Consider the following 113,388-nt stretch of genomic DNA (forward strand, 5'->3'; position numbering starts at 1 on the left):
GATCTGGATCAGGCGTTGTTGTCGGCGGCCGGGTTCGGCAACACCGGTGCGGAGTTGTTCAACAAGGGTGGCCCGTACCTGGCGCGCGGCGCCGAAGACCTGGTGCCGACGGCGCAGTTGCTGGACACCTACAGCCCGGAAATCTATTGCTTGATGCGCAATAACTACGACGCGCTGCCCGCCACCGCCGCGGCCGAGGGCGGTTTCAACGGCTACTCGTTGAACATGGACACCGAGGTGCTCTCCGGGCTGGGACTGATCGCAAACCCGGTGTCCGCGGTGCCGGTCATCGCGTCGCTGGTCGGCGGCGTAGCCGGCGTGGTCGGCGGCGCGCCCAACCCCTACATCTATCCCGAGAACCTGCCGCGTCTCAACGCCCGCGGCGGGCCGGGTGGCGCCCCGGGGTGCTGGCAGAAGATCACCCGCGATCTGTGGCCGGCGCCCGAGCTGATCATGGACACCGGCAACAGCATCGCCCCGTACAACCACCTGGACACCGGATCGCCGTATGCCATCGAGTACGTCTGGGGCCGCCAGGTCGGCGACAACACCATCAACCCGTAGCGCTACCCGCCGGCCGTGGCTGCGGGTGAAAATGCTTACCCGCCAACCTCATTCGCTGTGAAGGCGGACCGCGGCCGCTCAGGCCTGAGAGGCCGCCTCCTGCCGTGCGCGGGCTTTCACGTCACGCCCCGCGCCGGCCGACATGGAGGCGGCCTCACCACGAGCCAGACCGACCGTCGCGACGATCACCACGACGAGCGTCCCCGCGAGGACGAACCACTCCCAGCCGCCGGCTTCCAACGTCTCGCCGAGCACCAGGATGCCGAGGATCCCGCCCACCACGGGCTTGGCCACGATGATCGTCGGCAACGAGGCGGTGAGCGCGCCGGCCCGGTACGCGGATTGGTGATAGATCATTCCGGCCGCCCCGCAGAACACCAGCGCGTACAACTCGAAGCTCCGCCACACGTGCCCCGGTTGGTGTTCCAGGATGTCGACGACGCCCTTCATCAGGACCGCAAAAACCGCCAACAACGTGCCGGCCACCGCCGCCAGCAGCAGCGCCGCGATCGGGCGATCCGCCCAGAGGCGCGCGCCGAGCAAACCCAGCAGCAACAGCGGGCCGATCACCGCGGCCACCACGATCCACGTGTGCAGCGGAGCCCGCTGCTGGCCGCCGGTCGGGTCTCCGATCGAGATGAGCGCCGCCAGCGCCACCGCCAGCACCAGCGCCCACGTCCACTCGCGGCGGGTGATCGGATTGCCCGTCATCCGCACGTAGATCGGCAAAGCGAACAGCAGCGCCGTCACCTGCAACGACATCACCAGCAACACCGAGCCCTTGTCCAGCGCGGCGGCCAGCAACACGTAACTGCCGATGTCCCCCAAACCGCCCAGCCACCAACGCTTATCGCGCAGCAACATGCCGAACAACGTCAGGTGGCCCACTCGTTGGTCGGTGACCTCCTGCGCGGACCGTTGCCGGACCACGTTGCCGATCGCGGACGCCAGCGCGGCGCACAGGGCGAGGATGGCCGCCAAATGCGTGTCGGACATGGCATTACCTCCTCACTGGGTGCGGTTGCGCTATCCATCCAATCTAGCCGCGACCCGCGCGGCAAGCGCGCCGACGGGTTGCCCCCGGCGCAGCCGAGTCAGAGCGGGAATTTCGTCTTGGTCAGCCGCTCGGACAGTTCCCAGAGGGCGGCGGCGGTGCCGGCGCGCTTTGCCGGCCAGTTGCGCCACGTCGGCTGGGTGCGGCCGTACAGTCCGAATCGCGGCCCGACGAAGGTGTCGCCCGGCAAATCCTGCGAGGCCGCGTACAACGTCGGGCGGGCGCCGAAATCGGCGTCGGTGGAGACGATCCGGTCCACCGCCAGGACCGCCGCGTCGCCCAGCTTGCGGCCGGAGTTGCCCTGCAGGTTCGTGTGCGACCAGCCCGGGTGGGCGGCCAGGGCGCGCAGCGAAGTGGGGACACCATCGAGGCGCCGCTGCAGCTCCTTGGTGAACAGCAGGTTGGCCAGCTTCGACTGGCTGTAGGCCAGCCACGCCGAATACGGCCGCGAGTCGAAATTCAGGTCCTTGAGACTGATGTAGCCGAAGTGGTGCATCAGCGAGGACACCGTCACCACCCGGTCGGTCAGCTTGGGCAACAGCAGGTTGGTCAGCGCGAAATGGCCGAGGTGGTTGGTGCCGATCTGGCCCTCGAAGCCGTCGACCGTCACCGCGTGTTTCGTGGCCATGATGCCGGCGTTGTTGATCAGCACGTCGACCGTGTCGATGCCGTCGGCAAAGCGCCGCACGGACGACAGGTCTTGCAGGTCGAGCTGCCGCACCTCGGCTTTGCCGGTTGCCGGGCCGGTCATCCGCGCGGCGGCGGCCCGACCCTTGTCGGTGTTGCGGACGGCCAGGATAACGTGGCCACCTGCCCGAACCAGCTCGCGGGCGGTGATCTCGCCCAGCCCGGCATTGGCCCCCGTGATGACGATGGTTCGTCCGGCGAACGAGGGCAGCTCGGCTGCGGTCCAATCGGCCATGGCAGACACCCTAACTTCGCACTTGCGACGGTGGCCGCCGGGCCGAGGGGTCGTGCGGCGGTATGCAGGAGCGTTACTGATACCCCGCTGCGCGCGGGTATCGTGCCTGGGATGACCAGCGAAATCCCACCTGAGCGGTTGCCTGGCACCCGACCGGGGCGGAATTTCGTCGGGTGCGAATCGGGGTTCGCGGCATGTATCTAGGCGTCATCGTCAATCCGAAAGCGCGGCGAAATCGCGCCGCATCCCGCGACCGCATCGACGAATTGCGGCGCACCGTCGGCGCCTGGGGCGAGGTGCACGAGACGCACTCGATCGAGGAGCTGCGCGACACCATCGCCCATCTCGCGCCCCGCGTCACCCACCTGGTGGGCGACGGCGGCGACGGCGCACTGCACTGGTTGATCAACGAGATCGAACAATGCGTCAGCGATCCGCAACGCTGGCCCGCGTTCGTCCCGACCAACGGCGGCAGTGTCAACGCCGTCGCGCGCAAGGCCCGGGTGCGCGGACGGCCCGAAGCGATCGTCCGTGCGCTGACCGACGCCGCCAAGGCGAATCAGCCGCCGCCCGAGGTGGACCTGGACACGTTGGTGCTCGACGGCGCAACCGCCGACGGCGAGGGGTTTCATCGGCTCTGCTTCGGGCTGGCGGCCGGGGGCGTTGGCAACCGGTTCTACGACCGGTATTACGACGCACCCGACCACAATCGGCTGGCCGTCGCGCGGGTGATCGCCCGCAGCTTCGGTGACTACATCACCTCCAAGGTCGCGCCGAGCCGGGTGAAGACGCCGAATTACGCGTCCATCCTGTTCACGCCGACGCGAGCCCGCGTGGTGATCGACGGCGAGGAGGTCCCGTCGCGCACGCATAGCCTGCTGCACGCCGGCGCGATCGACCTGCGCATCGGCGGCCCACTTCGGTTGTTCCCCAAGGCTTCCGAGCCCGGCGCCCTGCATTTTCAGGCCGGATTCCTGCGGCCATCCAAGATCGTGGTGCAGCTTCCTGCGGCCCTGACCAACGGCATGCTCCGCGGCGACGGGCTGCGCGACGTCAACGGCCACGAGATGATCATCGAAGCCGAGGACGACCCGCTGTCGCCCATCATCGACGGCGAGCGTTTCCTCGGCATTATGAAACTGGTCGCCCGCGCGGGCCCGCGCATCCGCGTCGCCCGACCCGCCTAGCGGCTACCGCCCGCGACGTCACTTGGATCCGCCCGGCCGCAGGTAGTTCGGCCTCGGCCCGCGGACTTCCCGAACCCCGTCCAATGCCATCGGATAATTGCGTTTTTTTCTTTGCGGTTTCGGCAATACATGTAACGACGTTAAAATCTTATTTCGGCCGTCGGCGCACCGCGGTTGACGAATAGGAAATGCGTGAATTCACAGATACGTAGTTCAGTATTTCAGGCGGTAGGACCGTGGTAGTGCCTGGTCATATACCACTGAGATACTGAAGTCCGTATGCGCGGAAATCAGCATCCGTGCAATTAATTCCGGCGGGTAAGTTTATCCTGTGAATGTAGTGTGTGATGGCCATTAATGCTGCTCGAGGTTTTGCTCGGGGCGGCAGTGCAGCGCTACATTGGTCGTATATTCACGACGTAAGTCGTTCTCGGGCAGAGCCAACCTGGAAGGGGATCACTCCTACGATGGAGACGCTGATCGATTACCTGCAGATGTGGGAAGCGCAGAAGCCGGACCAAACCCTCTTCCGGTTCGTCGACGCCGACGGCCGCGAACTCGAGCACTACACCTACCAGGCCTTCGCCGACCGCAGCCGTGAGCTGGCCGCCTACCTGTCCAAGGAGGCGGGTCTGAAGTCGGGGGACCGTGCGCTGCTGGTCTACCCGCCCGGTCTGGAAATGATCGCGGCGCTCTATGCCTGCGCCCGCATCGGCGTGATCGCCGTTCCAGTCAGCCCTCCGCTGCCGATGTCCTTCGATTCCGGGCTGGCCAAGCTCAGCTTCATCGCCCGCGATTGCCAGGCCACGGCGGTGCTGTCGACAAAGCAGTTCGAATACGACTTCCGCCTGTTGCTCGGTCAGCGCCATGGCGAGCAGCTGTGGACAAGCGGGTCCGACGCCGGCCTGCCGGAGCTGCCGTGGTACGCGACCGACGGGGCGCAGGACTTCGGCGGCGCCCCGGTCGCGGACACTCCCGGCGAGGTGCTCTTCCTGCAGTACACCTCGGGCTCGACCAGCGATCCCAAGGGTGTGATCGTCACCCACGCCAACATCATCGCCAACGGCTTCGCCTTCAGCGGCGGCGAAGTGGTGCTGGCCTCGTGGCTGCCGCAACACCACGACATGGGGCTGATCTCGGCCTATATGTTCGTCGTGTTGCTGGGCGGGACCACGCATGCGATGTCACCCCTGGACTTCCTCGCCCGGCCGTCGTCCTGGCTTCGGTTGATCAGCGACGTGCACGCCACGCACACGCCGGGACCCAACTTCGCGCTCGAATACTGCCTGCGCGAGGACAAGCTGCCCGCCTCCGAATTGGCCGGCGTCGACCTGAGCAGCCTCGAATGCATCGTGGTGGGAGCAGAGCCGCTGCGCGCCAACACCTTCGCTCGCTTCCGGCGGCGGTTTGCCGAGTACGGTCTGCGGCCCGAGGCGCTGACCGGCGCTTACGGCATGGCCGAATTCACCCTGACCGTGTCGATCCGCGGGCGCCAGACCATTGCGGTGAACAAGCGTGGGCTGGAGCGCAACGTCGCCCGCGTCGAAAAGGCGCTGCCGGAGAACAGCAATCAGGTCACGCTGGTCAGCTGCGGTAAGCCCATCGAGGGGGCCCTGGTTCGCATCGTCGATCCCGAATCGCGGCAGGCGCTGCCCGACGGCCGGGTCGGCGAGGTCTGGCTGGCCGGACATTCCAAGGGGGCCGGGTATTGGAACCGACCGGAGCTCACCGCGGAGATGTTCGGCGCGCGTGTCGCTGGCGATGACGAGCACACCTACCTGCGGACCGGCGATCTCGGCTTCCTCTACGAGGGCGAGCTTTTCGTCTGCGGCCGCAGCAAAGACCTGATCATCGTCCGCGGCGTCAATTGCTACCCCTCCGACATCGAGGCCGTCGTCGAGCGCACTTCCGCGCAGGTCCGCAACGGCTGCGTCGCCGCCTTCTCGGTCGAGCACGACGAGTCCGAAGCGCTGATCGTCGTCGCCGAGGTACGCGACGAGAACAACCTTCCGGACGCCAAGGCGATGGCCCGCGCGATCCGGCGGCACTGCCACATCGATCCGCACGCGATCGTCTTCGCGCCGCCGCGCAGCATTCCCAAGACCACGTCGGGGAAGATACGGCGCTCGTCGACCCGCCAACTGTGGCGCGACGACAAGCTGCCCACCTTCACCAGCTGGATCAACCAGTCGGCCAACCGAACTCACGAGGGCGCGGGTGCGGGTCCGCTGGACCGCTTCCGCAACCTCATCGAGAGCTACGACCTGACCGGTGACGAGGACTGCTCGTTCGCCGACCTCGGCATCGACTCGCTGGCCCTGGCCGAACTTCGCACGGACCTGCAGGCCCTACTGGAGGACAACGGCGCGGGCGAGCTGGCCGACGAGGTCAACACTCGCCTCCTGCAGCGGTTGACCGTGTCCGAATTCTTCGGGCTGATAAGCCAATTCGGTGAGGGGTCCGGACAGCCGCTCGACGCCCTGCGCCGGGCGCTGGATCAGATCTCCGCCGAATACGAGGCCCAGGAGGCGGCCCAGATGCGGGCCGACGCGGCACTGCCGCTGCCGGAGCTGGCACCCGCGCGACCGGGTGAGCCCACCGATCTGCTGCTCACCGGCGCGACCGGATTCCTCGGGCCGTTCCTGGTCAGCAGCCTGCTGGCGCGGACCTCGTACACGGTGCACGCACTGGTGCGCGCCACCGACGCCGCGCACGGCCTGGACCGAATCGTCGCGTCGCTGCGCCGCGCCCAGCTCTGGACGCCGGCGCTGGAGGCCGACGTCCGCGCCCGGGTCCGCGTCGTCCGCGGCGATCTCGCCAAGCCCGCGCTGGGCATCGGCGAGGCGGCCTTCGCGCAACTGGCGCGCGACGTCGACGCGGTCGTGCACAACGGCGCCCTGGTCAACTACGTGCGTACTTACGACGCCCTGCGGCCCGCCAACGTGGAGGGCACCCGCGAGCTGTTGCGACTCGCAATGACCAACCACCGCAAGGCTTTCCACCTGGTCTCCAGCACGTTCATCTACGGCTGGAGCACCGAGCCGGTGGTGGGGGAGTGGGATGCCAACGAAAAGATGGCCGGCCTGGACTTCGGTTACTCGCAGACCAAATGGGTTGGCGAGCAGCTGGCGCTGGCCGCGCAGCGCAAGGGACTCGACGTCCGCATCTACCGGCCGTCGCTGATCTCGCCGACCCGTGCGGGCTACGGCAGCCAGGACGACATCCTGGTGCGGCTGACGGCGTTCATGATCGAGCACGGGGTCGCCGTCAACGCGCTCAACCAGATCAGTCTGTTGCCGGCGGACTTGATCGCCGACCACATCGTCACGCTGATGGGTCTGCGGGACGAGTCGGGCAGCGTGTTCAACATGACCGCGGACGACTACTACAACCTCACCGACGTCACCCGCATCCTGTCCGAACGCTACGGGTATCGCTTCGACTACCACGACATCGCGTCCTTCACCGAGCAGCTGAACCGCCGCTGCACGCCGAATGACCAGATGTATCCGCTGGTCGACTTCCTCACCCGGTCGGCGGACAAGATCGCGGCGATGCGGGACAAGCGCTACGACAACACCCAGTACCGCCACCGGCGGGGGCTGGCCAACGTCCGGCTGCGCGAGCCGGCCCTGACCGAGACGGTCGATCATCTTGTCCGGTTCTTGCGCAACGAACGGTTGATCACTGAGGTAGAGGACGAGGCGCAGCGCAGCGCCTAGCGTTACGACTTGGCGTGAGTACGACTTGGCGTAAAACGGACGCGGCGATCGCAAGCGCGGCGAAGCCGGGCGCAGCGGGTCGTCGCAAGACGGAAAGGGGTGGCGACGATGTTCACCGTCGACGACAAGGCAACGGGCCCGCATGACGCCTCGCTCGACCACGAGCGGATCGTCCTGCAGGCGCGTGACGTCGACTTCGACTGGTCGACGCTGCCGTTCTACTACGTGCCCAACGAACCCTTCACCACCCACTTCTGCAACGTGCTGCACCTGTTGCTGCCGGCGGGTGAGGAGTTCATCGTCGACGCCTTCAAGGACACCCTGCCGCTGATCAAAGACGATCAGCTGCGGCGCGATGTGCAGGGATTCATCAGCCAGGAGGCCATGCATTCCCAGGCGCACGCGGGGGTGCTGGGGCATTTCGCGGTCAAAGGCATCGACGTGACGCCGTTCACCGACCAGATGCGTTGGCTATTCACCCAACTCATCGGTGACCGGCCGCGGTGGAGCCGGCGCCGGCGGCAGAGCTGGTTGCTCGAGCGGGTGTCGATGGTCGCCGCGCTCGAGCATTACACCGCCATCCTGGGCGAATGGATTCTCGATACCCCGCAGCACGACGCCATGGGCACCGACCCGGTGATGCTGGACCTGTTGCGCTGGCACGGCGCCGAGGAGGTCGAGCACAAGGCGGTCGCCTTCGACACCATGAAGCACCTGCGGGCCGGGTACTGGCGACAGGTGCGCACCCAGCTGCTGATCACGCCCGCCCTGCTGTGGTTGTTCGTCCGCGGCGTGCGGTTCATGTACTCCGTCGACCCCTACCTGCCGCCCGGCACCAAGCCGCGCTGGCGAGACTACTTCCGCGCGGCGCGACGGGGTTTGGTGCCCGGGCCATTCCAATTCCTCCGGGTCATCGGCGCCTACTACACGCCGAGTTTCCACCCGTCCCAGCTGGGCGGGGTGGGACGCGCGGTCGACTACCTGGCCCGCTCACCCGCCGCCCGCGCGTCGCACTGACCATGACGACCGAACTCGCTTCGACCATGGTCGCCGCCTCCGACGGGGTGCGGCTGGCGGTGCACACCTACACCGACATCGACCCCGGACGGCCGACCATCCTGGCCATCCACGGCTACCCGGACAACCACCACGTGTGGGATGCGGTGGCAACGACATTGGGCCGCCGCTTCAACGTCGTGGCGTACGACGTGCGCGGCGCCGGCCAATCTTCCACGCCGGCAACCCGTTCGGGGTATCTGCTCCCGCAGCTGGTCGCCGACGTCGGCGCGGTGATCGACCGCCTGGGCGTGGACTCGGTGCACCTGCTGGCCCACGATTGGGGATCGATCCAGGCCTGGGCGGCGGTCACCGACGACTCGGTGATGGACAGGATCGCCTCGTTCACGTCGGTCTCCGGTCCCCACCTGAACTATGCGGGCAGGTTCCTGCGGTCGGCGCGCACTCCGCGCGCGCTCCTCGAGGTGATCAAACAAATCGTGGCCTCGTCCTACATCTGGTTTTTCCTGTGCCCGGGGGCGCCCGAGCTGGCGATCCGGTCCCGGGCGACGGTGAAAGTCTTTGAAGCGGTTGAACGTATCGGGGGATCGAGCGCCGGCAGCGAGCGCGGCGCGGCGTACCGCTCGGTCGACGACTACCTCAACGGGCTCAACCTGTACCGCGCGAACATGCCGGCACCGATCCTGTCGCCCCCGGCGCGGCTGCCACAGACCAACGTTCCGGTGCAGGTACTCATCGCCCGCCAGGACTATTTCGTATCGCCCGCCCTGCAACGGTTTACCGGCTCCATCCCGGCCGGCGGCAGGATCGTCCCGATCGAGGGCGGCCACTGGGTGGTCACCGCGCACCCCGACGTCGTCGCCCGGCTCACCGGCGAGTGGGTCGACCTGATCGCCCAGTCCGCCGGCCGTCGCGGCATCGGTCAGATGTGAGGATGATTGTGGCACAGACTATTTGGGAGAACATACCGGCCGATCTCTACGGCCGCCGCAAACGCGACCGCATGTACACCGCGTTGTATGGGGTCGGTGCGCTGTTCGGCGGCATGGCGTCGGCGTCGCGGTGGACGTCCTCGCGCGTGGAGTCGGTGCGGCGCACCACCACCGCGGTGGTCACCCATCGCAAGCTGGTGGCGCCCGATGTGGTCGCATTGACGCTGGCCGACCCGGCCGGTGGACTGTTGCCGTCCTGGACACCGGGCGCGCACATCGACGTTCGGATGCCGTCGGGTCGCCGCCGCCAGTACTCGCTGTGCGGTTCACCCGGCCGGCGCACCGATTACCGCATCGCGGTGCGCCGCATCGCCGACGGCGGCGGTGGTTCGATCGAGATGCACGAGGCCTTCGCGGTGGGGGACACATTCGAGTTCGAAGGGCCCCGCAACGCGTTCTACCTCGTCACCGACGAACGCGAGGTGCTGTTCGTGATCGGCGGCATCGGGGTGACGCCCATCCTGCCCATGATGCAGGCGGCCCAACAGCGCGGAATCGATTGGCGCGCCATCTATGCCGGCCGCAGCCGGGATGACATGCCGTTGCTGGACGAGGTGGTGGCCGTGGCCCCCGACCGGGTCACGGTGTGGGCCGACGACGAGCGCGGCCGATTCCCCACCGCGACGGACCTGCTCGCCGACGCCGGGCCGACGACGGCCGTCTACGTGTGTGGTCCCACCGCCATGCTGGAATCGGTGCGCACCGCGCGTGACGAACACGCCAACGCGCCACTGCACTATGAGCGTTTCGGCCCGCCTCCGGTGATCGACGGGGTCCCCTTCGAGCTGGAACTGGCCCGCTCCCAACGGGTGCTCAGCGTGCCGGAAAACCGGTCGGCCCTGGACGTGATGCTCGATCGCGACCCGACCACCGCCTACTCCTGCCAGCAGGGGTTCTGCGGCACCTGCAAGGTGAAAGTGCTTGGCGGGCAGGTCGATCGGCGGGGGCGCACCGCAGAGGGCGACGACGAGATGCTGGTCTGCGTTTCCCGGGCGAAAAACGGCCGCGTGGTGATCGACGCCTGAGCGCGGTGATGCGCCACTTGTGACCTCCCACCATGCAGAATGGCGTGGTGCACGGATTCGGCTTTCACACCTTGGCGTTGCTCGCCGCTGTCGGGATGGCCGGCCCGGTCCTGGCTTCGGTCCGGCGCCTGCGGATACCGGTGGTGGTCGGTGAATTGGTCGCCGGCCTGGTGATCGGCCGGACCGGCTTCGACGTGGTCGATATCGCCGACCCGACGTTCCAGGTGCTGGCCAATATCGGCTTCGCGCTGGTGATGTTCGTGGTGGGCACCCATGTGCCGGTCCGCGAGGCCGCAATGCGTTCGGTGTTTCCGGTGGCCCTGGGGCGCGCCGTGCTGAGTGGAGCCGTCGCGGTGGCACTGGGTATCGGTCTGGCCGCGACATTCGGGACCGGCCACCCCGCGCTTTACGCGGTCCTGATGGCCTCCTCGTCGGCGGCGCTGGCGTTGCCGGTGATCGATTCGCTCGGGTTGCGGGGACGTCAGGTACTGTCCGTCATCACGCAGATCGCCATTGCGGACACCGCCTGTATTGTGCTGCTGCCGTTGGTGATTGACATCAAAAGGGCGCCGACGGCGGCGCTGGGGGCGCTGGCGGTGGCGGGATTCGCGGCGGCGCTGTTCGTGGCGCTACGCACCGTCGACCGCAAGGGCTGGCGCAAACGCCTGCACCGCTATTCCGAGATGCACCGGTTCGCGCTGGAATTGCGGACCAGCCTGCTGGTGCTGTTCGGGCTGGCGGCGCTGGCCGTCACCACCCACGTGTCGATCATGCTGGCGGGTTTCGCGGTGGGCCTGGTGGTCGGTGCGGTCGGCGAACCGCGCCGGTTGGCACGCCAACTTTTCGGCATCACCGAGGGGTTCTTCAGCCCGCTGTTCTTCGTATGGCTGGGCGCCTCGTTGCAGGTCCGCGAACTCGGCGCGCACCCGAAGCTGATCCTGCTGGGTGCGGGACTGGGATTCGGTGCGATGCTGGCGCATTGCGCCGGACGGCTGCTTCGCCAGCCGCTCGCCTTCGGGGTGCTTTCGGCGGCGCAGCTCGGCGTGCCGGTGGCCGCGGCCACCATCGGCACCCAGGAACACCTCTTGGTCGCCGGAGAGGCGTCGGCGCTGCTGTTCGGCGCCCTGCTGACCGTCGCGGCGACGTCGATCGCGGGCACGCTGGCCGCGCGCGGCCAGGGCGCAACCCAACCGGGCGAGGCCGTGCAGACCCCGCTACGCCATGCTTAGGCGATGCCGAAGAAATCGTTGCTTGCGCCGACGCAGCCGGATTCCGGGCGGGTAGAGCTGGGCACGTGGCGAGCCGCCGGGCTGAGCATGGCGCTGATCGCGTCCGCGGCGTCGTACGGGTTGGGCGCGCTGCTCGGGGCGGCGGTCGTCATTCCGGTGATCTACGCCCTGGCGCGATTGCGCGGCCATGCGCCGGACGCGCGCAGCACCGCCGAGTTGATCGGCGCCACCCTGGGTCCCAGGGCGGGATTCGCGGCGGGACTCGTTCAGCTGCTCGCCTACCTGGCGCTAGCGGCCAAGTTCGCCACCACGCTCGGATTGCTGCTGCTGCAGCTGCTTTCGCCCGGCGACGACCCAACCGCGATTGTGTCATGGCTCCCGGTCGGCGCCGCGGCCGTGGCGCTCGTCATCGGAGCCGCCGCCTGTTGGGCCCCCACTCGCGTCGTGGCGTCGCTGGCACTACCGCTCGTGCTCGCGGGCCTGCTCCTCTACGTCTGCCTCGCGGTCGCGGTGACTGCCCTCGTCGCGCTGAGCACCGACCCCGTCGTCATCGGAACGGCCGCGGCGCCGCGCCCGCTGTCCGGCCAGCTGGTCGGCTTCGGCCTGGGGATGGTGGGCGTCGAACTGCTCACGGTCCGCAGTGCACGCATCGCCAGGCCGGGACGATCCATGTCGCTGGCCACCGTGGTGGTCGCCGCGGCGGCGGTGGTGTTGTGGGTGGGCGATCACCGGGGTGTGGCGGGGCCGTGGCGATGGAGCGCGAAGATGCTGGCCGAGGCGGTGCCCGAGTTCTACGCCGACGAGGGCCGGCGGTGGATGGCGGTGGCCGGCATCGCGTTGGCCGTGGCCGCCGCGCTGGTCTCCGGGTGGGCCGCGGTGCGCGCAGCCGCGGGCCTGGCGGTCATGCGCGAGGCGACACCGAACGCCGGTCTGCGACTGGGGGTGGTGGGGCTCGTCGCGGTGGTTGCCGCCGCAGTCTCGGCGCACGGTGCGCGCGGGATCGGGCTGGTCATCCTCGGCGCGGCGCCCCTGCTGCTGATGGCGCTGTATGTGTTTGTCACAGAGGCTAATTCGCGCATTCCCGGTGACAGCGTGGTGACCTGGTGGGTCCGCCTGCTGATGCCCGCGCTGGCGGTCGTGGTCGTGGTCAAACCGCTGGCGGACTCCGGGTTCGCGCCGGTGCAGGTGGCGACGGTGGTAGCCGCGGTGCTCGGCGTGTTCGCCGCGGGCGGCGCGGCGGCGCTGCTGGCACCGTCCCGGGGTCTTGCCGCCAAATCTGAGTAGTCTTACGGATCCCCGCCAATGGGCCGCTGCCGCAGGCTTATTGGCATGACCGTTCCCAACAGCATGTCGAAAACCACCGCCGCCTTCTTCGTTCAGGCCGCCGTCGCATTCGCGATCAGCTTCGTGGCCGCGCTCGGCGGAATCTACTTCCTCCCACTCGACCCCTGGCCACGGTTGTTCCTCGGAGTCACCTTCCTCTTCCTGGTATCGAGCGCGTTCACCCTGGCCAAGGTGATCCGCGACCAGCAGGAGGCCGCCACCGTGCGGGTGCGGCTCGATGAGGCCCGCATCGAAAGGCTGCTGGCCGATTACGACCCGCTCAATGCCGCGGGCTGAGTAGTACTACTCAGGCTCAACGCGTAGAAGTGCGCATGATCCGGGCCGCGCTTTCGGCGATGCTTCTTCCATCGCACCAATCGTTCTCCACCGCAACGCTTTGCATTCACAACACAGAAGGGCAGTAACGCTCCCATGACAACCCTTGTCAGGTTTCCCGACGTCGCCGAGGTGGCCGCCCGCACGCCCGCCGACCGCGACCGCGTCCTGGACGTCATCCGCATCACCTCGCTGATCGGCGTGGTGCTCGGCCACACCGTGATGGCCATCAGCATCATCGAGAACCACGTCCTGATCTGGGACAACCTGCTCACCACCTCGGCGCTGTTCCAGGCGATGACGTGGCTGCTGCAGATCATGCCGCTGTTCTTCTTCGCCGGGGCGGCGGCCTGCGTGTCGTCCTGGTCTCCCGGCACCAACTGGGGAGACTGGCTGATGAAACGCTGCACCCGGCTGTTCCGCCCGGTGTTCTACTACCTGGCATTCTGGGCCGTGGCGCTGACCCTGCTGTATCGGGCGCTGCCCCAACACATCTACGAGCCGATCGCCGGCGTCAGCACGCAGCTGTTGTGGTTCCTGGGAGCCTACGTCCTGGTGCTGGCCGCCATGCCGATGCTGTACCGCATCACCACCGCCGGCCGCCTGGCCGCCGGGGTGGCCGCCGTCTACGGGACGATCGCGCTGATCGATGTGATCCGGCTGCACTGGCCGGCGATGATGCCGCTGGGTTACCTCAACATGGCCGTCTGGCTGATTCCCGCCATGTTCGGCGTGGCCTACCGTGGGGGCCTGCTCAGTGGGCGCGCCGCGGTGGCCGTCGCCGCCGTGTTCTTCGCCGTCGATGTCGCGCTGGTGCACTGGGGGCCGTATCAGATCAGCATGGTCGGCACCGGCGATCACCAGCTGTCCAACACCAGCCCGCCGTCACTGCTCCTGGCGGGGCACGCAATCATCCTGAGCGCGTTGGCAATCGCGGCCGCCCCGGCGATCGCACGCTGGGCGCAGCGGCCGCGGGTGTGGTGGTGGACCGCGATCGGCAACTCCGGCGCGATGACCCTGTACCTGTGGCACATGCCGGTGTTGCTGGGCGTGCATCTGGCCTTCGATTACCTCGGCTGCCCGCGTTACCCGGGCGCGCAGGATTTCCTCGCCCTCAGCCTCGCGCAGGTGCTGATCGTGGTCGCCGTGGTGGCGGTGCTGTTCGTCGCGCTGCGGCCGTGCGAGAACAACCCGCTGTCCGGCTGGGACGGCGCACCCGCGGTGACGTCGCGCGGGCGGGGCGCAATCGTGGGTGGCCTGTTGTGCGTGGCCGGCGTGGCGCTGCTTGCCGCGATCAGGTGGGGGCTCAAGGACGACGGGCTGGTGTGCATGGCCGTGGTGGTGACCGGGCTGGTGACCGCCCGGATCGCGGCCGGGCAGCCGGCGAAGCGGCCGCACACGGTCACCCGGTAGCCCAGATCGGTTGACCCGCGGGGAAAGTGGTGCGGTTATCCGCCCGCCCCGCGGGTCACGGCTCTTCGTCCAGGCCGTGCTGGATGGCGTAGCGGGCCAGCTCGACCCGATTGGCGACCTGAAGCTTGCGAAAGGTCGCCTGCACGTGGTTCTCCACCGTGCGGTGGCTCAACGAGAGCCGCTCGGCGATCTGCTTGGCGGACAACCCTTTTGCGACGTGACGCAACACCTCCGTCTCGCGGTCGGTGAGGCTCGGGCGGGCGGGGCCGTCGTCCTTGTTCTGGTCCTTGTTCTGCGCGATCCGCCGGTATTCACCCAGCACCAGCCCGGCCAGGCTCGAGGTGAACACGGCGCGGCCGGCGGCCGTGGCCGTCACCGCCTGCGCCAGTTCGGATTTCGAGGCGCTCTTGACCAGATACCCCGTCGCGCCGGCCTTGACCGCCTCCAAGACGTCTTCGCGTTCGTCGGAGGCCGACAGCACCAGCACCCGCGACGACGGTGACACCGCCAGCACCGCGGCGGTCGCCTGGGCACCGTCGCCGTCGGTCAGTTGCATGTCCATCACCACCACGTCGGGCTTGACCACGCCCGCCCGCCGCCGCGCGCTGGCCACACCGTCGGCGGTGGCGACCACGGTGAACCCGTCCTCGGCCAGGTCGCGGGCGACCGCGTCGCGCCAGATCGGATGGTCGTCGACGACCATCACCGTCGTCGGCGCCCCGACGTCCGCCTCGTCATCAGCCCCGTCATCCGCCATGGCGTCCCTCCCGGCGCGGCACGCACAACTCCCACTCGGTGCCCTCCCCGGGGTCGCTGTGCACGTGGGCGCTGCCGCCCAGCGACGTCAACCGCCCCACGATCGACTGGGAGACGCCGAGGCGGCCCTGCCGTGCCGCTTCGGCGAGCCGGCCGGCGGCAATCCCCACGCCATCGTCGCGGACGCTGACCACGATCGAATCGCCGAGATCCTCCACGAGTACGAACGCGTGCGCATCCGGGCCGGCGTGGGCGACCACGTTGTCCAGGGCATTGCCCACCGCGGCGTCGAGTTCGGTTCCCGCCCAACGCCCCAGCGGCACCGCAGTTCCGGGCAGGCTGATCGACACCCGATCGTTTTCCCGGCACCGCAGCAGCGTGCGCAGGTCGATGGTGTCGCCGTCGGCGTCAGGATCGATGTCCGTGCACGCCAGCCATCGCCGCAGCGCGCGTTCCTGCTCGCTGGCCAGGTCGGCGAGTTCTGCTGTGGCGCCACCGATTTCATGACCCTTTTTGGCGACCAGCGCCAGCACCTGGATGGCTCCGTCGTGGACCTGCCGGGACAGCCGGTCGCGTTCTTGGACCGCCGCCGTCAATTCGGCCGCCCGCTGCAGCTCGTCGTGGGAGCGCCGCGCGGTCTGGGCGGCCATCCCGATCGCCATGCCGATCGCCAATTCGATGATGACGGTGGCGTTGTGGCCGAGGTTGAGGGCGAAATAGTTCTTGACGACGAAATTGGTCGCCATCACCGCCAAACCCGTCAGCATTCCGCCGGCGGGACCGAATTGTATGGCGGCGGAAATGGTGGGATTACTGGCCCACAGGGTCGTCGGCCAGGTCTGGTTCTCGGCCGCCCACTGTGGGCTCGCGACGAGGTTGTTCGACCACATCAGCGCGACGACGACCAGGAGCTCGGCGAGTACCCATGCCGGTTTGCGGCCGAACCCGCGCAGGTAGGCGAACGCGCACGCCGCGCTCCAGCCGATCAGCCCGGCGAAAAGCACCCAGCCCAGCACCGGCCGAAGTAGGTCCGGGTTGATCGCGATCTGGAAGCCGGTGGCATAGACGCAGCTCAGCAGCCGGAACACTTGCGCCGCGCGCCACAGCGGCGTGGTGGGATCGGGGCCGTGATTCGCCATCGTGGCCAGCATAAGGGCGCACGGCCCCGCCGCCGGCTATGAACACGTTGCCGCCCCGTGGGCCCGACGCAACCGCGGGTCAGGCATCACCCGGCCGTGATCCGAACCGGAACCGGCGGCCGGTGATCGTTTCCGGGATGATGCGCACGTAGTGCGTCTTTTCGGACGTCGTCCACGGCAACACCTGTGCGCGTTCGGCTTCCTCGAGCTCCTCGGGGGTGCGCAGCGAACGCGCGGTCCCCCTGATGACCACACTCCACCCTTCGGCGACGTTGTGGTCGTCGACCTCGAACAGCACCCGATTGTTGATCGCCGCACTGATCAGCTTGGTTCCCTCCGCGGTGCGGAACAGGACCGTGCGTCGTTGGACGACGTAGTTGACGGGGAAGATATCGGGCTGACCGTCAGCGTAGGTCACCAGCCGCCCCAGCGTCAGACCCGCGAGCAGATCCCAGCATTCGTGCACCGGGAGGATGGCGACTCCTTGGTCGATCGCTGACATCAGGTAATCCCTTCATAAACGCGCGATTTCGCGCTCGCAACGCGGGGCGCCCTCAAGGCTATTGGCCGGCTTCACCGAATTGCGGCGGCCAAAGGTCCCATCCCGCGGGGACCAAAGTCGTTGAACCAGTTGTTCGCCAACAGCAGCGGCGCGGTCGGCATTGCTGATTGTCAATCGAAAATGTGGGATATTGAATTCGGCTGTCGCAATTCGGGCGTGTGCGCGATCAGCAGGAAAGGGCCTGCCATGGTTAAGGTGTTCTTGGTCGACGACCACGAAGTCGTCCGCCGCGGTCTGTGCGATCTTCTCGCCGCCGATCCCGAACTCGAAATCGTCGGCGAGGCCGGCTCGGTGGCGGAGGCGAAAGCGCGGATACCCGCGTTGCGGCCCGACGTGGCCGTGCTTGACGTTCGCCTTCCCGACGGCAACGGAATCGAACTGTGCAGGGACCTCGTGTCCGACCATCCGGACCTGCGATGCCTGATGCTGACGTCGTTCACCTCCGACGAGGCGATGCTCGAGGCGATCCTGGCCGGCGCCAGTGGATACGTCGTCAAGGACATCAAGGGCATGGAGCTCGCCCATGCGATCAAAGAGGTGGGTGCGGGCAAGTCCTTGCTGGACAACAGGGCGGCTGCCGCGTTGATGGCCAAACTGCGCGGCACCGCTCATCAGGAAGACCCGCTGTCTCGACTCACCGAGCAGGAACGCACGCTGCTGGGGCTGCTCGGCGAAGGCCTGACCAACAGGCAGATCGCCGCCCGGATGTTCCTTGCGGAGAAGACGGTGAAGAACTATGTGTCCCGGTTGTTGGCCAAGCTGGGGATGGAACGTCGTACCCAGGCGGCGGTCTTCGCGTCGAAGGTGAACCAGCAGTCCGGCCCACCGGCGGCGGCGGACTGACGCTGCGCGGCCCATCGGGTCTCAACGAATCTGCTTGTCGCACAGACCTTTCCGAGGCTAAAGACGCGCTCTACTCGGGCTGGCGGGAGGGTTGAACGCGCTCGTGCGCGGTCAGCATCAGGTGGTCGAATTCCGACTGGGACGCATTGGCCAACCCGACGCGGCGGAAGTCTTCGGTGATCTGCTCGGCCAGCGGCCGGAGCTTGATATTCGCTTCCTGGGACAGCCATCTGAGCAAGTCGAAGGCCGCACGGTCGCCGATGCCGTAGATCAGCATGAGCATGCCCTTGGCTTGTTCGATGCCGGCCCGGTTCTCGCTGATCTCAGCGAGTTTCACACTCATGGCGTCCTGCTGCGCCTGCTCGTGCGGTGGCGAGACGTCGATGTAGAACCCGTGCGTTCCGATCACGTCGCCGTCGTCGTCGAAGATCTGGTCACCGACGACCATGACGTGGCGCACGTTCCCCAGCGTATCGATGATCCGGTGGCGGGTGCTGAACGCCTGGCGGGTATCGACTATCTGGTCGATGGTGGCCGCGACGTGTCCGCGGTCGTCGGGATGCTTGTGTGACAGCACCAATTCGGTGGTCGGGGTGACGCTGCCGGGTTCGTACCCGTGCATGCGTTGCACTTGTTCGGACCATTCCCAGTGCTGGTCGGTGAAGTAGAACCGAAACCAGCCCGCCGGTTGCGCAGCGCCGCCGGCCAACGCCTGTTCGACGTTGACGGTTTGGCCGTCGAGTTCCCATTTCATCGTGTATCGGGCCTCCCTGGTACCGGGCGGGACGTTCGCACCGGTGGCCTAGGGGCCGGCGGCGGGCGGCGGTTGCAGGGGTAGGCACGCGTGCGTGCCTGACCGACCGCCGCCCGGCCGCCGGTCGGTCAGGCGTTGATGACCTCGCGCTGGGCGGCGCCTTCCCCGACGGCTCGGGGCGTGTCGCCGCGGCCGACGGTGATCTTGCGCGGCTTGGCCCGCTCGGCCACCGGAATGTGCAGGCTCAGAACGCCTTCGGCATAGGAAGCCTCGATCTTCTCGGTATCGAGGTTGTCGCCGAGGACCAGCTGGCGGCTGAACACGCCGCGCGGCCGTTCGGTGGCCAGCATCTCGCGGTTGGGATCGACGGCCGGTCGTTCAGCGCGCACGGTCACCACATTGCGCTCGATGTCGATGTCCAGTGAGTTGGCATCGATGCCGGGCAGGTCGAATTCGACGACGAAGTTCTCGCCTTCGCGCCAGGCGTCCATCGGCATCACCGCCGGCCGGGCGGCGGTACCGAGGACCTGTTGGGCGAATCGGTCGAGGTCACGGAAGGGATCCGAACGCATCAGCATGGTGGTCACCTCTCACTCCAATCTAGGCGGTGGGTCGGCAATTTCCTATGTCTAATGACATAGGTTTTGTATAACACCGTCGACAGACTCATGCAAGTGTGCTAAACAGATTTTCTGAGCGGTGAGCTAGCGACCTTGAGCGGTGAGCTGAAGGAGATGGGTGATGGCCGAGTACCGCGGCGACGCGGGTGCGCCCTCGTCCGACCATGGCGTGTACGGCATCTCGGTGGCCGCCGAACTGTCCGGGATCGCGGTGCAGTCGCTGCGGCTCTACGAACGGTACGGCTTGATCACGCCGGCCCGCAGCCGGGGCGGAACCCGCCGATACAGCGCCGACGACCTGATGCGGCTGCGGCGCATCAGCGAGCTGGTCGAGTCGGGGGTCAACCTGGCCGGGGTCGCACGCATCCTCGATCTGGAAGACCACAACGCCACGCTGTCTGCGGCCAACACCGACCTGCGGTCCACCAACCACACTCTGCGAGAAGCCGCGAAGAAGGCGAAACCGGTCGAGCCGGGCACACTGTAGAGCCCTCGCGGATTGCACCGGCCGGCGCCGGGTACTCGTCCCGCTATGCCTTTGAGGAGAAGCGATGGGTGAGTTGACGGAAACCGGTGCTCAGGTCGCCGGTAGTGCGCGGCAGGAGGCCGACGCCTACCGCGGCGACAACGTCCGGCCGCTGGGCGGCTACCTGGTGGTGATGGTCGTCTACGGCGTCGTTGTGGTGGTCGCGACCCTGGCCGCGCTGGCCAGCGGGCGCACGCTACCGGCGCGGTGGCGGGTCCAAGACCTGCTCATCCTCACCCTGGGCACCCACAAGCTGTCCCGAACGCTGACCAAGGACGCGGTGACCAGCCCGCTGCGGGCGCCGTTCACGCAGTACGCGGGCACGGGCGGACCGGCGGAAGTCCACGAAGAGGTCCGGGAGCAAAGCCAGCTCCGGCACAGCCTCGGCGAGCTGCTGACCTGCCCGTTCTGCCTGGACATGTGGGTCGCCACCGGGTTCGCCATCGGCCTGGTGTTCGCGCCCCGGTTCACCCGGCTCATCGCCGGTGTATTCAGCGCGCTGGCCGGCGCGGACTTCCTGCAGCTCGCCTACGCGATGGCGCAACAGTCGGCCGAGGGCTGAGCCGCGCGCTGACGCTCCGGATCAACCCGTCTTCGGCATCGGAATGCCTTCGCTCGCCGTGAATTGCGCGTCGTTCTCGGAGGACAACCCGATGGAGACGACGGAGCGGGTGAACAGGGCATCGGTCAGGTACGCCAGCGACACGGCCCACCGGTTGACCCCGCGTGGAATCGCGTAGAGGTGGTAGGACCTGGTCACTGCTTTGGCGGGCAGGCCGGACAGATGGATGTTGAGGGGATTCGCCACCGCGTAGCGCGGTCCGAGGTCGACCACCAGGCCGAGGTTGCGGTGCTTGTATTCCTTGCTGCTGCCGTACCCGAGGCTGGCGGCCACGTTGCGGGCCAGTGCTTTGCCCTGCCGGGTCGCGTGCTGGGCGGTCGGCGGCGTGACCTTTCCCGGTTGGGTCAGGTCGGGCACCGCGGCCGCGTCACCGGCCGCGAACACCTCGGGATGATCCGGTACCTGCAGATCGGGCTGCACGGTGAGCCGGCCCTTTTCGGTCGGCAGGCCCAGGTCCTGGATCAACGGTGCCCCGGTCACCCCCGTCACCCAAGCGATCGTGTGCGTCTCGATGCGCGAATCATCGCTGAGCACAACGTGATCGGCGTGCGCCTCCTTGAGGGTGATGCCGAGCCGGACGTCGATACCGCGCTTGCGCAACACCTTGAGCGCGGCGTCGCCCAGCTTCTTTCCCACCTCGGGCATCACCTGGTCGGCCAGGTCCAGCAGCAGAAACCGTACCTGTGCGGGGTTGAACCCCATTTGCTTGGCCGCCGCGTCGGCCAGCGCCCGCAGCTGCGCCACCAGCTCGGTGCCCGAATACGACGCGCCGACCACCACGACGGTGCGTCTGGCCGCGGCCACCCGGGGATCATCCTCGATGTTGGCCAGTTCCAGTTGTTCGACGAAATGGTCACGCAGGTATAGGGCCTCGGCCGTGGTCTTCAATCCGCGCGCGTGTCTGGCAAGCCCCGGGACATCGAACAACCGGGTCACCGAGCCCGGGGTCAGCACCAGCCGATCCCAGGACATGGAATGGCTGCGCTCTTCGGGATCGCAATAGGTCACCGTGCGGCGGGTGAAGTCGACGCCGTCCACGCGGCCGCGCACGGCGCGCACGCCCTTGAGCGAATTGGCCAGGGGGACAGCGACGAAGCGGGCATCGACGACCCCACCGGCCACGTCGGGCAGCAGCGGCGTGTACAGCATGTAGTCGACCGGGGAGATCATCGTGATGTCGACAGGTGCACGGCGTCGGCGCAGAATGCGGGCCAGCCGACGGGCGCAGGTGAATCCGGTGAAGCCACTTCCCACGATCACAATGGAGGTCACTGATCCGAGTGTAGGCGGCCTCGCCGAACGGATCCCGGCCCCCATACCCCCGTTGTAGCTGCAGCCGCCGCGAAAACCGTTGGCCAGGAGCGTTTATCGCCGGTTCCGGCAAGAGACCCTGACGAACCTCGTCTACGGTGCAAGACCGGGCCCCGCGCATCGCTCGATGAGTTCGTTATCCGGCCTTGTGCTTCGCTGTATGGCTCATAGACTCAGTATTTGGCGTCCGCATTAGCGAACGTGCCGATGTCGCCGTGATGGCAGGGGACAGGGGCTCCGCGGCCAGGACTGCATCGAGGGGTGATGGTTATGCGGGACGGCAGTGCCACGATCGTCAATCAGCTCGTCGAGCTGGTGAACAATGTAGGGCGCGACCAGTGCGATACGACGGCCGGGCTGCACGAACTCATCGACAACGGGGTGCACCACGTCACCGGCGCCCAGTATGCGGGAATCACGCTGGCCGAGAAGCGCAGGTCGGTCAGCAGCGTGGCCGCCACGCACCGCTACCCCATGGTGCTGGACGCGATTCAGAACAGGTTCGGCGAAGGACCCTGCCTGACCGCGGCCTGGGAGCACCACATCATGCACATCGCGGACCTGTACGTCGACCAGCGCTGGCTCCGCTACCGGCGCTATGCGCTCGAGCAGACCCCGATTCGCTCCGTCTTGTCGTTCGAGCTGTTCATCGACGGCAGCAGCATGGCCGCGCTCAACTTCTATGCCGACGCCCCGCGCGCGTTCAGCGCCGAGTCGGTCGAACTGGGCACGGTGTACGCCACCCATATCGCTTTGGCCTGGTCGATGATGCGCCGTCAGGACCAATTCCGCAGCGCCCTGGCCTCGCGCGACACCATCGGGCAGGCCAAGGGCGTGATCATGGAGCGCTTCAACCTCGACGCCGTCGAAGCTTTCGAGCTGCTCACCCGGCTCTCGCAACAGTCCAACACCCGGCTGGTGGACATCGCGGCCGCACTGATCGACGCCGAACACCCGCTCAAAAGCCGGCGCTGAATGTGGCCGCCGACGGGCGGTTTTGCGGCAGTCAGGGCATCGGAACCGGTGCCGGCCGGCGCTCGGCGATGAGCCGCTCGCCGAGGTCGTAGTCATCGTCGGCGTTGTAGGTCAGGACGCCGACGACGACATCACCCGCGTCGTACCACACCGTGAAGCCGTCGCCGTGATCGAGCAGCCGGCTGCGTTCGTACCCGTCGCCCCAAGCGTGGTACTTCAGGGTCGCATCGCCGACGGTGGTCCAAAAGCCCGGCACCGCATCCCAATTCGCCTGGCGGCCCGCCGCGGACGTGCCGGCGATCGACCCTTGGTCGGCCGCGTCCTGCCAGTGCTCGGTGGCCACACGGCGACCGGCGACTTCGTGATAGGCCAGCGCGACGTCGCCGGCGGCGTAGACGTCGGGAGCCGAGGTGGCCATATCGGACCCCACCACAACGCGGGACTGGTCCACCCGCAGGCCCGCCTCGGCGGCAATCCGGCTCTGCGGCGCCACACCGGTCGCCGCGAGCACCAGGTCGCAGTCGATGGTGACACCGTTGTCCAGGCGCACACCCGCTTCGGTGATTTCCTCGACCGTCACCCCGCCGACGTGGCGGGCGCCGGCCTCGCCGACCAGATCGCGCAACCGCGCGGCGGCCTCGCGGCCCAGCCGCTTCTCCTGCGGAAGTTGCGCCGGCGCAACCACAGTCACCGAGATCCCACGCAGCGCCAACGAGGCGGCGGCCTCGCAGCCGATGAATCCCGAGCCGATCACCACCGCCGAGGAGGCGTTTGCGGCGGCGGCGCGCAGCGTTCCGGCGTCGGCCAACGAGCGCAACAACAGCGCGCGCTCCCCGCCGGGAAACGGCGGTGGCGCGGGCGCTGCGCCGCACGCCAGGATCAACGCGTCGTAGCCGTACCTCTCATCGCCGATGTACACGGCCCGCTCGGCGAGATCCAGCCGCTGGACCGGCGCCCCGCCGATGAGCTCGATCGCCCGATCGCCGAACCAGCGCGGCGGGTGCAGGTCGACGTCATCGGTATCGCCGCGCAGGTATTCCTTGCTCAGCGGAGGCCGGGCGTAGGGCGGATCGATGTCGGCGGTGAAGATTCGCACCGGAGTGTCGGCGTCGTGTTCACGGAACGACTCCGCCGCGCCAACCCCGGTCGGCCCGCTGCCCACGATCACGACTCCGGATCCCGACTGACTCATCACGGGGTGATACCCGCGCCGCGGGGCTTGAATCGAGCCTCGGTCGGCAGTGGTGACCGCGCCGTTTCGACGCACGCGAGGCGGGTATGAGCCCTTCACATGAAGGCTGTTACGTGGCATGGCAAACGCGATGTACGGGTGGAATCGGTGCCCGATCCGAAGATCGAGCAACCCACCGATGCCATCATCGAGGTCACCTCGACCAACATCTGCGGGTCCGATCTGCATCTGTATGAGATTCTCGGGGCGTTCATGAGACCCGGGGACATCCTCGGTCACGAACCGATGGGCATCGTACGGGAGGTCGGCACGGAAACAGGCGATCTGCGGGTGGGAGACCGAGTGGTCATCCCATTCCAAATCTCTTGTGGCAGTTGCCACATGTGCAAGCATGAGCTCTACACCCAATGCGAAACCACCCAGGTGAGGGACCAGGGGATGGGCGCCGCGCTGTTCGGCTATTCGGAGCTCTACGGCGAGGTACCCGGCGGGCAGGCTCAGCTGCTTCGCGTCCCGCAGGCCCAGTTCACACACATCAAAGTCCCTGTAGGACCGCCGGATTCGCGGTTCGTCTACTTGTCGGACGTGCTGCCCACCGCGTGGCAGGCGGTCGACTACGCCAACATCCCCGACGGCGGCTCGGTCACCGTGCTCGGCTTGGGTCCGATCGGGGACATGGCCGCGCGCATCGCCGATCACCTGGGCTACCGCGTCATCGCCGTCGACCTGGTGCCCGAACGGCTGGGCCGCGCCGCGAAACGCGGTATCCACACCATCGATTTGGGGCGGCTCGACGGCTCGCTCGGTGACGCGATCCGTGACCTGACCGACGGGCGGGGCACCGACTCGGTCATCGAGGCCGTCGGCATGGAGGCGCACGGCTCGCCGGCCGCCAAACTGGCGCAACAGGTCGCCGGGTTGTTGCCCGACGCGCTCGGCAAGCGGGTGATGCAAACCGCCGGGGTGGACCGGCTGTCCGCCCTGTACTCCGCCATCGACATCGTGCGGCGCGGCGGAACGATCTCACTGATCGGCGTGTACGGCGGGATGGCCGACCCGCTGCCGATGCTCACCCTGTTCGACAAGCAGGTGACCCTGCGGATGGGGCAGGCCAACGTCAAGCGCTGGGTCGACGACATCATGCCGTTGCTGACCGACGACGACCCGCTCGGCGTCGACAATTTCGCCACTCACGTGCTGCCCCTCGACCAGGCACCGCACGCCTACGAGATCTTCCAGAAGAAGCAGGACGGTGCGGTGAAGGTCATACTCAAGCCGTGATCGTTTCCGCCACAAGGCTTTCCGTTTAGCGCCGTCGGCCCCGGCGCCCGAACCCAGTTTGACGGGTTCCTAGGCAGGGTATTGAATGCGCCATGACCTCCGCAGATGCCCCCGCCCCCACGCCCACCGGAGAGGTGTGGCCGGGTAGGGCCTACCCGCTGGGTGCCTCGTACGACGGTGCGGGCACCAATTTCGCCGTATTCAGTGAGGTGGCCGAGCGGGTGGAGCTGTGCCTGTTCGACGCCGAGGGAACCGAGAGTCGCGTCACCCTGCCGGAGGTCGACGGCTTCATCTGGCACGCGTACATCCCCAACATCGAACCGGGCCAGCGCTACGGCTACCGCGTGCACGGCCCGTATGACCCGGCGGCCGGGCTGCGCTGCAACCCGAACAAGCTGCTGGTGGACCCGTATTCGAAAGCCATCGACGGCTCGTTCGAGTGGAACCAGTCGCTCTTCAGCTATAACTTCGGCGACCCCGACAGCCGCAACGACGACGACTCGGCGGCCAGCATGCCCAAGTCGGTCGTGATCAACCCGTACTTCGACTGGGGTAACGACCGGCCGCCGGACCGCCACTACGCCGACACCGTCGTCTACGAGGCCCACGTCAAGGGCCTGACCCAAACCCACCCCGACATCCCCGAGCAGCTGCGCGGCACCTACGCCGGGGTGGCGCATCCGGTCATCATCGAGCACCTCAAGAGCCTGGGCGTGACGGCCATCGAATTGATGCCGGTGCACCACTTCGCCAACGATTCCACCCTGGTCGACAAGGGGCTGTCCAACTACTGGGGCTACAACACGATCGGATTCTTCGCACCCGACTTCAAGTACTCCAGTGCCACCACGCCGGGCGGGCAGGTCCAGGAGTTCAAGGCGATGGTGCGCTCGCTGCACGACGCCGGCATCGAAGTCATCCTCGACGTCGTCTACAACCACACGGCGGAGGGCAACCACCTGGGCCCGACCCTGTCGATGCGCGGCATCGACAACGGCGCGTACTACCGCCTGGTCGACGACGACAAGCGCTACTACATGGACTACACCGGCACGGGCAACAGCCTCAACGTCGGGCATCCGCACGCGCTGCAGCTGATCATGGACTCGCTGCGCTACTGGGTGACCGAGATGCATGTCGACGGTTTCCGCTTCGACCTGGCCGCCACGCTCGCCCGCGAGTTCTACGACGTCGACCGCCTGGCAACGTTTTTCGAACTCGTGCAACAGGATCCGACGGTCAGTCAGGTCAAGCTGATCGCCGAGCCGTGGGACGTCGGCCCGGGCGGCTACCAGGTGGGCAACTTCCCGCCGCAGTGGACCGAGTGGAACGGCAAGTACCGCGACACCGTGCGCGACTTCTGGCGCGGCGAGCCCGCCACCCTCGACGAGTTCGCCTACCGGCTCACCGGGTCGGCCGATCTCTACGAGCACACCGCGCGCCGGCCGGTGGCGTCGATCAACTTCGTCATCGCTCACGACGGGTTCACGCTGCGCGACCTGGTGTCCTACAACGAGAAGCACAACGAGGCCAACGGCGAGGACAACAACGACGGCGAGAGCCACAACCGGTCGTGGAACTGCGGGGCGGAGGGCCCCACCGACGACGAGGCAGTCAACGACCTACGCGCCCGCCAGCAGCGCAATTTCCTGACCACGCTGCTGCTGTCCCAGGGTGTGCCGATGATCTGCCACGGCGACGAGCTGGGCCGCACCCAGAACGGCAACAACAACGGCTACTGCCAGGACAACGAGCTGACCTGGATCGACTGGTCGGCTGCCGACTCCGGACTGCTGGAATTCACCCGGACGGTGTCGGCGTTGCGGGCCGAGCACCCGGTGTTCCGCAGGCGCCGGTTCTTCTCCGGCAAACCGCTGGGCCGCCGCGGCCAGGACGTGCTGCCGGACATCGCCTGGTTCACCCCGGAGGGCGCCGAGATGACCGACGAGGACTGGGGCGCCGGATTCGCCAAATCGGTCACGGTGTTCCTCAACGGTCACGGCATCCCCGACCGCGACCCGCGGGGCCAGCGGGTGCTCGACGACTCGTTTCTACTCTGCTTCAACGCCCACTACGAGCCCATCGAATTCACTTTGCCGCCAAAGGAATTCGGCGCATCCTGGCAGGTCGTCGTCTTCACCGGACCCGAAGAGACCACGCCCGCCGACGAGGTGCCCGGGGGAGGCGTGTTCACCGTGGACGCGCACACCGCCGTGGTGCTGCAGGCCCCGGACGGGGGCTGACGAGCCTTCCGCCCGCGGTCTGATCCAGCGGCGACGGTGACCTTTCGCCCCGAGATTGGTGACCTTTTGCCCCCAGACAGCCGTTTTCCTTCCCGTGCACAATGTCGTTGCGCCGCACGGGGGAAGGAAGGGGCAACCGATGGAGAGGCGGAGCCCCGACGCGTGCCTGAACGACGTGGCCTGGTGCAGACGGATCGCGCTGCTCATGGTGTTCGCCGTAGCGGTGCTGACATGGGTGGGCTGGGCGACCGGTACTGATTGGCTGACCCGGGTCGACCCGACCTGGCCGCAGATGATGCCGTGGACCGCTTGGTGGCTGGCGGCGCTGGGCGCGGCGATCCTGGCGCAGTCGGGTAACCCATCGCGCGGGCGGGTGTGGGCCGGGCGTGGCGTGGCCCTGGTGGTGGGTGCCGGTGCCGTCGTCACTTTGGCGGAATACGCGACCGGTGGGCTGCTCGGCCTGGACCAGGTGTGGTTCGGCGCCGCACTGCGCGCCTCGCAACAGACCTGGCCCGGGCGGCCGAGCCCGCAGACGGCGACGTCGGTGCTGCTCCTGGCGGCCGACGCCGCCCTGATCCGGGTGGATCGGCGGACCCGCGTCGTGTGGCCCGCCTGCATGGCCGCCGGCGCGGCCATCCCGTTCGTCACGGTCGGGGCCTACTTGTTCGGCGCGTTGGCGCTGGTGGGTTATTCGCCGTCGACCGGCCAGGCGCTCATGACCGCCTTCGCGCTGTTGCTGCTCGCGGCCGCGACGTCGCTGGCGCGTCCCGACCGGTTTCCGGTCGCCTGGCTGCTCGCCCGGCCCGACCGGACATCACTGCTCCGGTTGGCCGGCATCCTCGCCGCCTTTCCGATCGTCGTCGCACTGGCGCGGCCGATCTTCCTGCGGCTCGGCCTTGGCGAGCACGGGGAATGGACCTTCTCGATACTGCTGGGCACCGCGGTCGTCGGCGCGATCACGTTTTTCTTCATCCAGAGCGAGCAGAAACTTCTGATCGAGAAGGAACTGATCAGCAAGGAACGCGCGGAGGCCGAGACGCGCTATCGCATTCTCGCCGACAACGCGGTGGACATCGTCGTGCACTTCCGCGACGGCGAGGTGGGGTGGGTTTCGCCGTCCGTGGAGGCGGCGCTGGGCGGCCCGGCGGGCCGGTGGATGGGCGCGGCGTTCGCCCGTCGCATCCACCCGGAGGATCTCGGCGATCTCGAAGCCGCCGTGCGCAAGATCGCGGCCGGCGAACGGGTCCTGCAACGGTTCCGGGTGAGTTCGCTCGACGGCGGCTATCACTGGGTCGATGCCCACGGCAAGCCCTACATCGACGCGCGGGGCGACGCCGACGGGCTGATCGCGGCGCTACGGGTCGTCGACGATCAGGTCGAGGCGGAACAGCAACTGGAACGGCTGGCCCGGTTCGACCCGCTGACCGGCCTGGCCAACCGGGCCGAGACCCTGCGCCGGCTCAAGGCCGCGCTGGCGGATCCGCAGCCGCTCGGAAAGCATGTCGGCGTGCTGTTCTGTGACGTCGATCGGTTCAAGGCAATCAACGACACCTGGGGGCACGGCATGGGGGACTTCGTGCTCGCCACCCTGGCCGCGCGGATCCGGGCCAGCGTTCGTCGCGGCGACACCGTCGGCCGGACGGGCGGCGACGAAATGCTCGTCGTGCTGCCCGGTGTCAGCAGCACCGACGAGCTCGCCCGGATCGCCGAGAAGATTCGCCGTCGTGCCGCCGAACCGATCGGCGTCTCGGGCAACACGATCCGCGCGACCGTGAGCATCGGTGCCACGCTCGCTCTTCCCACCGAGTCCCTCGACGCCATCACGGCCCGCGCGGACAAGGCCATGTACCGAGCCAAGTCCGGCGACCGGAACACCGTCGTTCGCAATTAATCCGCCCAGCGATCACCGCGCGGCGCGGGCCATCCGGTAGGTTTCTGGCCACAGCGTCTTGCGTTACAGGAGAGGGCAAATATGTCAAGGACAGTGGTGGTCGGCGCCTCCAGTGGGCTGGGGCGTTGCATAGGCGTCGGTCTTGCGCAGCGTGGCGATCAGGTGGCGCTGCTGGCCCGGCGCCGGGAGCGCATCGAGGCCGCGGCCAAGGACGCCGGCGCGAACGCCGTCGCCATCGAGTGCGATGTCACCGACCAGGCGTCCTGTCGCTCGGCGATCGACCGTGCCGCCGACGCCCTCGGCGGCATCGACAACATCGTCTACACCCCGGCCGTCGGGCCGCTGGTCCGCATGGTGGACACCGACGCCGACACCTGGCGGCGCATCTTCGACACCAACGTCATCGGCGCGTCGCTGGTGACGGCCGCGGCGGTGCCCCACCTGACCGCGTCGGCCGGCAAGGCCGTATACCTGTCGTCCGACGCCGGCACCTTCGGGCCGCCGTGGCCGGGGCTGGGCGCGTACGGCGTCAGCAAGGCCGCCCTGGAACGGCTCGTGGAAGCGTGGCGGGCCGAACACTCCGACATCGGTTTCACCAACCTGATCGTCGGGGAGTGCGCGGGCGGCGAAGGCGACGGCCAGACCGGGATGAACGAGGGCTGGGATATGGACCTCGCGATGAAGGCGGTCCCGTTGTGGTCATCGCGCGGCTGCATGCCGGGCAAGCTGATGCCCGTCGAGGACCTCATCGATGTGGTGCACACGATCCTGCGGACCAACTCCTCGACGTCGATGCCGCTGGTGGTGGCCCGCGGCGCGCCCGCGAGCCCCGCCGCGTTCGCCGAGGCCAACCAGTCTTAAGGGCTCAACCGCGGCCGAGCTTCTCCTTGGCCAGGTCGGTGACGAAGCGCGCCGCCGACGTCGGCCGGAAGGCCAGGGCCGCCTCGGTGAGCGCGTCACGCGACGCCGTCGGCAGCTCGATATCGGCGGCGGCGACGTTGAATTCGAGCTGCTCGACGCTGGAGGCGCCGGGAATGGCGACCACGCCCGGGTAGCTGATCAACCAGGCCAGGGCCACCTGCGCCGGCTTGGCGTCGAGGTCCTTCGCGACGTCGCGCAGCAGCTGCAGCAGCGGTTCGACGCGGCGCAGGTTCTCCGTGCCGAACAGCGAGTTCACCGCCCGGACGCCACCCGGTCGGTTGTCGACGCCGTACTTGCCGCCCAGCAGCCCCTGTTCCAGCGGGCTGTAGGCGATCACGATGCGGTTCTCCCGCTCGGCGAACGGCACCAGGTCCTTCAGCGCCTTCGGGTAGGCGAGCGAGAAATGCACCTGGTTGCTGATCACCGGCCGGCCCAGCGCGGCGTCGGCCTTCTGCCACCGCTGCAGCGAATAGTTCGAGACGCCGGCCGCGCCGATCTTGCCGGCGTCGAGCAGGTCACGCATCCCCGGCATGATCACCGAGTCCGGGAACACCGGGTTGGGCTGGTGGATCTGGTACAGCGGGATGCGGTCCAGCCCCAGCCGCTGCGCGCTGGCGCGTGCGCGTTGCTTGACCACGGCGGGGAAGGGAACGACAGGCATGATCTTGCTGGCCACGGCGACCTCGGCCCGTTTGTCGCCGAGGGCCTCGCCCAGGATGCGCTCGCTCTTGCCCAGCCCGTACACCTCGGCGGTGTCGAACAGTGTCACTCCCAGGGCAAGGGCGCGGCGCACGATGTCGCCCGCGGCGCCGGCGGCGTAGCTGTCCCCGTAACCCCACTCGCGCGAACCGAATTGCCAGGTGCCCAAGCCGATCCGGCTGACGCGGCCGACCCCGTCGACGTCGACATATTTCATGGGCTCAGCCTAGTGGCGATCGCAAGCGCGGCGGGGCCGGGCGCAGCGGGTCGCCACGCATGTTCCCGGGGCGATCGCAAGCGCGGCGGGGCCGGGCGCAGCGGGTCGCCACGCATGTTCCCGGGGCGATCGCGAGCGCGGCGGGGCCGGGCGCAGCGGGTCGCCACGCATGTTCCCGGGCGTGGTGGGCCGGTCAGCCCGGGATCTTGCCCAGGATGTAGTTGGCGATGCTGACCGCCGCCGCGCGGGGCGGCGCACTGTCTGTGGTGCCGCTGGCGGACACGTTCAAATCGATGACGACGTTCGCCTTGGTCGCGATCGCCCGCGCCGAGCGCACCTGGATGCCTTTGGGTGTCAGGTCCAGGGTGGTGATGCCGTTGCCGGCGTCGGCGGGGGCGCTCACCGACATCGGGATCGGCTGCCCGCCGGGAGCGGTCACGGTGACGGTGGTGCCGCCGCACTGGTGCCACCCCGAAAGCAGGGTGGCCAGCTGCGACTGGGCCGCGGCCGGATCGCGGAACGCCGCGACGCCCTGGATGACCTGCATCGACTTCATCATGCTGCGCGTGTCGGTGAACTCGCCGGCGTGATACCCGGCCAGCGCCCCGGGGGCGTAGGCGTCCGGGCTGCCGGCTGCGATGCTTCCCCAACACTCGGGGCGGTCGATGCTGCCGTCGTCCGCGGAGCGACCGGGGCTGTTCCAGGTCGGCCCGACGTCGAGGTTGGCATCGGCGGTGATGTTCCGCAGGGCGTCGAGGCCGGGCAGCAGCGTCGCGACGGTCTCCGGCGGGACCGTGGGCGGCGGGGGCCCGGCGGCCGTGCTGGAGCCGGGTGACGTCCGGTGCGAACCCGCGGACCCGGCCAGCGTGGCCCATCCGGTGAGGGCGACGATCGCCAACGCGATGAATATGTACGACAGCGTCACGCCCACCAGCGCACGGTCCCGGCCGAGTTCGCCGGTGCGACGGATTTGCGCCAGCCCGAGGTGTCCCAGAATCACGCCCACGGGCGCGAACAGGAACGCGAAGATCAGCGACAGCGTCGCCAAGGTGTTGACCGGTGGGCGGTAGGGGGCGGGTGCGGGCGGCGGCGCGAACGACGGCGGCGGCGTGACGGGCGGCTCCACGTCGGGCGGCGGGAGGCGGCCGAGCGGGTCATAGCTCAGCGGGTTTTGCCAATACGGGTCCTGCGGGTTGGTCACCCCGGTGCCTCCTTAAAGGCCGAGCCTGCCCGAAATGTAGCCGACAGGGGCTCCGGCCCAAACCATGGCCGTCACAGGCGGGGCTTGGCGATGCTGACCGCGTAGGGCGCCTCGGCGAAGGTCAGGTAGACCCGTTGCGGCCCGACGGCCATGCCCGAGAGGCGGGCCGCCCGCGCGGCGGGAGGCAGCCCCGAGCGGTAGTCGATGGTGCGCAGCACGGGGATCCGCCCGTCCGGAAAGCCGGTGAAGCTCGCGGTTTCGAGCGTCACCAGTTCGCGGTCGGTGGCGGCGTAGATCCGGGTGTCGTCGGTGCCGAGTTCACGGATCGGCGACGGTAATCGCGCGCTGGCCAGCTGCTCCAATCCCCGTCCGCCGCGGCGCGAGTCGACGGCGCGCAGCGTGTTGTCCTCGGGTCCGGCGACGTAGCTGCGCGTCACCGCGGTGCCGTCGCCCGCAGAGACCGCAACGGCGAAGTTCAGTGAGCCGCGTTGCGCCGGGGGCGACGACGTGCCCTGAAAGTGGCGGATGCCCGACGATCCGTACAGGTGATAGTCGAGCTCGCGGCCGCGGTTGGCGCCGTCGATGGTGTCCGCGCTGGCATCGGAGATCGCGGTGGGCAGCCTGCGGTAGCCGTATTCGTCCACCGGTGTCACCGCCGTCCCGTCCGACGACAGCACAAGCAGCATCCGCAATCCCGCGTCCTCGGAGAGGTACGCCGGGGCCGGTCCGGCGTCGAATTCGCTGACCTGACGCAGACTTTCCAGGTCGACCGCGGCCACCGTGTCGCGCCCGGGCTGCGGCACGAACACCACCCGCTCGTCTTTCCGGCTGATCTGCAGGTTGCGTCCGGCCCCCATGGGTGCCGAGAAGCGAGTCCTGGCATCGCCGCCGCGATCGCCGGCGGTGACCTCGGCCAGCCGGTGATCGTCGGTGAGCGCGACGAGGGCGTGCATGCGGTACGACCACACCGGCTCGTGCAACGCCGCACCGGCCCGCCAGATCTCGACGTCGGGCGCGCTTTCCAGCGACGCTCCGGGCTGCGAACAGGCTGTCGTCATCACGGCCGTCGCGACCGCGCCGACGACGCCGCGGCGCAGCAACGCCCGGACGCGCCGGCCCGCCCGGGGACCCAATCCGCCGCCCATCGACCGCCTGCTCCTCTCGCCGTTTGTCCAGGACATACCCCACACGGACACGGCCACACCCCGTTTGGCGGCCGGATCCGTCGGGTAGCCGTTTCACCGGGCGCGCACAGCCCCGCGCGTCGAACCAAAGCAGATGGGAGGGACACTGTGGCACCGACCGCCATCAAGTCGCCCACCGACGTGGTCGACTTCCTCGTCAGTCAACATGAGCAGATCAAGACGATGTTCGCCGAAACCCTGGCGGCGTCCGGAAAAGCACGCGAGAAGGCCTTCGTCGAGCTTCGGCGACTGCTCGCCGTGCACGAAACCGCGGAGGAAGAGATCGTCCACCCCCGCGCCAAGCGCAAGATCTCCAACGGCACCGCCATGGTGGACGAGCGCCTGCACGAAGAGCGCGAGGCCAAGACCGTCCTGCAGAAGCTGGAGAAGCTCGACGTCGACAGCGAGGAATTCACTCGCGAACTGACGAAGTTGCGCGACGCGGTCATCGAACACGCCGAGCATGAAGAACAGGACGAATTCGCCAAGCTGGGCCAGGAATTGAGCGGCGACGAGCTGGAACGGATGGGCCGCGCCGCCAAGCTCGCCGAGGCGATCGCTCCCACCCGCCCCCACGCCGGGGTGGAATCGCAGGTGGCCAACCTGGCCGCCGGCCCGTTCGCCGCCATGCTCGACCGGGCCCGCGACGTCATCATCGGCAAGGGCTGACCCAGCCGCACACGGCGTGGTACCCCCGCTCGGTGGGGAAGCGGGGGCACCACGCCCTCCGCCGCAACAGTTCATGGCCGCAGCATCGAACGCACCCGGAGCCGCCCGCTACCTGCCCGCGGAGCGGGACCTCGACGCGCTGCGCGACGCGGCCCAAACCTGCCGTGGTTGTTCACTTTTCGAGCATGCGACCCAAACGGTCTTCGGCAGCGGGCATCCCGGCGCGCCGCTGATGCTGGTGGGCGAGCAGCCCGGTGACCAAGAGGACCGCGCCGGCGAGCCGTTCGTCGGGCCGGCGGGTCGACTGCTGGCCCGTGCCCTGCAGGACGCCGACATCGATCCGGACGTCGTCTATGAGACCAACGCGGTCAAGCACTTCAAGTTCACCCGCAAGGGCGGCAAGCGACGCATCCACCAGAAGCCGGGCCGCGCCGAGGTCGTCGCGTGCCGGCCCTGGCTGATCGCCGAGATCGAGGCGGTGCGACCGCAGGTCATCGTCTGCCTGGGCGCCACCGCCGCACAATCGCTGCTTGGGGCCGATTTTCGGGTGTCCACGCAACGCGGCCTGCAACTGCGGCTGCCCTCATCCGTTGACGTGCACCTCACACCCGAGCCGACGCTGGTGGCGACGGTTCACCCGTCGTCGGTGTTGCGCGACCGCAGCGACCGACACGACGAGGTCTACAAGGCGTTCGTCGACGACCTGCGCAGCGCGGGCGCCGGACTCGGCAAGCACACCAAAAGTTGACCCGGCCGCGGTCAACTCTTCTTGTGCGGCAAGAACTCCTGCGCCTTGGTCTTCAGCCCGACCTTGACGAAGCCCACGCGATCCTCGTCGCCCGAGAGCACCGCCGTCGTCGCCGACTTGAACTGCTCCCAGGTGGCGTGCGGCGGGATGGGCGGCATGTCGGGGTCGGTGTAGACGTCCAGCACGGTGGGGCGGTCCGCCGACAGCGCCTGGCGCCAGGCATCCGACAACTCCTCGGGATCCTTGATGGCCATCGCGTTCAGGCCCAGGCTGGCCGCGAACGCGGCGAAGTCGATGTCGGGAAGGTTCTGGGACTCCGCGAATTTCGGCGCCCCGGCCATGGCCCGCATCTCCCAGGTGACCTGATTCAGGTCGTTGTTGTGCAGGATCGCGATGATCAGTCGTGGATCCTTCCACTCCTGCCAGTACCGCTTGATCGTGATGAGCTCGGCCATGCCGTTCATCTGCATGGCGCCGTCACCGCTGAACACGATGACGGGCCGGTCCGGCTGGCCGAACTTGGCGCCGATGCCGTACGGAACGCCGGGACCCATCGTCGCCAACGTGCCCGACAGCGATCCCCGCATGTTGCCGCGGAACTTCAGTTGGCGCGCATACCAGTTGGCCGACGACCCGGAATCTGCTGCGACGATGGCGTTGTCGGGCAACTGCGGGGACAGCTCGGAGAACAGCCGCAGCGGGTTGACGGGGTCGGCGCTGACCATTGCTTCCTTCTCCATGGTCTCCCACCAGCGGGCCACGGTCTTCTCGATGCCCTCGCGCCAGGAGCGGTCCTCCTTGCGACGCAGGTGCGGGATCAGCGCCCGCAGTGCGGTTTTCGCGTCCGCGACCAGGTTGACCTCGTACGGGTAGCGCATGCCGATCATCCGGCCGTCGACGTCGATCTGCACCGCGCGGGCCTGGCCGAATTCCGGCAGGAACTGGGTGTACGGGAAGCTGGAGCCGACCGTCAGCAGCGTGTCGCAGTCGCGCATCATCTCATAGCTCGGCCGGGTCCCGAGCAGCCCGATCGAGCCAGTGACCCAAGGCAATTCGTCCGACAGCACGTCCTTGCCCAACAGTGCCTTGGCCGCGCCGGCGCCGAGCAGGTCGGCGACTTCGGCCACTTCCTCGTGGGCGCCGCGCGCGCCGGTGCCCACCAGGATGGCGACCTTCTTGCCGGCGTTGAGCACATCGGCCGCCCGGGCGATCGCGGTGTCGTCGGGGGCGATTTCCGGGTACTCGATGCCGAGGCTGGAGGGCACCATCTTGAACGCGTGCTCGGGCGGCGAGTACGGCAGCTCCTGCACGTCGCTGGGGATGATCAAGGCGGTCGGGGCCCGCTGCGTCATCGCTATCCGGATCGCGCGGTCCAGCACGTTGGGCAATTGTTCGGGGACGGTGACCATTTGGACGTAGTCGCTGGCGACGTCCTTGAACAGGGTCAGCAGGTCGACCTCCTGCTGGTAGTTGCCGCCCATCGCGCTGCGGTTGGTCTGACCCACGATGGCCACGACCGGAACATGGTCGAGTTTGGCGTCGTAGAGGCCGTTGAGCAGGTGGATCGCGCCGGGGCCGGACGTGGCGGCACAGACCCCGACCCGACCGGTGAATTTCGCGTAGCCCACCGCTTCGAAGGCGCTCATCTCCTCGTGGCGCGACTGGATGAACTTGGGCTTGTTGTCCGCGCGACCCCACGCGGCCAGCAGCCCGTTGATGCCGTCGCCGGGGTAACCGAATACATGTTCAACGCCCCACGCCCGCAAGCGTTCCAGCAGATAGTCGGAAACCTCTTTTTTGGACATCTTTTCCCTCCTCGGCAGACGGTTCTACAGTGCTGGCGGATGGGCGTGTGTGGCTATTGTTTGAACCGCCTGCATGGCAGCGCCGCCGATTCGCGGGCCGGCCGATCGCGGCCGCCGCGGACAGGCGTGACCAATGCAGGCTGCCGCCGCGCGGGCGGCATTGGCACTTCCCACACGGGGCCGGTTACCCGCAATCGCCGGTGTTATGCGCTCATACGCGGCGAGCCAGGCGACTCTCAGCGAGTTATCAGCGTCGGTCAGGCGGCCTTGGGCGGGGCGGATGCGCCGGCGGAGCCGCGGCCCTTCGCCACTCGCCGGATCAGCATGCGGGTCGCCTTGTCCAGGATCTCCTGGGCCGCATCGGGTTTACGGGCGCGTTCGGCGCGGCGCGCCGCGGCGGCGATGGTGAGTCCCTGCTCGTAGCCGGTGACGATGCGGGGGTCCACATAGGAGCCGCGTGCCACCGCCGGGGTGTTGCCCAGCTCCTCGGCCACCTCTTTCATCACCGCGGAGGCCACGCGCTTGGCCACCCGGCCCGACGTCGCGGGGTCGGCGTCCGCGAAGGCCGCGGCCGCCAGCACCGTCCCATGCCACGTCCGCAGGTCCTTGACGGTGTACTCGGCGCCGACCAGCTCCTTGAATCGCTCGTTGAGGTCACTGGCACGCACGTCGAGCCACCCGGATGCCGTGCGGCACACCAACAGTCGCTCGGTGCGGTTGGGCCGGCGCATTAGCGCGCGCACCGCCCGGACCACTTCGGGATCCTCGATCTCCACGGCGCGCCTGACCCCGCTCTTGGCCGGAAAATCGAACTCGACCGCGTCGCGCCGGACCACCACATGCTCACACAACAGGGTGGACAGGCCGTAGGACTCGTGTTCCTCGGCGTACTGCTCGCCGCCGGCGCGGAAGTAGCCGCGATCGAGCAGCCGCAGCGCCAGTGCCAACACCCGCTTGCGGGTCAAGCCTTGCCGCGTCAGGTCTTTGGCGATCTCGGCACGCCATGCCGGCAACCGCGTGGACAGTTCCAGCACGCGGTCGAACTTCTCCTCGGCGCGTTCCTGCTGCCACGCGCAGTGGTACAGATACTGCCGGCGGCCGGCGGCGTCGACGCCAACCGCCTGAATGTGGCCGTTGCTGTGCGGCGAAATCCACACATTCTTCCAGGCCGGGGGAATGACCAGATCCTTGATGCGCTGCAGGGTTTGCGGGTCCGAGAGGGTTTTGCCATCGGGCCGGTAGTAGGCGAAGCCTTTACCGCGACGCTTGCGCGCGATTCCCGGCTCACTGAGCACGCTGCGGCGAAGTCGCATTTTTCGCCCTCCAGTTCGGGGTAGCTGACTGCACAATTACCCACCGGAGAAGTTGTTCACACCGGACAGCGATCGCCCGACGTGGAAACGACCCGCCACAACGCTGTGGCGGGTCGTCTCGCGCTCCGGTCAGCCGGCCATGAACTCGTGGTAGGCCGATTCCAGGTAGGGCGGCAGGGCCGAAACATTGCACTGCCGTTCGGTGTCGCCGATCGGCGCCAGGATGCCGCGCAGGTCGTTGTACTCCTGCGGGTGGCCGGTGAAGTAGCCGCGCAGGCTCGATTCGGCCTCAGGCCGCGGTTGGCCGTAGGCGGCCGTCACGACCTGGTTGGCGCCCGGGTGCGCCGCAAGGTACTGCTGGGCGGAGCCCTCGACGGAGGAAACCGTGTTGTTCACACCGCCTGGACTGCAGTCGGGTGCTGCGGCGGCCGAGGGCGCACCGACGATGCCCATGGCCATTCCCCCGAGCAGACAGCCGGCACTGATTCCGGCTACTTTCCGGCGCGCCACAATACTGCTGATTTTCATGATCTTTGTTGTCCTTCGAAACGAAAATGATTTTCTCTCGCCAGAGGCTCCCGATCCTCGAAATCCAAGGTAGCGGAGGCGATCATCGGCAGCGTTCGCTGACAACGAACGCCGGGGCCTGAATCGGCCTTCCGGCGTTCTTTTGCTAAGCGAACGATTACACGATCGACGAATTTTTAAGAAAACGAGCCGGTTCTTAGGGAATCGTGATCGAGATCGTGACGCGATTGTTATCTGGAGCCGGGCCGTCCGTCGCCGTCCGCGGCGTGGTGCCCGTCGGTGCTGGGCGGAGCCATGGTCTGCAGCCACGTCTCGACGTCGGGGCCGACGACCACCGCGTGACCGGACGCCAGCAGCGCCCCGGCGCCCAGCGCGGCGACCGCGGGTTCCACAGTCCGCACCTGTCGGCTATCACCTTGTTGGGCAAGCAGTTTGGATGTCAGGTCGGGTAACCGGATGGCGTCCGGGCCGGTGATGATGCGCGGCGTGTGTGACTGTCCCAGGGCCGCCTCGACCAGCACGTCGGCGACGGTGTCGGCGGCAATGGGCTGAATCAGCCAATCCTCGACGATCACCTCTTTGGCGTTGCAGGTGACGGCGTCGTGGTTGGTGGCGAATTCGTACCACTGCGTCGACTTGACGATCGTGGTCGGTACCGGCCCGTCGAGCAGGATGTCCTTGGCCTCCCGCTTGGCTTCGTAGTAGGGGAAGCCGTCGAACACGGGATCTTCGATGCCCGCGATCGTCGACACCACCAGGCGCTGCACGTCCTGCCTGGCGCATGCGCCGACGATGTTGCGCGAGGCGGTGGCCAGCGTCTGGCTGATGTCGGACCGGCCATCGGGCGGCACCGGATTGGATACGTCGATGGCGACGTCGACTCCCTGCAGCGCCCGCGAAAGCTCGGGCCCGTTGAACAGGTCGACGCCATGCTCACGCGAGATCTCCACGATCGTGACGTCGCGGGATTTCAGTCTGGCGACTACGCGGGACCCGGCGGTGCCGGTCGCCCCTATTACGGCGATGGTGGTCAATGCCCTTACCCCCTTCGGGGCCGTTTCTACCCGCTAAAAACCCGTTCAAACCGATGGATTTCTCCGCACGTGCGTGAGCTCAAGCCTCACCTGCGGCTGACGTGATCACGCGCACATCGCGGGCCGACCGTGCAGGGGCGATGCGGGCCGGGCCGTTTGACACGCCCGGCCGGGGGAACGCCCTAAGTGCCATCGAGCGCAAGCTCGGTAACCACCGAGAGGGAGGTCGAACCCATGGGTGATGACAAGAGCGGGCCGGAAGAAGCGGTCAAGGGCGCCGTCGAGGGCGTGAAAGGGAAGGCCAAAGAGGTCGGCGGGGCCGTGCTCGGCCGTGACGACATGACCAAAGAAGGTCAGGCCCAGCAAGACAAAGCGGATGCCCAACGCGATGCGGGCAAGAAGGAAGCCGAAGCCGAGTCGGCACGGGCCGGCGCGGAGGCCGCCGAAGAGCGTCAGAAGAAAAACCAGTAAGCCGCCCGCACAGGGGCCCGGTCCGATTGTCGGGCCGGGCCCTTCTCGCGCGCGGGGCATGCCGGTGGCCTGGACCGCCAACCGATCGGTTTCAAGCCGCCGTGCCGGGTAATCCCGGTTTAAGTCGCCGTTGCATGCGCGCGTGGATGAGCGAGGTGAAGATGGGCCTGGGAGATCGGGTGGCGAGCGTGGTCGCGTTTCTACGTGCCGGTTACCCCGCGCGCGCGCCGGACGCCGGCTACGCGCCGCTGCTGGCGCTGTTGCCGCGGCGCGTGTCCGACGACGAGGTCGTCGCCATCGCCGAAAGACTCCTGACGCCCTGGCGTCGCCCGATCGATCTCCCTATCGACAGCGCCGACGTCGGCGTGGAGATCATCGGGATCACCGACGAGATGCCTTCCGCCGACGATATCGAGCGTGTCCTGTTCGCGGTGCAATCGCGCCGCAATGGCGGCTGAGCCCTCAAACCCGTTGCAGGTCAACCACCAATGGCCGGTGGTCGGAAATGGTCATGAGGTCGGCCTGGACGGCACCGCCCCGTAATCGGCGATCGTCGGTCAAGATGTGGTCGAGCTGGCGGTTGGGTACGTCCGCGGGAAACGTCTTGGCAGCGGCCAACGCCCGCATGCCCGACCAGCGGCGCACGGTCTGCGGGGTCATGTTCAAGTCGCCGGTCAACAGCCGCGGTCCCGGGAAGCCGCGCAGGTCATGAATCAACCGGCGCAGCTGGCGCCGGTTCCAGCCCGGAACGAAGGACAGGTGCGTGTTGGCCACCGTGAGTCCGCCGAACGGGGTGTGCAGCTGCGCGATGACCGCCGCGCGGGGCTCCTCGTCGACGACCATGACCCGGTTGGGCCCCGGCAGATACATCGGAAATCGCATCGGTATGCGGGGTAGCCGCACCACCTGCCAACTGGAGACCGGGTATCGGGACAGCAGCGCGATACCGTATGCGGCGGTGCCGGGTGTCTCGCGGCCGGTGGCGGCCATCCAGGTCGCGCCCGGTGTGCCCGAAATCGCCGCCACGAAGCGGTGTTCCACCGCGCCCATGGCTTCAGCCGCGGCGGCGGTCAGGTCGGCGCGTTCGGAGCGCGGCTGATCGCAGTCGACCTCTTGCAGGCTGAGCACGTCCGGGTCGAGGCGCTTCACGCAGTCACGCAGCCGCGCGACGACGACGCCGTCACCGACGGTGCGCCCGTGCAAGATGTTGAACGTCGCCACACGCATAGGTTTTCACCTACCCACTTTCCCCCTCGTGCAGTCACCGCGGCACGTCCGTCCTTGGATCAGCGCGCGCCGGGGACCCCCTCGCGAGCGGCCACCGAGCGGCCGTCGCCGGTGTCGAACACTTCGATGACGACATCGCTGTCGCGGTAGCGGCCCATCGACGTCAGGCCGGGCGTTTGCGCGATGATGTCGTGGGCCGCGTCGCCGGTGAGTGGGTAATCGGCCACGGGGTGACGCCAGTGCGCGGCAACGATATTGGCGCCCGGCGCCATCCTCGGACACTCTCGGCGCAGCACCTCGGCCAACGTCTCGGCTTCCAGGTAGTAGGCGACCTCGCTGAGCACCAGCAGGTCGTACGGCCCGCCGGGCCACGCCTCGTCGAGCGACGAGCGCAGCAGCGTTACCCGCTCGCGGCAGCCGGCCTCGCGCAGCCGGGTGTCCGCGCCGCGCAACGCCGCCTCGGCGACATCCACGGCGGCCAGGTGGTCACAGCGCTGCGCCAGCGCGGCGGTGAGCGTTCCGATCGAGCAGCCCGGCTCAAATCCGTTTCGGTATCGGCGTTTCGGCAGCAGCCCGAGGGTGATCGCATACTTGCGTTGTTCGTACCACCGGGTCGACAGCTGCCACGGATCATCCGTGCGGACATACATCTCGTCGAAGTAGGCGTCGGGCAGCCGTGCGGTCACCGAAATACGACCTCGCCCACCGCGAGCAGCCGGGGAAGTACGAAGCCCGGCAGTACGGGTGCCGATTGGCTTGCGTTGGGCTCGAACTGACTTCGATAGAGATGCGCCGCCCGGCGCTTGCGCTCCATCGCCCAGCCGGGCGCCGGCGCGCGGTACGCCTGGTCCCACGGCACCGCGGGGTCGGCCGGAAGCGCCCAATGCCACATCCACACCGGGTATTCCAGCAGCGCGGCGCCGGTGCGCGCACATGCGGTCGCGGCCGCGCGCCCCACGGCTTCGTGATCGGGATGGCCGTCGCCCCGCCATGTCGCCGCGCACCAGGTCGCAGGACCGGCGGCCTCGAGGATCTCGGTCAGCGTCTCGGTGAGCCCGTCTTCGTGATCGGCCAGTTCACCGTCTGGCAGCCCCAGTGATATCGGCGCGCTCGTCCCTAAAAGGCTTGTTGCCCTGCGTAATTCGTACTTTCGGGTGGTTTCCATACGAAGCCGCTCGCACGCCGACGCGCCGGGGTGTGCGGCCCCGCCGTCGCTGACGCAGACCACCTGGACGGCGACTCCCGCCGCGGTCAATTGGGCGATCGTCGCACCCAGGCCCAGCGTTTCGTCGTCGGGGTGCGGGGCGACCACGATCAACTCTGGACACTCCGTCGGGTCGAGGGCAGGCAGGGGCCTATCCGAAAACGAGGCCAGCCACAGCGGCGCCGGGGTGCCGCTGTGGGTCAGCGGCTTGACCGCGAATCTGGCGCAGTTGCCCGCCTGCAGGGTTTTCATGGGGTCCTCATCGCCTGCCGGCCCGCCAGCCGCCCGAGTTCGGCCAGATCCCGTTCGGCGTGGCTTTGCCGGATGTAGATGCTCAGGTCGGCGACCCGTTGCGCGTGCCGGCCATCCTGGCACAGCGGGCCGGGTCCCAGCGCGCGTCCGGTGCGGGTGATGGCTTCGTCGACCGCGTGTTCCACCACCGTGCGGACGCGGCGGGCCAGCAACTGCGCCCGGCCGGACCGGTCGAACGGGTCGTCGTCGACCTGACTAGCGGCCACGGCCAGTATCGCGTCGCTGGCGGCCAGCGCGGCATCCACGGCGCCCAAGTGCGCCAGCGAATAGGCATCGGCCGATTGGCTTGCGGCGCAACGATATAGCGGATCGGCGACCCTGCGGGCGCCGCCGAGCCAGCAGGCGGCCACGCCGATGGCGCCGTGCCAGAACCCGGGCCGGGTCAGATAGTCGCCGGGATCGCCCACGGCCACGGCATGAGTGTTGGTGAACTGGACCGGCCGGGTGTCGCTGCCGGCCATCCCTGCGTTCCACCAGGTGCTGGGCAACGCCTTCACCGCAGGGTCGGTCGCGGTCACCGCGAACAGGCCGCGGGCGCCGTCGTCGAGCCGCGCGGTCACCAGCGCGTGGGTGCAGAACCCCGCGCCCGAACACCACACCTTGGTGCCGTTGAGCACGAAGGCGCCGTTGGTGTCGGTCGCGGTCAGCACCGCGTCGGGGGCTTCGGCCGCCCACACGCCCCACAGCTGTCCCGGCTCGGGCGGCTTGCCGCCCAACTCATGCAGTATCGCGACGGCATCCACATGTGCCTCGGCGACCCGGGCCGCGACGATGTTGTCCTCGGCCAGCTGGGCCAGCCGTTGCCAGCGCTCGGCGGTGCGTCCGGAGGCGGGTAGCGGAAGCTCGAGTCGTCCCGACTCCAGCCAGTGTTTGACCAAACCCGCCGTCACACGCAATCACCCGCCGCCGATCTCCCCAATTGCCTGAGGTGATGGGCGAATCCCATGGGGGCCCGGCCCTGGGTTCGCGCCGAAGTGATCACCGACAATTCGGTGTCTCGATGTATGCGATAGCCGGCGGCTTCGAACCGCCCGACCAGATCGACATCCTCGCCCGTGGGCAAGGTGCGAAAGCCGCCGACACGCCAGTACGCCCGGGCGCTGAAGCCCATGTTGGCGCCGTGGATGTGCTCGTGATCGTCGTCCCGTTGTATTGGGTCCGCTTGGTAGCAACGCAGATAGCGGTCGACGACGTCGGCGTCGTGGTGACGCCAGTCGCTGACGCGCACGACGCCCAGGACCATGTCCGCGCCCACGCCCAGCTGATGGACCAGCCAGCCCGGATCCACCCGGCTGTCGGCGTCGGTGGTGGCAAACCAGCTTCTGGAGTCGTCGCCCAATAGTGATCGGGCGTAACCGAAACCGACGGCGCGCGCCGTGCCGACGTTGTGCACGTCGACGCTGATGAAGTGCACGTCGGGGCCGTACTCACCGGCCAGCTCGGCGCTGCCGTCGTCGCAGCCGTCCAGCACCACCACGATGGTGACCGGAATCGGCGCACACAGGGCGGCGGTGAGCACCGCGCGCAGACATGACGGCAGCTTTGCCCGTTCGTTGTGGGCGGGGATCACTACGGCGGCAGCGTCATAGGCGCGTGGCGCGGCGGTTGACATAACCCCAAGATTTCCCAACTGGGCGTAAGTTAAACAGCCTTGACACCCGTTCCGGGTGCCCCCGGCCCGTTCCAGGTTGCCCCCACCGCAGGCCGGGTATGACCTATGCACCATGGCAGCCACTGACGCCCAGACCGGCGCGACCGCGTGTATTACGCCGTTACGCGCCGCGCTGCGCAGCGCGGCGTCGGCACTCAAGGAGAACGGGCCGCGCTTCGCCCTCGCCGGCAGCTACGCGTTATGGGCTTACGGCGCACCGGAACCCAGCCATGATGTGGACCTGGTGGTGGCGGAGCCCGATGTGGAAACGGCCGTGGCGACCCTGGCCGGCGCCGGGTTCGCCATCGAGCGCCCGCCGGAGGATTGGCTGTTCAAGGCCCGCAGGGCCGACATGCTGGTCGACGTCCTGCACCGGCTCAACGGAGTGCCCGTTGATGCCGGGATGCTGGACCGCGCCGAACAACACGACGTGCTGGCCATCAGCATGCCGGTGTTGCCGCCCACCATGGTGCTCGTCCAGCAGCTGCGGGCGCTGAACGAGCATTACTGCGATTTCGCCAGGTTGCTGCCCGCCGTCCGCGCGGTGCGCGAACGGCTCGACTGGGAGGCCATCACGGCGCTGACCGCCGACAACGATTACGCGGTCGCGTTTCTGGTGCTGGCCGACCGGCTCGGCCTGACCGGTCAGTGATTACGCAGTTTGGCGACGAGCTTGTCTTTGGTCAGGCTCGAATAGCCGGACATGCCAAGCTCTTTGGCGCGCTTCCTGAGTTCTGGCACGGTCCAGTCCTGGTAAGACCCGGACTTGCCGCCCTTGCGGGCCACCGAAGACTTACCCCGTCCGGCGGCCGCATTCGAAATCCGTGCGGCCTTCTCCTTCGAGTCGCCCTTCTTGCGGAGGTCCTGGTACAGCTTTTCATTCTTGATCGACGAACGCGGCATGATTCATCCTCCTGTCCACGATGAGCGTCCTAACTGTGCTGAATGCCCGCCCCGGCCGCTTCAAAAACCACGTACTAGGCCGGTATCGGGTCGGTGCGCCGCTCCCAGCAACGGTGCCGGGCCAGCGCGGCGGCGAATTCGTCCACGAAGCGGTCCGGCAACTCGTCGGCGGCGGCCGTGGTGGTGATGACGGCCTGATCCTCGAGCACGTCGGTGTCCTCGGCCAGCCGATTGGTGATCCCCGCGGTGCGCAGCAGGTCGACGCCCGCCCCGTAGGCACCGATGGGCTTCAGATGTTTGTAGGCCTCGGTGACGAAATGCACGGCATAGCCGTCGTTGGACAGGGTCGCTATTGAGCGCGGCCCGCACGCCACCACGACGGCGTCGTACAGCACCGACGCCATCGTGGTGAACGATCGGTCGACGGCCAGTTCACCGCCGGATCCACCGGCCAGCATGCCGCCGGCGACCGGGGCCAACACCTCGACCACCGCGCCGCGCTCGCCCATCTGCTCGATGAAGCGTTTGGTCCCCACCACGTCGACTCCATCGGCGGCCAGGACGGCGATCTTGCGCGAGGCGATGGTGTCGCTGACACCGATCTGGGAGAGCGCCGGTGACGCGCCCACCCGGTCGTCCACCGGCTCCTCGGGCGGGGTGGGCAGCCCCAGCTTCGCGGCGACCTGGCCGGCCAGCCCGCCGTCGACGCGCGCGAGTTGTTCCACTACGCCCGAACGGATCTCGGGGACTTCGACCTTGCCGAGTTCGAAGGCGAACGCGGCGACGATGTGTTCGGCCTCGACCGGCGACATGCTCTGCCAGAACATGCGCGCCTGGCTGTAGTGATTCTCGAATGACTTGGCGCGCTTGCGCATTGCCTGCCCGTCCACCCGCTCGGTGTAGTGGCGGAACACGTTCTCGTCCGCCAGTGCCGGGCAGCCGCCGCCGATGCTGTTCTTGAAGTAGCTGGTGCGGCCCTGCGGGATCGCATGCTGTCCGTAACCGTCATGCTGGTTGGTCCGGACCTCGGCCACCGGCCGGTTGACCGGCAGCTGGGCGAAGTTGGGACCGCCCAGCCGGATCAGCTGAGTGTCCAGATAGGAGAAGTTGCGGAACTGCAGCAGCGGATCGTTCGTGAAATCGATGCCGGGCACCACGTTCGCCGTGTGGAACGCCACCTGCTCGGTCTCGGCGAAGAAGTTGTCCGGGTTGCGATTCAACACCATCTTGCCCACCGGCCGGACCGGAACCTGTTCCTCGGGAATGATTTTGGTCGCGTCAAGCAGGTCGAAATCGAACTTGAACTCGTCCTCCTCGGCGACCAGCTGCACGCCGAGCTCCCATTCCGGGTACTGGCCCGACTCGATCGCCTCCCACAGGTCGCGGCGGTTGTAATCGGGATCCTTGCCGGCGATCTTCTGGCATTCGTCCCAGATCAGCGAGTGCACGCCGAGCCGGGGCTTCCAATGGAACTTCACGAAAGTTCCTTCACCACTGCTGTTTACCAGCCGGAAGGTGTGCACGCCGAAACCCTGCATCATGCGGTAACTGCGCGGCAACGCCCGGTCCGACATCAGCCACATGATGGTGTGCAGGGTCTCGGGCTGCAGCGACACGAAGTCCCACAGCGTGTCGTGAGCCGACTGCGCCTGCGGAATCTCGTTGTGCGGCTCGGGTTTCACCGCGTGCACGAAGTCGGGGAACTTGATGCCGTCCTGGATGAAGAACACCGGGAAGTTGTTGCCCACCAGGTCGTAATTGCCTTGTTCGGTATAGAACTTGGTGGCAAACCCGCGCACGTCGCGGACGGTGTCGGCCGATCCGCGTGACCCGGCGACCGTCGAGAACCGGACGAACACCGGAGTCTGAACGCCCGGAGTGATCAGGAATTTCGCCGCCGTATAGTCCGCCAGCCAGTCGTCGTACGGCTCGAAATAACCGTAGGCGCCGGCCCCGCGCGCGTGCACCACCCGCTCCGGAATGCGCTCGTGGTCGAAGTGGGTCATCTTCTCCCGGGCGTGGAAGTCCTCCAGCAGGGTGGGGCCCCGCTCGCCCGCAGTCAGCGAATCGTCGGTGTGGTCAACGCGGACGCCCTGTTGCGTGGTCAGGTATCCGGTGTCGCGGCGGAACCGCGCCGGCTCCAGGTCGCGCTGTTTTGGATTCTGTTCTGTGGCCATGCCGTGTCGGGTACCACCGCCCGACCGGTGCAAACGACACGAATGCGGCCCTATCCACCACGACGACGGTTGCCTACCATTGACAGGGGTAGTCGAAAGTGGTGATCCAGACGGCTGAAGTCGGCGACCTTCGTGGCGTCGTAGCTATCGGTGCATCGGCCGGCGGGGTCGAGGCGCTATCTAAGCTTGCCGCCGGGTTGTCGCCGGACCTGCCCTACGCCTACCTGATGGTGCTGCACGTGCCCGCCGGTGCGCCCAGCATTCTGGCTCGCATCATCAATCGCAGCGGTCCGCTGCCGGCGGTGGCTGCCCACAACGGCATGCCGCTCGAGCCCGGACACATCTACGTCAGCATCCCCGACCGCCATCTGCTGGTCGTCGATCATCGCGTGCTGCTGTCGCAGGGGCCGACCGAAAACGGGCACCGACCCGCGATCAACGCGTTGTTTCGATCGGTGGCCTTGACGTTCAAAAGTCAGGGGATCGGCGTGCTGCTCTCCGGCGTGCTCGACGACGGCGTGCTGGGAATGGCCGCCATCCGCTCGTGCGGCGGGACCACCATCGGCCAGTCACCCGAGGACGCGTTGTTCCCGGCGATGCCGACCAACGCCGCAGACGCGGGCGTGGTGGATCGGCAGGCCGCGGCGGCCGACATCGGCGCGGTCCTCAAAGAGCTGTCGCAGCGAGAGATAGAGGATCCTGAAATGGAGCCCGACGCCACGATGGAATTGGAGAACCGGATCGCCATGACTTCGCGGTTCTCGACCGGTTTCGACACCCAAGAACTGGGCGCGCCGTCCGGCTATACCTGCCCGGACTGCAACGGCTCGCTGGTGGCCATCAGCGAAGGCAACTTTCGCTGCCACGTCGGCCACGCCTGGACGGGTGACGCCCTGCTGAGCGCCCGCGACGACGAGGTCGAGGGAGCCCTGTGGGTGGCGCTGCGCAGCCTGCAGGAAAAGGCCAGGTTGGCCCGGGACCTGGCCGGCAAAGCCGAGCCCGGCCTGCTCCTTCAGCGCTACACCGCGATTGCGGAGGAAACCGAGCGAGCGCTGATCGTGCTCAGCGACCGATTGTCCGCCACCGCCCCTCATCGGGGTGAGACCGATGAATGAGCGCGATCCCGCCGTCCGGATCGACCTGGAATCCGATCGGGACGTGCCGATCCTGAAGGTGGAGGGCGTGCTTGACAGCTCGACCTATCGAACCGTCCGCGACACCGTCATCAAGGCCGCGATCGACGAGCCTCGCGCGGTGATCGTCGACGTCGACGGTCTGCGCGCGCCATCCGCTTCGGCCTGGACGGTGTTCACCAGCGCGCGCTGGCATGTCAGCGTCTGGCCCGACGTGCCAATCCTGTTGGTGTGCGCCCAGCCGGAGGTGCGGCGCGCGATAGCCGCGGCCGGCGTCACCCGATATGTGCCAATACATTCCACCCTGGAACTTGCGCTGGACGCCGTGCAAAGCCAATCCCTGCAGGTACGGCGGCGGGCACGCACCGAGCTGGCGCGAAACATCAGCAGCCTCGACGTGGCTCGCGGTGTGATCGACGATTGGCTCACCCAATGGGACATCCGGGAGGTGATCCCGGTTGCGGCGACGGTGGCGACCGTCTTCGTCGAGAACGTGCTCGACCACACCGAGAGCGCACCGGTGCTGATCGTCGAGAGTTATGACGACACCGTGACGGTCGCGGTCGAGGACCACAGCTCGTATCTGCCGGGCCGCCACGAGGACGCCGACCGCGGCGCCGACATCGTTTCCGGACTGGCCATCGTGTCCGCGCTGTGCCGGGTGTGGAGCGCCACTCCCACATCGTCGGGCAAAACGGTATGGGGATTGGTCGGCCGGGAAAACCGGTTCTGACGCCACCGGTCCGGACGCCGCGAGTAGTGTTCGAGTCCTTCGGTGAACCGCTTATCGGGACGGGACTTGCATGGACGCCACGACTGACGAGGCTTTCGAGGCGCTGCTGCGCTATATGCGCGATTCCCGCGGTTTCGACTTCACCGGGTACAAGCGCACCTCGTTGATGCGCCGCGTCCGGCACCGGATGGATCAGGCCGGTTACACCACGTTCGAGGAGTATGTCGACTTCCTGCAGGCCAGTTCGGATGAATTCACCTCACTCTTCAACACCATCCTGATCAACGTCACCTCGTTCTTCCGCGACCCGGATGCCTGGGAGTTCGTCAGCACCGAGGTGATTCCGCGGCTGCTGGCCGAGCGTGGGCCCGACGACCCGATTCGGGTGTGGAGCGCCGGTTGCGCCGCGGGACAGGAGGCCTACACGCTGGCCATGCTGCTGGCCGAGGCGCTGGGATTCGACGGATTCCGGCAGCGGGTCAAGATCTACGCCACCGATGTCGACGAGGACGCGCTCACCGAGGCGCGCAGCGCCTCCTACGATGCCAAGGCGGTCGAATCCGTACCGCCGGACCTGCTGGCGCGCTACTTCGAACAGGTCAACGGCCGCTACATTTTTCACAAAGACCTGCGGCGTGCGGTGATCTTCGGCCGCAACGATCTGGTCAAGGACGCGCCGATCTCGCGCGTCGATCTGCTGGTGTGCCGCAACACCCTGATGTATCTCAACGCGGAGACGCAGCGAAACGTGTTAGCACGCTTGCATTTTGCACTCGCACCGCAGGGGACCCTGTTCCTCGGGCACGCCGAGATGCTGCTGAGTCACGGCGACCGGTTCACTCCGCTGAACCTCAAGCACCGCATCTTCCGCAAGGCGGCCGGGTCCCACGGCGGCGTGGATCGCTACGACCCGAATGGCGTGTTCTACGAACGCCACGCCGATCTGCCCGGCCTGACGACGGTGCGCGACTTGGCTTTCCGGGCCAGCCCGGTGGCGCAGATCGTGGTGACCGGCGAGGACACCGTCGCGATGATCAACCAGCAGGCGGAGAGCATCTTCGGGCTCTCGGCGCGCGACATCGGCAGGCTGCTGCGCGACCTCGAGATCTCCTACCGCCCCGTCGAGCTGCGCGCCTACCTGGAGCAGGCCAAGGTGGAGCGGCGCTCCGCGCGGATCCAGGACGTCAAATGGCAGCGGCCGGGTGCCGAGACGGTGTGGTTCGAGATCCACGTGAACCCGCTCGTCGACGCCGAGAACGGTCTGCTCGGCGTGTCGATCGTCTTCTTCGACGTCACCGCGACGCGTGCGCTGCTGGATAAGGTCGTCCAGACCAACCGCCAGCTGGAGGCGGCCTACGAAGAGCTGCAGTCCACGAACGAAGAACTCGAGACCACGAACGAGGAACTGCAATCCACGGTCGAGGAACTCGAGACCACGAACGAGGAACTGCAGTCCACCAACGAAGAACTCGAGACCATGAACGAGGAGCTGCAGTCCACCAACGACGAACTGCACACCATCAACGACATGCTGCGCGAACGCAGCCTGGAACTGGACGACGCAAAGAACTTCCTGGACTCGCTGATCGACTCGGTCGACATGGGCATGGTGGTGGTCGACCGGGAGATGAAGGTGATCCTGTGGAACCGGGGCTGCGAAGAGCTCTGGGGACTTCGGGCCGACGAGACGACCGGGTCGCGGCTGACCGCGTTGGACATCGGCCTGCCGCTCGATGGCGTGCGGCCCTTGATCGGCAACGCCTTCGTCGACCCGGACAGCTCCGGCGAAGTGACGGTGGACGCTGTCAACCGGCGGGGCCGCCCGGCCCGGGTGCGAATCAAGTGCACGCCGTTCCGTTCGACTGAGGGGACGGTGGCCGGGGCGCTGCTGCTGCTGGACGTCGTGGAATAGACGGCGTGGATTAACCGCCGGGGATCTCGCGGCGCGAGACTTGCCGCTCCCGCCGCGTGGATGCCTCCTCGGCCGCCTGATGTGCCAGTTGCGCGCGGTAGCGGGACTCCTCGGCGCTGCGTTGTGCCGCGGCCACCGTTTCCTGCGTGGCGCCGAACCCCACCTTCAGCTCCTGGCGGCGGCGTTCGAGTTCGGCTCCGCGCAGGCGGGCCAGTTCGCCCCGCGCCTCGGCGCTGTTGGTCTGGTATTTCGCCGACAGCCGGCCGAAGATGTCGCACGCGGCGACGGCCGCATCACCGTCGGCCGCCGGATCCGGTGCCGGCGGTTCCCGCGGCTCGGGGAGTGGCGCCCCTCTGACAATGCCTGCCAGGACTGCGCCGATCTCGTCGATTCGCAACACCAGGTCGGCGCCGGCGCGCGCGGCCGCGATCGGCATCGACGGGTATTGGGCGGTCTCCGGGCTTTCGGCGATGACGACGGCGCCCGCCCGCTTCATCGCGGCGGTGCCCGCCGCGCCGTCATGCCCGGAACCCGACAGCACTACGGCAACGCTTCGCGGTCCGTACGAGCCGGCGATTGACGCAAGCAGGACGTCGAATATCTGTGTCTGATGCGCCGGGATGGCCTGCAGTTGACACCTTCCGTCCGATGTCAGTTGCAGCAGCATCCCCGGTGGACAGACGACCACCTGTCCGGATGTCAGCACGCCTCCGTCCTGTGCCCAAGCGACCGAGCGTCCGGCCTGCCGACTCAGAATGGCGGGCAGCAGGCTGTCGTGACCGCCCAGGTGCTGCTGTACGACGACCGCGGCGGGAAAGTCCGGGGGCAGATCCCGCAATACTCTCGACAGGGCCTCCAACCCGCCCGCCGATGCCAGCAGGACCGCCAGCTGGATGCCCGGGCCGTGCCCGTCAGTCGCCATTCCTTCAGTCTCCACCCTGTCGACTCACCGCACCACCGCGCGGACCACCGCGCGTTTCGGCTGCTCGTCGCGGGTCCGCCAGGCGAATGCCGGGCCATCATGCGAAGATGCCGCCATGCCCGTTTCGCCCCCAGCGGCGAGGGTATGCCAACTCGTATTGGTGCACAGACGAACGGCGCGCGGAGGAAATTGCAGTGAAAATTGCAATTGTCAGCGGCGATGACGTTAACGGGGAAGACCCGGAGCGGCTGGGTGCCGCGCTGGCGGACGAGGGACACGACGCAACGGTGTGCCTTCGACGCGCTGGCGGGCGGCGCACGGAGACGTTTGTTGACGGTTGCCGGCGCGTGTCCGTCCCTGTCGGCCCGCGGACGGCCACATTGCCGGCCGACGTGCTGCCGTACGTGGGGGAGTGGGCCGCCAAACTCGACCGGATGTGGTCAACCGAGCAACCCGACGTCGTGCACGCCTTCGGCTGGCTGGGCGGGTTGGCCGCGCAACTGGCCGCTCGCCGTCGGCATATCCCCGTCGTGCAGACGTTCCACGGGCTGGCCGCGACCTCGCGGGGCCAGGCCGGCACCGAACACCAGACCGAACGCGAACGCCTCGAGCCGCTGCTGGCCCGCAGCGCGAGTTGGGTGACCGGCGAGAGCAGCGACGACGTCGACGCGCTGGCCCGGCTGCGTCGCCGCCGGACCCGAGTGTCCGCCCTGACGTGCGGTGTGGACGCCGAGCGCTACACACCGACCGGTCCGATGGCATCGCGCAACGGCCTGCAGCGCATTTTGTACGTGACACCAAACCCGTTGTGGTGCAACGGCATCGATATCGCCATCCGCGCTTTGCCCAAGGTGCGTGGTGCGGAGCTGGTGATTGCGGAGAACGACGCCACGAATGAAGACCACGACGAGGCGCGAACCCGGTTGCGGAATCTCGCTGCTGAGCTGGGTGTGGCCGACCGGGTCCGCTTTGACGGCACGGTCGCCGATGACGAACTGCCGAAGTTGATCCGGTCCGCCGACGTGGTGGCGTTCACGCCTCGACGACCACCGCGGGCCGGCGCCGTGCTGCAGGCAATGTCGAGTGGGGTGGTCGTGGTCGTGGCGAACGTGGGTGTGCTGGCAGACGTCGTACTCGACGACATCACCGGGCTGGTAGTTCCGCCGGAGAATCCGGTCGGCTTGGCCGCCGCATTGAGAAAGCTTCTCGCGCAGAGCTTCCAGCGTCAGAGCATGGGTGCGGCCGGCCGCACTCGTGCCCAGTCGCGCTTCGCGTGGCAGCGGATCGCGCTCGACGCGCTGAACACTTACCGAAGCGTCGGGTCGCAAGGTCGGGCGCCGGTAGGCACGGCGGCGCGGTGATGCGGGCGCCTGTGGTATCGACCCGGGGCCGTCCATGACCACCATGACGAGCGGGATCGACGGCAAGCGCCAGGAGCTGAGCGCCGATGGTGCCGGCGAGGAGCCCGAGGCGACTCGGCCCGACTACTGCGCGGCGCGTCCTGCGCTCGGATCGGATTTCGGGATACGCCCGGTTACCGTGCAATACAAGCAATTCCGCTCCACCGACCCGGAGACCGCGCGGCGATTCTTCGCCGGCGCCTACCAACCGGGCTGGCGAATCTCGGGCCTTGCCAGTCACTGCGTGGTGTCGCACCGGCGCAGTGACGCCGGTTCGATGACGGTCGACGAGGTGATGATCCGCGGCCGGGCGGCACTCGAAATCCCGGCGACCGACACCATAGTGGTGGTCCAGCCCCGGGCGGGATCGTTGAGTGTCGCCGGCGGACTCGTGGCGACCCCGGACTTCCCGATTCTCGTCGCGCATGGCATGCCCTGCGGATTGCACTGCAACGGTGCACGTTTCGATGTGGTGACCGTCGAGGCCGACGTGCTGCACAAAGTCGCCGCGGACTGGCACACGTCGTTGGCGCAACAAACCCAATTCGTGAATTGGCGGCCGCGTTCCCTTGCCGCGGTGCAGGCGTGGCATCGAGCGCTGGACTATGTGGTCGCGACGTTGGCCGCCGCCGACACCGCGCAGCAACCGCTGATCACCGCCGGGATGGCCAGCCTGCTGGCCGGTGCGCTGCTCGAGTGCTACCCGTCCAACCTGACCAGGCACGACCCGGCCAGCGACCTTGCGCTGCCCGAATCGCTCAAGGAGGCGGTGTCGTTCATCCACCGTCACACCACCGAGGACATCGGCATCAGCGACGTGGCGGCCGCGGTGCATCTGACGCCCAGGGCCGTCCAGTACCTTTTCCGCCGGCAGCTCGACACGACCCCGACGGAGTACATGCGCCGCGTCCGGCTCGGGCGCGCCCATCAGGACCTGATGGCAGCAACCACCGCTACCTCTACCGTCACCGAAATCGCCCAGCGGTGGGGGTTCGCGCACACCGGACGGTTCGCCGTGCTCTACCGGCAGACCTACGGCGAGAGCCCGCACACCACACTGAGGCAACAGGTCTCGTCGTCCTGATGGCCCGGCCGGACCCGATCAACCATTCAGTTTGCGCATCAATTGGTTCGCGGCGTAGCGGCCGCTGACCAGCGCGCCGGTCACCGTGGACGGATTGTCAACGCCCACAGCCTCGCCCGCCAGATAGAGCCGGTCGCCGATCGGGTCCTGCAGCCGGCGCCGGTCGTCCAGGCCGGAGCCGGGCGAGTGAAACGAGTAGGCGCCCAGGGCATAGGGGTCGACCGTCCACTTCGACGTCCGCACGTCCGTCAGCGCGATGTCGTCGCCGAAGAGCCGGCGGGCGACCGGCAGCGCGCCGGCCAGCAGATCCTTGGGCGCGCACGACTCCACGAATCGCCCCCGCCCGCCGCCGTTGAAGGCCACGGCGATGGGACCGGCGGCGCCCGGCAAGGTGAACCACTGCGACCACAACCCGCCTTCGGGCCCGAAGTACTGGTAGAAAGCGTTGTCTACCTTCCACGTTCGTTGCCCGAAGCGGAAGAAGCTCTTGGACAACGCCCCGAAGCCCAGGGCCTTCACCGCCTGGGCGTGACCATCGGGCAGCGGCGGATCAAAGGTGATCGCACCGGATTTCAGCACGCCGAGGGGAACGGTGACGATCGCGGCCGGACCCCGAAACGACCTGTCCCCCGCGCGCACGATGACGGCGTTGTCGCGTTGCACGATCGCGGTGACCGGCGTGTTCAGCTCGATGGTGAGTCCGTCGGCGAGCAACTTCGGCAGGGCGTCATAGCCGTTCGTGATGACGTCCTGGTCGCCGCCGGCGAAGTCACCCTTGTCAAAGGTGCTGGCCGACAGCTGGTTCGCGTCGGCGGCGTATTCGTCCTCGATCTCGGTGGTGAGGTAAAACGCCAGCTGAGCGCGATCAGCCGCGGAAAGCCTTGCGCTGTCGGCGGCGGCTTGCACCGCCGCGCCCAGACTGCCCGCACCGCCCTGGCTTCCCGCACCGCCCTGGCGCGCCCGTTCGACGAACGATCGCCAGGTGGCGCTCTGGTAATCCAGCGGCGCCACGGCGGGGTCGACCGCGAGTTTGGCCCACCCGTAATAGTCGGTGCCGGCCAGCTGCGCCCGCGCCCGCCGGGCCAGCTCGGTCAGCGGGTTGTCCGTCGTGCCGTGGATCCACGACGCGCCCAGCTCCAGGGGTGTGCCCCAGTCACGGTCGGTGCACACCCTGCCGCCGATGCGGCCGCGGGCTTCGATGACCCGTACCGGCCGGCCGGTGTCGGCAAGGGTACGGGCGGCGGACAAACCCGCCATGCCCGCGCCGACGACGAGGACCGACGCGGTGTCCGGCGGTGGTGGTTGATCGGAGGCGCGCCCGGTCGCGCGGGTCGGCCGGTTCGACGCGCAGGCGGACGCCAGCCCACCGCCGGCCACGCCGGTCGCGGCCGCGAAGAATGCCCGTCGCGACAACCCAGACACGGGTCTAAGCGTCTCATAAGAAACGTTTGCCGGATTTCCCAAAAGCGCACCCGAGTTAGGGATAGGATCGTCGCATCCTTAGCTGCGGCAACGGGGCCGCGTTCGAGGGGGGAGCGGCGATGAGTGCTCGACGATCGACCCGCCCGGTTGACCCGTTCCCCGACCAGCTGCCGCCGAGTGAGACCGTCACGGTCCGGGCGGCCGACGGCACCCGGCTGCACGCGGAGGTGTTTGGGCCGCCCGACGGTTATCCGATTGTCTTGACGCACGGCATCACCTGCGCGATCAGGGCGTGGGCGTACCAGATCGCCGACCTGTCCCACGACCACCGAGTGATCGCCTTCGATCATCGCGGCCACGGACGAAGTGGCGCGCCGCGAGGCAAGGGCTACAGCCTGAAACACCTTGCCTCCGACCTGGATTCGGTGCTGGACGCGACCCTGGCACCGCACGAGCGCGCCGTGGTGGCCGGCCACTCGATGGGCGGCATCACCATCGCCGCGTGGTCGGAGCGCTACCGGCACAAGGTGCCGCGGCGCGCGGACGCCGTCGCGCTGATCAACACCACCACCGGCGATCTGATCCGCGAGGTGCGGCTGCTGCCGGTGCCGTACGGGTTGTCGCCGGCCCGCGTCCTGGCCGGGCGCGCCCTGATCAACGCGTTCGGTGGGTTCCCGATCCCGACCGCCGCCCGCATCCCGAGCCGCTATGCGGTGGCGATGTTGGCCACCGGGCGAGACGCCGATCCGAGCATCGCCAGGCTCATCTACGAGCTCTTCGAGAAGACATCACCGGCGGGCCGGGCCGGATGCGCCAGAGCGCTGGTCGCGTCATTGGGGGCTCGGCATCTCGATCTGGACGGCCTGACCGTGCCGACGTTGGTGATCGGGAGCGAACGCGACCGGCTGACACCCATCAGCCAGTCCCGCAGGATCGCGCGCAGCGCACCCAATCTGGTGGGGCTGGTCGAACTGCCCGGCGGGCACTGCTCGATGCTGGAACACCCGCGCGAGGTGAACCGCCAGTTGCGTGCCCTCGCCGAAATGGCCCTCAACAACGCGGCCACCCGCCGGATCAGCTCATAGCAGGGCGGTGATTTCGGCGGCCGCGCGCTGCCCGGAGCGGATCGCGCCGTCGAGGAACCCGGTCCACTCGTCGGCGGTCTCCGTGCCTGCCCAATGGATTGGCCCGACCGGTTCGCGCAGCCACGGCCCGAACCGAGTCCACGACCCCGGCGGCACCGCGGCGGTGGGGCCGCCGGGCGCAAATTCCTCCACCCCCCAACGATGATCGACATAGTCCAGCGGCTTGAGCGCGTCGTCACCGAAAAGCGTTGCAAAGCAACGCAACGCGTCACGGCGGCGTTGATCGCTGGGCAGCGAGTCGAACGCGCGGGCGTCGACGAAACCCATCAGGATGCCGGGGCCGTCCGGGTGCGGACTGACGTCGAAGGTGATGAAAACGGGCCCCTTGTCGGACAGGGCCTGGCCGGAGAAGCCGTTGGTCCGCCAGAAGGGCGTGGAATAGGCCGCGTACGCCTTGCTGAGCCGGCCCTGCGGCCAATGCCGGGCGAGTTGCTCGTACTCGGCGGGCAGCGGGGGAGTGAACTCGATCGAGGCGCGATGGGCCGGCGGGATGGCGACGATGACGAACCCGGCCTCGGTCTCGCCGAGGGCGGTCGTGACGGTGACGCCCGCGCCGTGGCGCTCGATTCGCCGCACCGGGGCGTTGAGCAGCACCCGGTCACCCAGTTCGGCGGCCGCGGCCTCGGCGATCTGTTGCGTGCCACCGGGAAAGCGGTCCTGTTGGGCGCCGTCCTCGACGTCGAGCAGCCGGTCCAGGCCGCCGGCCGCGTGCGCGTAGCGGGCGGCGTGCAGCATCGACACGTCGTCGGGTTCGCATCCCCAGGTCACCCGCGCCACGATCGCCAGCAGGTCCTGCGAGGACGCGGTCGCGCGCACCGAGCGCAGCCAGCCGCCGAGCGAGAGGCCGTCGAGTTCCTGCGCACGGCGGGCATCCCACGGCGCTGCCAGCGGGATGCTGCGGGCGATCCTGTCGAACTGCCACCGCAGCCGACCGATGTCCAGCAGGCCGGTCAGCGAAAGCTTGGGGATGGTGCCGTGATACGCGTGCGTCCACCCGCGCCAATGGATCAGGTTCTTGCCGTCGTGATGTGTCGGAGTGGTCGGGACGTCCAGTTCGGCGGCCATCGCCAGGACGGCGTCCTGGGTCGGCCCGACGAATGTGCCGCCCAGATCGGCCGGCAATCCGGCAACACTGCCGGTCAGCGACCGTCCGCCGACCCGGCCACGGCCCTCGAAGACCACCACGTCATGGCCCTGCTGTGTCAGCTCACGCGCCGCGGCGAGTCCGGCGAAGCCCGCACCGACCACGACAACGTCGACGATCCGCGGCGGCTTTGGCACGCGGTCTAGTGAACCGCATTTCCACGGTTTTCACGGCGAATTCTGCAAGCTAACTGCCGAATCGCTGGGCGTTTCGCATCACGGCGACGGCAATATATGCCGCGTCGCGCTGTTAATTGCGCTGCCACCCCGCGATTTCGGACAAGTCCGGCTACCAGTCCGGCTGCCAGTCCGGGTACGGCGCGACGTGTGAATGCCTAGGGCGCAACCGTTAACCAATCCTCGAACCCGGACGGGTCGTGCCGGCCCAGCGCGCCGTGTTCGTACAGGCCCCAGCCTTCGACCGGCTCGCCGTCGCCGTCGCGGCAGACCGCGCGGCCGACATGGTCGATCACACCGAAGCCCGCGCGGCCGACGATCGCCGGGTCGGTCATGTCGTACGTCAGGCGCTCGGCGAACTTTTCGCCCTTCCAGGTGCCGTGTATCCAGTCGGAGTCGCCGCCGTAACCGCCACCGACGTGAATGGGGACGGGCAATTTGGACTCGACGTCGAAATGAACCGGAGTCCCGTCGGGGGTGGTGGCGTCGATCGTCGCGCCGGTCGGGATGCGGGTGCCGGAGCGGTAGTGGATCTTGACTCGCGGCCAGCCCAGTTGCTCGACGCGGCCGTCGCGCCAGATCCGGGTGCAGTCGTTGAGCGAGCGGAACCCGTTGGGCTCTTCCTGGATGATCAGCACGATCGCGAAGTCGTCGAACGCCATGGGTACGTACAGCCACCACATGCCCTCGAACGGCGGGTCGGCGGGCCGCCCGGCGGGCTCGGCCTCGCCGATCGGACGAATGCCCCAGGACCGGTCGCGGCTGCCCAGCCATGTGTTGGGGTCGACGGTGATTTCCTCACCGTCGACGACGAGGCGTCCGCTCCAGCTGCCCAGCTGCGCAAAACGCTGCGCGTCCAGCGTCACCCGGTTGCCCGAACGCAGGACGTGCGGCTGTTCCTGGACGACGTCGAACAGCCCCGTCCAGGTGAGATCGGCTGCGATGCCTTCGGTTTCGTCCAGCACGATCCGCAGCTTGTGCAGCGGCTCGATCACCTCGACGCGGTAACCGTTGACGTGCTGGTTGAGCCGGTCGGAGTCGATGGCGTCCGAGACATGCACGGCGGTTTGGGTATCCCCGCGCCTGATCAGCAGGAACGCATCCTTGACCCCGAGGTTGGGGTAGTAGCCGATGCCGCTGATCACGAAGATGTTCCCGGTGCGGTCGTGGGCGTTGAAATAGGAGCGGTCGTAGAAGTTGCGGTCCGAGGGGCCGGGCCACGCGATCGGCTGGGGAATCTGATGTACCGGGTACTCGTCGAGCGGTCCGAGCATTACTGGTCCTCTCCGATAAGGCTCTCGCCGATTAAACGTCGCATCAATCCGGCGTGGTAGAACAGCGATTCGACGTCGTCGGGCTTTTCGGTTTCGCCGAAGTGCACCCGCCGCGCGCCGGTGCGCATGAACACACACGCCCACATCACGCCCGAGTAGACGTAAAACCAGTGCAAGTCGCCGATTTCGATCCCGGTCAGTCGCGCGTAGGTGGCGCGCACGTCCTCCTCGCGCATCACCCCGGGCAGTCCCGGCAGCGTTGCCAGGCCCGCGAGTTCTTGAAAGACCATGTGCGCGAATATCATCCATGCCACATCGAGCTCGCGCGGCCCCAGCGTCACCATTTCCCAGTCCAGCACCGCGACGGGGCGGAAGTCGTTGTACAACACGTTGCCGACCCGGGCGTCGCCCCACAGCAGCACCGGCTCGGCGGCGGCCGCCTCGGCCGGCCAGTTGGCTTCCAGCCACTCGAAGGTCCGCTCCAGCAGGGAGGATCGCCCGATGTCGGGTACCGCGAAGTCATACCAGGATCGCACCCAGTTGAAGTGCTTGCGCAGCGCCGTGTCACCGGATTGCCCCTCGGTGAGGAAGCCAAATGTGCTCTGCGCGTCCGGAATCGAGTGCAGTGTGGCCAGTACGCCGACGGTGGCGTCCTGCAGTTCGCGCTGCCGCTCGGCGGGCGCGTCGGCGAACCAGTTGCCGCCGAACGTATATGGCATGACGTCGGGTGGCACCTCACCCTCGACGTAGTCCATCACGAAGAAGGGTGTGCCCAGGACGTCGCCGGTGTTCTCCAGCCAGCGCACCCGGGGCACGGGCACGTCGGTCAGTTCGCCCACTTTCCGGATGACGTCGAATTGGTGGTCGAGCCGGTAGGTCGGGAAGACCTGCACGTCCTCGGCGGTGGGCGCCACCCGCGCCACCAGCTTCTGCTCGATTGGCCGCCCGTCCTGTTGCCAGCGGGTGGTCAGGATGATGGTCTCCGACGACATGCCGGTCGAGTCCACGCCGCTTTCCACGGTCACCTCGGGCGTTGCGGCGTCTGGCAGTACGGTGGAAAGCCAGCGTGACATCACCGTCGGCAGCGTCGTGACGTCGCGGCTGGATCGTTGGAGCCGTTGGACGTTGTCGACCGCCGGTTCTGTTGCCATAAGGTGCCTCCTTCGTTGAGGCAATTACGATACTGTAGGTAGCGTTATGAAAGCAGACCCGTCCGGCCTTGACAAGGCCTCCGGCGCCGGCCGCCCGCGCGATCCGCGTATCGATTCGGCGATCCTATCGGCGACCGCGGAACTGCTTGTCCAAACGGGCTATTCCAACATCAGCCTGGCCGCCGTCGCGGAGCGCGCCGGCACCACGAAATCCGCGCTGTACCGGCGGTGGTCGAGCAAGGCCGAACTGGTGCACGAGGCGGCCTTCCCGACTACCCCGACCGCGCTGGAGTCGCCCGCCGGGGATATCGCCGCCGACATGCGGATGATGATCGAGGCCACCCGTGATGTGTTCACCACCCCGGTGGTGCGCGCCGCGCTGCCCGGGCTGGTTGCCGACATGACGGCCGACCCAGCGCTCAACGCGCGGGTGATGTCGCGATTCGTGGACTTGTTCACCGCGGTGCGGCTGCGGCTGCGTGAGGCGGTCGACCGGGGCGAGGCCCATCCCGATGTGGATCCGGATCGCTTGATCGAACTGATTGGGGGAGCGACGATGCTGCGGATGCTGCTGCGCCCGGAAGATGACCTCGACGATGCGTGGGTGGAACAAACCACGGCCATCGTCGTGCACGGAGTGCGGCGATGACCGGCCGGCTTGCGGGCCGCGCCGCGATCGTCACCGGCGCAAGCCGCGGCCTGGGCCGGGCGATCGCGCTGGCCCTGGCGGCCGAGGGCGCCGCGGTGGCGGTCGCCGGACGCACCGAAGAGGTATGGGATGACCGGTTGCCGGGAACCATCGGCGAGACGGTCGCCGACATCGAGGCGGCGGGCGGGCGTGCGGTGGCGGTGCGGGCGGATCTGACCGACCGCGATCAGGTCGCCCGGTTGGTGGAGTCGGCGCGAGAGGCATTGGGCCCGATAGGGATTCTGGTCAACAACGCGGCCTTCACCGCACCCGGCCGACCACCGGCGCCCGGCGCGCAGCCGCGCGACAAAGCCGCCAAGCCACCGGGTGGCGATGGCAAGCCGGCGGGTGCCGCCGGCAAGCCTGGCTGGCCGGGGTTCGTCAGCACGCCCCTGCACGCGTATCGGCGGCATTTCGAGATCGCGGTGTTCGCGGCTTACGAGCTGATGCAGCTGGTGTGCCCCGACATGATCGAGGCGGGTGGCGGCTCGATCATCAACATCACCTCGGTCGCGTCGCGGCTGCCCGGTGATGGCCCGTACGCCGACCGCAGCGGCGGGGTGTTGCCCGGGTATGGCGGATCCAAGGCCGCACTCGAGCACCTGACCCAGTGCGCGGCATTCGATCTCACCGACCACAACATCGCGGTCAACGCGCTTTCGCCGTCGAAACCCATTCTCACGCCGGGGCTTTCCTACTATGCCCGCAACTTCGACGACACCGCATCGGAGGACGAATTCGCCCGCGCGGCAGTGGAATTGACCCTGGTCGATCCCGCCAAGGTCACCGGTCGCACCATCGGCCACCTCCAGGTCCTCGACGGCAGCTTTCGGGCCTTCGCGCTGGGCTAGCCGCACTGCCCGGCTAGCCACCTGCAGGCGGGTCGGGGTCGCCGCGCAGGAGCTCGTCGGGATGGTGTGCGTGATTGACCTCGGGTGGCCGGTCGCCGTCGGTCCAGCCGAGTCGCCCGTTGTCGTCCACCACGGTGCGCCATTCGCCCCTGCCCACCGCGCCGTGATCGGATCCGCAGGCGAAGAACAGGTTGTCCGCGTCGGTCCGCCCGCCGTCCGCCCATTCGTGGGCATGGTGAACTTCGCAGTGGTAGCCGGGTTCGAGGCAGTTGGGGTGGGTGCAGCCGCGGTCCCGGGCGTAGCAGATGAGTCGTTGATCCGCGGAGGCGATGCGTTTCTGGCGGCCCAGATAGAGCGGCCGGCCGGTGTGCTCGTCGAACACGGCCAGATAGTGAATCGCCTTGGCGGCCATCCGGATCAGATCCGGCATGGGCAGGCGCGAGCCGCCGCCGGTGGACGCCGGTGTGGGCATCGGGATCGACGGGTCGACCGAGGCGCGTGCGGCCCGGTCGAGTTCGGCCAGCGTGGTAGTGGCGATCACGGTGACGGGATGACCGCGGTGTACCCCGAGAACGCCTGAGGTGACGGCGATTTCGAGGCCGAGTTTGAGGGCGTCGTGGCAGCGCTGAGCCGGCGTGCGATCATCACGCGCGGCGGGATCGCCGTCGGGGCAATCGGGTCGATGGCGGCCGGGCCGCACCGCCGCTTCGAGGGCTTCGAAGTAGGCCCGGGCCTCGGGGTCCAGCAGACCGGTCAGCCGCGACATCCCGTCGGGCCCTTGCGCGCTCAGGTGGAGACCGCGGCGGCGCGCTCGATCGACGTCGGTGAAGAGGCCATCGGGATTGAGATAGTCCGCAATCCGCTGGCCCAGTTTGGCGACCACGGCGGCGTCGAGCTTGGTCGCATGCCGTACCAGCGTGCGCTCGGCCTCCGCCGCGTCGGCGGGGGAGACGCAGGAGGGCAGCAGGTCCACCGCCGCACAGACGGCGCGGATGTGGTCCTCACCGACCGTTCCCGCGTCCACCGCCGCCGCCAGCGCCGAGAGCTCGGGTTCCAATGGTGCGCCGCTCAGCGAGCGGCGCGGCCGCAGACGGGCCGCGAGCCGGAAGCGGCGCGCGACTTCCCTGGGCGTGATGCGAAGCCGCGCCCACAACATGCCGCGCACCGCGGGTGCGCACCCCGGTTCGTCCGGCGGGTCGGCGATTTCGCCGAAGACCCGGTACATCAACCCACGGTTGGCCCGGTCCTGCGCTTCCAGGCGCTCGGCGACGTCGACCCGAAAGGCGTTGCCGACCGTATCCGACGAGGTCTGACGCAGGACCCGTTGGGCCGCATCGATCGCGTCGAGCGCGGAGCACATTTGCTCTCGCGCCTGTTCGGCGTTCGTCGGAGGACCCACACGATCCACCGTATAGAACATACGTTCGAAACCAAGGGCAACGACGCAGGATGTGGATGAACCGCCGACTGTGCATAAGCCGGAACGCCGATCCTGGCCCTGGGGCGGCCTGACGTGCAAGTATGAGAAAAGTCAGTGCCGCATCGGCGGCAGGCAACCAATCGAGTGGTGTGCCAATGCCTGGTATAGACAAGCCGACAGGGCGAGTGGTTGCCCTGATCGTCCTGCTGCTCGTGGTCGCGGCCGCCCTGCGCGGCTACCTCCCCGCTCGCCACGACGCCATGCGCAGCGAGTCGGGCAGCCGCGCGGCCCTGGCCGTCGTGGTCGCGGCTCTGGCCGTGACGCTTGCTTTGATCGCGGTGGCCGTGATCGCGCGGCTGCGAGACCCCCGCGCCTCCGCGCCGAGTGCCGCAGGATTGTCCGACATGCTCGGTACCGGCAAGGGGCGACCGAACTGGCGCGTGTTGCTGATCGGACTCGCAGTGATCGTCGCCTGGCTGCTGATCGTGATGCTGCTGGCCCGGTTCTTGGCCCACAGCATCGCGCCCGCCCCGCCCGACAGCGGCGGCGCTTCGCCGTCGACGCACCCGCCCGCTCCGGCGTCGCAGCAGCATCCGCACCGTCCTCGCGGCGGCTCGCAGGACATGCTCGGCATCCTGCTTGCCTGCACGGTCGCCATGGTGGTGATGTTGGTCGTCGGGACGGTCGCCACGGCGCGGCGGCGCTGGCGCCCGGCGGTTCGCGCCGTCACCGACGAGCCGGCGGAATCCCCGGCGCCGCCGCCGCGCTCGGAATCACTGGCGCGGGCCGCCGAACGTGGACTGGCCGAGATGACTGACCTCAGCCGCGAACCGCGAGAGGCGATCATCGCCTGCTATGCCGCAATGGAACGTGAACTCTCTCATGTTCCCGGCGCCGTTCCCCAGGAATTCGACACCCCGACCGAGGTTCTCGCCCGCGCGGTCGAGCACCACGCCCTGCACGCCGACAACGCCGTCCAACTGGTGAATCTGTTCGCCGAGGCGCGGTTCAGTCCCCACGTGATGAACGAGGGCCACCGCGACATGGCGGTGCGCGTCCTTCGAGTGGTCCTCGACGAATTGGGTTCGCGGAGTTCCGTATGAAAAAGACGACGGGCCTGGGCATCTGCCTGATCATCGGCATAGAGCTGCTGGCGCTGAGCCAGCACGATCGACGGTGGGTCTTGGCGGCCTCCGGTATTGGGCTGGCTCTGGTATTGCTCAGTCTTCGTCGTGCCCTGGCGCGCGGGCCCGATGCCGACGCGGAACCGGACGCCGATGAGCTCGGGGATTCGTTGCGCCGCTGGCTCTCCACCACCGAGACGACGATCCGGTGGTCGGAGTCCACCCGGGCCGACTGGGACCGGCACCTGCGCCCGATGCTCGCCCGCCGGTACGAGATGACAACTGGCCAAAGGCAATCCAAGGACCCCACGGCCTTCCACGCGACCGGTCGCATGCTCTTCGGCGTGGACCTGTGGGACTGGGTCAACCCCAACAACGTGATACGCAGCAGCGGCGACCAACCCGGGCCGGGCCGGGCGGCGCTGCAGGAGATTCTGCAAAAGCTCGAGCAGATATGACAGGAGGCGCGATCCGACCATGACGCTGCCGGCCGCGACCACGACCGCCCATTGCGAGGCGATCCTCGACGAAATAGAACGCGTGGTGGTAGGCAAACGCTCCGCGCTTCGGCTTATCCTCACCACCGTCCTCGCGCGCGGTCACATCCTGATCGAAGACCTGCCGGGTCTGGGCAAGACACTGATCGCAAGATCCTTTGCCGCCGCCCTGGGGCTGCAATTCACCCGAGTGCAGTTCACGCCCGATCTGTTGCCCGCGGACCTGCTCGGCTCGACGATCTACGACATGCAGTCCGGCCGCTTCGCGTTCCGGCCCGGCCCCATCTTCACCAACTTGTTGCTGGCCGACGAGATCAATCGCACCCCGCCGAAAACCCAAGCGGCACTGCTGGAGGCCATGGCCGAAGGACAAGTTAGCATCGACGGCGAAACACACCAGCTGCCAAGACCTTTCATCGTGCTGGCGACCGACAACCCGATCGAGTACGAGGGCACCTATCCGCTGCCCGAGGCGCAACTCGACCGGTTCGCGATCAGGCTGGAACTGCGTTATCTCAACGAACGAGACGAGACCTCGATGCTGCGCCGACGCCTCGAACGCGGTTCGGCCGAACCGACGGTCAACCAGGTGGTGGATGCGCACGACCTACTCGCCATGCGTGAATCCGTCGAGCAGGTGACCGTGCACGAAGACGTCTTGCACTACGTTGTGTCCCTGGCCAACGCCACGCGGCACCATCCGCAGGTTGCGGTGGGCGCCAGCCCACGCGCCGAACTCGACCTGGTGCAGCTCGCCCGCGCCCGCGCACTGCTGCTCGGCCGCGACTACGTCATCCCCGAGGACGTGAAGGCGCTCGCTATCGCGGCGGTCTCACACCGCATCACCCTGCGCCCGGAGATGTGGGTGCGGAAGATCCAGGGCGCCGATGTCATCGGAGAGTTGTTGCACCGCTTACCGGTGCCCCGAACCGGCGCCGGTGCCGGGGAGACCGGATGAGCCCGACGTGACGTCCCGTGGTGCGGTCGAGTTCCGCTGGCATGCATCGGAATTGACACGAGCGATCGCCACCTGCGCGGGGTTTGGGCTGGCCGCCGCCGTGATCGGTGCCCAGTGGCAGCTGATCGCCTTCGCGGCGCCGCTGCTCGGCGTGCTGTGCTCGATCAGCTGGCAGCGGCCGATCCCGACGATCCACGTGCACGGCGAGCCCACCGCCCAGCGTTGCTTCGAGAACGAGCAGGCGCACATCAGGGTGTGGGTGACGCAAGAAGACAGGACTTCGGCCGTTGAGGTCACGGTTCCCGACATCGCGGGCATGGAACTCGAGGTCGCCGAATCCGATGCGGGGCAGGCGAAAACGGTGACGGCCACCGCGCAGCGCTGGGGCCGGTATTCCATCGAGGCCCGCATCGACGTCGTCGCCCGCGGTGGGCTGCTCAGCGGAACGGCCACGGCCGGGGCCGCCGAGGTGTTTGTGTTTCCGTTGACGCCGCCGCAGCAGACGCCCATCCCGCAGACCGAGCTGCTCGACCGGTTGGGCGCGCACCTGACCCGCCACATCGGTCCGGGCGTGGAATACGCCGACATTCGCCCCTACGTGCCCGGCGACCAACTCCGCGCGGTGAATTGGCCGGTGAGTGCACGGCGCGGCCAACTGCACGTGACGCAGCGGTTGACCGACCGCGCCGCCGATGTGGTGGTGCTGATCGACGGGTACCGGCAGCCGGCGGGTCCGGCGACCGAGGCCACCGAACGCGTCGTCCGCGGCGCCGCGCAAGTGGTGCAAACGGCGTTGCGCCACGGTGACCGGGCCGGCATCGTCGCTCTCGGGGGCAACCACCCGCGCTGGCTGGGCGCCGACATCGGGCAGCGCCAGTTCTATCGGGTGCTCGACACGGTCCTGGACGCCGGTGACCGCTTCGAACGCACCACGGGCACGCTGGCGCCGCGCGCGGCGGTTCCCGCCGGGGCGATCGTCATCGCGTTCTCCACCCTGCTCGACACCGAATTCGCCTTGGCCCTCATCAATTTGCGCAAACGCGGCCATGTCGTGTTGGCCGTCGACATTCTCGACAGCTCGCCGTTCGAAGACGAACAGGATCCCCTGGTGGACCGGATGTGGGCGCTGCAGCGCTCGGCGATGTATCGCGACATGGCCACCATCGGTGTGGACATCGTGTCGTGGCCGGGCGACCGCGGTTTGGAGCAGTCGATGGGCGTGTTGCCGGATCGGCGCCGCCGGGTGCGGGGGAGGTTGCGTGGCTGACGGCGGTGCGGGGGCGCTGGCGCGGGTCTGGGCACCCGCGTTCGCGACGGGTTTCGGCCTGCTCATGGTCGGGCTGGCCGCCGACGGCTGGGACACCTCCGCGGTTGCCGCCTGGGTGCCGGCGCTGATCGCGGTCGCCGTGGGCATCGTATTCCGCAGCGCCGCAACGGTTGCCGTGCTGCTGGCGGCGGTCACCGTCGTGCTGTCCAACCCGCCGCTGTTGTTGGTCGCGCTGTCCGGTTTGTGCGCGGCCGCCTACCTGGTCTGCCGCCATGCGGTCGGCGCGTCCGCCGCGGTGGTGCTGGACAGCTGGCCGACCGCGGTTGGCGCCGTGGGGTTTACGTTTGCCGGAGTGGTTGCGACGTCGTTTCCCCTGCAGCTGCCGTGGTTGCCGTTGGTCGCCCCGCTCGGGGCATTGCTGATCTACCTGCTGGCCATCCGGCCGTTCATGAGCTGACCGCTGATCCGGGTACAGCAGTCAGTGCAGCAGTCAGTGCAGCAGCTGGGCGGCCTGGTCGGCCAGATCGAGCAGCGGCTGCGGGAAGATGCCCAACGCGACGGTGACCGCGGCGCAGACCGCGATCGCGGCCTTGCTCAAGATTCCCGGCGCCACCACGTGCGGGGTTTCCTCGGTCGCTTCGGTGAAGAACATCGACACGATCACCCGCACGTAGAAGTAGGCGGCGATCCCGCTGGCGACCACGCCGACGATCACCAGGGGCGCGGCGCCGCCCTGGGCGGCGGCCTTGAACACCGCGAGCTTGCTGACGAATCCACTGGTCAGGGGGATGCCGGCGAAGGCCAACAAGAACATCGAAAACATCACGCCCACAATGGGTGAGCGCTGTCCCAGGCCCGCCCAGCGCGAGAGCGTAGCGTCCTCGACTCCGTCGGCGTCGCGGATCAGGCCGACGATTGCGAACGCGCCGACGGTGCTGAAGCTATAGGCCAGCAGATAGAACAGCGTGGCGGACAGGCCCGTGTGGTTGTCCGCGATGACCCCGGTGAGGATGAACCCGACATGGGCGACCGACGAGTACGCCAGCATGCGTTTGACGTCGGTCTGGTTCACCGCGGTGATGGTGCCCACCGCCATCGTCAGGATCGAGATGGTCCACAGCACCGGGCGCCATTGATCGTGCAGCGGCGGCAGCGCCACGTAGATAACCCGAAGCAGCGCACCGAAAGCCGCGACCTTGGTGGCCGCCGCCATGAACCCGGTGATGGGGGTGGGCGCGCCCTGGTATACGTCGGGAATCCACGAGTGGAACGGGACGGCTCCGACCTTGAACAGCAGGCCGACCGACAGCAGCGCGACGCCCACCAGCGCCATCGCGGTGTCGCCGCGCGCGGCAAGCGCATCGCGGATGCCGGTCAGCAGCAGCGTGCCGGTCGCGCCGTAGAGCAGCGCGACGCCGTAGAGGAAGAACGCCGACGAAAACGCGCCCAGCAGAAAGTACTTCATCGCCGCTTCCTGGGACAGCAGCCGGCGATGACGGGCCAGGCCGCACATCAGGTACAACGGCAGGGACAGCACTTCCAGCGCGACGAACATGGTCAGCAGGTCGTTGGAGGCGGGAAAGACCATCATGCCGCCGACCGACAGCAGCGCCAGCGGGAACAGCTCCGTCTGGGCGGCGCCGGCCCGCTCCGCCTCCCGCTCGGCATCGCTGTCGGGCACCGCCGATGCCTGCGGGGTAAAGGAATCCAGGCCGCCCGCGCCGGCCGCGCCGACCCCCACCGAGACCTTGCTGTCGGCCTTGGCTTGTGTGCGTTCGGCGATGAAGATGACCGCCATCACCGCGACCAGCAACACGGTGCCCTGCAGGTACAGCGTCGGCCGGTCGATCGCCATGGCGCCCAGTACGACGGCGCGCCCGGAGGCCGGGATCGACTCCGCCACCTCGATGACCGCGACGAACGCCGCGATCAAACCACCCAGGGCGAGCGTTACCTGTGCGGTGTAGCGAATTCGCCTGGGCAGGAACGCCTCTGCGAGGACACCCAGCACGGCGACGCCGAACACGATGAGTGTCGGGCACAGCAGGAAATACTGGATGCTTGGGGTGGGGAGGGTCATCATCGCCGTCCTTCAGCTATCCGGGGGGTGCCCACGGGCACGCTCGGCGCGGGGTCGTGCTGGCCGATGGTGGTCATGGTGTTCTCGACGGCGGGGTTGATGATGTCGAGCACGGGCTTGGGGTAGATGCCGAGCACGAGCAGCAGCGCGATCAACGGTGCGACGACGATCAATTCGCGTGCCCGCAGATCGCCGATCTTCTCGTTGCCGGTGGCCACCGGCCCGGTCATCATCCGCTGGTAGAGCCACAACATGTAGACGGCCGAGAGCACCAGCGCGGTGACCCCGAATCCGGCGGCCAGCCAGTACCGGTTGAAAGTTCCCAGCAGGACCAGGAATTCGCTGATGAACGGCGCCAGGCCGGGCAGCGACAGGGTGGCCATGGCCGAGACGAGGAACGTGCCGGCCAGGACGGGTGCCACCTTCTGCACGCCGCCGTAGTCGGCGATCGTCCGGCTGCCGTGCCGCGATATCAGGAATCCGGCGATCAGGAAGACCGCGGCCGTGGACAGCCCGTGGTTGAGCATGTAGAGCGTCGACCCGCTCTGCCCCTGGCTGGTCATCACGAAGATGCCGAGGATGATGAATCCGAAGTGCGAGATCGAGGTGTAGGCGATCAGCCGCATGATGTCGGTCTGCCCGATGGCGACGATCGCGCCGTAGATCACCCCGATGACCGCCAGCACGACGATCAGGGGGCGGAAATACGTTGAGGCGCCCGGGAACAGCTGCAGGCAGTAACGCAGCATGCCGAAGGTGCCGACCTTGTCCATCACCGCCATCATCAGCACCGCGGTGGCCGGGGTGGCCTCGACCGCGGCGTCGGGCAGCCAGCGGTGGAACGGCCACAGCGGGGCCTTGATCGCGAACGCGAACATGAAGCCCAGGAAGAGCGCCTTGAACACCGCGGAATCCGCGCCGTAACGGCCGGAGACGACGCCCGCCACGATCTCGCGGAAGTCGAAGGTGCCCGAACCGTGTTGCGAGGTCACCACATACAGCCCGATCACCGCGGCCAGCATGATCAGCCCGCCGAACAGGTTGTACAGCAGGAACTTCACGGCCGCGCGCGACCTGCCGGGCCCGCCGCCGAATCCCCCGATCAGGAAGTACATCGGGATGAGCATGGCCTCGAAGAAGACGTAGAACAGCAACACGTCCAGCGCAACCACCGAGACCAGCACCATCGACTCGATGGCCAGCGTCAGGGCGACGTAGGCGTGCACGCTTCGTGACGACTGCAAGCCCGGCGAATCCGGGTGCAGCAGGTCGTCACCATCGCCTCGGCTGCGTTCGCCCCCGTCGTTCCAGCCGGCCACCTGCAGCACCGGAATCAGTACCGCGGTCAGCAGCACCAGCACCACCGCGATGCCGTCCACGCCCAGGGTGTAGCCGGCGCCGAACGCCGGGATCCACTGATGGCGTTCAACGAATTGGTAAGGCGCGCCGCCGGTCTTGAACCCGACGGTGACGACGACGGCCACCGCCAGGGTCAGCACGCCGAAGACCAGACCGGTCCACTTGGCGAGCTGTCGAAGCCCGGGCGGCATCAGAATGATCAGCCCGGAGCCGGCCAGCGGCACCAGCCACAGCACGCTCAGCCATGGAACGCTATGCACCAGCGCCGCTCCTTTTCATCTCGCCGCCGCGGTTCACCACAGTTTCACCGCCAGGATCAGCGCGACCACCAGCACCGCGCCCGTCAGCATGGACAATGCGTAGTTGCGGGCGAAGCCGGTTTGCAGCCCCCGCAGTCGATTTGACGTCGAACTCACCAGTGCCGCCAGCGCGTTGACCGAGCCGTCGACACCCGCGTTGTCGACGTCGACGAGCGCATGAGTCAGTTGCGCGCCGGGGCGCATGAACACCTCCTCGTTGAAGGCATCGCCGTAGAAGTCCTTGCGCACCGCCGTCGTCAACGCCGAGACGGACAGCGGGGCAACCCGGGGGATGGGTCTGGTCGCATACAGCCGGTAGGCCACCGCGATGCCGATGACGACGACACCAAGTGCCAGCGCGGTGCTGACCCAGGCGGGCGCGGCGTGGGTGACTTCTTCGTGTTTCCCGACGACGGGTTCGAGCCAGCGCTGCAGGGTGCCCCCCACCGCCAGCAGGCCACCGGAGAACACCGAGCCGACGGCCAGCAGGATCATCGGCCACGTCATCAGGCCCGGCGCCTCGTGCGGGTGGGCGCCCGGCGCCCAGCGCTTCTTGCCGAAGAATGTCATCAGCATCACGCGCGTCATGTAGAACGCGGTGACGCCGGCACCCAGCAGCGCGGCCCCGCCGAGCAGGTAACCCCGCACGCCGCCGGTGCCGAGCGCGGCCTCGATGATGGCGTCCTTGGAGTAGAAGCCCGCGAACGGCGGCACGCCGATGATCGCCAGGTATCCCAGGCCGAAGGTGACGAACGTGATGGGCAGTGCCGCGCGCAGGCCGCCGTAGCGGCGCATGTCCTGCTCTTCGTGCATCGCGTGAATCACCGCGCCGGAGCCGAGGAACAGCCCGGCCTTGAAGAAGCCGTGGGTGAGCAGGTGCATGATCGCGAACGCGTAGCCGGCCGGGCCGAGGCCGGCGGCCAGCACCATGTAGCCGATCTGGCTCATCGTCGATGCGGCCAGCGCCCGCTTGATGTCGTCCTTAACGCAGCCGATGAACGCCCCGAGCAGCAGCGTGACCGCACCCACGATGACCACGGCCAGTCGCGCATCGGGGGACAGGTTGTACAGCGGGTTGGACCGCACGATCAGATACACCCCGGCGGTCACCATGGTGGCGGCGTGGATCAGCGCGGACACCGGGGTGGGGCCCTCCATGGCGTCACCCAACCAGGCCTGCAGCGGGACCTGCGCGGACTTGGCGCAGGCGCCCAGCAGCAGCAGCAATCCCATCGCGGTCAGCGCGCCGTGACCGGCCGCGGGCGCACCGGCGAAGACCCCGGCATAGGACAGGGTGCCGAAAGTGCTGAACATCAAGAACATTCCCAGGGCCAGCCCGGCGTCGCCGACCCGGTTCATCACGAACGCCTTCTTGGCCGCGGTGGCCGCCGTCGGCTTGTGGTACCAGAACCCGATCAGCAGGTAGGACGCCAGGCCCACGCCTTCCCAGCCGACGTAGAGCACCACGTAGTTGTCGGCGACGACGAGCAGCAGCATCGAGGCCAAAAACAGGTTGAGGTAGCCGAAAAACCTTCGGCGGTCCGGGTCTTCGGCCATGTAGGCGACCGAATAGATGTGGATCAGCGACCCGACCCCGGAGATCAGCAGCACGAAACACACCGACAGCTGGTCGATCTGCATCCCGAGGTCCACCTGGAGCTGGCCGACGGGGATCCAGCTGAACAGCCTCTGGTGGATGACGCGGTCGTCGGCGCCGCGGCTCAGCAGCTGGTTGAGCAGGCTCAGGCCCACCCCGAACGCAGCGAGCGCGGTTGCGCAGCCAAGCCAATGCCCCCACCGGTCGGTGCGTCGCCCGCCGAACAGCAGGATTGCGGCGCCCGCCAATGGCAGCGCCACCAGCAGCGGAGTGTATTGAGTCATGTTGGCGTCGTCAGCCTTTGAGTAGATTCGCGTCGTCGACGGACGCCGATTTGCGGGTACGGAAGATGGTCATGATGATGGCCAGGCCGATGACCACTTCGCAGGCGGCGACCACCATCGTGAAGAACGCGATCATCTGCCCGTCCAGGTGGCCGTGCATCCGCGCGAACGTGACGAACGCCAGGTTGACGGCGTTGAGCATCAACTCGACGCACATGAACATCACGATGGCGTTGCGGCGCAACAACACACCGGAGGCCCCGATGGTGAACAGCAGCGCCGAAAGGTACAGGTAATTGGCCGGATTCACGACGTACCGCCTTGGGAGAGACTCGGGCTCGGCTCAGAGGACGGGGTCTTCTTGCCGTCGGCGCCGCGGCTTTGCAGCATCGGCGACACCGAAAGCTTCGAGTACGAACCGTCCGGCAGCAACGCGGCCACGTCGACGGCGTTGTGGCGCGCGTAGACTCCGGGGCTGGGCATCGGGGTCGGGTGCCCGCCCTGCCGGAACCGTTCCTGGGAGAGCTCGCGCTGCGTCTTGCGGCGCTCGAACCGCTCGCGGTGCGCCAGCACCATCGCGCCGACGGCCGCGGTGATCAGCAGCGCGCTGGTCAGTTCGAACGCCCACAGGTACCGCGAGAAGATCAGCGCCGCAAGCCCTTCCACGTTGCCGTTGGCGTTGGCGGTGGTAAGGCCGGCGAATCCGCCGGTGCTCAGGTTGCCGATGGCGGCGATCAGCAGGATGCCGAACCCGATACCAACCGCCACTGAAGCGATGCGCTGACCGCGCAGCGTCTCCTTGAGCGATTCCGCCGAGTCCACACCTATGAGCATCAGCACGAACAAGAACAGCATCATCACCGCGCCGGTGTAGACCACGACCTGGACCACACCCAAGAACAGCGCGTCCTGGATCATGTAGAAGACCGCCAGGATGATCATGGTCATCGCCAAGAACATCGCCGAGTACACGGCGTTCACAGCGGTTACCACCCCGATCGCCCCGATCACGGCCACGACCCCCAGCACCCAGAAGGCGACCGCCTCGCCGGTGGAGGTACGGACGATGGTGTCTTGCGTGAAACTGGACGCCACGGCGACGACGTGGCCGGTCAACCCAATCACCGGGAATCTCCGGCCTGCTGAGTTTCCCGCAACCCGTGTGCGGTCACGTTGCCCTGGTAGTAGTCCTTGTCGGTGGCGCCGGCGGTCCTGGGGTGCGGCGGCGCGAGCATGTCTTGCAGCAGCGGCGCCAGCAGCCGGTCCTTCTCGTAGATCAGGTCGGCACGGTTGTCGTCGGCCATCTCATAGTCATTGGTCATGGTCAGCGCGCGGGTGGGGCAGGCCTCGATGCACAGGCCGCAGCCGATGCACCGCAGGTAGTTGATCTGGTAGACCCGGCCGTAGCGTTCCCCGGGCGAATACCTGAGCTCCTCGGTGTTGTCCGCGCCCTCGACGTAGATGGCGTCGGCCGGGCATGCCCACGCGCACAACTCGCAGCCGATGCATTTCTCCAGACCGTCCGGATAGCGGTTGAGTTGATGACGGCCGTGATAGCGCGGCGCGACGGGGCCCGGCTTTTCCGGATACTCCTCGGTGACGTTCTTTTTGAACATCGACCCGAACGTCACGCCGAATCCGGCTACGGCGTCCCAGAATTTAGCCACGTGCTTTCTCCTTGCTCGCCGCCGCCAGGGATTTCTGGGTTGTTGCCGGCAGCGGCGGTGTCGGGAATACCGGTGTGGAGCTTGGTGCGGTGGGGAGTTTCTTCGCCTCGCGGCGCAGCTGTTTCTCCAGCGCGCGAATACCCGGTGCGCTGAACGGCTTTCGCAGCAACAGCACGAGCGCTGTGGCGAACACGATGCTGCTGGCCACCAAGATCGGGGTCCAATGCGCATATCCCTGGTTCTGCAGCGTGCGAATCACGGCGGCGATCAGCACCCAGACCAGCGACGCCGGGATCAGCAGCTTCCAGCCCAGCCCCATGAACTGGTCGTAGCGCAGCCGGGGCAGTGAGGCCCGCAGCCAGAAGTAGATGAACAGGAAGGTCCACATCTTCGCGGTGAACCACAGCACCGGCCACCAGCCGGTGTTGGCGCCGGCCCACATGTTGATCGGCCACGGCGCGTGCCAGCCGCCGAAGAACAGGACGGTGGCCAGCGACGAGACCGTCATCATGTTGACGTACTCCGCCAGCATGAACATCGCGAACTTCAGTGACGAGTACTCGGTGTGGAATCCCGCGACCAGCTCACCCTCGGCCTCGGGCAAATCGAAAGGCGCCCGGTTGGTTTCGCCGACCATCGAGATGAGGTAGATCACGAACGACGGCAGCAGCAGGAACACGTACCAGACCCGGTCCTGCGAGGCGACGATCTGCGACGTCGACATCGACCCCGCGTAAAGGAAGACCGCCGCGAACGACAACCCCATGGCCACCTCGTAGGAGATGACCTGGGCGGTGGAGCGCACGCCGCCCAGCAGCGGATAGGTGGACCCGGAAGCCCAGCCGCCCAGCACGATTCCGTACACACCGATCGCCGACAGCCCCAGGATGAACAGCACCGCGACCGGCAGGTCGGTCAGCTGCAGCGGTGTGCGATGGCCGAACACCGACACCACCGGACCGAACGGAATGAACGCGAAGGCGGTGAACGCCGGGATCGTGGAGATGACCGGCGCGGCGAAGTAGACGAACTTGTCGACCCCGCCCGGGGTGATGGTTTCCTTGAGCGCCAACTTGATTCCGTCGGCCAGGCTCTGCAGGACGCCCCACGGCCCCGCGCGGTTGGGTCCGGGCCGCAGCTGCATCCAGCCGAGGATCTTGCGTTCGAGCAGAATGGCCACCAGCACGTTCAACATGAGGAACACGAAGATCGCCAGCGCCTTGCCCAGCACCAGCCACCACGTGTCGTGCCCGAATGCGGTCAGCGACGTCGTCATGAACCCACTCCGATTTTCACCGTGCTGCCAGCCGATACGCCGAGTCGGCGGTGCACCGCCGAGCCGGGCGAATTCACCGGAAGCCACACCACCCGGTCGGGCATGTCGGTGATCACCAGCGGCAGGCTGATGGATCCGTGCGACGTGCTGACCGTGACCTCGTCGCCGTCGGCCGCGCCGATTTCGGCGGCCGTATCCGCGGACAGCCGAGCGACGGGCTTACGCGCGGTGCCCGCCAAATGTGGCTCACCATCCTGCATTCGGGCGTTGTCCAGCAGCATCCGCCAGCCGGCCAACACCGCCTCACCCGCGGCGGGCTGGGCGGGCTCCGGCGCCGCGACGTCCGGGTTCGCGGCGCGCTTGCCGTCCCAGTGCCGCAGCGCGTTCAGTTCTTCGCGGGCCGTGTTGACGGTGGACATGCCCAGATAGACGCCCATCTCGTCGGCCAGCGTGTCCAGCACCTGATGGTCGGACTGGCTCGCTTCCTGGGTGTTGCGCAGCGCCGCCTCGAACGGCCGGAAGCGACCCTCCCAGTTGACGAAAGCACCGGCCTTCTGCGTCGTCGGCGCGACCGGGAAGACGACGTCGGCGCGTTCGGTGACGGCGCTGTGCCGCAGCTCCAGGCTGACCACGAAGCCGACGCCGTCCAGGGCCGCCAGCACCGCTTGCGGGTCGGTGAAGTCGTCGGGCTCGACACCGCCGACCAGCAGCGCGCCCAGCGTGCCGTCGGTGGCGGCCGCCAGGATTGCGTCGGCGTCACGTCCACTGCCGGAAGGCAATTCGGACACGTTCCACGCCTGTGCGACCTGCGCCCGGGCGTTTTCGTCGTCAACCGGGCGGCCACCGGGCAGCAGTCCCGGCAGCGCGCCGGCCTCCAGCGCGCCCCTCTCACCGGCACGGCGCGGCACCCAGGCCAGGCGGGCGCCGGTGGTGTCGGCGAGCCGGGCCGCGGCGGACAGGGCGCCTGGCGCCGTGGCCAGGCGTTCGCCCACCATGATGACCGCGCCGGCGGTGGAGAGCAGGTCACCCACCTCGCCGGTGGCCAAGCCGTCGAGCACGGAAGCCTCGGCGCCGGGAACGGTTTTGATCAGCCGCCCGGACATCTTGGTCAGCGCGCGGGTGGCGAACGGTGCGATCGCGTAGACCGGCAGCCCGTGTTTGCGGGCCGCCTTGCGCAACCGCAGGAACACGATCGGCGACTCGTCTTCGGGCTCGAATCCGGCCAGCACGACCACGGGGGCCGATTCCAGATCGGAGTAGCTGACGGTGATCGGCTTGCCGGCGATGCGGGCGGCCAGGAAGTCGGCCTCCTCGGCCGAGCTCGGCCGGGCGCGGAAGTCGATATCGTTGCTGTCCAGCACGATTCGCGCGAACTTGGAGTAGGCGTAGGCGTCCTCGAGAGTCGCCCGGCCGCCGAAAAGCACACCGGTGCGCCCGCGCGCCGTCTCGAGGCCCTTCGTCGCGACGGCGATCGCGTGAGACCACGAGGCCGGCTGCAGGGTGCCGTCGGCGTCGCGGATCAGGGGAGTGGTGATGACATCGGGCTGGGTCGCGTAGGTGAACGCCCAGCGGCCCTTGTCGCAGTTCCACTCCTCGTTGACTTCGGGATCGTCGCCGGCCAGCCGGCGCATCACCTTGCCGCGGCGGTGGTCGGTGCGCTGTGCGCACCCCGAAGCGCAGTGCTCGCAGACGCTGGGGCTGGAAACCAAGTCGAACGGGCGGGCCCGGAACCGGTATGAGCTCCCGGTCAGCGCGCCCACCGGACAGATCTGCACGCTGTTGCCCGAGAAATACGAGTCGAACGGTTCGTTGGCGTAGATGCCGACCTGCTGCAGGGCGCCCCGTTCCTGCATGTCGATGAAGGGGTCGCCGGCGATCTGCTCGGAGAATCGCGTGCAGCGCGCGCACAGGATGCAGCGCTCCCGGTCCAGCAGGACCTGCGACGAGATGTTGATCGGCTTGGCGAAGGTGCGCTTGACGTCTTCGAAGCGAGAATCGGCGCGCCCGTTGGACATCGCCTGGTTCTGTAGGGGACATTCGCCGCCCTTGTCGCACATCGGGCAGTCCAGCGGGTGGTTGATCAGCAGCAGCTCCATCACGCCGTGCTGGGCCTTGTCGGCGGCCTCCGACGTGAGCTGGGTGCGCACCACCATGTCGTCGGTGGCGACCGTGGTGCACGAGGCCATCGGCTTGCGCTGGCCTTCGACCTCGACCAGACACTGCCGGCACGCGCCGACCGGCTCCAGCAGCGGGTGGTCGCAGAACCGCGGGATCTGGATGCCCATCAACTCGGCGGCCCGGATCACCAGAGTTCCCTTGGGAACGCTGATCTCGTTGCCGTCGATGGTCAGCGTCACCATGTCCGGCGGACGCACCTCATCGCCGGTTTCGGTTTTGGCCGCGCTAGTCATCGAGTCCTACCCTTTCGCGCCGTCGCGCTCCGCCGTCAGCATGGAGTCTCGTGGATCGAAGGGGCATCCGCCGCCCTCGACGTGCGCGACGTATTCGTCGCGAAAGAACTTGATCGACGACATCACCGGGCTGGCGGCGCCATCACCCAAGGCGCAGAAAGACTTTCCGAGGATGGTGTCGGAGATGTCCAGCAGCTTCTCGATGTCTTCGCTGGTGCCCTTGCCGGTTTCCAGCCGCTCGTAGATCTGGTCCAGCCAGAAGGTGCCCTCGCGGCACGGCGTGCATTTTCCGCACGACTCGTGCTTGTAGAAGTACGTCCAGCGCCGCACGGCACGCACCACGCAGGTGGTCTCGTCGAAGATCTCCAGCGCCTTGGTGCCCAGCATCGAACCGACCCCGCCGACGCCCTCGTAGTCCAGCGGCACGTCGAGGTGCTCGTCGGTCAGCAGCGGGGTCGACGATCCGCCGGGGGTCCAGAACTTGAGCCGATGCCCGGCCCGCACACCGCCGGCGTAGGCGAGCAACTCCCGCAACGTGATTCCGAGCGGGGCCTCGTACTGCCCCGGGCGGGCGACGTGGCCGGACAGCGAATACAACGTGAAGCCCGGAGACTTCTCACTGCCCATCGAGCGGAACCAGTCCACGCCATTGCCGATGATCGACGGCACGCTCGCGATGGTCTCGACGTTGTTGATCACCGTGGGGCAGCCGTACAGCCCGGCCACGGCGGGGAAGGGCGGACGCAGCCGCGGCTGGCCGCGGCGGCCTTCCAGCGAATCCAGCAGCGCGGTTTCCTCGCCGCAGATGTAGGCGCCGGCACCGGCGTGCACCACCAGCTCGAGGTCGAAGCCCGAGCCGTTGATGTCGCGGCCCAGGTAGCCGGCGGCGTAGGCCTCGGCCACCGCGTTCTGCAGGCGGCGCAGGACCGGCAGCACCTCCCCGCGCACGTAGATGAAGGCGTGACTGGCCCGGATCGCGTACGCGGCGATGATCACGCCCTCGACGAGGACGTGCGGCGTCGCCAGCATCAGCGGAATGTCTTTGCACGTACCGGGTTCCGACTCGTCGGCGTTGACCACCAGGTAATGCGGCTTGGCGGCCGCACCGGTATCGCCCTGCGGGATGAACGACCACTTCGTTCCGGTCGAGAACCCCGCGCCGCCGCGCCCGCGCAGCCCGGAATCCTTCACCAACCCGATCACCGCGTCGGGCTCCATCGCCAACGCCTTCTTCATCGCCTCGTAGCCGCCGTGGCGGTGATAGGTCTCGAGGGTCCAGGACTCGGGATCGTCCCAGAAACGGCTGATCACCGGAGTCAGCGGCGTTGCCTGCGAAGTGTCGGAAGTCGTTGTCATTACTGGCCTTCCGGCGCGCTGGGCGCCTCCATGCCGTGTTCCTTGGCTACTTTCAGGCCGGCCAGCGTCGCGGCGCCCGCGCCGCCCTGCCCCTGGTCGGGACGCTCGTCGGGCAGGCCGGCCAGGATGCGCGACGTCTCGCGAAAGACGCACAGCGGGGCGCCACGAGTGGGCGGCTTGGGCTCGCCGGCGCGCAGCGAGTCGACGAGTTCGCGGGCCGAATCGGGCGTCTGGTTGTCGAAGAACTCCCAGTTCACCATCACCACCGGCGCGTAGTCACAGGCGGCGTTGCATTCGATGTGTTGCAACGTGACCGCCCCGTCGGGGGTCGTCTCGTCGTTGCCGACGCCCAGATGCTCCTTCAGGGCGTCGAAGATGGCGTCGCCACCCATGATGGCGCACAACGTGTTTGTGCAGACACCCACCAGATAGTCTCCGGTGGGGCCGCGGCGATACATGGTGTAGAAGCTCGCCACCGCGGACACCTCGGCTCCGGTGAGCCCCAGCTGCTCACCGCAGAACTCCAGGCCCGCCGGTGTCAGGTAGGAATCCTGCGATTGCACCAGGTGCAGCAACGGCAACAGCGCCGAGCGCTTGTTGGGGTAGCGGCCGATGATCTCCTTGGCGTCGACCTCCAGCCGGGCCCGCACCTCGGGGGGATACGTCTTGGGCGCACCCTCGACGACGAACGCGTTGGGCTCGTCCGGTGGCGGGCCGAGCCGGATGAAGACCGGCTGTCCCTGCGGGCCGGTCACCGGTCCACCCCGCCCATGACCGGGTCGATGCTGGCGACCGCGGTGATCAGGTCGGCGACCATCCCGCCTTCGCACATCGCCGCCACCGACTGCAGATTGGTGAATGAGGGGTCTCGGTAGTGCACCCGGTAGGGGCGGGTACCGCCGTCGCTGACCATGTGCACGCCCAGCTCCCCGCGCGGCGATTCGACCGCGGTGTAGACCTGGCCCGCGGGAACCCTGATGCCCTCGGTGACCAGTTTGAAGTGGTGGATCAACGCCTCCATCGAGCCGCCCATGATCTTGGCGATGTGCTCCGGTGAGTTGCCCATGCCGTCCGGGCCCACCTTCAAGTCGGCCGGCCAGGCGATCTTGCGGTCCTCGACCATGATCGGACCCGGCTCCAGCTTGTCCAGACACTGCTCGACGATCTTGATCGACTCCCACATCTCGTTGACGCGAATCATGTAGCGCCCGTAAGCATCACACGTGTCTTCGGTGATTACGTCGAATTCGTAGTTTTCGTATCCGCAATACGGTTCGCTCTTGCGCAGATCGTGGGGCAACCCGGTGGCGCGCAGGATGGGGCCGGTGATGCCCAGCGCCATGCATCCGGTCAGATCCAGATATCCGACGTCCTGGGTGCGGGCCTTCCAGATGGCGTTCTCGTTGAGCAGGCCGCCCATTTCGCGCAGCACCTGCTTGAGTCCCTTGAGGCCCTCGACGATCTCGGTCTGCGCGTTGGGCGGTAGGTCCTGCGCCACGCCCCCGGGGCGGACGTAGGCGCTGTTCATCCGCAGGCCGGTGATCGATTCGAACAGGGTCAGCACGATCTCGCGTCCCCGGAAACCGACGAACATCGGGGTCATGGCGCCCAGTTCCATGCCGCCGGTGGCCAACGCCACCAGATGCGACGAGATCCGGTTGAGCTCCATCATCATCACCCGGATGACGTTGACCCGCTCCGGTATCTGGTCGGTGATGCCGAGCAGTTTCTCCACACCCAGGCAGTAGGCCGTCTCGTTGAAAAACGGTGACAGGTAATCCATCCGGGTCACGAACGTGACACCCTGGGTCCAGTAGCGGTATTCGAGGTTCTTTTCGATGCCGGTGTGCAAATAGCCGATGCCGCAACGGACGTCGGTGACCGTCTCGCCCTCGATTTCCAGGATCAGCCGCAGCACCCCGTGCGTGGACGGATGCTGGGGCCCCATGTTGACGACGATGCGTTCGCCGGGATCGACGCCGCGGGCGGCTTCGACGACCTTGTCCCAGTCCTGGCCGCCGGCGACCACGAATGTCTCGCCGGCGCCGTCGTGCTTCGATTCAGTGGTAGTGCTCATCAGTTGTACGCTCTCCGCTCGTCGGGCGGGGGTATCTGTGCGCCTTTGTATTCGACGGGAATTCCGCCGAGGGGGTAGTCCTTGCGCTGGGGATGCCCGTGCCAGTCGTCGGGCATCTCGATGCGGGTCAGCGATGGGTGCCCGTCGAAGATGATGCCGAAGAAATCGTAGGTCTCCCGCTCGTGCCAGTCGGTGGTCGGATAAATCCTGAACAGCGACGGGATGTGCGGATCATCGTCGGGCGCAGACACTTCCAGCCGGACGCGGCGGTTGTGCGTGATCGACTGCAACGGATACACGGCATGCAGTTCGCGGCCCGTCTCATGCGGGTAGTGCACCCCGCTGACGCCGAGGCACATTTCGAAGCGCAGCTGCGGTTCGTCACGCAGCCGATGCGCCACCCGCTCCAGCGCCTCGCGTCGGACGTGCAGGGTCAGCTCGTCGCGGTACACCACGACTTTTTCGATGGCGTCGGTGAATTCGACGTCGTCCTTGTTCAACGCCGCGGCCAGGCCGTCGACCACCTCGTCGAAATAGCCGCCGTAGGGCCGCGGGCTGCTGCCCGGAAGCAGGACTTCGCGCACCAGCCGGCCATAACCGGACGTGTCACCCGAGCCCGTGGCGCCGAACATGCCGCGGCGCACGTCGATGACTTCTTCGTCGGCGCGGCTGATCGCTTCTCCTGGGTCTTGATCCGGTGAGCTCATCGCAGCAGCCCGCGCATCTCGATCGTGGGCCGCGCCGACAGCGCGGCCTGCTCGGCTTCGGCGATGGCGGTTTCCCGGTTGACGCCCAGCGGCATCTCCTGAATCTTCTCGTGCAGCTTCAGGATTGCGTACAACAGCATCTCCGGTCGCGGAGGGCAGCCGGGCAGGTAGATGTCCACCGGGACAACATGATCGACGCCCTGCACGATCGCGTAGTTGTTGAACATCCCGCCGGATGACGCGCACACGCCCATGGCCAGCACCCATTTGGGCTCGGCCATCTGGTCGTAGATCTGTCGCAGCACCGGAGCCATCTTCTGGCTGACCCGGCCGGCGACGATCATCAGGTCGGCTTGCCGCGGGGTGGCCGAGAATCGCTCCATGCCGAACCGCGCGATGTCGAATCTTGGCCCGGCCGTTGCCATCATCTCGATGGCGCAGCAGGCCAACCCGAACGTCGCCGGCCACAGTGAGTTCTTGCGGACGTAGCCCGCGACCTTCTCGACTGTTGACAGCAGAATCCCGCCGGGCAGCTGTTCCTCAAGACCCACGACTTACCTCAATCCCACGTCAGGCCGCCGCGGCGCCACACATAGGCGTAGGCCACGAACACCGTCAGCATGAACACCACCATTTCGACCAACGCGAACGTGCCCAGCGCGTCGTAGCTGACCGCCCATGGATACAGGAACACGATTTCGATGTCGAAGACGATAAAAAGCATCGCGGTGAGGTAGTACTTCACCGGAAAGCGCTGCCCGGCTGTCGCATGCGGGCCGCTCACCGATGTCTCGGTGGGTTCGATCCCACACTCGTAGGCAGCCATCTTCGACTTGTTGAAACGTGACGGGCCGGCCAGGCTCGCGATCGCCACCGAGCCCACCGCGAAGGCGGTGGCGATGGCGCCTAGCACCAGGATGGGTATGTAGACGTTCAACTCGCTCCATGATCCGTCGTACGAGCCGCCTGCAGCGGCCAGGCGGTAACCGGGCTGCTGTGACGAACCGGGCTGCAAGCCCGTCACAGTGATTTACAACATAGCGTCGCGGCGTGCGGCGCGCTTGCCCGGGGTGGGGATTTTCCCGTATTGGCGGTGCCATGTCGCGCTGTGCTGCGCAAACTCGATAGACGGTGAAACCAACGCCCGGCGCCGAACCCGTTCCCACTCGGGGAGCACCAGCAAAGGTGCCGTCGCCTCGATCGCTGCGGCGCCCAAGATCAGCGGCGTGCCAGGGCGGATGCTTTCGTTGTCAGCAACATCGGAACTAGCGCCGGTTGCCGCGCCGAGGAAGGGGCAAGTGGTCAGAACTGCCGCATTCGGCGGCCGAAAAGGAACGGCCGCGGCAAAGGCGCGGCGTCGATCGAGTCAGCGAACGGGGGCTCGCAGCAGGCTGAGCACCGTGCGGCCCAGCAGGATGGGGTCGATGGGATGCGGCACTGCGCCCTCGGCGCGCGACCAGGACGCCAGCCACGCGTCGTCGGGCCGCCCGGTCAAGACAACCAGGGGCGGACAGGTCTCGAGTTCGTCTTTGAGCTGCTTCGCGATTCCCATGCCGCCGGTCGGGGTGGCCTCGCCGTCCAGGATGGCCAAGTCGATGCCGCCCTTGTCCATCGTCGCCACCACCGCGGGCCCGGTCGCCACCTCGACGTAGCTCAGCTCGGGCAGATCGGGGTGCAGATGCTTGCCCAGCGCGCGAATCACCCGTTCACGGGTTTGGACGTTGCTGCTGTAGACGAGGATCCGCAGGGCGACGCTGGATTGCGGGGTGGAGTCGGGCACGGTGCAGATGCTACTGGTGTCGGACCGGGTTCAACGGGGTGCCCGCAGAAATCGTTATTGCGATACCCGCACGAAGATGGCATCGGCCGCCGCCGTTGCCGTCGAGCTCACCATGCCCAGCCGGTTCCAACCCAGGTCGAACCGGTCCCGATCGAGCTTGGTTTCGCCGGTGATCCGGATCGAGCCATCGTCGAGCTCGGAGATCGTGACCGGCAGCGGCATCTCGGCGGTGACGCCTTTGATCGTGAGGCTGGTCCGAAGGTCGGCGGCCTTGCCTTTCGTCGGTTGCACGGCGGTGACGACGACGCTGATCTCACCGAAGCGGTCGACATCGAAGAAGTCGGCCGAGCGCAGGTGTTTGTCGCGACGGCCGATGCCGGTGTCCAGCGAGGCGGCCTTGATGTCGACGCGACCGAAAACCGCTCCCTTGCCGGTCAGTTGGCCGTCGCCGGTGAATTCGGTGAAGCGGCCCTTGACGTTCAGCAGGCCCCACATGTTCCTGACCTTGAAAGTGATGGACGAGCGGTCCGGAACCAGGTTCCACACGCCGGCCATGTCGGGATCGTGAAGCAGTGTCTCCAAAGTCGTCATCGTCACCCCCATTGTGTCGTGGCGAATCTAGCGCTAGTTCATCAACGGCGCGATCCCGGCGGGATCGAAATATTCGTCGATCCGCTCGATCAGGCCGTCGGTGCCCACCTTGATCACGATGCAGACCCGCAGCGAGATCGACTGCCCGGCATGCCCGGTGGCGTGCAAGACGTGTTGCTGGACGAAGCCCCGGACCGATCCGTCATCGAAGACCTGCCGGTCGAGGATTTCGTAGCGACGTTGCGTGGTCGCGCCGACGAACCAGTCGATGACCCGCATCGCGCGAGTCTTGTCGTCTGCTCTGAGGGGGTCGCGACGCGAGCCGCTGCGCCACACCGCGATGTCACCGCTCCACATCGCGTCGACGGCGGCGACATCGCTTCGCTCGATCGCCGTGAACAGGCGGTTGGCCACGTCGATGACCGTCTCGGTGCTGGAAGCGGACATGTCTGGCTCCTATCTGATCGACGAGCTATTCACTGTCGTATCCGGGGTGCGCGACGGCCAACCGGCGCCGTACCAGGGTGCGCAGGCAGGCGGTGACCTCGTCCGCCCGTCCGTCCAGCTCGCCGGCGCGGACCGCCGCGGCCAGCTGCTCCTCATCCGCGAAGCCCAGGCCGGCCAGCGCCGCACGGGATTCCGCCTCGCTTTCGTCGAGCAATTCGCGCTCGACGATGCGCAGTGCGTTGGCCGCGACCCTGGCGTGGAAGTTCACCTGTCCGTCGGTCGCTGCACGCACATCGCTTTCCAGGAATTCGGCAACCGCGGCCACGAGTTCGGCCGCCAGCGGGCGGCCGTATGCGCCGATCATGGTTGCGCCTCGAGCAGGTTGAGCAGGTCCCATTCGGTCTCGCAGACGCGACGGCCGATGGTGGCCAACTCGACCGAGCGGTTCTGCCCGCTCAGATGGCGTTCTGCCTGGAAGCGGCAGATGACACCCCAGCGCAACGTCGCCAGCACCAGCCACCAGTGAAACGCCACCCGGTCGACGGTAGTCGCGCTGGCCTGTTCGTAGGCGCGCAGGAAGCTTTCGATGCTGCCCAGGCCGCCGGCGCCGAGGCTGGCCGGAGCGCCGAATCGCCAGGCCCGGATGCAGAACCACGCCAGGTCCTCGTACGCCTGGCCGACGTGCACCAGCTCCCAGTCCAGCACCGCGGCAAGATTCGATCCGTCGACGATGAGGTTGCCCATCCGAAAGTCCCCGTGCACCAACACCGCCGGCGACGGCGGCGGACGGCGGGCGGCCAGCCAGCGAAACCCCCATTCGAAGGCTGCGGTGGTGTCGCCCATGTCGTCGAGGCGTTGACGCCATTCGGCGAGTTGATCTTCGTGGTTCAGATCCGGAATGTCCGTGTCGGCGCGGTGAATCGCGGCCACCGCCTGCGCGCACTGCTGCAGTAATTGCGTGCGCGCCGCGTGTCCGTCAGCGCCGTCGAGCTGCCGCTGGATGCGGCGCACGATGGTCTCGCCCTTGATCTCGTCACAGATCAGATACGGATTGCCCAGCGCGGCAGCCGAATTGTCGGCGATCAGCACGTGCGGGACCGGCGCCCCGGCGGCCGCGGCGGCGGCCTGCGTCCTGGCTTCGAGCTCCATGCCCGCGTGCACGTCGTCGGGTGGGCCGGTGCGCAAGATCAGCGCACGACGCCGCGCATCGGTGACGGCCTCGAACGCCCAGGTGGTTCTGCTGGCGCCGCCGGTCAACGCGCGCAGGTTCTCGACCGCGGTGTCGGCGCCGAGGGCCCCGGTCAGCACCCCGGCCAGTTTCGAGGCCAATTCGGTGCCCAGTTCCGCTGACTCGACGCTGTCCATCACTTCTTGCCGAATTTGAACAGCCGCTGCGCCACCCGGCGGATCTGGATTTCCTCGGCGCCCTCGGTGATGCGGTAACGACGGTGGTGGCGGTAGATGTGCTCGAACTGCTCGTGCCGGCTGTAGCCCAGGCCGCCGTAGACCTGCATGGCGCGGTCGGCGGCGTCGCAGACCAGGCGGTTGGCGCGATAGTTCGCCATCGACACCTTGTCCGAGACCTCCATGTGGTGGTCGCGGTCCAGATGCCAGGCGGCGTACTGCACCAGCAGCCGCACCATCTGGGCTTCGGTCTGGAGCTCGGCCAGCGGCCACTGCACGGCCTGGTTCACCGACAGCGGCTTGCCGAACACCGTTCGGCCGGCGGCGTATTCGGCGGCGCGGTCGATGCAGTACTGCGCCGCGCCCAGGCTGCTCGCCGCTTGCCGAATCCGGTTCTCGTGCAGGAAGGTTTGGGCCACTTCCAGGCCGCGGTCCACCTCGCCGAGCACCGCGCCGGCGGGTATTCGCACATCGGTCAGCTCGACCTCGCCGTGGTCGGTGGGCATGTTGAACGTCCACCAGTAATAGGGGACGTTGAATCCGGGTGAATCGGTCGGCACCAGGAACGCGGTGATGCCCCGGGCGGCTCCCGGCTCGCCGGAGGTGCGGGCGAAGACCAGGTCGTGGGTGGCGCGGTGCACGCCCGTGTTGAACCGCTTGGAGCCGTTGATCACCCAGCTGTCGCCATCGCGTTCGGCGTGCGTCTCCAGCCAGGTCGCATCCGACCCGTGTTGCGGCTCGGTCAGGCCGAAGGCCATGGACCGTTCCCCGGTGATCAACGCCTCGGACCACACCTTGCGTTGCTCATCGGTGCCGAACCGCTCCATCATGATCACCTGCGGGAAGTTCCCGACGATCGACGACTCGTTCTGCAGGTCGTTGTGCAGGCCAAGGCCTTTGTGCGCCAAGTGTTCCCGGATGACCGCCATGTCGACGTTGCTGCCGTCGCGACCGCCGAGTGAGGCCGGCAATCCGTAGCGCAGCCAGCCGGCTTTGTCGGCGCGCCTGCGCATCTCGGAGAGCAGATCCTCCCACTCGCGCGTCGGGATCCCGTCGTTGTCCCAATCGGTGCGCGCATGCTCACGGCGCTTGTCGAAGTATTGGATGTGTTCGCGTTCCAGCGGCTTGATCTCGGCCTCAATGAACTCGTCCATCTCGGCGAGCACGCCTGGAAGGTGTTCTGGCAGGGTGAAATCCACGTCTTCTCCTAAGATCTCGTGAGGCCGCCGTACAAGGTTCTCTTCCACACCGTCGACAGGGTCGCGATGGCATCTTCGTCGCTGATGGTCACACCCAGGCCAGCGGGGCCGGACGATCCGACGAAGACGGTGGTGAAGTTTTCGAACAGCAACGCGATGGCCGCCGCCGTGTGCTGCGGGTGCAGTTCGGCACCGTAACCCTGCTCCTGGGCCCGGCGCACCGAAGCGGCCACGAGATCCATTCCGAATCGCCGGAATTCGTTCTGCACGGCCGCGAAGCGCTGCTGGGTGGCGGCCAGCTGGGCCACGGCGATCATGATGCCGATGTTCTGTTTGAACATGTTCCAGTAGCCGGTGACCACCGCAGTAAAAAAGTCGTCGCCGTCGGTGGGGGCACCTCCCGCTTGCGGGGGCGAGTCCGGCAGGTGAACGCTGAGACCCGACGGCGTCACCACCTCGTGCAGGAATGACTCCGCGAGGGCGGCCAGCAGGTCTTCCTTGTCGGCGAAGTATCGGTAGAACACCGCCGGCGATTTTCCCGCGGCCGACGTGATGTCGGCCAGGGTGGTGCCGTGAAAGCCCCGTTCGGCGAACAGTTTCCGGGCGGCCTGCTCGATGGCCTGCCTGGTCTGGCGGCCTTTGGCGGTCAGCTCGCGGGTTGCCTCTGGGGCGGACATCAGTTCCCCTGCACTCAATGTCTCCGTCGGTCGCCGGCGCGTAACAGGGCGCTCGGCAGGTCGTGCCCCACCAACGTCTTCGCCACGTCGGCCGCGGCGATGGCGGCCTGCAGGTCGACGTCCACCTCGATGCCGCTGTCGGTCAGCAGGTATACGAGGTCCTCGGTGGCGATGTTGCCGGTGGCGCCCGCGGCGAAGGGGCAGCCACCCAGGCCGCCGACCGAGGCGTCCAGCCGGGTCACCCCGGAGTTGACCGCGGCGTAGGCGCTGGCCAGACCGGAGCCGCGGGTGTTGTGGAAGTGTCCGCCCAGCGGAAGGTCGCCGATCACCGGACGCAGTTGTGTGATAAGCGAACTCACTCGGCCCGGGGTGGTGGTGCCGATGGTGTCGGCGATCGACAGGCGGTCGGCGCCGTGGTCGCGGGCGGCCGCCGCGATCTCGAGCACCCGCTGCGGCGGGGTCGGCCCTTCGAACGGCGAGTCCCAGGCGGTGGCGATGACGACTTCGACGGTGACAGGAAAGCTGGAGGGGCCGTCGTGCGCGATGGCGACGATCTCGTCGATCGCCTTGGTGGCCTCGGCGCTGGCGCGCCCGACGTTGGCCTTGCTGAAGGCGTCGTCAGCGGCCACCACGTACTCGATGGAGCGCAAACCCGCGGCGACGGCCCGCTTGGCGCCGTTCGGGCTGGCCACCAGGGCCGAGAATTCGATGTCGGGGTAGTCATGCAGGTGTGCGGCCAGCTCGGCGGCATCGGCCATCGACGGCACCTTCGACGGCGAGACGAACGCGGTGACCTCCACCTCGCGGACCCCGGTCGCCGCGACCGCGGCCAGCAGTTCCAGCTTGGCCGACAACGGAATTGGCGACTCGATCTGCAGGCCGTCGCGCAGGGCCACCTCGCGGATCTGAACGTGGGTCATTGGCGCCGCTCCTCCTCATCGCTGCGCTCTGCATCGTCGCCGGCGCGTGTCACAGCACCTCCTCGGCGCGCAGCTGCTCGAGCTCCTCGGCCGTCTTGCCCAGCAGTCCGATGAAAACGTCGTCGTTGTGCTGGCCCGGGCGCGCGGGGCCCGCGTTGCGCAGCCGGCCGGGCGATTCCGAGAGCACCGGCACGATGCCCGGCCCCAGCACGTTGCGCTGCAGGCGTTCGTCGTAGTGCTCGACCAGCATGTCGCGGGCGCGCAGCTGCGGGTCGTTGACGACCTCGGCGACGGTGTTGATCGGCCCGGCGATCACGCCCGCGGCGGACAGGGTTTCGATGATGTCGCCGGGCCGGCGTTCTGCGGCCCACGCGCCGATGATGTTGTCGAGTTCGTCTTGGTTGCGCCCACGCGCGACGTGCGTGGCGAACCGGTCGTCGGTGGCCAGCTCCGCGCGGCCCATCGCCTTGCACAGCCGGGCGAAGACGGTGTCCTGGTTGGCGGCGATCACCACCCACGAGCCGTCGGCGCTGCGGTAGATGTTGGACGGGGCGATGCCGTCGAGCCGGGTGCCGGACGGTCCGCGCACCACCCCGCCGACGTCGTAGTCGGGAATGGTGGATTCCTGTACGGCCAAACATGATTCGGTCAGCGCGACGTCGACCACCTGACCGCGTCCGGTGACGCTGCGGCGATAGAGGGCGGCCAGCGCGCCCTGGGCGCCGAACATGCCGGCCAGGCTGTCACCCAGCGAGAGCGCCAGCCGGGGCGGCGGCCCGCCCGGGAAACCGTTGAGGTGCCGCAGTCCGCTGGCCGCCTCGGCGACCGAGGCATAGCCGGCCTTGGTGGCGTCGGGTCCGGTCTGCCCGTATCCGGACACCCGGACCAGGATGATGCCCGGATTGCGGGCACTGAGCACGTCGTAGCCCAGGTTCCATTTTTCCAAAGTGCCCGGGCGGAAGTTCTCCACCACGATGTCGGATTTCTCGACGAGCTCGCAGAACAGTTCACGGCCGCGGGGGTGGCGCAGATCCAGGGTGATCGCCTTCTTGTTGCGCGCGTGCACCGTCCAGAAGACGTGCTGCCCGTCGAGTTCGGCCTGGCCCCAGGTGCGCAACGGGTCCGGGGCCTTGGGCAGTTCCACTTTGATCACGTCGGCGCCCATGTCGCCGAGCAATCGGCCCGCGAAGGGCCCGGCGATCAGCGTGCCCAGCTCGAGCACGCGGATGCCGTCCAGCGGTCCGGCCGGGGCGGAGGTCATTCGGCGCTCGCGAAGTCGTGCCGCACCAGCCAGTCGGTGACGATGGTGACCGCGGCCCGCAGCGCGTCGCGCTGGTCGGGTCCCGCGTAATAGTGTGTGGCGCCCGGGATTTCGTGCATCTCCTTATCCTTGTGGCCGATGGCCTGGAACAACCGCCGGGTGTGGCTGGGCGTGCAGGCGTCATCCGCCAGGTTACCGATCACCAGCGCCGGGATCGCGATGTCAGGCCCACAGGCGACCGCGTCGCCCCGCGCGTCGTCGTAGCTCCACTGCGACAGCCAGCCGCGCAGGGTGGAAAACCGGGCCAGCCCGACGGGGCTCATGTTCACCACCTGAGGATCCCCCAGGTAGCAGGTGCCCGGGACGCGTTCGTTGGGATCGACGGTCGGGTCCAGCCAGCGCGGGTCGGCCATGGTGCCGTGCACGACGAAGCCGAACTCGGCAACATCTGCGTCGGGGCGCCCCGACGATTTCAACTCGGCCAGCTTGTCCTTCACCCATGCGGTGATGCGGCGGTTGCGGTCGATCTGCGCCTGCCGGTAGCGGGCCAGGAATTCCTGGCTGTAGGGCGGCTGATTGGGGTTGTCGGGGTTGTACAGGTCCAGCTCGGGATCGCGCTTGGTGGGATCGGATTCGTCGAGGATCGACGCGTCCAGCCATTCGGTCAGCGTGCCGTGGCGGCTGATGTGCGCGGCCAGCAGCATGATGCCGTCGGCGGCGGGCAGGTCGAGTTTGGTCAGGTCCGGGCCGTCGCCGGTCGGGCTGGACGTGATGGTCGGGTTCTGCGCCTGCTGCTGGTAGAACACCGACAGCGATCCGCCGCCACTCCACCCGGCCAGCACCACCTTGGAATAGCCCAGCCGCTTCTTGGCGTCCTTGATGCACTCGCCGAGATCCTCGACCACCTTCTCCATCAGCAGCGCCGAGTCGGTGCCGCGGAAGCGGCTGTTGCAGTAGATGACGTGATGGCCGGCCCGGGCCAGCGCGTTGATCATCGGGAGGTAGGCGCCGCCGCCGATGGGGTGCATGAACACCAGGACGGTGTCCGACGGCCTGTCCTTGGGTTTGAGCAGGTAGCTCTCCAGCACGGTGATCTCGGCCAGGCCCCCGTATACGTCTCGTACGCCGGAATTGTTCTGGAAGGCAACGAGATAGGGGATCCGGTCGTACTCGTGCTTTTTGGGTTTCACCGCTTGTGTCATTAGCGCCGCTTCTCCTCATCACTTCGCTCCGCATCGTCGCTGGCGCGAGTCATCAATGTTGTCCTAGGTCGTGGGCCAGAACCTCGGCCGACGGGGTCAGCCGCCGGCGTGTGTCGATGGCGATCACCTGCCAGTCGACGCGCGAATAGTCGTCGAATTTGCGGCGTGCCCGTTCGCGGGCCTTCTCCGGTGCGCCGTGATGAACCCCTTGGGGCGCATGCGAAATCAAGCCGGGCGGCATCGGGATGCCGTAGAGCGAGCCGCCGTGAAAGAAGGCGATCTCGTCGTAGTCGACGTTGCGGTGATACCACGGTGTGCGTTCGGTGCCGGGAATCCCTTCGGCGGGCTTGGGCAGGAAGTTCATCACGTAGACGCCGGTGGCCTGCATGAACAGGTGCACCGTCGGGGGCAGGTGGACACTGTCGGAGGTGACCACGTTGTAGTCGGCGATGTTGAACGTGAACGCGAAGTTGTCCCCGCGCCAGCCTTCGACGTCGAGCGGATTGTGTTGGTAGAACAGCGTTGTCGGGCCGCCCTCATGGATGAGCCGGACCTCGAATTCGCCGTCGGCACCGTCGGGCTCGTCGGCCGGCGCCGGCTCGGGGATGACCACCTGCGACGGGTCGAAGGGGAAGTGGCGGCCCAGCGCGCCCGGCGGCGGCACCCGGAACTCGTCGGTGGACTCGATCATCAGCATCGTCGTCGCCTCTTTGTTTGAGGGGTCGGGCAGCTGGCGCCAGGTGCATGCCTTGGGGATGTAGAGCCAGTCGCCTTCCCGATAGCGCAGCGGACCGAATTCGGTCTCGACCAGACCGCTGCCCTGGTGGACGAAGCACAGCAGGTCCCCGTCGACATGACGGACGAAGAACGGCATCGGCTCGCGACGACGGCTCAACAGGATTCGGCAGTCGTCGTTGCTGAACATCAGCAGCGGCCCACCGTCGGCCTCGGTGGCATCGCTGGGCTTGAGCTCGCTCGACAGGACGTCGATCGGTCGCAGCGGGCCGACCGACCGGTAGGCGGTGGGGTCGTGGCGCCGGTAGAGGTTGGCGGTGCGGCCGGTGAATCCGCCCCGGCCCAGCTCGTCGTCCTTGAGGCCTTCGAGGTCGGCGTGCAGGCGGCGCGGTGTTCGGCCTTTCCGCAGGTGCACAAAGGATTCCATGGACGGCTCCTCCGATGGGGACCAGCTCAGTGGGCGATCAGGCTACAAAACTGAAAGTGACATTACTTTTTCTTTTTGGCCCGCACAAGAGTTGCCGCGAGGCCATGGCATGGTCGCCGCGAACGCGGCGTCACGAGTCGCCGCGACGCCGTCGCCGCCCGCGTTGGTCACAAACGCCACAGGCGTCTCCGCCGGGCAGGACTTGCTTGGTGCCCGCCTCACAGCGACAACTCCGGCGACCGCAAACCACGCGGAGGATTGTCGCTCGAAGGCGGGCAAACATTCGATTGCCCCGAGCTGAAACCACTGTGACGGATGGGACCACGTGCGGCGCCTAGCCCCGGACGCGCAGCACGACCTTTCCCTTGGCGGTGCGGTTCTCCAGGGAGGCGACGGCGGCCCCGGCTTCTTCCAGCGGGTACGTCACCGGTTCCGGCGGGGCCAGCTCCCCGGAGGTGAGCAATCGCTCGAGTCCGGCCCACTGCTCGGCCAGCGCGCCCGGATGCGTCCCCGCCCACGCGCCCCAGCCCACACCGACCACGTCAACGTTGTTGAGCAGCAACCGGTTTACCTTGACGGTCGGTATCTCACCGCCGGTGAACCCGACGACCAGCAGCCGCCCGCCGGGAGTGAGCGAACGCAGGGAATCGGTGAAGCGGTCGCCGCCGACCGGGTCGACGACGATGTCGACGCCGCGGCCGTGAGTCAACTCCTTCACCGCGTCCTTGAAACCGTCGGCCAGCACCACATCGGTCGCGCCGGCCGCCGTGGCGATGTCGGCCTTGTCCTGCGTGCTGACCACGGCGATGGTGCGGGAGGCGCCCAGCGCCGGTGCGAGCCGCAGCGCCGAGGTCCCGATGCCGCCGGCCGCGCCGTGCACCAGCACCGTCTCGCCGCGCTGCAGCCGCCCCCGGACGGTCAGCGCGAAGTACACCGTCAGGTCGTTGAACAGCAGGCCGGCGCCCGCCTCGAAGCTCACGTTGTCGGGCAGCTTGAACACCCGGTCCGGGGCCAGCACCGCAACCTCGGCCATGCCGCCGGACAACATCGTGAGGCCCACCACCCGGTCGCCGGCGCTCACGTGCGCACCTTCGGGTGCGGACCGGACCACGCCGGCGATCTCGGCGCCGAGCACGAACGGCAACTCCGGTCGGTACTGGTAGAGCCCGCGGGTGAGCAGGGCGTCCGGGAAGGCCACCCCGGCGGCGTGCACGTCGACGACGACCCCGTCGCCCGACGGCTCGTCGATGTCGGTCAAGTCGACCGCGTCCGGACCATCGAGCCGAGTCACCTGTACCGCGCGCATGCCACCTCCGTCGTCACTGCCATCGGCGCCGCCGTCGGGGAATGCGCCCGATCAGCGCTCGATCAGCCTACTGCCGGCTCAAAAACCGCCCGCGACCCGCACCACGGCCCGGCCGGAGAATTTGCCGGCGCGCACCTGGTCGATCACGCCGACGACGTCTTTCACGTCGACGTCGCTGACCAGTGAGTCCAGGTGACGCGGCCGCAGCGAATCGCCGAGGCGGGCCCACAATTCGCGGCGTGGCCCGATGGGCATCAGTACCGAGTCCATGCCCAGCAGCGCGATGCCCCGCAGGATGAACGGCAGCACCGTGGTATGCAGGGCCGGCCCGCCGGTGAGGCCACTGGCCGCCACCGCACCGCCGTAGTCGACGGTGCTGAGCACGTCGGCCAGCGTCGCGCCGCCCACGCAGTCCACCCCGCCTGCCCAGCGCGCCTTGCCGAGCGGCCGTGGCTTGGCGTCCGGGTCGGCGGGTAATCGGCCGATAACTTCCGCGGCGCCAAGGGCTTTGAGCCGGCCGGTGGCCTCGGCTTTGCCGGTCGAGGCGACCACCTGGTAGCCGGCGGCCGCCAGCAGGTCGACGCTGACCGAGCCGACGCCGCCGGTGGCTCCGGTGACCACGACGGGACCGGCGTCGGGCGCGATGCCCCAGTCGATCAGTGCCTGCACGCTCATCGCCGCGGTGAAGCCCGCGGTTCCGATCGCGGCGCCCTCGTGCGGGCTCAATGCGCCGAGCGCGACGACCTGGTCGGCCGGCAACCGTGCGTATTCGGCGTAGCCGCCATGGTGGCCGGTGCCGATGGCGTACCCGTGGGCCAGCACCGGGTCACCGACGGCGAAGTCGGGCGACGCCGATTCGACAACCTCGCCGGTGAGGTCGATGCCCGGCACCACCGGGTAGTTGCGCACCACGCCGCCACCCGGTGTCAGCGCGAGCGCGTCTTTGTAGTTGACGCTCGAATACTCCACGCGGATGGTCACCTCGCCGGGCGGCAGGTCGGAGTGGTTCAGCGTCTCGACCGACGCGGTTATCCGGTCACCATCTTGTCGGGCGACAAGCGCCTGAAACGTGTCCATGCTTCGACGCTAACCTCACCGTATGGATTCCTTTCCACTCGGTGGGTTTTCGGTCAACCGCGTCGGCTTCGGCGCGATGCAATTGCCGGGTCCCAATGCGTTCGGTCCGCCGCGGGACCGCGACGAAGCCCTGGCCGTGCTGCGCCGCGCGGTCGAACTCGGCGTCGACCACATCGACACCGCCCAGTTTTACGGACCCGACGTGGCCAATGAGCTGATTCGTGCCGCGCTGCATCCCTATCCGGAGAACCTGGCGCTGGTCAGCAAGGTCGGTGGGCGCCGCGATGACAACGGTGCCTGGCTGCCGGCCGGCGCGCCGGCCGAGTTGCGCCGTGACATCGAGACCAACCTGCGCAGCCTCGGTGTCGAGCAACTGGCCGTGGTCAACCTACGGGTGTTCGAAAGCGATGGCCCGGACCAGCAGTTCGACGATCAGCTCTCGGCCATGATCGAGGCCCGCGAGCAGGGATTGATGGGCGGGATCGGGCTGAGCAACGTCAACCGCGAGCACCTGCTGCACGCCGTAGAGCGCACCGAAATCGCCTGTGTGCAAAACGCATTCAATCTGGTGCACCGGGAGTCGGCCCCGGTGCTGCAGGAATGTACGACGCGGGGGATCGCCTTCGTTCCGTTCTTCCCGCTGGGTGCGGCCTTCATGCAGCCCAACCCGGTGCTGAGCCACCAGGTGGTTCGGGAGACCGCGCAGCGACTGGGCCGCACACCCGCGCAGGTCGCGCTGGCGTGGACGTTGCACTTGGCACCCAACGTGCTGCTCATCCCCGGTACCTCGTCGCTGGGCCACCTGGAGGAGAACCTGGACGTCGCGTCCATCGAACTGGACCACGAAGCCCGCGAGCGGCTGAACGCCCTCGCTACTTGAGCTCGGACGAGGACAGGCCCAGCAGGCGGCGCGCGACCACCAACTGCTGAATCTGTTGCGTGCCTTCGAAGATGTCCAAGATCTTCGAGTCGCGCGCCCATTTCTCCAGCAGCGCCTGTTCGGAATAGCCTGCGGTGCCGGCCAATTCGACGGTCTTGAGCGTGACGTCGGTGGCCATCCGGCCTGCCTTGGCCTTGCTCATCGACGCTTCTTTGGAGTTGGGGATCTTGTTGTCGGCCTGCCACGCCGCCCGCAGCGAGAGCAGATAGGCCGCCTCCCAGTCGGCTTCCATCCGAATGAACTCGGCGGCCGCGGCGCTCTGGGCGTGTGAGGGCCTGTCGTAGGAGATCTCCACGCCGGCCTCGGTGAGGATCTTGCGAATCTCCTCCAGCGCGGCGCGGCCCACCCCGACGGCCATGGCCGCGACGATCGGCCGGGTGTTGTCGAAGGTCTCCATCACTCCGGAAAAGCCCTTGCCGACCTCGATTTCGGGGTTGCCGAGCAGGTTTTCCTTCGGGATGCGGGCGTTGTCGAACCTGATGACCGCGGTGTCGGAACCCTTGATGCCGAGCTTGTGTTCGAGCCGTTCGACGGTGACACCGGGATGCTCGCGCGGCACGACGAACGACTTGATCGCCGCGCGCCCCTGTGACTTGTCCAGCGTCGCCCACACCACGATGTGGGTGGCGCGCGACCCGGCGGTGACGAAGATCTTCTCGCCGTTGATCACATACTCGTCGCCGTCGAGGGTGGCCGTCGTCGACACCGCCGCCGAGTCCGATCCGAAGCCGGGTTCGGTGATGGCCATCGCCGCCCACACCTTGCCGAGGCGTTGCAGCTGCTCCTCGTTGGCGACGGCGGAGATGGCCGCGTTACCGAGCCCTTGATAGGGGACCGACAGCATCATCGCGAGGTCGCCCCAGCTGGCTTCCAGCGTCTGCAGCAGCGCGGCCATGTTGGCGCCGTTGTGGTTCTTGTCCCGCTCTTCGTCCTCGCCGCCCAGCGCGTTGGCTCCCGCGAATTCGATTGACTCCGAGGCCCCTTCGAAGAGGCTGAACAGGGTGTCGAGCTCGACCGGGTACGCGTGTTCCTTGAGGTCGTACTTGCGGGCGATCGGCCGCATCAATTCGGCGGCGCCCTGGTGCGTCTTCGTCGTCACCGCTTGCATCTTGCGCGGAAGTTCCAGATTGATTGCCATGATTGAACTTTCAGCTCGAGTTGGATAAGCGACTCAGATGACGACGACGCCCTCGGCGACGCCGATGGCCCGCAGGTCGCGGTACCAGCGTTCGACGGGATGCTCTTTCGTGTAACCGTGGCCGCCGAGCAGCTGAACACCGTCCAGGCCGATCTGCATGCCCTTGTCGGCACCAAGCCGCTTGGCCAGTGCCGCCTCGCGGATGAACGGCAGACCCTGCTCGGCGCGCGCCGCGCCGCGCCAGGTGATCAGCCGCAGCCCATCCAATTCGATGGCGATGTTGGCGCACATGAAAGCGACCGCCTGCCGGTGGGCGATCGGCTCACCGAAGGCCTGACGTTCCTTCACGTACGGGACGACGTAGTCGAGCACCGCGTGCGAGGTACCGACGGCCAGCGCCGCCCAGCCCAGCCGGGACAGCGCGATCGCCTCGGAGTAATCGGCGTCGGTCGCCTCGTCCTCGCCGAGGCGGGCGCTCGCCGGCACCGTCACCCCGGAGAGTTCGACGTGACCCAGGGCCGCGGCGCGGATCCCCATGCTCGGATCCGCCTTCACGGTAAGGCCTTTGGTCGAGGACTCGACGATGAACAATGCCGGCTTGCCGTCCAGCTGCGCGCCGACGATAAAGACCTCGGCGTCGGCCGCGGCCGGGACCAACGACTTCACCCCGTCGAGGCGGTACCCGCTCGGGGTGCGCACCGCGGTGGTCTTGAGCCGGGTGGGGTCGAAGAGCGGTTGCGGTTCGGCGATGGCCACGCACGCTTGGGGCACGTTCTCACCGGCGAACGCGGGAAGGTAGGTGGCCTGCTGGTCGGCGCTGCCCCAATGGGTCAGCGCGGAGGCCACGCCCCCCGGGGCCAGCAGCGGCAGCGCCAGGCCCATATCGCCGTAGGCCAGCGCCTCCGCGACCTGCACATTGGTCACGCTGGATCGGTGCGCGGCGATGCCGTCGAAATCCTCAGGGATGTTGATCGCGGTGATGCCCAGCTCGGCGGCCTTGGCGATCAGGTCGGGCGGATAGGTCGCCGCCTCGTCGGCATCGTGTGCGGCGGGACGCAGCACTTCCGCGGCGAAGTCGTCGAGCGTCTCGACGATCATCTTCTGCTCGTCGTCGGGCGTCAGGTCGAAGTAGTCCTTGCCGCTGGACTTGAGCCGGGTCGGCCCGCCGCGCAGGTTCTGGATCCGCTTGAACTCCCGCGAAGAAGTCGCGGCGGTGGAGAAGATCGTCTTCGTGCCATAGCGCAGGGCGCGGTTGAGCGGGTCACGCAGCTGGTATTTGTCCAGGAATTCCTGCCCGACGAGCGGGGTGATCAGCGCGATGACGATGTCGATGCCGGTGCGCTTGTGCGGTTGCAGCCCCACCGCGGACTTGTGGTCGCGCCGTTTGACGCGGGTGCGGGCGGATGTCTGTCGAGAACCGGAACCGGTCATTTTCAGCAGCCTCAGGTCGTTGGGCAATGCGGATATCTCCGATCTTACTCCGGAGTAAGATCGGAGAGGACACTTGTTAACTAATTCACACGGGGCCAGCCGCGAGGCGGCCGAGCACCTGCTGCTGCAGCAGGCCATTGGTGGCCACGGCGCTGCCGCGGTGCGGCCCCGGTGTGCCGTCCAACGCCGTCAGCGTCCCACCGGCTTCGCGCACCAGGATGTCGAGCGCCGCGAGGTCCCATACCGACACTTCCGGTTCGGCGGCGATGTCGACGGCCCCTTCGGCGAGGAGGCAATAGGACAGAAAGTCGCCGAATGCACGCACCCGCCACACCTCGTCGGTCAGCGCGATGAATCGGTCCCGCACGCCGAGCTGTGCCCATCCCGACAAGCTGGAGAACGAAAGGCTGGCCGAATTGAGTTGTGCCACCGAGGAAACCGAGAGTCGCCGGGCGGGCGCACCGTTGACCGCCACGAAGGCGCCCTGACCGTGCGCGGCCCACCACCGGCGCTGCAACGCCGGGGCGCTGACGGCGCCGACGACGGGGACCCCGTCTTGCAGCAACGCGATCAGACTGGCCCACACCGGCACCCCGCGGACGAAGTTCTTGGTGCCGTCGATCGGGTCGATGATCCACTGTCGTCCGGTGAACGTGGTGTCGCCGCCGAACTCTTCGCCGACGATGCTGTCGTCCGGCCGTTCGCGCGCGAGTACCTCGCGCAGCTCGGTCTCGACCGCGCGATCGGCGTCGGTCACCGGTGTCAGGTCGGGTTTGGTGTCGACGCGCAGGTCCAGCGCACCGAATCGGGCGGAAGTCAGCGTGTCTGCGCGGTCGGCGAGTGTCAGTGCCAGCGCCAGATCGTCGTGACCCATGTGAGCAGTCCTACCATGGCGTCGTGTGGGAATTCGGTCTGCTGCTCCTGTTGATGGCCGTATTGGCCGTATTTCTCGTCCAGCGGTTCGTTCCGCGGGGCCCGCGCGGCGAGCTGCTGAGCGGCACGCTGCTGGTGACCGGAATCAGCCCCCGCCCCGACGCCACCGGCGAGCAGTTCGTCACCATCGCCGGCGTGATCAATGGGCCCACCGTCAACGAACACGCGGTGTATCAGCGCATGGCCGTCGACGTGAACCAGTGGCCGACCATCGGCCAGCTGTTTCCGGTGGTGTATTCGCCGAAGAATCCAGACAATTGGAGATTCGCTCCCGCGGTACCGCCGGCGCCGCCGGGTCCGCCTGAGTCGCCGCCCGCGCCACCTGAATCGCCGCAGCCGCCGCCCCCCGCGGGCTAAGCGCGCATCAACCGGCCGCGGGCGGGCGCGTCATCACCGTGATCCGCCTGCCGTAGCGCGGGACCACAAGCGTTGCCCGCCGGACCGTCCCGCCCGGGATCCCGGGGATGCCGGGCGTCCCGGACCCGGTTGCGGCGACCGCTTCGGTCGCCGCCAAGTCGGACAGGCAGCCGCCCGGCAATGCCGAAACGGAGTTGCCGGTCGCGCTGGCCCAGCCGGCGGGCACCGACATGGGGCCGATCCGCCCGGCGCGGGCGAGCACCGCGTTGACGTTGCCCAGCCCCGATGTGGCGCCGCTGAGCGCAGGCGCCTTGGGGATTGCGGCCGGAACCGCCGCGAGGTTCGGCAAGATGCCCAAGTTCTTGTCCGCCTGAATGATTCCGGAAGGGATCCCCTCCGTCGTGAAGATGGCCCTGAACGCGGTCGAAGCCCCCTGGATGGTGTCAAAGATCCGGAACAACTGCGACGACGAACCGGGTGCGGAGGAAGCCACCTGCGAGCCCGAGTTCGACCCGGCGCTGCTGGCGTCGGCTTGCGCGACGGCTGCCTGCTGGGCCAGCACGCCGTTCGCGTTGGTGGTTTGGCGCGGCGGGGAAAATGGCGAAAACTGCACCGCCGCAGCCGAACTGGCGGAGTAGCTGTACATTGCGGCGGCGTCCTGCGCCCAGTATTCGGCGTACTGGGCCTCGGTGGCCGCGATGGCCGCGGTGTTCTGGCCGAAGAAGTTCGTTGCCACCAGCATCGCCAACTGGGTGCGGTTGGCCGCGACCACGGGTGGGGGCACGGTCATGGCATGCGCCAGTTCGTAGGCCGCCGCGGCCGCCCGAGCCTGCATGGCGGTCTGCTGTGCACGTTCGGCGGTCGCATACAGCCACGCCGCGTAGGGCGCTGCGCTGGCCGCCATCGCTTGGGACGTCGCCCCCTGCCAATACAGGCCCGTCAGGCCGGACAGCACCGATTCGTAGACCGCGGCCGTGACGCCCAACTCGGCCGAGAGCGCGTCCCAGCTTCCCGCGGCGGCCAGCAGCGAGCCCGACCCGGGGCCTGCGTACATCCGGCCGGAGTTCACCTCCGGCGGAAGAAAGCCGAAATCCATGGTCCTACAGCTCTACAAGCTGCGTAAAACGAGACTGCTCGCGGCGAACGATTTCGCTTGTGGCCGACGGCAGTTGGCGGATTACCGGCACGTCACCCGGCGGCTGGCGGGCGGGGCATCACGGTGAGCCGCACGCCGTAGCGGGGCGGGACACCCGCGCCCGCGGATCGCGCGGCACCGCCGCCGGGCATGCCGGGGTAGCCGGGATACCCGGACGCCATCGGCTCCTCGGTCCCCGGCAGCGTGGTGAAGCCGGCGGGTTCCAGCGGCGAGATGTGGGTGCTGGTGGGTGCGGCCCAGCTCGCGGGCACCGACATCGGCCCGATCGTGCCGGCGTGCGAGAGGGTCGCGGTGACGTTGCCCAGGCCCCCGCCGAGGCCCGATGTGGCGCCGCGCAGCGTCGGCGCCGCGAGCGCGGGGGCGAGATTGGCCGCGGCCGCCCCGGGCTTGGCGAGAATGCCCAAATTGTTTTCGGCCCCGATGATTCCGGACACGAACTGCTCCATGTTGTAGGGAGCGCTGAAGCCCAGGCCCGTCCCCTGGATGGCGTCAAGGACCCGGAAGGCGTTGCCATTGGCCGAGGCAGCCGTCGAAAGGTCGTAGTAGTCGCCGGAGATGTTGTAGGTGTTGCCCGCTGTGGTCTGCAGTTGCGACGTCGACAACGGCGAAAACGTCTGCGCCGCAGCCTTAGTCACGCCCGCGTTGGTGTTGGCCGTGGCCACGGCGGCGTTCTGGGCGCTCACGCCGGACTCGTTGGTGGTCTTGTTCGCGGTGGCGAACCGGGGCAACTGCGTCGTCGCCGCCGTCGACGACACGGAGTAGCCGGCCATCGCGGCGGCGTCCTGTGCCCAGAAATCGGCGTACTGCGCCTCGGTATCGGCGATGGCCGCGGTGTTCTGGCCCACGATGTTCGTCGCCACCAACGAGGCCAACAGGGTGCGGTTGGCGGCGATGACCGGTGGGGGCACCGTCATCGCGTACGCCTGCTCGTAGGCCGCCGCGGCGGTCCGCGCCTGCATGGCCGTCTGCTTCGTCTGTTCCGCGGCCGCCTGCAGCCAGCCCATGTAGCGGGCGGCCGCGGACGCCATCGACGCGGCGGCGGGGCCGCGCCATTGCAGGTCCAGACCCGCAAGCACCGATTCGTACGACTCGGCGGTGGAGGCCAGCTCGGCCGACACCGCGTCCCAGCTTCCCGCGGCGGCCAACAGCGAGGCCAGCCCGGGGCCGGTGTACATCCGGGTGGAGTTGATTTCTGGTGGAAGAAAAGCCCAATCCATGTGTGATACATCCCCTCGTAGTGCGAATTCGGGCAAACGCCACTGGCGCCGGCGCTCGCCGCATCGGCGTGGTTCTCGAATGTGGGCCGCTCCCGGATCCGCTTCGCAGACCAGCAAAGCTCACCCCGCGTTGGGTGAAAGGGCAGCCCGGTGCGGTCGCGTTGCTGCCGTCTGGCGGGCAGCGTTGCGCTTATCGGGTTGGCGGAGCGTGCGCGCAGGGCATTACAAAAGACCTTCGGTTCTCGGGCCCTTCAAAAGTCGCAGGTGCGGCCGATGCCTGCGGGGTTTTGCGTATTTCACGGAGCGGACCAGGCAGAATTTAGTGTGCATTCACCTGATGTTCATCTCGCGTTAACCAACTGCCGGCCGTAATTTACGCCTGTCTAACAACGAAAGTATTTGGAGGTCTTGGTGTCTGGCGATCGCGGCGAAGTGCCTGCCGTCCGCCGACGCCGGGCGGCCCCGGACCGACGGCCTGGGGCAAATACGTGAACGTGTGCGCTCGCGGTCACCCGCGATGATTGAGGTTGTCGACCACACCCTGCAGCACCTCGGGATGCCGCAGGAACGGGGTGATGATGTCGACCGGCAGCGGGAAGACGACGGTCGAATTCTGATCCGCCCCCAACTCCAGCAGCGTCTGCAGGTAGCGCAGCTGCAGTGAGGCCGGACTCTTCGACAGGGTTTCCGCGGCTTCGCGCAGCTCCTCGGATGCCTGCAGCTCCCCACGAGCGTTGATGACCTTCGCCCGGCGTTCGCGCTCGGCTTCGGCCTCGCGGGCCATCGCCCGCTGCATCGACTCCGGGATTTCGACGTCCTTGATCTCCACGACGCGCACCTGCACACCCCACGGCTCGGTCTGCTTCTCGATGATCGTGCGCAGATCGCTGTTGAGGTCCTCACGATGCGCCAGCAGCGTGTCCAGGTCCGCCCGGCCCAGCAGCGAACGCAGCGTCGTCTGAGCGATCTGCGACGTCGCCACCGCGTAGTTCTCCACCGCCAGAATCGCTTTCAGCGGATCCATCACCTGAAACATCACGACGGCGTTGACGCGCGCCGGCACGTTGTCCCGGGTGATCACCTCCTGCGGCGGAATGGTCAGCGTCACCAGGCGCTGATCAACCCGAATCATCTTGTCCAGCAGCGGAATCAGAAAACGCAATCCGGGACCGTAGAGGGGGCGTGCGTGTCCCATCCGGAACACAACTCCGCGTTCGTACTCGCGCAGCACGGCCAGCGACCACGTCGCGAGCACCACGAGCAGGACAATCCCGGCGCAGATCAGGCCGATCACAACGGCAGTCATGTGGTGTTGTCCTCCTTGCTCTTCCAACCGCCCCAACGCGTGGAGTACCGGTCGATTGCGGCGGCCACCTGGTCTTCGATCGCGGTGCGGTGCGGCAGGTGCTCGGGCGCGTTGGACGGAGTGTTCCACAGGTGGCGGGCCAGCGGCGCTCCGAGAACCGCGACCAACAGCACCGTGGCCGCCAGCACCAGCGCGTCGGCGGCCGAGTGGTCGGCGATCAACGTGGCCAGCGGTAAGATGATTCCCAATGCCGCCACGCAGCAGGCGATCCCGCGGTGAAACCGCCCGGCGTCCGAATGCGGCCAGGGGTCGACCTCGCGGCTTATCTCACGGCCGTGCTCGGAGGCCGTGCAGCCCGATTTGACGGGGCAGCTGTTGCAGACCACCGGCAATGCGCGATACCGCGTGACCCGATGTTTCGGATCGAACGAGGTCGGCCACAGCCAATGATCCTGCGGACAGATCCATGCATCATGGTCGGGCCGGTAGGTGAATTGTCCTGTGCGCCAGCGTGCCGCATGCGCCGAAGCCCGCCGGGCCATCGCGTCGAAACTCCAGCCGACGACCAGCAAGGCCAGGGAATACCCGGCGATCATCCACACCGAGGTGCTCGGCGCAGTCACCGGTCAATCCTTCGCCGGCACTGCCGCGCCCGGCTCCGGCTCGGTCGGGGCGTGGGTGTACAGCGGACTTTCGGGCAGTTCCTCGACCGTCGTACCCGACCGGAAATGACGCAGCGCGGTCCAGGCGATCCAGACGAACGGCACTACACCACCGACGATCAGGATGACGTCACCCGGTAACCGGAGCCATTCCAGGACGGCGTTGCCGGGCCGGGTGATGTAGCCCAGCGACCGCGCTTCGAAGTAGCCGTCGTTGACCGAGTGGTAGAGCTGTAACACGCCCAGCGGCAGCAACGTGGCGAACACCATCCAGGCCAGCCCGATGTTCATGCACCAGAAGGAGATTCGCGCCAACTTCTCGGGCCACTTGTCGGGTGGGATCACGTAGCGGAAGGCGAACATGGCCAGGCCCACCGCGAGCATGCCGTACACGCCCATCATCGCCGCATGCGCGTGGTTGGCGGTCAGTGCGGTGCCGATCTGGTAATAGGACACCACCGGGAGGTTGATCAGGAAGCCAAAGATGCCCGCCCCCAGGAAGTTCCAGAATCCCACCGCGACCAGGAACATGACCGCCCAGCGGTGCGGGAACGGGTTGGCGTCGCCGGATTGCTGGCGCGCTCCGAGCTGCAGGAACGCCCACGCCTCGACGGTCAGGAAGGTCAGCGGGATGACCTCGGCGGCCGAGAAGAACGCGCCCAAAGCCATGTGCTCAACCGGCGTCCCGGAAAAGTACAGGTGATGCATGGTGCCGATGACACCGCCGGCGGAATACAGGATGACGTCGAGGAAGATCACGCCCAGCGCGATCCGCTCGCGCACCACGCCGAGCAACACGAACATGTAAGCCACCATCACGGTGGTGAACAGCTCGAGGAAGTCCTCGACCCACAGGTGCACCACCCAGAACCGCCAGAAGTCGGCCACGGTGTAGTGGGCGTCGCTGCCGGCCAGCAGGCCGACGGCGTAAAAGCCCGGGATGGCCAGTCCGGAGAAGAAGAACAGCCAGGGCATGTTCATCTTCGACTCACCCTTGAGCCTGCCGCGCAGGCCTCGCCAGATGATGGCAATCCACACGAACATGCCGATGATCAGCAGGATCTGCCACAGGCGCGGCAGGTCGAGGTACTCCCATTGCTGAGAGAACAGCCCACCCGCCGGGATCACGCCGTAGATGGACAGCGCCTCGCAGATCAGCGACCCGAACACCACCACGGCGACCGCGCCGAGCAGCACGTACGCGAGCAACGCCTGGCGCCTGGGCTCGCGGCGGGCGATGAACGGCACCAAGAAGATGCCGCCGGCCAGGAAGGCCGCCGCCGTCCAGAACAGCGACAGCTGTAGATGCCAGGTGCGGGCCAGGTTGTAGGGCAGTACGCGGGCCAAGTCCAGCCCGAAGAAGTTCGACAGATCGGCCCGGTAGTGTTCGGCCGCGGCACCCAGCAGCGTCTGCGCCAGGAACAGCACCGACACGATCGCGAAGAACCAGATGCAGGCGCGCTGCGCCGGCGTCAGGCTCACCTCGCCGGGTTGGCGGAAGGACAGGGTGGACGACTCGGCGCTGTGCCAGCCGACCTTCTGGCTCCACCGGCCGTATACCGCGAACATGACCCCGATGCCGCCGAGCAGTGCGATCAGCGACAGCGCCGACCAGACGATCACCGCCGCGGTGGGACCGTTGTCGACTCGCGGCTCCGCCGGCCAGTTGTTGGTGTAGGTGTACTTGTGGCCGGGGCGTTCGGCGGCGGCGGCCCAGGCCGTCCAGGCGAAGAACGCCGTGAGGTCACGGATCTGTGCCTTGTCGGTGATCATGTGCGGCAGTACGCCGTATTTCGTCGAGTTCTCACCGAAGTAAGCGGCGTACTGGCTCTGGATGTGGTCGAACGCCACTGCCTGCCGATCGGTGAACACCAACGTCTTGGTGGCGGGGTTGTAGCGGTTGGTGCGGAACTCCGTGACCACCCGCTCGCGTGGATCGGTGACACCCTGCGACCGGAGCTGACCGGAGACATCCTGTGTGGCGGTCCGCAGATATTCGGCGGTGTAGTCGGGACCGAGGTAAGCGCCATGGCCGAGCACCGAACCGTATTCCATCAGTCCGCGGGCCTGATAGAGCTCCTGACCTCGGGTGATGTCCTGGCCGGTGAACAGAAGCTGGCCCGATTCGCTGACGACCTTGTCCGGCATGGGCATCGAAGCCGAATACGTGCGGTAGGCCAGGATGCCCATCACCAAAAAGCCGAAGATCATGACCAGGGCGACGCCCTGGATCCAACCTTTTCCGATGAGGGGCTGTGACGATGAGGGCTGGGTGGGTGTCGGTTGAGCGGTCATGCGCGAGGTCTCCCGTCCAGGTGGTGGGTGGTGGTGCCCGCTGTCTCGCATGTCAAATACACCTAGTTTTCGTCCGCACCTAGTATTCGGTCGCTGACATCGCGATGGCAACACCGAATTTCGCGGTTTTCGTGAACCGTAGGGTCCAATGGCACCTATTTGGGGACCAATGTCTCTGGGGGAGTGAGGTTTACGGCGATAGCCTCACGGTGCAACGGTGTAACGGGCACCCTTTCACGCTCGAACAGGGAAGTCGTGATGAGCAACAGGTATCCAGCTCCCGCAATTCTGGTAGGGGTTGACGGATCCAGGGCGGCGATACATGCGGCCGTCTGGGCGGTCGAGGAGGCGGTCAACCGCGACATTCCGCTGCGGCTGGTGTATGTCATCGATCCTCGCGATGGTTCGGGAGCGCGTGCCGTCGGTACTCGACTCGCCGTCGCCCGAGCCGCGTTGGCCGACGCGCATCGGGCCGTGGACGCCGTCGGCGAGCCGGTCAAGGTCGAGACCGACATCCTTTGGGGCAAAACGGTTTCCAAGCTGCTCGAGGAATCAAGGTCGGCGCTCATGATCTGCATCGGGCAGATCGGAATCGACCACGCCTGCCATGGCGGACCGTCCGTTGCGACCTCCTTGGTCCGCTCGGCGCTGTGCCCGGTCGCGGTGATCCAACAGTCGGCGGGCCGTCTGACGGCGCCGCGGGTCAGCGGCGTAGTGGTGGAAGTGGACAACGGCACGGTACTGCGGCATGCGTTCGATGAAGCGAGACTGAGGGGGGCGGCAGTGCAAGCCGTGTCGGTATCCCGGGTGGCGGACGCTCAGGAAGGAAGCCCTGAAAAGTTCTCGGCGCGAGCGCAATTGGACCGCCGACTGGCGCGGTGGATGCGGTTGTATCCCGACGTGCAGGTGGTACCGGCGATCGTGGCCGGCGGCGTGGACCGGTACCTGCGTGCCCGCCATGAAGCGGACCGCCTGCTGGTCACCGACCACTCCCGGGCCGAGGCCCTGTGCCACGCGGGCCATTCCGTGCTCGCGATACGTTGCGGCAATCTGTAGCCCGGTCAGAGCCGGCGTGGTGGCCTGAAACATACCGTCGCGCAACAGAATCGAAGTCGAAGTCGGCGGCACGGGGAATTTTCGTCCGTGTGCGCCGGTTGGTGCAGCCTGTCAAGGGACTTATGGCTCTGTTGTGGAGACGCCAGACCTATTAATGTTACTCTGAGTTGCAGATAGATCGGGGGCATTGACGATGAGCCAGTCGACCACGGCCGAGGCAAGCGCAGACCTGATCGGCCGCGCCGACGTGGAGGCGTTACTGCGCCGTTTCTACGGTCGCGCGCTGGACGACGAGGTCCTGGCGGAGCCGTTCGCCGAGCTGCGAGCCGACGGGTTGGAGACCCACGTCCCGACGATGTGCGACTTCTGGGAGACCGTGCTGTTCCGCGCGGGGCTCTATCGCGGCAGTGCGTTGCAGGCGCACCGGGATATTCACCGGCGTGCCCCGCTGTCGGATCGCCACTTCCGGCGCTGGCTCAGCCTGTGGCACAACACCGTTGACGAGATGTACCGCGGGCCGGCGGCCGATCGGGCGAAGGTTCAGGCCGGCCGCATCGCGTGGGCCATGCACCGGCGCCTGACCGGTGTCGACGCGCCCGAGCTCCTCGTCACGCAACCGGCTCGTGACGGTCAGGCTCCGGACCGAACCGGAAGCGGCGGCCGGTGATTTCGGTCGGGGTAATCCGCACGTAGTGCGGCTTGAGCGTCGCAGTCCACGGCAACAACTGTGCGCGTTCTGCGTGCTGGATGTCCGCGTCGTTCTTCAGCAATCGCGCCCGACCGCGCACGATCACGCTCCAGCCTTCGACCAGGTTGTGGTCGTCGACCTCGAAGACCACCGCGTGATGCGCCACGGCCGAGAACAATTTGGTGCCCTCGGCGGTGCGAAACAGCACGGTGTGGTCTTGCACGACGAAGTTGACGGGAAAGATTTCGGGCTCACCGGCGAAGTTGGTGACCAGCCGGCCCAGCGCGACGCTGCCCAACAGATCCCAGTTCTCATTCTCGGAAAGCACGGTTACCGGTTGGTCGCTACCCACCCGCTCAACGCTACGTAGAATCGGCGTCGTTGAGTAGAGCCTTCGTATCCCCTGCACCGCCGAGATCGGCGATCAGCCGTGGCTGACCCGTAGCAACTTGGCCAAACTCGGCAGCTTGACGCGGGGACGTCCGTGCGGTTCGCCGGCCGCTCGCTCATGGGCGTCGATGAGCTCCCAGTGCGCCGAGGTGACCAGCTGGGGCTGGCGCGACGCCAGCCAGTCGGCCAGCCGGTCGGCGTGGTCGTCCGGAAAATCCGCCAGACCGCCGGCGCCGGACAAATCCGCGAGCAGGGTGTCCACGGTGTCCTGGGAGTCCTTCTTATTGGTACCGATGACACCGGTCGGTCCGCGCTTGATCCACCCGACCACGTACTCATTGCGGCTGCCTTCGACCCGGCCGCCGCTGTTGGGGATCGTCGCGGTCTTCTCGTCGAACGGCAACCCGGGGGTTGGCACGCCACGGTAACCGACCGAGCGCACCACCAGCTGGACCGGCAGCTCCTCGCGTTCGCCGGTGTCATTGGCCGACACCCGCCCGTTGTCGTCGGTGACCAGCTCGTTGCGGCCGAGCACGATCCCTTCCACCCTCTGGTCGCCCTTGATCTCGATCGGGGAGGTCATGAAGCGGAGCACGATGCGACGGTGTCCGGGGCGCGGATCGCGCTTCGCGTAGTCGCGCAGCACGTTGATGTTCTGCTTCGCCGTCTTGCCGGCCGCCGCGGCATCCTCGTCGCTGACGCCCTCCAGCTGGGCCGGGTCGACGATCACGTCGACGTTGTCCAGCTCGCCCAGCTCGCGGAGCTCCAGGGTGGTGAACGCGGTCTGCAGTGGCCCGCGCCGACCGATGACGACCACCTCGTCGACGCCGCACGGACGCAGCGACTCCAGCGCGTGATCGGCGATGTCGGTCAGTCCCAGCACGTCGGGGTCGGTGACCAGGATGCGTGCCACGTCGAGGGCGACGTTGCCGTTGCCGACGACCACGGCCCGGGCGCCCGAGAGGTCGGGCGTGGCCTCCTCGAAGTTGGGGTGCGCGTTGTACCAGCCCACGAAATCGACGGCGGCGATGCTGCCCGGCAGGTCCTCACCGGGGATGTTGAGCGAGCGGTCGGATTGTGCCCCGACCGCGTAGACGACGGCGTCATAGCGTTCGGCCAGCTCGCTGGACTGCACGTGTTCGCCGACCGAGATGTTGCCGAAGAAACGGAAGCGCGGATCCTGGGACGTCTTCTCGAACTGTTTGCTGATCGACTTGATCTTCGGGTGGTCGGGCGCGACGCCGGAGCGCACCAGTCCCCAGGGGGTGGGCAGCATTTCCAGCATGTCGACGGCGACATCGAAGTCCTCGGACCCGTCGGCCGCCTTCAGCAAGGACGACGCGGCGAAGAAACCGGACGGGCCGGAGCCGACGATTGCAACGTGGTAAGGGCGCATACTCGACCTTCTATTCGTGCCCGATAGCGCCGGGGGGTTCCTAAACAGGCCGGCGCGCAGAGCGGGGCGCACATGATCGTGACTCGATGCTAAACGCATGACCGCTGGTCGTGACCTGGACACTCGCTGCGAGCAAAGTCGGTCGGCGGGCCCCGGGTAACGTTGTCGGCTGTGGAACCCGACCGTCAAGCCGATATCGCCGCCCTCGACGCCACCCTGACCACGGTGGAGCGGGTGCTCGATGTGGACGGTCTGCGCACCCGCATCGAGAAGCTCGAACACGAGGCATCGGATCCCCAATTGTGGGACGACCAGGCTCGGGCGCAGCGGGTGACCAGTGAGTTGTCTCACGCTCAGGGCGAGCTGCGCCGGGTCGAGGAGCTTCGGGGCCGCCTGGATGATCTGCCGGTGCTCTACGAGCTGGCGGCCGAGGAGGGAGGAGATGCGGCCAGCAAAACGGAAGCGCTGGCCGAGGCCGACGCGGAGCTGAAGGCGCTGCGTGCGGACATCGAAGCCACCGAGGTGCGCACCCTGCTCTCGGGCGAGTACGACGAACGCGAGGCGCTGGTCACGATCCGGTCCGGGGCGGGCGGGGTGGACGCCGCCGACTGGGCCGAGATGCTGATGCGGATGTACATCCGGTGGGCCGAGCAGCACAAGTATCCCGTCGAGGTGTTCGACACGTCCTACGCCGAAGAGGCGGGCATCAAGAGCGCGACGTTCGCCGTGCACGCGCCCTTCGCATACGGCACGCTGTCCGTCGAGCAGGGCACCCACCGGCTGGTGCGAATCAGCCCGTTTGACAACCAGAGCCGGCGTCAGACATCGTTCGCCGAAGTCGAGGTACTCCCGGTGGTGGAGACCACCGACCACATCGATATACCGGAAGGTGATGTGCGCGTTGACGTTTACCGCTCGAGTGGCCCTGGAGGCCAGTCGGTGAACACCACCGACTCTGCGGTACGCTTAACCCATATCCCAACGGGTATCGTCGTGACTTGCCAGAACGAAAAATCGCAGTTGCAGAACAAGATTTCGGCGATGCGGGTGCTTCAGGCAAAGTTGTTGGAGCGCAAGCGTTCCGAAGAGCGCGCTGAGCTTGACGCGTTAAAAGGCGAAGGTGGCAGTTCGTGGGGCAACCAGATGCGCTCCTACGTTCTGCAGCCCTATCAGATGGTCAAGGATCTGCGGACCGAGTACGAGGTTGGCAATCCTGCGGCCGTCCTGGATGGAGACATCGACGGATTCCTGGAAGCGGGAATCCGTTGGCGCAACCGAAAAGATGACGAATAACACAAGTTTTCTCGCCGCATCGATGACGCACCGCTGGCACGACTTCTGGCGGGGCGAACTCGGCGAGTGGATCATCACCCGTGGTCTGCGGATCGTCATGGTCCTGATCGCGGCGGTGCTGGCGGCCCGGTTCGTCAACTGGGTTGCGCAGCAGGTGACCCATCAACTCAATTTGGGTTTCGCCGAAAGCGACGCGCTGGTGCGCTCGGAAGCTTCCAAACACCGGCAGGCCCTGGCGTCGGTCATCTCCTGGGTGTCGATCGTGATCATCGGCATCTGGGTCATGATGCAGATCGCCGACGTGCTGCAGTTCTCGGTGGGCGGCTTGGTCGCGCCGGCCACCGTGGTCGGTGCGGCGCTGGGTTTCGGCGCCCAGCAGCTGGTGCGAGATCTGTTGGCGGGCTTCTTCATCCTGGTGGAGCGCCAGTACGGCTTCGGAGATCTGGTCACCATCACCGTGGTTTCCGCGACGGAGGCCAGCGGCACCGTCGAGAACGTGACATTGCGGGTGACCCGACTGCGGTCCGCGGATGGCGAAGTGTTGACCATTCCAAACGGGCAGATCGTCAAGGTGGTCAACCTGTCGAAGGACTGGGCGCGCGCGGTGGTGGACATCCCGGTGTCGACCAGCGCCGACCTCAACCGGGTCAACGAGGTCTTGCATCAGGAATGCGACCGCGCAATGGACAACCCCGTCCTCGGGGATCTGCTGTTGGATGCCCCCACCGTGATGGGTGTGGAGAGCATCGCGGTCGACACCGTCACTCTGCGTCTGGTGGCTCGCACCCTGCCCGGCAAGCAGTTCGAGGTCGGCAGGCAGCTGCGCGTGCTGGTCATCCGGGCGCTGGCCCGCGTCGGGATCGTGACCGCGGCCGACGCGACGGTGGGCCTGGTCGAAGACCCCTCCGTGCCGGCCGCCCAGGCCGC

108 protein-coding genes (1 of these 108 only partly in view) are annotated in these 113,388 nt (G+C 67.6%); 42 read left to right on the forward strand and 66 right to left on the reverse strand.

Translation table 11 applies throughout. The features are described 5' to 3' along the window. The coding region (locus tag A5688_RS20655; protein WP_207546718.1) for an MCE family protein at positions 1–564 on the forward strand (564 nt) is incomplete at its 5' end. A 78-nt stretch (positions 565–642) separates the two neighbouring features. Here A5688_RS20655 and A5688_RS20660 read toward each other — a convergent pair. After that, complete coding sequence (locus A5688_RS20660) at positions 643–1,560, reverse strand: DMT family transporter (RefSeq protein WP_067910548.1); 918 nt, start codon at positions 1,558–1,560, stop codon at positions 643–645. A 98-nt stretch (positions 1,561–1,658) separates the two neighbouring features. Then, positions 1,659–2,540 carry an oxidoreductase gene (locus A5688_RS20665; protein ID WP_067910546.1) on the reverse strand — a complete coding sequence of 294 codons (882 nt, stop codon included), beginning with the start codon at positions 2,538–2,540 and terminating at the stop codon, positions 1,659–1,661. Positions 2,541–2,734: 194 nt separating this feature from the next. Here A5688_RS20665 and A5688_RS20670 point away from each other — a divergent pair, with 194 nt between their 5' ends. The 9 genes from A5688_RS20670 (at position 2,735) to A5688_RS20710 (ending at position 14,784) form a co-directional block, all read left to right on the forward strand. Further along, on the forward strand, positions 2,735–3,727 hold the full coding sequence (locus A5688_RS20670) for a diacylglycerol/lipid kinase family protein (protein ID WP_067839480.1): 993 nt from the start codon (positions 2,735–2,737) through the stop codon (positions 3,725–3,727). Between the two features lie 467 nt (positions 3,728–4,194). Next, positions 4,195–7,449 carry a thioester reductase domain-containing protein gene (locus A5688_RS20675; RefSeq protein WP_067910543.1) on the forward strand — a complete coding sequence of 1,085 codons (3,255 nt, stop codon included), beginning with the start codon at positions 4,195–4,197 and terminating at the stop codon, positions 7,447–7,449. A 108-nt stretch (positions 7,450–7,557) separates the two neighbouring features. Continuing rightward, the gene (locus tag A5688_RS20680; RefSeq protein WP_067839493.1) at positions 7,558–8,466 is read left to right on the forward strand and encodes a metal-dependent hydrolase; all 909 of its coding nucleotides are present in this window, start codon (positions 7,558–7,560) and stop codon (positions 8,464–8,466) included. Positions 8,467–8,468: 2 nt separating this feature from the next. Next, entirely contained in the window at positions 8,469–9,398 is a 930-nt protein-coding gene (locus tag A5688_RS20685; RefSeq protein ID WP_067910540.1) for an alpha/beta fold hydrolase, read from the forward strand. A gap of 2 nt (positions 9,399–9,400) precedes the next feature. After that, positions 9,401–10,483 carry a PDR/VanB family oxidoreductase gene (locus A5688_RS20690; RefSeq protein ID WP_067910537.1) on the forward strand — a complete coding sequence of 361 codons (1,083 nt, stop codon included), beginning with the start codon at positions 9,401–9,403 and terminating at the stop codon, positions 10,481–10,483. Positions 10,484–10,515: 32 nt separating this feature from the next. After that, positions 10,516–11,712 (forward strand): cation:proton antiporter, encoded by a 1,197-nt coding sequence (locus tag A5688_RS20695; RefSeq protein ID WP_067910534.1) that lies wholly within the window; start codon positions 10,516–10,518, stop codon positions 11,710–11,712. 3 nt (positions 11,713–11,715) lie between these two features. Next, positions 11,716–12,996: a hypothetical protein gene (locus A5688_RS20700; RefSeq protein WP_067910531.1), complete on the forward strand. Its 1,281-nt coding sequence runs from the start codon at positions 11,716–11,718 to the stop codon at positions 12,994–12,996. Between the two features lie 45 nt (positions 12,997–13,041). Next, positions 13,042–13,332 carry a YiaA/YiaB family inner membrane protein gene (locus A5688_RS20705; RefSeq protein WP_036473574.1) on the forward strand — a complete coding sequence of 97 codons (291 nt, stop codon included), beginning with the start codon at positions 13,042–13,044 and terminating at the stop codon, positions 13,330–13,332. Positions 13,333–13,467: 135 nt separating this feature from the next. Continuing rightward, positions 13,468–14,784 (forward strand): acyltransferase family protein, encoded by a 1,317-nt coding sequence (locus tag A5688_RS20710; RefSeq protein ID WP_067910528.1) that lies wholly within the window; start codon positions 13,468–13,470, stop codon positions 14,782–14,784. A 55-nt stretch (positions 14,785–14,839) separates the two neighbouring features. On the opposite strand, the gene A5688_RS20715 is transcribed toward A5688_RS20710, so the two are convergent. The 3 genes from A5688_RS20715 to A5688_RS20725 all read right to left on the reverse strand — a co-directional run bounded on the left by A5688_RS20715 (position 14,840) and on the right by A5688_RS20725 (position 17,181). Next, positions 14,840–15,541 carry a response regulator gene (locus A5688_RS20715; protein ID WP_067910525.1) on the reverse strand — a complete coding sequence of 234 codons (702 nt, stop codon included), beginning with the start codon at positions 15,539–15,541 and terminating at the stop codon, positions 14,840–14,842. Further along, entirely contained in the window at positions 15,531–16,691 is a 1,161-nt protein-coding gene (macS, locus tag A5688_RS20720) for a MacS family sensor histidine kinase (RefSeq protein WP_067839460.1), read from the reverse strand. Before macS ends, A5688_RS20715 begins: the two co-directional genes overlap by 11 nt. Before the next feature lie 67 nt (positions 16,692–16,758). After that, positions 16,759–17,181: a pyridoxamine 5'-phosphate oxidase family protein gene (locus tag A5688_RS20725; protein WP_067839457.1), complete on the reverse strand. Its 423-nt coding sequence runs from the start codon at positions 17,179–17,181 to the stop codon at positions 16,759–16,761. Between the two features lie 246 nt (positions 17,182–17,427). Between A5688_RS20725 and A5688_RS20730 the strand changes: the two genes are divergently transcribed. Beyond that, positions 17,428–18,084, forward strand: coding sequence for a response regulator transcription factor (locus tag A5688_RS20730; protein ID WP_067839454.1), 657 nt, complete (start codon positions 17,428–17,430; stop codon positions 18,082–18,084). Positions 18,085–18,154: 70 nt separating this feature from the next. On the opposite strand, the gene A5688_RS20735 is transcribed toward A5688_RS20730, so the two are convergent. Both A5688_RS20735 and A5688_RS20740 read right to left on the reverse strand, forming a co-directional pair. Beyond that, positions 18,155–18,838, reverse strand: a complete 684-nt coding sequence (locus A5688_RS20735) for a PAS and ANTAR domain-containing protein (RefSeq protein ID WP_067839451.1) — start codon at positions 18,836–18,838, stop codon at positions 18,155–18,157. A gap of 128 nt (positions 18,839–18,966) precedes the next feature. Then, positions 18,967–19,416 (reverse strand): Hsp20/alpha crystallin family protein, encoded by a 450-nt coding sequence (locus A5688_RS20740; protein WP_067839488.1) that lies wholly within the window; start codon positions 19,414–19,416, stop codon positions 18,967–18,969. A gap of 163 nt (positions 19,417–19,579) precedes the next feature. Between A5688_RS20740 and A5688_RS20745 the strand changes: the two genes are divergently transcribed. Together A5688_RS20745 and A5688_RS20750 are read left to right on the forward strand one after the other, a co-directional pair. After that, the gene (locus tag A5688_RS20745) at positions 19,580–19,945 is read left to right on the forward strand and encodes a MerR family transcriptional regulator (RefSeq protein WP_067839448.1); all 366 of its coding nucleotides are present in this window, start codon (positions 19,580–19,582) and stop codon (positions 19,943–19,945) included. A 64-nt stretch (positions 19,946–20,009) separates the two neighbouring features. Then, positions 20,010–20,546, forward strand: a complete 537-nt coding sequence (locus A5688_RS20750; RefSeq protein ID WP_067910522.1) for a DUF1360 domain-containing protein — start codon at positions 20,010–20,012, stop codon at positions 20,544–20,546. Between the two features lie 21 nt (positions 20,547–20,567). Here the strand turns inward: A5688_RS20750 and A5688_RS20755 are convergent, their stop codons facing one another. Continuing rightward, on the reverse strand, positions 20,568–21,878 hold the full coding sequence (locus tag A5688_RS20755; RefSeq protein ID WP_067910519.1) for an NAD(P)/FAD-dependent oxidoreductase: 1,311 nt from the start codon (positions 21,876–21,878) through the stop codon (positions 20,568–20,570). Between the two features lie 309 nt (positions 21,879–22,187). Here A5688_RS20755 and A5688_RS20760 point away from each other — a divergent pair, with 309 nt between their 5' ends. Then, positions 22,188–22,892 carry a GAF and ANTAR domain-containing protein gene (locus tag A5688_RS20760; protein WP_067910516.1) on the forward strand — a complete coding sequence of 235 codons (705 nt, stop codon included), beginning with the start codon at positions 22,188–22,190 and terminating at the stop codon, positions 22,890–22,892. Positions 22,893–22,923: 31 nt separating this feature from the next. Here the strand turns inward: A5688_RS20760 and A5688_RS20765 are convergent, their stop codons facing one another. Next, a complete protein-coding gene (locus A5688_RS20765; RefSeq protein WP_067839436.1) occupies positions 22,924–24,084 on the reverse strand; it encodes an NAD(P)/FAD-dependent oxidoreductase in 1,161 nt (386 codons plus the stop codon). Positions 24,085–24,183: 99 nt separating this feature from the next. Between A5688_RS20765 and A5688_RS20770 the strand changes: the two genes are divergently transcribed. From A5688_RS20770 to A5688_RS20785, 4 genes are all read left to right on the forward strand, one after another. After that, the gene (locus A5688_RS20770) at positions 24,184–25,365 is read left to right on the forward strand and encodes a zinc-dependent alcohol dehydrogenase (protein ID WP_067910513.1); all 1,182 of its coding nucleotides are present in this window, start codon (positions 24,184–24,186) and stop codon (positions 25,363–25,365) included. 92 nt (positions 25,366–25,457) lie between these two features. Further along, entirely contained in the window at positions 25,458–27,608 is a 2,151-nt protein-coding gene (gene glgX, locus A5688_RS20775; protein WP_067839431.1) for a glycogen debranching protein GlgX, read from the forward strand. A 139-nt stretch (positions 27,609–27,747) separates the two neighbouring features. Further along, positions 27,748–29,499, forward strand: a complete 1,752-nt coding sequence (locus A5688_RS20780) for a sensor domain-containing diguanylate cyclase (protein WP_068268259.1) — start codon at positions 27,748–27,750, stop codon at positions 29,497–29,499. 93 nt (positions 29,500–29,592) lie between these two features. Next, entirely contained in the window at positions 29,593–30,360 is a 768-nt protein-coding gene (locus tag A5688_RS20785) for an SDR family oxidoreductase (protein ID WP_082951361.1), read from the forward strand. A 4-nt stretch (positions 30,361–30,364) separates the two neighbouring features. Here the strand turns inward: A5688_RS20785 and A5688_RS20790 are convergent, their stop codons facing one another. The 3 genes from A5688_RS20790 to A5688_RS20800 all read right to left on the reverse strand — a co-directional run bounded on the left by A5688_RS20790 (position 30,365) and on the right by A5688_RS20800 (position 33,595). Beyond that, positions 30,365–31,336: an aldo/keto reductase gene (locus A5688_RS20790; RefSeq protein ID WP_067839422.1), complete on the reverse strand. Its 972-nt coding sequence runs from the start codon at positions 31,334–31,336 to the stop codon at positions 30,365–30,367. A gap of 193 nt (positions 31,337–31,529) precedes the next feature. After that, positions 31,530–32,537, reverse strand: coding sequence for a sensor domain-containing protein (locus tag A5688_RS20795; RefSeq protein WP_067910507.1), 1,008 nt, complete (start codon positions 32,535–32,537; stop codon positions 31,530–31,532). 71 nt (positions 32,538–32,608) lie between these two features. Continuing rightward, a complete protein-coding gene (locus tag A5688_RS20800; protein ID WP_120312294.1) occupies positions 32,609–33,595 on the reverse strand; it encodes a hypothetical protein in 987 nt (328 codons plus the stop codon). Positions 33,596–33,829: 234 nt separating this feature from the next. Here A5688_RS20800 and A5688_RS20805 point away from each other — a divergent pair, with 234 nt between their 5' ends. Further along, positions 33,830–34,390, forward strand: coding sequence for a hemerythrin domain-containing protein (locus A5688_RS20805; protein WP_067830964.1), 561 nt, complete (start codon positions 33,830–33,832; stop codon positions 34,388–34,390). 73 nt (positions 34,391–34,463) lie between these two features. Continuing rightward, positions 34,464–35,138: a UdgX family uracil-DNA binding protein gene (locus A5688_RS20810; protein WP_067910502.1), complete on the forward strand. Its 675-nt coding sequence runs from the start codon at positions 34,464–34,466 to the stop codon at positions 35,136–35,138. 11 nt (positions 35,139–35,149) lie between these two features. Here A5688_RS20810 and A5688_RS20815 read toward each other — a convergent pair whose 3' ends face one another. From A5688_RS20815 to A5688_RS20830, 4 genes are all read right to left on the reverse strand, one after another. Further along, complete coding sequence (locus tag A5688_RS20815; protein WP_067830957.1) at positions 35,150–36,943, reverse strand: thiamine pyrophosphate-requiring protein; 1,794 nt, start codon at positions 36,941–36,943, stop codon at positions 35,150–35,152. A gap of 257 nt (positions 36,944–37,200) precedes the next feature. Further along, the gene (locus A5688_RS20820) at positions 37,201–38,256 is read right to left on the reverse strand and encodes a DNA topoisomerase IB (protein WP_067910499.1); all 1,056 of its coding nucleotides are present in this window, start codon (positions 38,254–38,256) and stop codon (positions 37,201–37,203) included. A gap of 129 nt (positions 38,257–38,385) precedes the next feature. After that, positions 38,386–38,784 carry a heme-binding protein gene (locus A5688_RS20825; RefSeq protein ID WP_067910496.1) on the reverse strand — a complete coding sequence of 133 codons (399 nt, stop codon included), beginning with the start codon at positions 38,782–38,784 and terminating at the stop codon, positions 38,386–38,388. A 230-nt stretch (positions 38,785–39,014) separates the two neighbouring features. Beyond that, entirely contained in the window at positions 39,015–39,818 is an 804-nt protein-coding gene (locus tag A5688_RS20830) for an SDR family oxidoreductase (protein ID WP_067830941.1), read from the reverse strand. Positions 39,819–40,052: 234 nt separating this feature from the next. On the opposite strand from A5688_RS20830, the gene mbp1 reads away from it, so the two are divergent. Then, complete coding sequence (mbp1, locus tag A5688_RS20835; protein WP_067830939.1) at positions 40,053–40,289, forward strand: microaggregate-binding protein 1; 237 nt, start codon at positions 40,053–40,055, stop codon at positions 40,287–40,289. 146 nt (positions 40,290–40,435) lie between these two features. Then, positions 40,436–40,747, forward strand: coding sequence for a DUF3349 domain-containing protein (locus A5688_RS20840; RefSeq protein ID WP_347503042.1), 312 nt, complete (start codon positions 40,436–40,438; stop codon positions 40,745–40,747). Positions 40,748–40,751: 4 nt separating this feature from the next. Here A5688_RS20840 and A5688_RS20845 read toward each other — a convergent pair whose 3' ends face one another. The 5 genes from A5688_RS20845 to A5688_RS20865 are packed head-to-tail and all read right to left on the reverse strand — an operon-like array spanning position 40,752 to position 44,644. Continuing rightward, positions 40,752–41,516 (reverse strand): endonuclease/exonuclease/phosphatase family protein, encoded by a 765-nt coding sequence (locus A5688_RS20845; RefSeq protein ID WP_067910493.1) that lies wholly within the window; start codon positions 41,514–41,516, stop codon positions 40,752–40,754. 59 nt (positions 41,517–41,575) lie between these two features. Further along, the gene (locus tag A5688_RS20850) at positions 41,576–42,202 is read right to left on the reverse strand and encodes an SAM-dependent methyltransferase (protein WP_242660275.1); all 627 of its coding nucleotides are present in this window, start codon (positions 42,200–42,202) and stop codon (positions 41,576–41,578) included. Next, positions 42,199–42,972, reverse strand: coding sequence for a PIG-L deacetylase family protein (locus A5688_RS20855; protein WP_067910490.1), 774 nt, complete (start codon positions 42,970–42,972; stop codon positions 42,199–42,201). Before A5688_RS20855 ends, A5688_RS20850 begins: the two co-directional genes overlap by 4 nt. Continuing rightward, the gene (locus A5688_RS20860) at positions 42,969–43,922 is read right to left on the reverse strand and encodes an acyl-CoA dehydrogenase family protein (protein ID WP_067830928.1); all 954 of its coding nucleotides are present in this window, start codon (positions 43,920–43,922) and stop codon (positions 42,969–42,971) included. The genes A5688_RS20855 and A5688_RS20860 overlap by 4 nt, the downstream gene beginning before the upstream one ends. After that, the gene (locus A5688_RS20865) at positions 43,919–44,644 is read right to left on the reverse strand and encodes a glycosyltransferase (RefSeq protein WP_067910489.1); all 726 of its coding nucleotides are present in this window, start codon (positions 44,642–44,644) and stop codon (positions 43,919–43,921) included. Before A5688_RS20865 ends, A5688_RS20860 begins: the two co-directional genes overlap by 4 nt. Positions 44,645–44,756: 112 nt before the next feature. On the opposite strand from A5688_RS20865, the gene A5688_RS20870 reads away from it, so the two are divergent. Beyond that, entirely contained in the window at positions 44,757–45,335 is a 579-nt protein-coding gene (locus tag A5688_RS20870) for a nucleotidyltransferase (RefSeq protein WP_067830922.1), read from the forward strand. Here A5688_RS20870 and A5688_RS20875 read toward each other — a convergent pair. Together A5688_RS20875 and A5688_RS20880 are read right to left on the reverse strand one after the other, a co-directional pair. After that, positions 45,329–45,586: a DUF7218 family protein gene (locus A5688_RS20875; RefSeq protein WP_067830916.1), complete on the reverse strand. Its 258-nt coding sequence runs from the start codon at positions 45,584–45,586 to the stop codon at positions 45,329–45,331. The genes A5688_RS20870 and A5688_RS20875 overlap by 7 nt on opposite strands. 74 nt (positions 45,587–45,660) lie before the next feature. Beyond that, positions 45,661–47,763: a catalase gene (locus tag A5688_RS20880; protein WP_067830913.1), complete on the reverse strand. Its 2,103-nt coding sequence runs from the start codon at positions 47,761–47,763 to the stop codon at positions 45,661–45,663. Positions 47,764–47,861: 98 nt separating this feature from the next. Here A5688_RS20880 and A5688_RS20885 point away from each other — a divergent pair, with 98 nt between their 5' ends. The 3 genes from A5688_RS20885 (at position 47,862) to A5688_RS20895 (ending at position 51,541) form a co-directional block, all read left to right on the forward strand. Further along, positions 47,862–48,878, forward strand: a complete 1,017-nt coding sequence (locus tag A5688_RS20885) for a chemotaxis protein CheB (protein WP_067830910.1) — start codon at positions 47,862–47,864, stop codon at positions 48,876–48,878. Beyond that, positions 48,871–49,629, forward strand: a complete 759-nt coding sequence (locus A5688_RS20890; RefSeq protein WP_067830908.1) for an STAS domain-containing protein — start codon at positions 48,871–48,873, stop codon at positions 49,627–49,629. The genes A5688_RS20885 and A5688_RS20890 overlap by 8 nt, the downstream gene beginning before the upstream one ends. A gap of 70 nt (positions 49,630–49,699) precedes the next feature. Further along, complete coding sequence (locus A5688_RS20895; protein WP_067910486.1) at positions 49,700–51,541, forward strand: CheR family methyltransferase; 1,842 nt, start codon at positions 49,700–49,702, stop codon at positions 51,539–51,541. A gap of 10 nt (positions 51,542–51,551) precedes the next feature. Here A5688_RS20895 and A5688_RS20900 read toward each other — a convergent pair whose 3' ends face one another. Next, on the reverse strand, positions 51,552–52,463 hold the full coding sequence (locus tag A5688_RS20900; RefSeq protein WP_067830903.1) for a chemotaxis protein CheB: 912 nt from the start codon (positions 52,461–52,463) through the stop codon (positions 51,552–51,554). 194 nt (positions 52,464–52,657) lie between these two features. On the opposite strand from A5688_RS20900, the gene A5688_RS20905 reads away from it, so the two are divergent. Both A5688_RS20905 and A5688_RS20910 read left to right on the forward strand, forming a co-directional pair. Next, on the forward strand, positions 52,658–53,824 hold the full coding sequence (locus A5688_RS20905; RefSeq protein ID WP_067830900.1) for a glycosyltransferase: 1,167 nt from the start codon (positions 52,658–52,660) through the stop codon (positions 53,822–53,824). A gap of 34 nt (positions 53,825–53,858) precedes the next feature. Next, complete coding sequence (locus A5688_RS20910; RefSeq protein ID WP_067830897.1) at positions 53,859–54,947, forward strand: helix-turn-helix transcriptional regulator; 1,089 nt, start codon at positions 53,859–53,861, stop codon at positions 54,945–54,947. Between the two features lie 18 nt (positions 54,948–54,965). On the opposite strand, the gene A5688_RS20915 is transcribed toward A5688_RS20910, so the two are convergent. Next, positions 54,966–56,369 (reverse strand): flavin monoamine oxidase family protein, encoded by a 1,404-nt coding sequence (locus tag A5688_RS20915; RefSeq protein WP_067910483.1) that lies wholly within the window; start codon positions 56,367–56,369, stop codon positions 54,966–54,968. A gap of 119 nt (positions 56,370–56,488) precedes the next feature. On the opposite strand from A5688_RS20915, the gene A5688_RS20920 reads away from it, so the two are divergent. Beyond that, entirely contained in the window at positions 56,489–57,454 is a 966-nt protein-coding gene (locus tag A5688_RS20920; RefSeq protein WP_067910480.1) for an alpha/beta fold hydrolase, read from the forward strand. Here A5688_RS20920 and A5688_RS20925 read toward each other — a convergent pair. From A5688_RS20925 to A5688_RS20935, 3 genes are all read right to left on the reverse strand, one after another. After that, positions 57,449–58,795, reverse strand: a complete 1,347-nt coding sequence (locus tag A5688_RS20925) for a flavin monoamine oxidase family protein (RefSeq protein WP_067910477.1) — start codon at positions 58,793–58,795, stop codon at positions 57,449–57,451. The genes A5688_RS20920 and A5688_RS20925 overlap by 6 nt on opposite strands. Positions 58,796–58,992: 197 nt before the next feature. Next, positions 58,993–60,108, reverse strand: a complete 1,116-nt coding sequence (locus A5688_RS20930; protein WP_067830887.1) for a hypothetical protein — start codon at positions 60,106–60,108, stop codon at positions 58,993–58,995. Continuing rightward, positions 60,108–61,259, reverse strand: coding sequence for a phosphotransferase family protein (locus A5688_RS20935; RefSeq protein ID WP_067830882.1), 1,152 nt, complete (start codon positions 61,257–61,259; stop codon positions 60,108–60,110). Before A5688_RS20935 ends, A5688_RS20930 begins: the two co-directional genes overlap by 1 nt. Before the next feature lie 46 nt (positions 61,260–61,305). Here A5688_RS20935 and A5688_RS20940 point away from each other — a divergent pair, with 46 nt between their 5' ends. Continuing rightward, on the forward strand, positions 61,306–61,908 hold the full coding sequence (locus A5688_RS20940) for a TetR/AcrR family transcriptional regulator (protein WP_067830875.1): 603 nt from the start codon (positions 61,306–61,308) through the stop codon (positions 61,906–61,908). Beyond that, positions 61,905–62,798: an SDR family NAD(P)-dependent oxidoreductase gene (locus A5688_RS20945; RefSeq protein ID WP_067830867.1), complete on the forward strand. Its 894-nt coding sequence runs from the start codon at positions 61,905–61,907 to the stop codon at positions 62,796–62,798. The genes A5688_RS20940 and A5688_RS20945 overlap by 4 nt, the downstream gene beginning before the upstream one ends. A 13-nt stretch (positions 62,799–62,811) precedes the next feature. Here A5688_RS20945 and A5688_RS20950 read toward each other — a convergent pair whose 3' ends face one another. Continuing rightward, positions 62,812–64,197 (reverse strand): HNH endonuclease signature motif containing protein, encoded by a 1,386-nt coding sequence (locus A5688_RS20950; RefSeq protein ID WP_082951116.1) that lies wholly within the window; start codon positions 64,195–64,197, stop codon positions 62,812–62,814. Between the two features lie 176 nt (positions 64,198–64,373). On the opposite strand from A5688_RS20950, the gene A5688_RS20955 reads away from it, so the two are divergent. The 5 genes from A5688_RS20955 (at position 64,374) to A5688_RS20975 (ending at position 68,521) form a co-directional block, all read left to right on the forward strand. Continuing rightward, on the forward strand, positions 64,374–65,321 hold the full coding sequence (locus A5688_RS20955; RefSeq protein WP_067910474.1) for a DUF4129 domain-containing protein: 948 nt from the start codon (positions 64,374–64,376) through the stop codon (positions 65,319–65,321). Further along, positions 65,318–65,800, forward strand: a complete 483-nt coding sequence (locus tag A5688_RS20960; RefSeq protein WP_067830851.1) for a hypothetical protein — start codon at positions 65,318–65,320, stop codon at positions 65,798–65,800. The genes A5688_RS20955 and A5688_RS20960 overlap by 4 nt, the downstream gene beginning before the upstream one ends. Positions 65,801–65,819: 19 nt before the next feature. Next, positions 65,820–66,797 carry an AAA family ATPase gene (locus A5688_RS20965; RefSeq protein WP_067830848.1) on the forward strand — a complete coding sequence of 326 codons (978 nt, stop codon included), beginning with the start codon at positions 65,820–65,822 and terminating at the stop codon, positions 66,795–66,797. Positions 66,798–66,804: 7 nt separating this feature from the next. Continuing rightward, the gene (locus tag A5688_RS20970) at positions 66,805–68,064 is read left to right on the forward strand and encodes a DUF58 domain-containing protein (protein WP_067830844.1); all 1,260 of its coding nucleotides are present in this window, start codon (positions 66,805–66,807) and stop codon (positions 68,062–68,064) included. Positions 68,065–68,128: 64 nt separating this feature from the next. Continuing rightward, on the forward strand, positions 68,129–68,521 hold the full coding sequence (locus A5688_RS20975; RefSeq protein ID WP_242660277.1) for a hypothetical protein: 393 nt from the start codon (positions 68,129–68,131) through the stop codon (positions 68,519–68,521). 33 nt (positions 68,522–68,554) lie between these two features. Here A5688_RS20975 and nuoN read toward each other — a convergent pair whose 3' ends face one another. From nuoN to A5688_RS21110, 27 genes are all read right to left on the reverse strand, one after another. Beyond that, on the reverse strand, positions 68,555–70,144 hold the full coding sequence (nuoN, locus tag A5688_RS20980) for an NADH-quinone oxidoreductase subunit NuoN (RefSeq protein ID WP_067910468.1): 1,590 nt from the start codon (positions 70,142–70,144) through the stop codon (positions 68,555–68,557). Then, entirely contained in the window at positions 70,144–71,763 is a 1,620-nt protein-coding gene (locus tag A5688_RS20985; RefSeq protein WP_165607492.1) for an NADH-quinone oxidoreductase subunit M, read from the reverse strand. The genes nuoN and A5688_RS20985 overlap by 1 nt, the downstream gene beginning before the upstream one ends. A gap of 33 nt (positions 71,764–71,796) precedes the next feature. Beyond that, positions 71,797–73,683 carry an NADH-quinone oxidoreductase subunit L gene (gene nuoL, locus A5688_RS20990; RefSeq protein ID WP_067910463.1) on the reverse strand — a complete coding sequence of 629 codons (1,887 nt, stop codon included), beginning with the start codon at positions 73,681–73,683 and terminating at the stop codon, positions 71,797–71,799. 10 nt (positions 73,684–73,693) lie between these two features. Then, positions 73,694–73,993, reverse strand: a complete 300-nt coding sequence (gene nuoK / locus A5688_RS20995) for an NADH-quinone oxidoreductase subunit NuoK (RefSeq protein ID WP_007772892.1) — start codon at positions 73,991–73,993, stop codon at positions 73,694–73,696. Then, a complete protein-coding gene (locus A5688_RS21000; RefSeq protein WP_120312290.1) occupies positions 73,990–74,778 on the reverse strand; it encodes an NADH-quinone oxidoreductase subunit J in 789 nt (262 codons plus the stop codon). Before A5688_RS21000 ends, nuoK begins: the two co-directional genes overlap by 4 nt. A gap of 26 nt (positions 74,779–74,804) precedes the next feature. After that, a complete protein-coding gene (nuoI, locus tag A5688_RS21005; protein WP_067830826.1) occupies positions 74,805–75,350 on the reverse strand; it encodes an NADH-quinone oxidoreductase subunit NuoI in 546 nt (181 codons plus the stop codon). After that, entirely contained in the window at positions 75,343–76,614 is a 1,272-nt protein-coding gene (gene nuoH / locus A5688_RS21010) for an NADH-quinone oxidoreductase subunit NuoH (RefSeq protein WP_165606896.1), read from the reverse strand. The genes nuoI and nuoH overlap by 8 nt, the downstream gene beginning before the upstream one ends. An 8-nt stretch (positions 76,615–76,622) precedes the next feature. After that, positions 76,623–79,037: an NADH-quinone oxidoreductase subunit G gene (locus A5688_RS21015; protein ID WP_067910460.1), complete on the reverse strand. Its 2,415-nt coding sequence runs from the start codon at positions 79,035–79,037 to the stop codon at positions 76,623–76,625. A gap of 6 nt (positions 79,038–79,043) precedes the next feature. Further along, entirely contained in the window at positions 79,044–80,393 is a 1,350-nt protein-coding gene (nuoF, locus tag A5688_RS21020; protein WP_067830819.1) for an NADH-quinone oxidoreductase subunit NuoF, read from the reverse strand. Further along, on the reverse strand, positions 80,393–81,148 hold the full coding sequence (gene nuoE / locus A5688_RS21025) for an NADH-quinone oxidoreductase subunit NuoE (RefSeq protein WP_067830818.1): 756 nt from the start codon (positions 81,146–81,148) through the stop codon (positions 80,393–80,395). The genes nuoF and nuoE overlap by 1 nt, the downstream gene beginning before the upstream one ends. Next, positions 81,145–82,470 carry an NADH dehydrogenase (quinone) subunit D gene (gene nuoD, locus A5688_RS21030; protein WP_067830817.1) on the reverse strand — a complete coding sequence of 442 codons (1,326 nt, stop codon included), beginning with the start codon at positions 82,468–82,470 and terminating at the stop codon, positions 81,145–81,147. Before nuoD ends, nuoE begins: the two co-directional genes overlap by 4 nt. Further along, the gene (locus tag A5688_RS21035; protein ID WP_067830814.1) at positions 82,470–83,177 is read right to left on the reverse strand and encodes an NADH-quinone oxidoreductase subunit C; all 708 of its coding nucleotides are present in this window, start codon (positions 83,175–83,177) and stop codon (positions 82,470–82,472) included. The genes nuoD and A5688_RS21035 overlap by 1 nt, the downstream gene beginning before the upstream one ends. Continuing rightward, positions 83,174–83,728, reverse strand: coding sequence for a NuoB/complex I 20 kDa subunit family protein (locus A5688_RS21040; protein ID WP_066989771.1), 555 nt, complete (start codon positions 83,726–83,728; stop codon positions 83,174–83,176). Before A5688_RS21040 ends, A5688_RS21035 begins: the two co-directional genes overlap by 4 nt. An 8-nt stretch (positions 83,729–83,736) precedes the next feature. Continuing rightward, complete coding sequence (locus A5688_RS21045; protein ID WP_066989787.1) at positions 83,737–84,114, reverse strand: NADH-quinone oxidoreductase subunit A; 378 nt, start codon at positions 84,112–84,114, stop codon at positions 83,737–83,739. 429 nt (positions 84,115–84,543) lie between these two features. Continuing rightward, entirely contained in the window at positions 84,544–84,957 is a 414-nt protein-coding gene (locus tag A5688_RS21050; RefSeq protein WP_067830811.1) for an Rv3143 family two-component system response regulator, read from the reverse strand. Positions 84,958–85,011: 54 nt separating this feature from the next. Continuing rightward, complete coding sequence (locus A5688_RS21055; protein WP_067831014.1) at positions 85,012–85,548, reverse strand: YceI family protein; 537 nt, start codon at positions 85,546–85,548, stop codon at positions 85,012–85,014. Positions 85,549–85,581: 33 nt separating this feature from the next. Continuing rightward, positions 85,582–85,995, reverse strand: a complete 414-nt coding sequence (locus tag A5688_RS21060; protein ID WP_067830809.1) for a nuclear transport factor 2 family protein — start codon at positions 85,993–85,995, stop codon at positions 85,582–85,584. A gap of 25 nt (positions 85,996–86,020) precedes the next feature. Next, the gene (locus tag A5688_RS27440; RefSeq protein WP_067910458.1) at positions 86,021–86,359 is read right to left on the reverse strand and encodes a DUF6285 domain-containing protein; all 339 of its coding nucleotides are present in this window, start codon (positions 86,357–86,359) and stop codon (positions 86,021–86,023) included. Further along, the gene (locus tag A5688_RS21070; RefSeq protein WP_067830805.1) at positions 86,356–87,360 is read right to left on the reverse strand and encodes a phosphotransferase family protein; all 1,005 of its coding nucleotides are present in this window, start codon (positions 87,358–87,360) and stop codon (positions 86,356–86,358) included. The genes A5688_RS27440 and A5688_RS21070 overlap by 4 nt, the downstream gene beginning before the upstream one ends. After that, positions 87,360–88,598: an acyl-CoA dehydrogenase family protein gene (locus A5688_RS21075; protein ID WP_067910456.1), complete on the reverse strand. Its 1,239-nt coding sequence runs from the start codon at positions 88,596–88,598 to the stop codon at positions 87,360–87,362. Before A5688_RS21075 ends, A5688_RS21070 begins: the two co-directional genes overlap by 1 nt. Positions 88,599–88,606: 8 nt before the next feature. After that, entirely contained in the window at positions 88,607–89,275 is a 669-nt protein-coding gene (locus A5688_RS21080; protein ID WP_067830803.1) for a TetR/AcrR family transcriptional regulator, read from the reverse strand. A 14-nt stretch (positions 89,276–89,289) separates the two neighbouring features. After that, positions 89,290–90,195, reverse strand: coding sequence for a hydroxymethylglutaryl-CoA lyase (locus A5688_RS21085; protein WP_067910453.1), 906 nt, complete (start codon positions 90,193–90,195; stop codon positions 89,290–89,292). 49 nt (positions 90,196–90,244) lie between these two features. Then, on the reverse strand, positions 90,245–91,456 hold the full coding sequence (locus A5688_RS21090) for a CaiB/BaiF CoA transferase family protein (protein WP_067910450.1): 1,212 nt from the start codon (positions 91,454–91,456) through the stop codon (positions 90,245–90,247). Further along, on the reverse strand, positions 91,453–92,658 hold the full coding sequence (locus A5688_RS21095) for an alpha/beta hydrolase family protein (RefSeq protein WP_067910447.1): 1,206 nt from the start codon (positions 92,656–92,658) through the stop codon (positions 91,453–91,455). Before A5688_RS21095 ends, A5688_RS21090 begins: the two co-directional genes overlap by 4 nt. A 52-nt stretch (positions 92,659–92,710) precedes the next feature. Further along, positions 92,711–93,820 carry a homogentisate 1,2-dioxygenase gene (locus A5688_RS21100; protein ID WP_067910444.1) on the reverse strand — a complete coding sequence of 370 codons (1,110 nt, stop codon included), beginning with the start codon at positions 93,818–93,820 and terminating at the stop codon, positions 92,711–92,713. A 334-nt stretch (positions 93,821–94,154) separates the two neighbouring features. Further along, positions 94,155–95,126 (reverse strand): NADPH:quinone oxidoreductase family protein, encoded by a 972-nt coding sequence (locus A5688_RS21105; RefSeq protein ID WP_067830788.1) that lies wholly within the window; start codon positions 95,124–95,126, stop codon positions 94,155–94,157. A 78-nt stretch (positions 95,127–95,204) separates the two neighbouring features. Next, the gene (locus A5688_RS21110; protein ID WP_067830785.1) at positions 95,205–96,203 is read right to left on the reverse strand and encodes an acryloyl-CoA reductase; all 999 of its coding nucleotides are present in this window, start codon (positions 96,201–96,203) and stop codon (positions 95,205–95,207) included. A gap of 22 nt (positions 96,204–96,225) precedes the next feature. Between A5688_RS21110 and A5688_RS21115 the strand changes: the two genes are divergently transcribed. After that, positions 96,226–97,083 carry an oxidoreductase gene (locus tag A5688_RS21115; protein WP_067910441.1) on the forward strand — a complete coding sequence of 286 codons (858 nt, stop codon included), beginning with the start codon at positions 96,226–96,228 and terminating at the stop codon, positions 97,081–97,083. Here the strand turns inward: A5688_RS21115 and A5688_RS21120 are convergent. The 3 genes from A5688_RS21120 to hisN all read right to left on the reverse strand — a co-directional run bounded on the left by A5688_RS21120 (position 97,076) and on the right by hisN (position 100,586). Beyond that, positions 97,076–98,281 carry an acyl-CoA dehydrogenase family protein gene (locus tag A5688_RS21120; protein WP_067830780.1) on the reverse strand — a complete coding sequence of 402 codons (1,206 nt, stop codon included), beginning with the start codon at positions 98,279–98,281 and terminating at the stop codon, positions 97,076–97,078. The genes A5688_RS21115 and A5688_RS21120 overlap by 8 nt on opposite strands. 33 nt (positions 98,282–98,314) lie before the next feature. Then, the gene (locus A5688_RS21125; RefSeq protein ID WP_067910579.1) at positions 98,315–99,712 is read right to left on the reverse strand and encodes an acyl-CoA dehydrogenase family protein; all 1,398 of its coding nucleotides are present in this window, start codon (positions 99,710–99,712) and stop codon (positions 98,315–98,317) included. A gap of 85 nt (positions 99,713–99,797) precedes the next feature. Beyond that, positions 99,798–100,586, reverse strand: coding sequence for a histidinol-phosphatase (gene hisN, locus A5688_RS21130; RefSeq protein ID WP_067830776.1), 789 nt, complete (start codon positions 100,584–100,586; stop codon positions 99,798–99,800). 53 nt (positions 100,587–100,639) lie between these two features. Between hisN and A5688_RS21135 the strand changes: the two genes are divergently transcribed. Then, positions 100,640–101,002: a hypothetical protein gene (locus A5688_RS21135; RefSeq protein WP_120312578.1), complete on the forward strand. Its 363-nt coding sequence runs from the start codon at positions 100,640–100,642 to the stop codon at positions 101,000–101,002. Positions 101,003–101,009: 7 nt separating this feature from the next. Here the strand turns inward: A5688_RS21135 and A5688_RS21140 are convergent, their stop codons facing one another. The 5 genes from A5688_RS21140 to A5688_RS21160 form a co-directional block, all read right to left on the reverse strand. After that, positions 101,010–102,098, reverse strand: a complete 1,089-nt coding sequence (locus A5688_RS21140; RefSeq protein ID WP_067910434.1) for a PPE family protein — start codon at positions 102,096–102,098, stop codon at positions 101,010–101,012. Between the two features lie 92 nt (positions 102,099–102,190). Further along, positions 102,191–103,375, reverse strand: coding sequence for a PPE family protein (locus A5688_RS21145; protein WP_067910432.1), 1,185 nt, complete (start codon positions 103,373–103,375; stop codon positions 102,191–102,193). 508 nt (positions 103,376–103,883) lie between these two features. Beyond that, on the reverse strand, positions 103,884–104,681 hold the full coding sequence (locus tag A5688_RS21150; protein ID WP_067830757.1) for a slipin family protein: 798 nt from the start codon (positions 104,679–104,681) through the stop codon (positions 103,884–103,886). Then, on the reverse strand, positions 104,678–105,304 hold the full coding sequence (locus A5688_RS21155) for a hypothetical protein (protein WP_067830754.1): 627 nt from the start codon (positions 105,302–105,304) through the stop codon (positions 104,678–104,680). The genes A5688_RS21150 and A5688_RS21155 overlap by 4 nt, the downstream gene beginning before the upstream one ends. 3 nt (positions 105,305–105,307) lie before the next feature. Further along, complete coding sequence (locus tag A5688_RS21160) at positions 105,308–107,638, reverse strand: nitric-oxide reductase large subunit (RefSeq protein ID WP_067910429.1); 2,331 nt, start codon at positions 107,636–107,638, stop codon at positions 105,308–105,310. A 258-nt stretch (positions 107,639–107,896) separates the two neighbouring features. Here A5688_RS21160 and A5688_RS21165 point away from each other — a divergent pair, with 258 nt between their 5' ends. After that, a complete protein-coding gene (locus A5688_RS21165; protein WP_067910427.1) occupies positions 107,897–108,694 on the forward strand; it encodes a universal stress protein in 798 nt (265 codons plus the stop codon). A 193-nt stretch (positions 108,695–108,887) separates the two neighbouring features. Beyond that, complete coding sequence (locus A5688_RS21170; RefSeq protein WP_067830745.1) at positions 108,888–109,361, forward strand: group III truncated hemoglobin; 474 nt, start codon at positions 108,888–108,890, stop codon at positions 109,359–109,361. On the opposite strand, the gene A5688_RS21175 is transcribed toward A5688_RS21170, so the two are convergent. Then, a complete protein-coding gene (locus A5688_RS21175) occupies positions 109,303–109,734 on the reverse strand; it encodes a pyridoxamine 5'-phosphate oxidase family protein (RefSeq protein ID WP_067830735.1) in 432 nt (143 codons plus the stop codon). The two genes, A5688_RS21170 and A5688_RS21175, sit on opposite strands and share 59 nt — an antisense overlap. Before the next feature lie 72 nt (positions 109,735–109,806). Further along, positions 109,807–111,168 carry an FAD-dependent oxidoreductase gene (locus A5688_RS21180; protein WP_067830732.1) on the reverse strand — a complete coding sequence of 454 codons (1,362 nt, stop codon included), beginning with the start codon at positions 111,166–111,168 and terminating at the stop codon, positions 109,807–109,809. Between the two features lie 171 nt (positions 111,169–111,339). Here A5688_RS21180 and prfB point away from each other — a divergent pair, with 171 nt between their 5' ends. Both prfB and A5688_RS21190 read left to right on the forward strand, forming a co-directional pair. Continuing rightward, the gene (prfB, locus tag A5688_RS21185; protein ID WP_067830728.1) at positions 111,340–112,461 is read left to right on the forward strand and encodes a peptide chain release factor 2; all 1,122 of its coding nucleotides are present in this window, start codon (positions 111,340–111,342) and stop codon (positions 112,459–112,461) included. After that, positions 112,451–113,388 carry the 5' portion of a mechanosensitive ion channel family protein gene (locus A5688_RS21190; protein WP_242660274.1) on the forward strand. 49 nt of this gene lie beyond the right edge of the window, so the window shows 938 of its 987 coding nt (coding positions 1–938); it begins with the start codon at positions 112,451–112,453; its stop codon lies off the right edge, out of view. The genes prfB and A5688_RS21190 overlap by 11 nt, the downstream gene beginning before the upstream one ends.

It is taken from the genome of Mycobacterium mantenii (assembly GCF_001667865.1).
GTDB lineage: Bacteria > Actinomycetota > Actinomycetes > Mycobacteriales > Mycobacteriaceae > Mycobacterium > Mycobacterium mantenii_A.

Coding starts and splice junctions, on each gene's coding strand:
- A5688_RS21110 (WP_067830785.1), bottom strand. CDS start 96,203: ATGGACACGTTTCAGGCGCTTGTCGCCCGACAAGATGGTGACCGGATA.
- A5688_RS20855 (WP_067910490.1), bottom strand. CDS start 42,972: ATGAAAACCCTGCAGGCGGGCAACTGCGCCAGATTCGCGGTCAAGCCG.
- A5688_RS21165 (WP_067910427.1), top strand. CDS start 107,897: ATGAGCAACAGGTATCCAGCTCCCGCAATTCTGGTAGGGGTTGACGGA.
- A5688_RS20870 (WP_067830922.1), top strand. CDS start 44,757: ATGGCAGCCACTGACGCCCAGACCGGCGCGACCGCGTGTATTACGCCG.
- A5688_RS20675 (WP_067910543.1), top strand. CDS start 4,195: ATGGAGACGCTGATCGATTACCTGCAGATGTGGGAAGCGCAGAAGCCG.
- A5688_RS21135 (WP_120312578.1), top strand. CDS start 100,640: ATGGCCGTATTGGCCGTATTTCTCGTCCAGCGGTTCGTTCCGCGGGGC.
- A5688_RS20690 (WP_067910537.1), top strand. CDS start 9,401: ATGATTGTGGCACAGACTATTTGGGAGAACATACCGGCCGATCTCTAC.
- A5688_RS20660 (WP_067910548.1), bottom strand. CDS start 1,560: ATGTCCGACACGCATTTGGCGGCCATCCTCGCCCTGTGCGCCGCGCTG.
- A5688_RS20740 (WP_067839488.1), bottom strand. CDS start 19,416: ATGCTGATGCGTTCGGATCCCTTCCGTGACCTCGACCGATTCGCCCAA.
- A5688_RS21150 (WP_067830757.1), bottom strand. CDS start 104,681: ATGACTGCCGTTGTGATCGGCCTGATCTGCGCCGGGATTGTCCTGCTC.
- A5688_RS20880 (WP_067830913.1), bottom strand. CDS start 47,763: ATGGCCACAGAACAGAATCCAAAACAGCGCGACCTGGAGCCGGCGCGG.
- A5688_RS21170 (WP_067830745.1), top strand. CDS start 108,888: ATGAGCCAGTCGACCACGGCCGAGGCAAGCGCAGACCTGATCGGCCGC.
- A5688_RS20790 (WP_067839422.1), bottom strand. CDS start 31,336: ATGAAATATGTCGACGTCGACGGGGTCGGCCGCGTCAGCCGGATCGGC.
- A5688_RS20895 (WP_067910486.1), top strand. CDS start 49,700: ATGGACGCCACGACTGACGAGGCTTTCGAGGCGCTGCTGCGCTATATG.
- glgX (WP_067839431.1), top strand. CDS start 25,458: ATGACCTCCGCAGATGCCCCCGCCCCCACGCCCACCGGAGAGGTGTGG.
- A5688_RS20825 (WP_067910496.1), bottom strand. CDS start 38,784: ATGAAAATCAGCAGTATTGTGGCGCGCCGGAAAGTAGCCGGAATCAGT.
- A5688_RS20715 (WP_067910525.1), bottom strand. CDS start 15,541: ATGGCGGATGACGGGGCTGATGACGAGGCGGACGTCGGGGCGCCGACG.
- A5688_RS20900 (WP_067830903.1), bottom strand. CDS start 52,463: ATGGCGACTGACGGGCACGGCCCGGGCATCCAGCTGGCGGTCCTGCTG.
- A5688_RS21115 (WP_067910441.1), top strand. CDS start 96,226: ATGGATTCCTTTCCACTCGGTGGGTTTTCGGTCAACCGCGTCGGCTTC.
- A5688_RS20725 (WP_067839457.1), bottom strand. CDS start 17,181: ATGTCAGCGATCGACCAAGGAGTCGCCATCCTCCCGGTGCACGAATGC.
- A5688_RS20780 (WP_068268259.1), top strand. CDS start 27,748: ATGGAGAGGCGGAGCCCCGACGCGTGCCTGAACGACGTGGCCTGGTGC.
- A5688_RS20940 (WP_067830875.1), top strand. CDS start 61,306: ATGAAAGCAGACCCGTCCGGCCTTGACAAGGCCTCCGGCGCCGGCCGC.
- A5688_RS21125 (WP_067910579.1), bottom strand. CDS start 99,712: ATGACCGGTTCCGGTTCTCGACAGACATCCGCCCGCACCCGCGTCAAA.
- mbp1 (WP_067830939.1), top strand. CDS start 40,053: ATGGGTGATGACAAGAGCGGGCCGGAAGAAGCGGTCAAGGGCGCCGTC.
- A5688_RS21070 (WP_067830805.1), bottom strand. CDS start 87,360: ATGGACAGCGTCGAGTCAGCGGAACTGGGCACCGAATTGGCCTCGAAA.
- A5688_RS20685 (WP_067910540.1), top strand. CDS start 8,469: ATGACGACCGAACTCGCTTCGACCATGGTCGCCGCCTCCGACGGGGTG.
- A5688_RS20890 (WP_067830908.1), top strand. CDS start 48,871: ATGAATGAGCGCGATCCCGCCGTCCGGATCGACCTGGAATCCGATCGG.
- hisN (WP_067830776.1), bottom strand. CDS start 100,586: ATGGGTCACGACGATCTGGCGCTGGCACTGACACTCGCCGACCGCGCA.
- A5688_RS21085 (WP_067910453.1), bottom strand. CDS start 90,195: ATGACCCACGTTCAGATCCGCGAGGTGGCCCTGCGCGACGGCCTGCAG.
- nuoN (WP_067910468.1), bottom strand. CDS start 70,144: ATGACCCTCCCCACCCCAAGCATCCAGTATTTCCTGCTGTGCCCGACA.
- A5688_RS21180 (WP_067830732.1), bottom strand. CDS start 111,168: ATGCGCCCTTACCACGTTGCAATCGTCGGCTCCGGCCCGTCCGGTTTC.
- A5688_RS20960 (WP_067830851.1), top strand. CDS start 65,318: ATGAAAAAGACGACGGGCCTGGGCATCTGCCTGATCATCGGCATAGAG.
- A5688_RS20760 (WP_067910516.1), top strand. CDS start 22,188: ATGCGGGACGGCAGTGCCACGATCGTCAATCAGCTCGTCGAGCTGGTG.
- A5688_RS20865 (WP_067910489.1), bottom strand. CDS start 44,644: ATGTCAACCGCCGCGCCACGCGCCTATGACGCTGCCGCCGTAGTGATC.
- A5688_RS21140 (WP_067910434.1), bottom strand. CDS start 102,098: ATGGATTTCGGCTTTCTTCCGCCGGAGGTGAACTCCGGCCGGATGTAC.
- A5688_RS21080 (WP_067830803.1), bottom strand. CDS start 89,275: ATGTCCGCCCCAGAGGCAACCCGCGAGCTGACCGCCAAAGGCCGCCAG.
- A5688_RS20670 (WP_067839480.1), top strand. CDS start 2,735: ATGTATCTAGGCGTCATCGTCAATCCGAAAGCGCGGCGAAATCGCGCC.
- A5688_RS20945 (WP_067830867.1), top strand. CDS start 61,905: ATGACCGGCCGGCTTGCGGGCCGCGCCGCGATCGTCACCGGCGCAAGC.
- A5688_RS20815 (WP_067830957.1), bottom strand. CDS start 36,943: ATGTCCAAAAAAGAGGTTTCCGACTATCTGCTGGAACGCTTGCGGGCG.
- nuoD (WP_067830817.1), bottom strand. CDS start 82,470: ATGAGCACTACCACTGAATCGAAGCACGACGGCGCCGGCGAGACATTC.
- A5688_RS20810 (WP_067910502.1), top strand. CDS start 34,464: ATGGCCGCAGCATCGAACGCACCCGGAGCCGCCCGCTACCTGCCCGCG.
- A5688_RS20770 (WP_067910513.1), top strand. CDS start 24,184: ATGAAGGCTGTTACGTGGCATGGCAAACGCGATGTACGGGTGGAATCG.
- A5688_RS20910 (WP_067830897.1), top strand. CDS start 53,859: ATGACCACCATGACGAGCGGGATCGACGGCAAGCGCCAGGAGCTGAGC.
- A5688_RS20695 (WP_067910534.1), top strand. CDS start 10,516: ATGCAGAATGGCGTGGTGCACGGATTCGGCTTTCACACCTTGGCGTTG.
- A5688_RS21090 (WP_067910450.1), bottom strand. CDS start 91,456: ATGACCTCCGCCCCGGCCGGACCGCTGGACGGCATCCGCGTGCTCGAG.
- nuoL (WP_067910463.1), bottom strand. CDS start 73,683: ATGACTCAATACACTCCGCTGCTGGTGGCGCTGCCATTGGCGGGCGCC.
- A5688_RS21095 (WP_067910447.1), bottom strand. CDS start 92,658: ATGACACAAGCGGTGAAACCCAAAAAGCACGAGTACGACCGGATCCCC.
- A5688_RS21055 (WP_067831014.1), bottom strand. CDS start 85,548: ATGACGACTTTGGAGACACTGCTTCACGATCCCGACATGGCCGGCGTG.
- A5688_RS20700 (WP_067910531.1), top strand. CDS start 11,716: ATGCCGAAGAAATCGTTGCTTGCGCCGACGCAGCCGGATTCCGGGCGG.
- A5688_RS20975 (WP_242660277.1), top strand. CDS start 68,129: ATGGTCGGGCTGGCCGCCGACGGCTGGGACACCTCCGCGGTTGCCGCC.
- A5688_RS20820 (WP_067910499.1), bottom strand. CDS start 38,256: ATGCGACTTCGCCGCAGCGTGCTCAGTGAGCCGGGAATCGCGCGCAAG.
- A5688_RS20705 (WP_036473574.1), top strand. CDS start 13,042: ATGACCGTTCCCAACAGCATGTCGAAAACCACCGCCGCCTTCTTCGTT.
- A5688_RS20680 (WP_067839493.1), top strand. CDS start 7,558: ATGTTCACCGTCGACGACAAGGCAACGGGCCCGCATGACGCCTCGCTC.
- A5688_RS20800 (WP_120312294.1), bottom strand. CDS start 33,595: ATGACGACAGCCTGTTCGCAGCCCGGAGCGTCGCTGGAAAGCGCGCCC.
- A5688_RS20710 (WP_067910528.1), top strand. CDS start 13,468: ATGACAACCCTTGTCAGGTTTCCCGACGTCGCCGAGGTGGCCGCCCGC.
- A5688_RS20955 (WP_067910474.1), top strand. CDS start 64,374: ATGCCTGGTATAGACAAGCCGACAGGGCGAGTGGTTGCCCTGATCGTC.
- A5688_RS21160 (WP_067910429.1), bottom strand. CDS start 107,638: ATGACCGCTCAACCGACACCCACCCAGCCCTCATCGTCACAGCCCCTC.
- A5688_RS20665 (WP_067910546.1), bottom strand. CDS start 2,540: ATGGCCGATTGGACCGCAGCCGAGCTGCCCTCGTTCGCCGGACGAACC.
- A5688_RS21060 (WP_067830809.1), bottom strand. CDS start 85,995: ATGTCCGCTTCCAGCACCGAGACGGTCATCGACGTGGCCAACCGCCTG.
- A5688_RS20875 (WP_067830916.1), bottom strand. CDS start 45,586: ATGCCGCGTTCGTCGATCAAGAATGAAAAGCTGTACCAGGACCTCCGC.
- A5688_RS20935 (WP_067830882.1), bottom strand. CDS start 61,259: ATGGCAACAGAACCGGCGGTCGACAACGTCCAACGGCTCCAACGATCC.
- A5688_RS20845 (WP_067910493.1), bottom strand. CDS start 41,516: ATGCGTGTGGCGACGTTCAACATCTTGCACGGGCGCACCGTCGGTGAC.
- A5688_RS21015 (WP_067910460.1), bottom strand. CDS start 79,037: ATGACTAGCGCGGCCAAAACCGAAACCGGCGATGAGGTGCGTCCGCCG.
- A5688_RS20930 (WP_067830887.1), bottom strand. CDS start 60,108: ATGCTCGGACCGCTCGACGAGTACCCGGTACATCAGATTCCCCAGCCG.
- macS (WP_067839460.1), bottom strand. CDS start 16,691: ATGCTGGCCACGATGGCGAATCACGGCCCCGATCCCACCACGCCGCTG.
- A5688_RS20735 (WP_067839451.1), bottom strand. CDS start 18,838: ATGAAATGGGAACTCGACGGCCAAACCGTCAACGTCGAACAGGCGTTG.
- A5688_RS21120 (WP_067830780.1), bottom strand. CDS start 98,281: ATGGCAATCAATCTGGAACTTCCGCGCAAGATGCAAGCGGTGACGACG.
- A5688_RS20730 (WP_067839454.1), top strand. CDS start 17,428: ATGGTTAAGGTGTTCTTGGTCGACGACCACGAAGTCGTCCGCCGCGGT.
- A5688_RS21035 (WP_067830814.1), bottom strand. CDS start 83,177: ATGAGCTCACCGGATCAAGACCCAGGAGAAGCGATCAGCCGCGCCGAC.
- A5688_RS20840 (WP_347503042.1), top strand. CDS start 40,436: ATGAGCGAGGTGAAGATGGGCCTGGGAGATCGGGTGGCGAGCGTGGTC.
- nuoF (WP_067830819.1), bottom strand. CDS start 80,393: ATGACAACGACTTCCGACACTTCGCAGGCAACGCCGCTGACTCCGGTG.
- A5688_RS20920 (WP_067910480.1), top strand. CDS start 56,489: ATGAGTGCTCGACGATCGACCCGCCCGGTTGACCCGTTCCCCGACCAG.
- A5688_RS20750 (WP_067910522.1), top strand. CDS start 20,010: ATGGGTGAGTTGACGGAAACCGGTGCTCAGGTCGCCGGTAGTGCGCGG.
- A5688_RS20765 (WP_067839436.1), bottom strand. CDS start 24,084: ATGAGTCAGTCGGGATCCGGAGTCGTGATCGTGGGCAGCGGGCCGACC.
- A5688_RS21145 (WP_067910432.1), bottom strand. CDS start 103,375: ATGGATTGGGCTTTTCTTCCACCAGAAATCAACTCCACCCGGATGTAC.
- A5688_RS20745 (WP_067839448.1), top strand. CDS start 19,580: ATGGCCGAGTACCGCGGCGACGCGGGTGCGCCCTCGTCCGACCATGGC.
- A5688_RS21105 (WP_067830788.1), bottom strand. CDS start 95,126: ATGCGCGCGGTACAGGTGACTCGGCTCGATGGTCCGGACGCGGTCGAC.
- A5688_RS20965 (WP_067830848.1), top strand. CDS start 65,820: ATGACGCTGCCGGCCGCGACCACGACCGCCCATTGCGAGGCGATCCTC.
- A5688_RS27440 (WP_067910458.1), bottom strand. CDS start 86,359: ATGATCGGCGCATACGGCCGCCCGCTGGCGGCCGAACTCGTGGCCGCG.
- A5688_RS21100 (WP_067910444.1), bottom strand. CDS start 93,820: ATGGAATCCTTTGTGCACCTGCGGAAAGGCCGAACACCGCGCCGCCTG.